Origin of the sequence: Serratia sp. LACPHL-BACT-2024-00286, from assembly GCF_043109535.1 — a bacterium.
Lineage (GTDB): Bacteria > Pseudomonadota > Gammaproteobacteria > Enterobacterales > Enterobacteriaceae > Serratia > Serratia sarumanii.
In genome coordinates, this window is the sequence record NZ_JBICNA010000012.1 from 1 (window position 1) to 106,296 (window position 106,296).

General features: G+C 60.1%; 101 protein-coding genes and 3 tRNA genes. 52 read left to right on the top strand and 52 right to left on the bottom strand.

The features are described from left to right. The 6 genes from ACF8MC_RS24005 to ACF8MC_RS24030 all read right to left on the bottom strand — a co-directional run. Positions 1-2,063 (bottom strand): primase-helicase zinc-binding domain-containing protein (locus tag ACF8MC_RS24005; protein ID WP_314237710.1); only part of this gene is annotated, 2,063 nt, incomplete at its 3' end. Between the two features lie 10 nt (positions 2,064-2,073). Further along, positions 2,074-2,409, bottom strand: coding sequence for a DUF5375 family protein (locus tag ACF8MC_RS24010; RefSeq protein WP_086556834.1), 336 nt, complete (start codon positions 2,407-2,409; stop codon positions 2,074-2,076). Next, positions 2,406-2,669 (bottom strand): hypothetical protein, encoded by a 264-nt coding sequence (locus ACF8MC_RS24015; RefSeq protein WP_314237713.1) that lies wholly within the window; start codon positions 2,667-2,669, stop codon positions 2,406-2,408. Before ACF8MC_RS24015 ends, ACF8MC_RS24010 begins: the two co-directional genes overlap by 4 nt. Next, positions 2,666-3,211, bottom strand: coding sequence for a host cell division inhibitor Icd-like protein (locus ACF8MC_RS24020; RefSeq protein WP_131164136.1), 546 nt, complete (start codon positions 3,209-3,211; stop codon positions 2,666-2,668). Before ACF8MC_RS24020 ends, ACF8MC_RS24015 begins: the two co-directional genes overlap by 4 nt. A 5-nt stretch (positions 3,212-3,216) precedes the next feature. Beyond that, a complete protein-coding gene (locus ACF8MC_RS24025; protein WP_131164137.1) occupies positions 3,217-3,462 on the bottom strand; it encodes a hypothetical protein in 246 nt (81 codons plus the stop codon). Next, positions 3,459-3,728: a helix-turn-helix transcriptional regulator gene (locus ACF8MC_RS24030; protein WP_392424200.1), complete on the bottom strand. Its 270-nt coding sequence runs from the start codon at positions 3,726-3,728 to the stop codon at positions 3,459-3,461. Before ACF8MC_RS24030 ends, ACF8MC_RS24025 begins: the two co-directional genes overlap by 4 nt. A 532-nt stretch (positions 3,729-4,260) precedes the next feature. Between ACF8MC_RS24030 and ACF8MC_RS24035 the strand changes: the two genes are divergently transcribed. The 3 genes from ACF8MC_RS24035 (at position 4,261) to ACF8MC_RS24045 (ending at position 7,095) form a co-directional block, all read left to right on the top strand. Next, entirely contained in the window at positions 4,261-4,986 is a 726-nt protein-coding gene (locus tag ACF8MC_RS24035; RefSeq protein ID WP_131164139.1) for an NAD-dependent aldehyde dehydrogenase, read from the top strand. Next, a complete protein-coding gene (locus tag ACF8MC_RS24040; RefSeq protein ID WP_033639589.1) occupies positions 4,983-5,237 on the top strand; it encodes an ogr/Delta-like zinc finger family protein in 255 nt (84 codons plus the stop codon). The genes ACF8MC_RS24035 and ACF8MC_RS24040 overlap by 4 nt, the downstream gene beginning before the upstream one ends. 598 nt (positions 5,238-5,835) lie before the next feature. Then, the gene (locus ACF8MC_RS24045; protein ID WP_047729177.1) at positions 5,836-7,095 is read left to right on the top strand and encodes a HEPN domain-containing protein; all 1,260 of its coding nucleotides are present in this window, start codon (positions 5,836-5,838) and stop codon (positions 7,093-7,095) included. Between the two features lie 64 nt (positions 7,096-7,159). Here the strand turns inward: ACF8MC_RS24045 and ACF8MC_RS24050 are convergent, their stop codons facing one another. Both ACF8MC_RS24050 and ACF8MC_RS24055 read right to left on the bottom strand, forming a co-directional pair. Continuing rightward, positions 7,160-8,410 (bottom strand): integrase arm-type DNA-binding domain-containing protein, encoded by a 1,251-nt coding sequence (locus ACF8MC_RS24050; protein ID WP_047729179.1) that lies wholly within the window; start codon positions 8,408-8,410, stop codon positions 7,160-7,162. Between the two features lie 164 nt (positions 8,411-8,574). Continuing rightward, positions 8,575-8,659, bottom strand: a tRNA-Leu gene (locus tag ACF8MC_RS24055). 82 nt (positions 8,660-8,741) lie between these two features. Here ACF8MC_RS24055 and ACF8MC_RS24060 point away from each other — a divergent pair. The 4 genes from ACF8MC_RS24060 to ACF8MC_RS24075 are packed head-to-tail and all read left to right on the top strand — an operon-like array spanning position 8,742 to position 12,200. Continuing rightward, positions 8,742-8,996, top strand: coding sequence for a hypothetical protein (locus ACF8MC_RS24060; RefSeq protein ID WP_133160070.1), 255 nt, complete (start codon positions 8,742-8,744; stop codon positions 8,994-8,996). A gap of 55 nt (positions 8,997-9,051) precedes the next feature. Then, complete coding sequence (locus ACF8MC_RS24065; protein WP_033636886.1) at positions 9,052-9,819, top strand: DeoR/GlpR family DNA-binding transcription regulator; 768 nt, start codon at positions 9,052-9,054, stop codon at positions 9,817-9,819. A gap of 30 nt (positions 9,820-9,849) precedes the next feature. Then, on the top strand, positions 9,850-10,815 hold the full coding sequence (gene denD / locus ACF8MC_RS24070) for a D-erythronate dehydrogenase (protein WP_164105414.1): 966 nt from the start codon (positions 9,850-9,852) through the stop codon (positions 10,813-10,815). Then, positions 10,815-12,200, top strand: a complete 1,386-nt coding sequence (locus ACF8MC_RS24075) for a GntP family permease (RefSeq protein ID WP_074027173.1) — start codon at positions 10,815-10,817, stop codon at positions 12,198-12,200. Before denD ends, ACF8MC_RS24075 begins: the two co-directional genes overlap by 1 nt. Positions 12,201-12,982: 782 nt before the next feature. Here the strand turns inward: ACF8MC_RS24075 and ACF8MC_RS24080 are convergent. The 3 genes from ACF8MC_RS24080 to lptF all read right to left on the bottom strand — a co-directional run bounded on the left by ACF8MC_RS24080 (position 12,983) and on the right by lptF (position 15,999). Then, entirely contained in the window at positions 12,983-13,699 is a 717-nt protein-coding gene (locus tag ACF8MC_RS24080; RefSeq protein WP_049211804.1) for a LuxR family transcriptional regulator, read from the bottom strand. A gap of 135 nt (positions 13,700-13,834) precedes the next feature. Then, on the bottom strand, positions 13,835-14,905 hold the full coding sequence (gene lptG, locus ACF8MC_RS24085; protein WP_033636876.1) for an LPS export ABC transporter permease LptG: 1,071 nt from the start codon (positions 14,903-14,905) through the stop codon (positions 13,835-13,837). Beyond that, positions 14,905-15,999 carry an LPS export ABC transporter permease LptF gene (gene lptF, locus ACF8MC_RS24090; protein WP_033652791.1) on the bottom strand — a complete coding sequence of 365 codons (1,095 nt, stop codon included), beginning with the start codon at positions 15,997-15,999 and terminating at the stop codon, positions 14,905-14,907. The genes lptG and lptF overlap by 1 nt, the downstream gene beginning before the upstream one ends. A 282-nt stretch (positions 16,000-16,281) precedes the next feature. Here lptF and pepA point away from each other — a divergent pair, with 282 nt between their 5' ends. The 5 genes from pepA to ACF8MC_RS24115 all read left to right on the top strand — a co-directional run bounded on the left by pepA (position 16,282) and on the right by ACF8MC_RS24115 (position 23,754). Continuing rightward, positions 16,282-17,793, top strand: coding sequence for a leucyl aminopeptidase (pepA, locus tag ACF8MC_RS24095; RefSeq protein ID WP_033636874.1), 1,512 nt, complete (start codon positions 16,282-16,284; stop codon positions 17,791-17,793). A gap of 84 nt (positions 17,794-17,877) precedes the next feature. Continuing rightward, positions 17,878-18,327 (top strand): DNA polymerase III subunit chi, encoded by a 450-nt coding sequence (locus ACF8MC_RS24100; protein ID WP_033631663.1) that lies wholly within the window; start codon positions 17,878-17,880, stop codon positions 18,325-18,327. Positions 18,328-18,339: 12 nt separating this feature from the next. Next, entirely contained in the window at positions 18,340-21,216 is a 2,877-nt protein-coding gene (locus ACF8MC_RS24105; RefSeq protein WP_164105416.1) for a valine--tRNA ligase, read from the top strand. A 200-nt stretch (positions 21,217-21,416) separates the two neighbouring features. Next, the gene (locus ACF8MC_RS24110) at positions 21,417-21,920 is read left to right on the top strand and encodes a GNAT family N-acetyltransferase (protein ID WP_046688129.1); all 504 of its coding nucleotides are present in this window, start codon (positions 21,417-21,419) and stop codon (positions 21,918-21,920) included. 226 nt (positions 21,921-22,146) lie between these two features. Then, positions 22,147-23,754 carry a GMC family oxidoreductase gene (locus tag ACF8MC_RS24115; RefSeq protein ID WP_033636871.1) on the top strand — a complete coding sequence of 536 codons (1,608 nt, stop codon included), beginning with the start codon at positions 22,147-22,149 and terminating at the stop codon, positions 23,752-23,754. 15 nt (positions 23,755-23,769) lie between these two features. Here the strand turns inward: ACF8MC_RS24115 and miaE are convergent, their stop codons facing one another. Together miaE and rraB are read right to left on the bottom strand one after the other, a co-directional pair. Then, on the bottom strand, positions 23,770-24,534 hold the full coding sequence (gene miaE, locus ACF8MC_RS24120; RefSeq protein ID WP_015376459.1) for a tRNA isopentenyl-2-thiomethyl-A-37 hydroxylase MiaE: 765 nt from the start codon (positions 24,532-24,534) through the stop codon (positions 23,770-23,772). A 180-nt stretch (positions 24,535-24,714) separates the two neighbouring features. Beyond that, positions 24,715-25,140, bottom strand: coding sequence for a ribonuclease E inhibitor RraB (rraB, locus tag ACF8MC_RS24125; protein ID WP_025305115.1), 426 nt, complete (start codon positions 25,138-25,140; stop codon positions 24,715-24,717). 162 nt (positions 25,141-25,302) lie between these two features. Here rraB and argF point away from each other — a divergent pair, with 162 nt between their 5' ends. The 6 genes from argF to ACF8MC_RS24155 all read left to right on the top strand — a co-directional run bounded on the left by argF (position 25,303) and on the right by ACF8MC_RS24155 (position 33,533). Continuing rightward, the gene (argF, locus tag ACF8MC_RS24130) at positions 25,303-26,322 is read left to right on the top strand and encodes an ornithine carbamoyltransferase (RefSeq protein ID WP_164105418.1); all 1,020 of its coding nucleotides are present in this window, start codon (positions 25,303-25,305) and stop codon (positions 26,320-26,322) included. Between the two features lie 195 nt (positions 26,323-26,517). Continuing rightward, entirely contained in the window at positions 26,518-28,086 is a 1,569-nt protein-coding gene (locus tag ACF8MC_RS24135) for an ABC transporter substrate-binding protein (RefSeq protein ID WP_103799023.1), read from the top strand. A gap of 298 nt (positions 28,087-28,384) precedes the next feature. Beyond that, the gene (gene pyrB / locus ACF8MC_RS24140) at positions 28,385-29,320 is read left to right on the top strand and encodes an aspartate carbamoyltransferase (RefSeq protein WP_033636864.1); all 936 of its coding nucleotides are present in this window, start codon (positions 28,385-28,387) and stop codon (positions 29,318-29,320) included. A gap of 12 nt (positions 29,321-29,332) precedes the next feature. After that, entirely contained in the window at positions 29,333-29,797 is a 465-nt protein-coding gene (gene pyrI, locus ACF8MC_RS24145; protein ID WP_033636863.1) for an aspartate carbamoyltransferase regulatory subunit, read from the top strand. Between the two features lie 157 nt (positions 29,798-29,954). Then, positions 29,955-30,341, top strand: coding sequence for a 2-iminobutanoate/2-iminopropanoate deaminase (gene ridA / locus ACF8MC_RS24150; protein ID WP_060422669.1), 387 nt, complete (start codon positions 29,955-29,957; stop codon positions 30,339-30,341). A gap of 204 nt (positions 30,342-30,545) precedes the next feature. Beyond that, positions 30,546-33,533: a non-ribosomal peptide synthetase gene (locus ACF8MC_RS24155; RefSeq protein WP_164105420.1), complete on the top strand. Its 2,988-nt coding sequence runs from the start codon at positions 30,546-30,548 to the stop codon at positions 33,531-33,533. 36 nt (positions 33,534-33,569) lie between these two features. On the opposite strand, the gene ACF8MC_RS24160 is transcribed toward ACF8MC_RS24155, so the two are convergent. Next, positions 33,570-35,960 carry a beta-N-acetylhexosaminidase gene (locus ACF8MC_RS24160; protein ID WP_164105422.1) on the bottom strand — a complete coding sequence of 797 codons (2,391 nt, stop codon included), beginning with the start codon at positions 35,958-35,960 and terminating at the stop codon, positions 33,570-33,572. 211 nt (positions 35,961-36,171) lie between these two features. Further along, positions 36,172-38,880, bottom strand: coding sequence for a magnesium-translocating P-type ATPase (mgtA, locus tag ACF8MC_RS24165; RefSeq protein ID WP_049232430.1), 2,709 nt, complete (start codon positions 38,878-38,880; stop codon positions 36,172-36,174). Between the two features lie 423 nt (positions 38,881-39,303). Between mgtA and treR the strand changes: the two genes are divergently transcribed. The 3 genes from treR (at position 39,304) to treC (ending at position 43,528) form a co-directional block, all read left to right on the top strand. Then, on the top strand, positions 39,304-40,251 hold the full coding sequence (treR, locus tag ACF8MC_RS24170; protein WP_033652784.1) for a trehalose operon repressor TreR: 948 nt from the start codon (positions 39,304-39,306) through the stop codon (positions 40,249-40,251). A gap of 129 nt (positions 40,252-40,380) precedes the next feature. Next, a complete protein-coding gene (gene treB / locus ACF8MC_RS24175; protein WP_033636857.1) occupies positions 40,381-41,796 on the top strand; it encodes a PTS trehalose transporter subunit IIBC in 1,416 nt (471 codons plus the stop codon). 67 nt (positions 41,797-41,863) lie between these two features. Continuing rightward, positions 41,864-43,528 (top strand): alpha,alpha-phosphotrehalase, encoded by a 1,665-nt coding sequence (gene treC, locus ACF8MC_RS24180; RefSeq protein WP_079656155.1) that lies wholly within the window; start codon positions 41,864-41,866, stop codon positions 43,526-43,528. Between the two features lie 30 nt (positions 43,529-43,558). On the opposite strand, the gene ACF8MC_RS24185 is transcribed toward treC, so the two are convergent. Continuing rightward, on the bottom strand, positions 43,559-44,083 hold the full coding sequence (locus ACF8MC_RS24185; protein ID WP_060436830.1) for an NAD(P)H-dependent oxidoreductase: 525 nt from the start codon (positions 44,081-44,083) through the stop codon (positions 43,559-43,561). Between the two features lie 106 nt (positions 44,084-44,189). Here ACF8MC_RS24185 and ACF8MC_RS24190 point away from each other — a divergent pair, with 106 nt between their 5' ends. The 4 genes from ACF8MC_RS24190 (at position 44,190) to ACF8MC_RS24205 (ending at position 48,988) form a co-directional block, all read left to right on the top strand. Next, the gene (locus tag ACF8MC_RS24190) at positions 44,190-45,104 is read left to right on the top strand and encodes a LysR family transcriptional regulator (protein WP_164105424.1); all 915 of its coding nucleotides are present in this window, start codon (positions 44,190-44,192) and stop codon (positions 45,102-45,104) included. A gap of 244 nt (positions 45,105-45,348) precedes the next feature. Beyond that, positions 45,349-47,487 (top strand): anaerobic ribonucleoside-triphosphate reductase, encoded by a 2,139-nt coding sequence (gene nrdD, locus ACF8MC_RS24195; RefSeq protein ID WP_004933403.1) that lies wholly within the window; start codon positions 45,349-45,351, stop codon positions 47,485-47,487. A 47-nt stretch (positions 47,488-47,534) separates the two neighbouring features. After that, positions 47,535-47,999, top strand: a complete 465-nt coding sequence (gene nrdG, locus ACF8MC_RS24200) for an anaerobic ribonucleoside-triphosphate reductase-activating protein (RefSeq protein ID WP_353038714.1) — start codon at positions 47,535-47,537, stop codon at positions 47,997-47,999. 215 nt (positions 48,000-48,214) lie between these two features. Beyond that, complete coding sequence (locus ACF8MC_RS24205; RefSeq protein WP_033652779.1) at positions 48,215-48,988, top strand: hypothetical protein; 774 nt, start codon at positions 48,215-48,217, stop codon at positions 48,986-48,988. A 131-nt stretch (positions 48,989-49,119) separates the two neighbouring features. Here the strand turns inward: ACF8MC_RS24205 and ACF8MC_RS24210 are convergent, their stop codons facing one another. Together ACF8MC_RS24210 and ACF8MC_RS24215 are read right to left on the bottom strand one after the other, a co-directional pair. Beyond that, positions 49,120-49,311, bottom strand: coding sequence for a hypothetical protein (locus ACF8MC_RS24210; RefSeq protein WP_164105428.1), 192 nt, complete (start codon positions 49,309-49,311; stop codon positions 49,120-49,122). A 41-nt stretch (positions 49,312-49,352) separates the two neighbouring features. Next, the gene (locus tag ACF8MC_RS24215; protein WP_164105430.1) at positions 49,353-50,408 is read right to left on the bottom strand and encodes a permease; all 1,056 of its coding nucleotides are present in this window, start codon (positions 50,406-50,408) and stop codon (positions 49,353-49,355) included. A gap of 227 nt (positions 50,409-50,635) precedes the next feature. On the opposite strand from ACF8MC_RS24215, the gene phnF reads away from it, so the two are divergent. Genes phnF through phnP form a run of 11 tightly spaced genes read left to right on the top strand, consistent with a single transcriptional unit; the run spans position 50,636 to position 58,939 of the window. Then, entirely contained in the window at positions 50,636-51,364 is a 729-nt protein-coding gene (gene phnF, locus ACF8MC_RS24220; protein WP_033648644.1) for a phosphonate metabolism transcriptional regulator PhnF, read from the top strand. Continuing rightward, on the top strand, positions 51,365-51,808 hold the full coding sequence (gene phnG / locus ACF8MC_RS24225; RefSeq protein ID WP_019453314.1) for a phosphonate C-P lyase system protein PhnG: 444 nt from the start codon (positions 51,365-51,367) through the stop codon (positions 51,806-51,808). It begins immediately after the preceding gene. 3 nt (positions 51,809-51,811) lie between these two features. Then, positions 51,812-52,393, top strand: a complete 582-nt coding sequence (gene phnH / locus ACF8MC_RS24230) for a phosphonate C-P lyase system protein PhnH (RefSeq protein WP_060431047.1) — start codon at positions 51,812-51,814, stop codon at positions 52,391-52,393. Then, entirely contained in the window at positions 52,393-53,478 is a 1,086-nt protein-coding gene (locus tag ACF8MC_RS24235) for a carbon-phosphorus lyase complex subunit PhnI (protein WP_041037630.1), read from the top strand. The genes phnH and ACF8MC_RS24235 overlap by 1 nt, the downstream gene beginning before the upstream one ends. Next, positions 53,471-54,331, top strand: a complete 861-nt coding sequence (locus ACF8MC_RS24240; protein WP_016929301.1) for an alpha-D-ribose 1-methylphosphonate 5-phosphate C-P-lyase PhnJ — start codon at positions 53,471-53,473, stop codon at positions 54,329-54,331. The genes ACF8MC_RS24235 and ACF8MC_RS24240 overlap by 8 nt, the downstream gene beginning before the upstream one ends. After that, positions 54,331-55,119, top strand: a complete 789-nt coding sequence (phnK, locus tag ACF8MC_RS24245; RefSeq protein ID WP_038879071.1) for a phosphonate C-P lyase system protein PhnK — start codon at positions 54,331-54,333, stop codon at positions 55,117-55,119. Before ACF8MC_RS24240 ends, phnK begins: the two co-directional genes overlap by 1 nt. Before the next feature lie 16 nt (positions 55,120-55,135). Beyond that, positions 55,136-55,840 (top strand): phosphonate C-P lyase system protein PhnL, encoded by a 705-nt coding sequence (gene phnL / locus ACF8MC_RS24250; RefSeq protein ID WP_164105433.1) that lies wholly within the window; start codon positions 55,136-55,138, stop codon positions 55,838-55,840. Continuing rightward, positions 55,840-56,976 (top strand): alpha-D-ribose 1-methylphosphonate 5-triphosphate diphosphatase, encoded by a 1,137-nt coding sequence (gene phnM, locus ACF8MC_RS24255; RefSeq protein WP_015376433.1) that lies wholly within the window; start codon positions 55,840-55,842, stop codon positions 56,974-56,976. Before phnL ends, phnM begins: the two co-directional genes overlap by 1 nt. Beyond that, the gene (phnN, locus tag ACF8MC_RS24260) at positions 56,976-57,545 is read left to right on the top strand and encodes a ribose 1,5-bisphosphokinase (RefSeq protein ID WP_016929305.1); all 570 of its coding nucleotides are present in this window, start codon (positions 56,976-56,978) and stop codon (positions 57,543-57,545) included. The genes phnM and phnN overlap by 1 nt, the downstream gene beginning before the upstream one ends. Continuing rightward, positions 57,542-58,144 carry a DapH/DapD/GlmU-related protein gene (locus tag ACF8MC_RS24265; protein WP_015376431.1) on the top strand — a complete coding sequence of 201 codons (603 nt, stop codon included), beginning with the start codon at positions 57,542-57,544 and terminating at the stop codon, positions 58,142-58,144. The genes phnN and ACF8MC_RS24265 overlap by 4 nt, the downstream gene beginning before the upstream one ends. A 12-nt stretch (positions 58,145-58,156) precedes the next feature. Continuing rightward, positions 58,157-58,939 carry a phosphonate metabolism protein PhnP gene (gene phnP / locus ACF8MC_RS24270; RefSeq protein WP_049195749.1) on the top strand — a complete coding sequence of 261 codons (783 nt, stop codon included), beginning with the start codon at positions 58,157-58,159 and terminating at the stop codon, positions 58,937-58,939. On the opposite strand, the gene ACF8MC_RS24275 is transcribed toward phnP, so the two are convergent. Together ACF8MC_RS24275 and ACF8MC_RS24280 are read right to left on the bottom strand one after the other, a co-directional pair. Further along, positions 58,896-59,528, bottom strand: a complete 633-nt coding sequence (locus tag ACF8MC_RS24275) for an NAD(P)H-binding protein (protein ID WP_164105435.1) — start codon at positions 59,526-59,528, stop codon at positions 58,896-58,898. The two genes, phnP and ACF8MC_RS24275, sit on opposite strands and share 44 nt — an antisense overlap. A gap of 30 nt (positions 59,529-59,558) precedes the next feature. After that, a complete protein-coding gene (locus ACF8MC_RS24280; RefSeq protein WP_033652767.1) occupies positions 59,559-59,999 on the bottom strand; it encodes a YhbP family protein in 441 nt (146 codons plus the stop codon). 433 nt (positions 60,000-60,432) lie between these two features. Between ACF8MC_RS24280 and speFL the strand changes: the two genes are divergently transcribed. From speFL to ACF8MC_RS24300, 4 genes are all read left to right on the top strand, one after another. Further along, on the top strand, positions 60,433-60,537 hold the full coding sequence (gene speFL / locus ACF8MC_RS24285; protein ID WP_004933443.1) for a leader peptide SpeFL: 105 nt from the start codon (positions 60,433-60,435) through the stop codon (positions 60,535-60,537). Between the two features lie 274 nt (positions 60,538-60,811). After that, positions 60,812-62,974, top strand: a complete 2,163-nt coding sequence (gene speF, locus ACF8MC_RS24290; protein ID WP_164105437.1) for an ornithine decarboxylase SpeF — start codon at positions 60,812-60,814, stop codon at positions 62,972-62,974. A gap of 62 nt (positions 62,975-63,036) precedes the next feature. Beyond that, entirely contained in the window at positions 63,037-64,353 is a 1,317-nt protein-coding gene (gene potE, locus ACF8MC_RS24295) for a putrescine-ornithine antiporter (protein ID WP_025305085.1), read from the top strand. Between the two features lie 86 nt (positions 64,354-64,439). After that, the gene (locus ACF8MC_RS24300) at positions 64,440-64,745 is read left to right on the top strand and encodes a GIY-YIG nuclease family protein (RefSeq protein WP_139291246.1); all 306 of its coding nucleotides are present in this window, start codon (positions 64,440-64,442) and stop codon (positions 64,743-64,745) included. On the opposite strand, the gene ACF8MC_RS24305 is transcribed toward ACF8MC_RS24300, so the two are convergent. Further along, positions 64,732-65,235, bottom strand: coding sequence for a GNAT family N-acetyltransferase (locus ACF8MC_RS24305; protein ID WP_033648656.1), 504 nt, complete (start codon positions 65,233-65,235; stop codon positions 64,732-64,734). The two genes, ACF8MC_RS24300 and ACF8MC_RS24305, sit on opposite strands and share 14 nt — an antisense overlap. Then, complete coding sequence (locus tag ACF8MC_RS24310) at positions 65,229-65,756, bottom strand: SCP2 domain-containing protein (RefSeq protein WP_021504239.1); 528 nt, start codon at positions 65,754-65,756, stop codon at positions 65,229-65,231. Before ACF8MC_RS24310 ends, ACF8MC_RS24305 begins: the two co-directional genes overlap by 7 nt. Positions 65,757-66,008: 252 nt before the next feature. Between ACF8MC_RS24310 and ACF8MC_RS24315 the strand changes: the two genes are divergently transcribed. Then, complete coding sequence (locus ACF8MC_RS24315; RefSeq protein ID WP_015376422.1) at positions 66,009-67,004, top strand: peptidase U32 family protein; 996 nt, start codon at positions 66,009-66,011, stop codon at positions 67,002-67,004. An 11-nt stretch (positions 67,005-67,015) separates the two neighbouring features. Then, a complete protein-coding gene (locus tag ACF8MC_RS24320) occupies positions 67,016-67,894 on the top strand; it encodes a U32 family peptidase (protein ID WP_060430738.1) in 879 nt (292 codons plus the stop codon). 691 nt (positions 67,895-68,585) lie between these two features. On the opposite strand, the gene ACF8MC_RS24325 is transcribed toward ACF8MC_RS24320, so the two are convergent. From ACF8MC_RS24325 to ACF8MC_RS24335, 3 genes are read right to left on the bottom strand one after another with little or no spacing between them, the layout of a single operon-like run. Continuing rightward, positions 68,586-69,725, bottom strand: a complete 1,140-nt coding sequence (locus ACF8MC_RS24325; protein WP_047569614.1) for an ABC transporter permease — start codon at positions 69,723-69,725, stop codon at positions 68,586-68,588. Continuing rightward, a complete protein-coding gene (locus ACF8MC_RS24330; protein ID WP_033636832.1) occupies positions 69,722-70,876 on the bottom strand; it encodes an ABC transporter permease in 1,155 nt (384 codons plus the stop codon). The genes ACF8MC_RS24325 and ACF8MC_RS24330 overlap by 4 nt, the downstream gene beginning before the upstream one ends. Then, entirely contained in the window at positions 70,858-71,829 is a 972-nt protein-coding gene (locus ACF8MC_RS24335; protein ID WP_047569616.1) for an HlyD family secretion protein, read from the bottom strand. Before ACF8MC_RS24335 ends, ACF8MC_RS24330 begins: the two co-directional genes overlap by 19 nt. Before the next feature lie 230 nt (positions 71,830-72,059). On the opposite strand from ACF8MC_RS24335, the gene ACF8MC_RS24340 reads away from it, so the two are divergent. Beyond that, a complete protein-coding gene (locus tag ACF8MC_RS24340; RefSeq protein WP_049235557.1) occupies positions 72,060-73,073 on the top strand; it encodes a luciferase-like monooxygenase in 1,014 nt (337 codons plus the stop codon). Positions 73,074-73,111: 38 nt separating this feature from the next. Here the strand turns inward: ACF8MC_RS24340 and yedF are convergent, their stop codons facing one another. The 19 genes from yedF to rlmE form a co-directional block, all read right to left on the bottom strand. Further along, on the bottom strand, positions 73,112-73,351 hold the full coding sequence (gene yedF / locus ACF8MC_RS24345) for a sulfurtransferase-like selenium metabolism protein YedF (RefSeq protein WP_033636829.1): 240 nt from the start codon (positions 73,349-73,351) through the stop codon (positions 73,112-73,114). Further along, positions 73,348-74,562: a selenium metabolism membrane protein YedE/FdhT gene (yedE, locus tag ACF8MC_RS24350; RefSeq protein WP_164105439.1), complete on the bottom strand. Its 1,215-nt coding sequence runs from the start codon at positions 74,560-74,562 to the stop codon at positions 73,348-73,350. Before yedE ends, yedF begins: the two co-directional genes overlap by 4 nt. 146 nt (positions 74,563-74,708) lie before the next feature. Beyond that, positions 74,709-76,631, bottom strand: coding sequence for a DEAD/DEAH family ATP-dependent RNA helicase (locus ACF8MC_RS24355; RefSeq protein ID WP_004933492.1), 1,923 nt, complete (start codon positions 76,629-76,631; stop codon positions 74,709-74,711). Beyond that, positions 76,621-76,701 (bottom strand): protein YrbN, encoded by an 81-nt coding sequence (gene yrbN / locus ACF8MC_RS24360; protein ID WP_099032700.1) that lies wholly within the window; start codon positions 76,699-76,701, stop codon positions 76,621-76,623. The genes ACF8MC_RS24355 and yrbN overlap by 11 nt, the downstream gene beginning before the upstream one ends. Before the next feature lie 116 nt (positions 76,702-76,817). Continuing rightward, the gene (nlpI, locus tag ACF8MC_RS24365) at positions 76,818-77,702 is read right to left on the bottom strand and encodes a lipoprotein NlpI (protein WP_033636826.1); all 885 of its coding nucleotides are present in this window, start codon (positions 77,700-77,702) and stop codon (positions 76,818-76,820) included. Between the two features lie 128 nt (positions 77,703-77,830). Further along, on the bottom strand, positions 77,831-79,948 hold the full coding sequence (pnp, locus tag ACF8MC_RS24370) for a polyribonucleotide nucleotidyltransferase (protein ID WP_033636825.1): 2,118 nt from the start codon (positions 79,946-79,948) through the stop codon (positions 77,831-77,833). A gap of 256 nt (positions 79,949-80,204) precedes the next feature. Next, the gene (rpsO, locus tag ACF8MC_RS24375; RefSeq protein WP_004933502.1) at positions 80,205-80,474 is read right to left on the bottom strand and encodes a 30S ribosomal protein S15; all 270 of its coding nucleotides are present in this window, start codon (positions 80,472-80,474) and stop codon (positions 80,205-80,207) included. 124 nt (positions 80,475-80,598) lie between these two features. After that, positions 80,599-81,543: a tRNA pseudouridine(55) synthase TruB gene (truB, locus tag ACF8MC_RS24380; RefSeq protein ID WP_164105440.1), complete on the bottom strand. Its 945-nt coding sequence runs from the start codon at positions 81,541-81,543 to the stop codon at positions 80,599-80,601. Further along, positions 81,543-81,953, bottom strand: coding sequence for a 30S ribosome-binding factor RbfA (gene rbfA, locus ACF8MC_RS24385; RefSeq protein ID WP_004933508.1), 411 nt, complete (start codon positions 81,951-81,953; stop codon positions 81,543-81,545). Before rbfA ends, truB begins: the two co-directional genes overlap by 1 nt. 70 nt (positions 81,954-82,023) lie before the next feature. After that, positions 82,024-84,711, bottom strand: coding sequence for a translation initiation factor IF-2 (gene infB / locus ACF8MC_RS24390; protein ID WP_033652759.1), 2,688 nt, complete (start codon positions 84,709-84,711; stop codon positions 82,024-82,026). Between the two features lie 23 nt (positions 84,712-84,734). Beyond that, positions 84,735-86,243, bottom strand: a complete 1,509-nt coding sequence (nusA, locus tag ACF8MC_RS24395) for a transcription termination factor NusA (protein ID WP_019453340.1) — start codon at positions 86,241-86,243, stop codon at positions 84,735-84,737. 21 nt (positions 86,244-86,264) lie between these two features. Next, positions 86,265-86,717, bottom strand: a complete 453-nt coding sequence (gene rimP / locus ACF8MC_RS24400; protein WP_028127574.1) for a ribosome maturation factor RimP — start codon at positions 86,715-86,717, stop codon at positions 86,265-86,267. Between the two features lie 217 nt (positions 86,718-86,934). Continuing rightward, a tRNA-Met gene (locus ACF8MC_RS24405) sits at positions 86,935-87,011 on the bottom strand. Positions 87,012-87,071: 60 nt separating this feature from the next. After that, a tRNA-Leu gene (locus tag ACF8MC_RS24410) sits at positions 87,072-87,158 on the bottom strand. A 69-nt stretch (positions 87,159-87,227) separates the two neighbouring features. Continuing rightward, positions 87,228-87,563 carry a preprotein translocase subunit SecG gene (gene secG / locus ACF8MC_RS24415; RefSeq protein ID WP_004933519.1) on the bottom strand — a complete coding sequence of 112 codons (336 nt, stop codon included), beginning with the start codon at positions 87,561-87,563 and terminating at the stop codon, positions 87,228-87,230. A 220-nt stretch (positions 87,564-87,783) separates the two neighbouring features. Beyond that, complete coding sequence (glmM, locus tag ACF8MC_RS24420) at positions 87,784-89,121, bottom strand: phosphoglucosamine mutase (RefSeq protein WP_033636821.1); 1,338 nt, start codon at positions 89,119-89,121, stop codon at positions 87,784-87,786. A 4-nt stretch (positions 89,122-89,125) separates the two neighbouring features. Next, entirely contained in the window at positions 89,126-89,962 is an 837-nt protein-coding gene (gene folP, locus ACF8MC_RS24425) for a dihydropteroate synthase (protein WP_164105443.1), read from the bottom strand. 92 nt (positions 89,963-90,054) lie between these two features. Continuing rightward, positions 90,055-91,986 (bottom strand): ATP-dependent zinc metalloprotease FtsH, encoded by a 1,932-nt coding sequence (gene ftsH, locus ACF8MC_RS24430; protein WP_004933529.1) that lies wholly within the window; start codon positions 91,984-91,986, stop codon positions 90,055-90,057. 56 nt (positions 91,987-92,042) lie between these two features. Next, a complete protein-coding gene (gene rlmE, locus ACF8MC_RS24435) occupies positions 92,043-92,672 on the bottom strand; it encodes a 23S rRNA (uridine(2552)-2'-O)-methyltransferase RlmE (protein WP_004933533.1) in 630 nt (209 codons plus the stop codon). Positions 92,673-92,815: 143 nt separating this feature from the next. Here rlmE and yhbY point away from each other — a divergent pair, with 143 nt between their 5' ends. Next, a complete protein-coding gene (gene yhbY / locus ACF8MC_RS24440) occupies positions 92,816-93,109 on the top strand; it encodes a ribosome assembly RNA-binding protein YhbY (protein WP_004933536.1) in 294 nt (97 codons plus the stop codon). Positions 93,110-93,221: 112 nt separating this feature from the next. Here yhbY and greA read toward each other — a convergent pair whose 3' ends face one another. Next, on the bottom strand, positions 93,222-93,698 hold the full coding sequence (greA, locus tag ACF8MC_RS24445; protein ID WP_004933539.1) for a transcription elongation factor GreA: 477 nt from the start codon (positions 93,696-93,698) through the stop codon (positions 93,222-93,224). Between the two features lie 256 nt (positions 93,699-93,954). On the opposite strand from greA, the gene dacB reads away from it, so the two are divergent. Genes dacB through pmrB form a run of 3 tightly spaced genes read left to right on the top strand, consistent with a single transcriptional unit; the run spans position 93,955 to position 97,117 of the window. Next, entirely contained in the window at positions 93,955-95,388 is a 1,434-nt protein-coding gene (gene dacB, locus ACF8MC_RS24450; RefSeq protein ID WP_033648675.1) for a serine-type D-Ala-D-Ala carboxypeptidase, read from the top strand. 8 nt (positions 95,389-95,396) lie between these two features. Continuing rightward, positions 95,397-96,059, top strand: coding sequence for a two-component system response regulator PmrA (pmrA, locus tag ACF8MC_RS24455; RefSeq protein WP_033648677.1), 663 nt, complete (start codon positions 95,397-95,399; stop codon positions 96,057-96,059). Next, positions 96,056-97,117, top strand: coding sequence for a two-component system sensor histidine kinase PmrB (pmrB, locus tag ACF8MC_RS24460; protein WP_033655295.1), 1,062 nt, complete (start codon positions 96,056-96,058; stop codon positions 97,115-97,117). Before pmrA ends, pmrB begins: the two co-directional genes overlap by 4 nt. A gap of 36 nt (positions 97,118-97,153) precedes the next feature. Here pmrB and cgtA read toward each other — a convergent pair whose 3' ends face one another. The 4 genes from cgtA to rplU all read right to left on the bottom strand — a co-directional run bounded on the left by cgtA (position 97,154) and on the right by rplU (position 100,006). Continuing rightward, the gene (gene cgtA / locus ACF8MC_RS24465; RefSeq protein ID WP_004933553.1) at positions 97,154-98,326 is read right to left on the bottom strand and encodes an Obg family GTPase CgtA; all 1,173 of its coding nucleotides are present in this window, start codon (positions 98,324-98,326) and stop codon (positions 97,154-97,156) included. 16 nt (positions 98,327-98,342) lie between these two features. Beyond that, positions 98,343-99,314: a DMT family transporter gene (locus ACF8MC_RS24470; RefSeq protein WP_164105445.1), complete on the bottom strand. Its 972-nt coding sequence runs from the start codon at positions 99,312-99,314 to the stop codon at positions 98,343-98,345. A 105-nt stretch (positions 99,315-99,419) separates the two neighbouring features. After that, the gene (rpmA, locus tag ACF8MC_RS24475; protein WP_004933559.1) at positions 99,420-99,677 is read right to left on the bottom strand and encodes a 50S ribosomal protein L27; all 258 of its coding nucleotides are present in this window, start codon (positions 99,675-99,677) and stop codon (positions 99,420-99,422) included. A gap of 17 nt (positions 99,678-99,694) precedes the next feature. Then, positions 99,695-100,006: a 50S ribosomal protein L21 gene (gene rplU, locus ACF8MC_RS24480; protein ID WP_004933561.1), complete on the bottom strand. Its 312-nt coding sequence runs from the start codon at positions 100,004-100,006 to the stop codon at positions 99,695-99,697. Between the two features lie 270 nt (positions 100,007-100,276). Here rplU and ispB point away from each other — a divergent pair, with 270 nt between their 5' ends. Continuing rightward, positions 100,277-101,248, top strand: coding sequence for an octaprenyl diphosphate synthase (gene ispB / locus ACF8MC_RS24485; protein WP_033636815.1), 972 nt, complete (start codon positions 100,277-100,279; stop codon positions 101,246-101,248). A 48-nt stretch (positions 101,249-101,296) separates the two neighbouring features. Here ispB and ACF8MC_RS24490 read toward each other — a convergent pair whose 3' ends face one another. Further along, positions 101,297-101,653: a DNA-binding protein gene (locus tag ACF8MC_RS24490; RefSeq protein ID WP_033655297.1), complete on the bottom strand. Its 357-nt coding sequence runs from the start codon at positions 101,651-101,653 to the stop codon at positions 101,297-101,299. Between the two features lie 181 nt (positions 101,654-101,834). On the opposite strand from ACF8MC_RS24490, the gene ACF8MC_RS24495 reads away from it, so the two are divergent. Beyond that, positions 101,835-102,095 (top strand): helix-turn-helix transcriptional regulator, encoded by a 261-nt coding sequence (locus ACF8MC_RS24495; protein ID WP_033636812.1) that lies wholly within the window; start codon positions 101,835-101,837, stop codon positions 102,093-102,095. 66 nt (positions 102,096-102,161) lie between these two features. Here the strand turns inward: ACF8MC_RS24495 and mdh are convergent, their stop codons facing one another. Next, entirely contained in the window at positions 102,162-103,100 is a 939-nt protein-coding gene (gene mdh, locus ACF8MC_RS24500) for a malate dehydrogenase (protein ID WP_164105449.1), read from the bottom strand. Positions 103,101-103,564: 464 nt separating this feature from the next. Between mdh and argR the strand changes: the two genes are divergently transcribed. From argR to yhcN (ACF8MC_RS24515), 3 genes are all read left to right on the top strand, one after another. Next, positions 103,565-104,035 carry a transcriptional regulator ArgR gene (gene argR / locus ACF8MC_RS24505; protein WP_004933572.1) on the top strand — a complete coding sequence of 157 codons (471 nt, stop codon included), beginning with the start codon at positions 103,565-103,567 and terminating at the stop codon, positions 104,033-104,035. Between the two features lie 403 nt (positions 104,036-104,438). Continuing rightward, positions 104,439-104,702, top strand: coding sequence for a peroxide/acid stress response protein YhcN (yhcN, locus tag ACF8MC_RS24510; RefSeq protein ID WP_033638655.1), 264 nt, complete (start codon positions 104,439-104,441; stop codon positions 104,700-104,702). 120 nt (positions 104,703-104,822) lie between these two features. Beyond that, positions 104,823-105,086 (top strand): peroxide/acid stress response protein YhcN, encoded by a 264-nt coding sequence (yhcN, locus tag ACF8MC_RS24515; RefSeq protein ID WP_033638654.1) that lies wholly within the window; start codon positions 104,823-104,825, stop codon positions 105,084-105,086. Between the two features lie 197 nt (positions 105,087-105,283). On the opposite strand, the gene mpl is transcribed toward yhcN (ACF8MC_RS24515), so the two are convergent. Next, positions 105,284-106,296, bottom strand: a 1,013-nt coding sequence (mpl, locus tag ACF8MC_RS24520) for a UDP-N-acetylmuramate:L-alanyl-gamma-D-glutamyl-meso-diaminopimelate ligase (protein WP_392424260.1), incomplete at its 5' end; no start/stop codon positions are given.

Sequence of the window (106,296 nt, forward strand, 5' to 3'; positions counted from 1 at the left end):
AGCACCGTCAGGTAACCGCAAAAATCGACCAGCGGATCGGCATGCCGTTTGATTTCCAGGGCTTCCGCCGAACTCTGCTGCGCCTGGAGCAGTGCACGTGCATCATTCGGGTTGGTAAAGCGTTGCATCAGGTGACGCACAATCACGGCCAGCTCTTCGGTGATCTTCGCCAATAGCAACGGGTCGCGCTCTTCCGGGGCGATAGCCTCCGGGAACGGCAGTATCACCCGGCGGCGCGAGATGCCGCCACTGCGGTCGCTGAACTGCATCGGGTTGTTGTTCACCGCCAAAATCACCGCCGGAATGTGCGCCGCGTAGGCGTCGCGGTATTTCGGGTCGATGGCGACCGCATCGCCGCCGGTGATAGCCTTGATGCCTGCCCCGTCACCGCTCCATTTTTCCTGGTCGGGCAGGAGTATCAGCGAATAACCCACCACGCTGGCCCGCTCGCGCGCCGACTCCAGATTATCGATGGTGGCGGAGGTGGTGTTGTCACTACCTGCCAGCAGCCGGGCGATGGCGGCCATTACGCTCTTGCCGCTGCCGCCGGGGCCGGTCACTTCGAGGAACAGCTGCCAGTCATAGCGGTTGGCCAGCACCATAAAGAGCGCCGCGAGAATACGCTCCTGCTTGTCGTGACTCCCCCCGGCGGCCCGCGTCAGCCACTGCCAGAAGTGCGGTGCATGGTCGGCCAGGTTTTCCCCGGCGCGCGTCGGGGTGTAGTCCACGCTGTTGACGGTGCGCAGCCAGTGCTCTTGCCGGTGGGCGCTGAACTGCCCGCTGACGGTATCGAATACCCCGTTACGAAAACCTATCAACCGGCGGGCCGGGTCGCCCATCTGCGGCACCATCAGCTTGAGGGTGTCCAAAATGCTGTTGATACCGGCGGCGGAGAACGGCGCGCGTACCTTCTGGAACAGCGCGGCAATCTCCCGGCTCAGCTGCCGGTGCGGCAGCACCTGCCAGGCGCCACGCGTATAGCGGCACAGCTCTTCCCCCACCGGCGGCACCGCCAGGGTGTTGCCGTAATGCTCGGCCAGTAGCTCGGCTTTCTCGCTGGCGCTCATGGCTTTCAAATCGGCATCGCTCAGCGTGTCGAACGGGCTGGGCTGCGGCGGCTGGCTGAACGCCTGGAGCTGGGCGCGCGTGGGCTCAGCACCCTGCTGACAGTAGACGTCGTTCCAGTCGCCTTCCGTGGGCGGTAGTGCAGGGATACCGCCGGTGAGTGTGGCCGCCTCGGCGGCGCGTGCCTGCCCGGTGCCGCTGCGGTCATTATCGGCCGCCAGCAGCAACCGTGCATCCGGGTAATGGCTGCGCAGCTGCTCTGCCACCGCCGCCAGATTGTTGGCGCTGAGCGCCACGCACACCGTTTCGCCGGTCAGGCGATGCACGGTGAGGCCGGTGGCGTAGCCTTCGGTGAGCCAGATAACCGCGTTGTCCGGGCCGCAGAGGGTGTGGCAAGCGGCTTTCACCTGCCCGCCTGCCAGCATGCGCTTGTCCCCGCTGGCGTTAATCAGCTGCACGTTAACCACCTCGCCACCGGCATTGTGCAATGGCAGCAGCAGGTCGCCGGGCTGGAAGGTTATTCCGCCAACGCGCAGCGGCTGGCCGTGCAGGGTCAGGGTTTCTGCCTCCGGCCAGCCTTTGGCGCTCAGGTAGGCGTTGCCGGTCTGGGACTGCGCGGCAGCCACCAGAGCCTGTGCCTGTCGCGCGGCTTTGCGCTGGGCCTCGGCCTTGTCTTGTGGTGAATGACCGGCCTTAGCGGCCGGTGGTAAAGTGCTGGCATTATCCCCCATCACGGCAGCCACCTGTTCAGCGGCAGCCTTTGCTGACAGCGACAGGGCTTTTTCCACCAGGTTGAGGCCGTCACCGGCCCCGCACTGATTGCAGAACCAGGTACCGCGCCCGTCCTGGTTATCGAAACGGAAACGGTCTTTGCCGCCGCAGGTCGGGCACGGCTGCGGCTTGCCGTTCGGCTGCAAGGCAATGCCGAGGGCCGGGAGTATCACCGGCCAGTGGCCGGTGGCGGTGCGTACGGTCTGGGAAACGAAGTGGGCGCTCATGCTCTTCTCCTCAGTGTACGGTAGCGTGCTGTGCCGCCGACAGGCGCTCGCAGCACAGCTCGTCCATCATCTTTTGCCCCAGCGCGGTCAGGCGCGGTGCGGCCACCAGAACGTCCGGCTGCACCATGTCACTCAGCATGGTGCACGCCATGTCCATGCCGTCCTCTGCGCCGTACTGACGCACAAAATGCCCCTCCAGGCGCAGGGCAATCGTCATCTGCAGCTCGTCCAGCGTGTAACCCAGGCTCACCCGGTAAAAGGCGCAGGTATCCAGATAGGCCTGCGCCACGGCGCGACGGAAAACGGCGGTACGGACTTCAATCGGTAAACAGGATTGGGTGTTCATGCGGCGGTGGCCTCCAGGCGGGCAAGGATTTGGGTTTCACAGGTGTTGACGACGTGGCCGAGCTGGTCAGTCAGCAGGGCAATGACCGAGGCAAACGATGCCTGTTGCACGGCATCGGGGCGCTGTCCGCCGAGGTCGAGGGTGTCCAGCAGGTCGAGGAACAGCACGCCGGTGGCGTGCGCATGCTGAAGACGCAGAAAATCGGCGTGCGGGATAGGGTAATGGGTGTCGCGGTAATAGCGGTCGGCCAGCGTATTCATGCCACCGCCTTAACCGGCAGACGACCGGCAAAGGACAACACGTAATCACGGGCCAGCACGCGGCGGGCGTTGCGTTCGCTATCCGCCACGGTGCGCACGATACGCGGCGAAGCCGTCAGCGCAGAGCGGCGCACGGCCGCAAACAGAAAGCAGAATGTAGGATGAGTCGGGGTGAGGGTCGTAGCCATGGTGGCAGCCTCCATTGAGTCATGGTTATTGCTACCACCGAAGTTCCTACGCTTATGGGTGGTAGCCCAGACGGGGGTAGGAATACCGGCCTCAATGGATACCGGCCAGCCCGAAGGCTGCCCCGCCTGAGCCACCATTGTTTGATAGCCACAGTAGCATAGAAACCACTGTGCAAAAAATGATCGCACTAAGGCTGCGACATAAAAAAACACGCCTGGCGCGTGTTGTGTCGCCATTGAGTAACACGGGTTCCTACGCCCGGCTGCCGATTGTGCGGCAGCGGGAGGACTATAGCGCAGGGCCGGACGTGGGGGCAAGCCGTAAGACGCCCCCGGACGTTCAATCGATCGCATAGTGATCAACAGTCGGTAAGCGGGTCGTTGCAGGTATCGGCCGCCGCGCAGGTCAGCGGCACCGGCCCGGCACGGAACAGGCGCGGCTCAGCCTGGCGACTCGTCAGACGAATAACGCCGTGCTTTTCGCTGCGGTGCTCCGGCAAGACGACGCCAGGCTCTTTACGCTGCAACAGAATAGCTTCCGCCACAAACAGCGCGTCGCGCTCATCGAGGGTGAAATGCTGGCGACCCAAGGTTAATTGCATCATGCGGCAGCCTCCTGGTGACGGTTGGCGATACGTTCATCCATCCACTGCTCGACCTCGGAGGCCAGCCAGGCGACGTTTTTACCGCCGAGGGAGACCTGAGCCGGGAACTGCCGGCGGCTCATCATCTCGTACACGGTGGAGCGGGACAGGCCGGTGGTGTAGAGCACTTCCGGCAGGCGGATAAAGCGCTCGCGCGGGATGTAACTGCCAGGAATAACCGGCGACGGGGTTGATGGGGTGGGGGTGGGGGTGGAAACAGCCATCATAAAAACGCTACCTCTTTGTGTCCGGCCAACGCTGGCCGGGACTGTGTGAACTTCGGTAGCGCCCTATTATGTGAATATTTACCGGGGTAGCAACAAGGCGTTGTTGTGTGGTGGAACAGATTTTATGCTTGTTTTTCAATCAAGTGGACATATTGGCCTATATTGGCCTTTATTGACCGTTGTTGGCAAACCAGCCGAAAAGCCTGAGCGATGGATGGACGGTTGATTAATAGGGAAAAACCGCCAAACAGCGCTAGCCAGGGAAAAGGTCGTTTTGGGTCGGGTGAACAGTGGTGAACACCGGGTGAAGAGTTTACGGGAAACTGTTCACCCTCTTATCTACTGATTTATCTATATTTTTTCTTTAGGTGAACAGTAGTGAATAGTTTTAGGTAAAACTAAAAATGGCTTGATGGTTTTCTCATCAGTGCTCAAGGCTGTTGTCCTGGGGACAGTCCAACCGGGATGAATGTCGATGTTGTAAGGCGGTCAGCAGAATAGCTTCACATTGACTGACACCGGAGACACGACCATGAGCACCACCGCCTTACCGAAATACATCACCGATAAACTGCAAGCCCTGCGTGACGCCCGCGCCGCCCGCGACAAAAATTACCAGGCATTGACCGACGTCGTAACCGGCATTGCCCGCTGCCACCAACAGAAGAAAGACACCGAAGTGCAGAGCCAGGAGGCAGAAAGCCAGTGGCGCTCCCTGTTTCGCAAACTGCGCGGAGAAATGACGCCGGAACTGCAAGCGCAACACCACAGTCAGCTTTCCAAGCGGGAGCTGGCGAAAGAGTTCGACGGCCTGATTGAGGAGATGGAGCTGGACAAAATGCAGCTTCACCTCAACTGCGACGGCACGGCACCGAAGGTGGTGAGCGCGCACAAAGACGCCCTCACGACCTTTGCAGCTCACGCGATGCATCAGGCGGTGGATGCGCTGAGCAAGGCGCTTATCAGCCCTGACGTTATCAAGGCGTGTGCACTGGCTTCACGGGCTTACGGCGTCTATGCGGACAATCCGATGAAAATGATTGAGCAACAGGTACTGGGCACGCTACAAGGCCGCATTCGCGCTACCATGGCTACGCAAAATATCGACCACCCGGTGCTGAATGAGATTGGCCTGACGATACCGCAAGAAACCGGCGCATTGCCGGAACTGCAAAGCAGTCCTGCCAAGCGCATGCGGGCTATCTCAGAACTGAAGGAAAAACGTCAACGCTTGCAGCAGAAAGGGGCCAAATCATGATGCGCTGCCCGCTGTGCACTCATGCATCCTATACCCGCACCAGTCGCTATATCACGGAGCGGACGAAAGAGGCATATTACCAATGTCAGAGCCTGACCTGTTCTTGCACATTCAAGACGGTGGAAAGCGTCGATAAAATCCTGTGCCAGCCGATACAGGCGCAACCGGTCGATGAGAACGCCCTGCCACTGCCGGAGAAACGGACGTTGAACCGCTATCGCCGTTACAACAGCAATCCTACCCTGCACTAATCACACTCCGCCCCGCCGCTCTCGACAGCATCGCGGGGCATTCCTCTTTCGCCTCACCCAAAGCAGCCTTTTTCCTGGCTAGCCAGCCTAAAATTGCGCGTGCATGCATAGGGTGCATGATTTTGCATGCAAGAAAATGCACTTTTTATCCCCTGCCGCACCAGTACTGGCGCGGCCTGCGGCTGTTCATGCAACTGCATGAAAAGCGACACATGAAGTGCGCAGGCGAGGCGGGGGTAGTATTGCGCGCCAGCGGTAATATGCGTATTTAGTTTCGCGGCCTGAGTGCATCGTCACGCTTCACTAGTTCGCGGTAATGTCAGCGAGTGATACAGTAACGTTCAAGGGAGAGAAGTACTAATGGGGTGGTCAGATGAGGGTGAGCAAAGGATGGACGGCAGAGGAGCTCGGTCATTTAAACTTTCTAAGGTATAGCTTTTTAGCAAATCACCGATCTCCTTGGACATACCTTCACATCCGTCCTTCTACACTGTGGCGCCCAGAGTCCATCGATATTACTTGTTGATCGTGTCCTATAGGCTGTACTGTAACAACACTGCCTCACCACCTATTCGATAAAAGCATGTAAGGAGAACTGATGGAAGGGAAAAATTACACTTCTGAATATCTATTAATTTTCTCAGAAGAAAGAAAACTAATGCAAAATGAGGAAGATTTAATAAGAGGCCTTCAACTTAATCAAAACTTGAAGATTGAAAAGAAAGGTTCTAACAACACCATCACATTTCAGAATATTGAATTCACCCTAAACGTAAAAAAAATAAAATCCAAAAATGAAGCTTACCGTAGTTATGTCATTGACGTTTGCAATACAAATAAGGTTGCAGATGAGAAAGAAAAATTAGCAGTAAGAGACTTAAATAAAGAAATTATTGCTACAATTAGAGAACTACAACATTCACAGCTAAATACACTCAGAGATGACTTGGCAACCGAGTTTTCAATTGAGGGCTATAAACACATACATGAAATAGAAAATAAAATGAGGAAATTAATCACCATCTTTATGTCTACAAAAGTAGGCCTAGAATGGATTAAATCAAACATACCACAAGAAGTTATCGATTCAATAAAAAATAAAGATATAAAATCTGAAACTCAATCACTAAACACGTTCCTTTCAGAAACGGATTTCATTCAACTATCCAAATTCCTATTTGATAAATATAGCACAATCAAAACAGCCGATGTACATCGCATATTAAACAGCACAAAAAAAACCATTGACGTTGAGAAATTAATGGACTTCGTTCCTAAAAGCAACTGGCAGCGATATTTCTCCCCAGAGGTTTACTCGGAGAAGACCGATTCCAAAGAGCGAAACAAAAAAGAAGAAAAACTCATTGATGATTGGGAATCCTTGTATGACCTTAGAAATAAAGTTGCACACAATCGCTTTATTACCTACGAGGAAATGAAACAAATTATCAGTAAAAAAAATGACATCAATGAAGTCATCAATGAAGCATTTAATGCTATTGAGGAAATAGAGATAACTGAGCAACAAGAAGAAGAAATAAAGTCAGAATTAAAGACAACTATTCATGAGAAAACTGGCGAAAGTGTAGACATAAGTAAAAACGAAGACCCAGAAAATAAGCCTGTTGATAAAAAACTGATGACTGACGGTGAGCATCACATAAGAAAGCTAACAAGATATATGTATATGAACATACATGATTCATACAAAAAAGAACTAAGGAAATACAGAAGTAAATTAAACAAAGCGGTGGAAAATTACAAGTCATCACCTGACAACACCCTTACATATAATTTATTAGAACTTGAGTTAAATCGAGTCAAGGATTATTTAAAGACATTAGCCTCTGTTATTTAATGTCAAAAAAAGGGGCGCGACGCCCCTTTTTTTATGAAGGGAGCCAACCCTGCGTGACATTAAATCATTTGGCGAATTCATAAGGAGATACTAACTTAATTTTATTCTCATCAAGATAATCAGCCCACCACTGCACCATCAATCTACGCTCATCTAGATGCACAGAAGTATGAATATAAGCTGCTCGCACATTATTGCGTTCAGAGTGACTTAACTGGCGTTCTATCGCATCATCGCTCCATAACCCCGATTCACCTAAAGCTCCGCGCGCCATCGTCCTAAAACCATGCCCACAGACTTCCGTTTTGGTGTCGTATCCCATCGCGCGTAGAGCATTATTCACCGTGTTTTCGCTCATGACTTTATCGGGGTCATGATCGCCGGGGAACAACCGCTTGTTTTCTCCGCTTAAAGTCTTCAGCTTCTCCAATAAAACCAACGCTTGGCGGCTTAGCGGGACGATATGCTCTTCTTTCATCTTCATGCCACGGTGTGAGTAGCGCACACCTTTGATTTCTTCACGTTGCGCCGGTATTCGCCAGCACGCTTTATCAAAATCGAACTCATCCCAGCGGGCGAAACGCAGCTCGCTAGAACGCACAAAGGTGAGTAAAGAAAGCTCTACGGCGATGCGTGTCATGAGACGTCCCCGATAAGCGGCAAGCCGTGCGAGGAACTCGGGGAAACGATGTGGCGGCAATGCTGGGTAGTGCCGGGCTTTAGTCGTTGCCAATGCCCCGGCCATGTCGCTGGCAGGATTAGAATCAATATAATCGTTCTGAACAGCATAACGCATGATGGCCGTAACGCGCTGTTGCAGTCTCTGCGCCACGTCGTGCTTACCGCTGGCATCAACGGCCTTAATCGGTGCTAAGAGATGGCTGGTTTTAAGACCACGAATATCAGCTGCACCAATGTGAGGAAAAATATACAGTTCCAAATAACGAAGCACTCTCGTCCGGTGATCTTCACTCCAGCGTTTGTTGTTGGCATGCCATTCTCGGGCAATGGTCTCGAACGTGTATGCGCCCGCAGTTTCAGCTTGAGCTTCCCGTTCCTCTGCTTTTGGATCTAATCCTTGTACCAACAACTTTTTGGCTTCGTCTCTTTTGCTACGAGCCTCAGCAAGGCTGACCGTCGGCCAAACACCGAAAGCAAGCCGATCTTCTTTTTTATCGTTAGGGCGGCGGTACTTCATTCGCCAATACTTGGAACCTTTCGTCGTAACCTCGAGATACAAACCGCCACCATCGGCCATTTTGTAGGTTTTCTCTTTGGGCTTTGCGGTCTCGACCTGGCGGGCGTTTAGCTTCATTTTGGGGGCACATTTTCTATCGAAGTGGAGATGCCCCCAATTATGCCCCCAGTGCCCCCTGGATTTCAACGGACGGTCTCGGACAACGGCGGACGCCAGAAAGGCTACTCTTATTGATTTTAAAGGATTTTTTGGACTTCGTCGGACGACTACGGAAGGGGGAATGGTGCCGAAGGCCGGACTCGAACCGGCACGTATCTCTACGGTTGATTTTGAATCAACTGCGTCTACCGATTTCGCCACTTCGGCACTGAAGTAGTATGCGGAAAACGGGTGCATTATACCTTCCCGCGATCGTCACGCAACACTTATCCGTTGTTCAATGAGTTAAGTGTCGAAAAAAGCGCCGCAGCGCATGTTTACCGGCCCTTCCTCGCCGCTTTCCCGCCCCGCCCGCTTCACAAACCTTGTGGCGCGTCACATTAATTATCACAACATGGTGTTGCACGAAAAAACGCCGAGAAAACCCAATAATAAGCAATTAATCATAAAGTTAAATAACAAAACCGCCCCAAGCCCCACGCCGGCATTTGTGATAACTGTCGCTTACTTGTTAATCGCGATGGTTGAAGATGTTCCTCCATAACAAAAAATAACAGCTTCGCGGCGCCCCTGCCGCCGCCGGGGCCACAGGAGCGAACATGATCCCGTCTGAACGCCGCGATTACATCTATCGCTATGTGCATGAATATCAGCTGGCGAGCATCAGCGCGCTGTCGGAGCTGATGAGCGTCTCCCACATGACGGTGCGGCGCGATATCCGCGTGCTGGAAGAGCAAGGCAAGGTGGTCAGCGTCAGCGGCGGCGTACGCCTGAGCGAGGCGCTGCGCCAGGAGCTGGCCTATTGCGAGAAGGCGCAGCTGCACCATCGCCACAAGCGCGAGATCGGCAAATACGCCGCCGGCTTGGTGGAAGACGGCCAGGTGGTCTATCTGGACGCCGGCACCACCACCTTCGAGATCGCCCGCAGCCTGGCGGAGCGTTTCAATCTGACGGTCGTCACCAACGATTTTTCCATCATCCAGCACCTGATGAATCGCCCGCAGCTCAGCCTGTTCCACACCGGCGGCCAGGTGGATCAGCGCAACTACTCCTGCGTCGGCAACAGCGCCGCCATGCTGTTGCGCAGCCTGAATATCGACGTGGCTTTCATCAGCACCAGCTCGTGGGATCTGGAGCACGGCCTCTCCACGCCGCACGAGGAGAAGGTGCTGGTCAAGCAGGCGCTGCTGGAGGTCGCCCGCCGCCGGGTGCTGGTCTCCGACAGCAGCAAGTACGGCAAATACGGCATGTTCCGCGTCTGTCCGCTGGAGGCGCTGAGCGACATCATCTGCGACGCCGCGCTGCCGCCGGAGGCGCAGCAGCTGCTGCGCGAGCGCGGTCTGCAACTGCACAACGTCCAACTCTGATAACAACAACGCTAGGGAAAGGAGCACCATATGAATATCGTCATCACCGGCGGCGCCGGTTTTCTCGGCCAGCGGCTGGCGAAAGCGCTGCTGCACGGCAGCTGCCCGCTGGCCTTCGACACGCTGATCCTGGTGGACATCACCCCGCCGCCCGCCCCGCTGCCGGATGCGCGCCTGCAGTGTCTGGCGCTCGATCTGTCGCAGCCCGGCGCGGCGGAGCGGCTGATCGACGCCGACTGCGGCGTGCTGTTCCACCTGGCGGCCATCGTCAGCAGCCATGCGGAGAGCGATTTCGATCTCGGCATGCAGGTCAATTTCGACGCCACCCGCCAACTGCTGGAAGCGGCGCGCCACCGGGCGCCGGGCATGAAGTTCATTTTCACCAGTTCGCTGGCGGTGTTCGGCGGCGAGCTGCCGCCGGTGATCGACGATCGCTGTGCGGTCACCCCGCAATCCTCCTACGGCGCGCAGAAGGCGATGTGCGAGCTGCTGATCAACGACTATGCGCGCAAAGGCTTCGTCGATGGCCGCGTGCTGCGCCTGCCCACCATCAGCGTGCGGCCGGGCAAGCCGAACAAGGCGGCCTCGTCGTTCGCCAGCGGCATCATCCGCGAACCGCTGCACGGCGAGCAGGCGGTGTGCCCGGTAGACGCCGAGCTGGCGCTGTGGCTCTCCAGCCCGGCCGCGGTGGTGAGCAACTTCATCCACGCCGCCACGCTGCCCGCTTCGGCGTTCGGCGCGCTGCGCACGCTCAACCTGCCCGGCGTCAGCGTGCGCGTGCGGGAGATGCTCGAAGCGCTGCGCGCGGTGGCCGGTGACGCCGTCGCCGCGCGGGTGCGATTCGAGCCGGACGCCGCCATCAACCGCATCGTCGCCGGCTGGCCGGGCAAGTTCGACACCCGGCGGGCGCAGCAGCTGGGCTTTATCGCCGATGAAAGCTTCGAGCAGGCGATCCGCGCCTTTATCCGCGACGACATGCCGCAAGGCGGGGGCTGATCATGGCGATGTATACCCCAATCATCGGGCTGGCGGTAGCGGTGTTTGCGCTGATTTTCCTGGTGCTGCGCACCCGCGTGCATGCGCTGATCGCCATGCTGATCGCCGCCTCCATCGCCGGCATTACCGGCGGCATGGGTGCCACGCAAACCGTCGACGCCATCACCAAGGGCTTCGGCTCCACGCTCGGCAGCATCGGCATCGTCATCGGGCTGGGGGTGATGATGGGCCGGGTGCTGGAGGTCTCCGGCGCCGCCGAGCAGATCGCTTACAGCTTTATCAAGTGGCTGGGCAAAAGGCGCGAGGAGTGGGCGCTGGCCATCACCGGCTATATCGTCAGCATCCCGATCTTCGTCGATTCGGCGTTCGTCATCCTTTATCCGCTGGTCAAGGCGCTGGCGAAAAAGGGCAAGCGCAACCTGCTGACGCTCGGCGTCGCGCTGGCCGGCGGGCTGATCCTCACCCACCACGCGGTGCCGCCGACGCCGGGGCCGCTGGGCGTTGCGGGCATCTTCGGCGTGGATATCGGCGCCATGATGCTGGCCGGGCTGGTGCTGGCCATTCCCTGCGTGATCGGCATCGTGCTGTATGCGCGCTGGCTGGGCGCGCGCTACCCGGACTTTATGCCGCAGGAAGAGGAAGCGCCGCAGGATCTGCGCGCCGCGCATCAGCAGTATCTGGCGGAGAAAGAGGGCAAGGCGCTGCCGAGCCTGATGTTGTCGCTGCTGCCGATTCTGACGCCGATCGGGCTGATCTTCGTCAACGCGGTCAACAATATGCTGGCCAAGCGCGAGGGCATGGGCTGGCTGGCGGAGAGCCTGTGGGGCCAAAGCTTCGCGTTTCTCGGCTCGCCGATGATCGCGCTGGCGATCAGCGTGCTGCTGGCGGTGTACACCCTGATGCCGCACGCCAATAAGCACGACACGCTGGAGCGGCTGGAAGAAGGCCTGCAGACCGCCGGCATCATCCTGCTGGTCACCGGCGCCGGCGGCGCGCTGGGGGCGGTGCTGCGCGAGAGCGGCGCCGGCACGCAACTGGCGGAGCAGGTTGCCGGGCTGCCGATCTCGCCGGTGCTGATCCCGTTCGTCATCGCCACGCTGGTGCGAGTGATACAGGGATCCGGCACGGTGGCGATGATCACCGCCGCCTCGATCTCGGCGCCGATCGTCAGCCTGCTGCCCGGCGTCAATATGCTGGCGGCGGCGCAGGCGGCCACCCTGGGCGCGCTGTTCTTCAGCTACTTCAACGACAGCATGTTCTGGGTGGTCAACCGCATGATGGGCATCAAGGACGTGCGCCAGCAGATGATGGTGTGGTCGGTGCCCACCACTATCGCCTGGGCCATCAGCCTGTGCGGCGTGGTATTGCTGGACTGGCTGCTGTAACGCTTCCCCCCAACGTCAACCCCAGGGCGCGATCTGTTAGATCGCGCCCCAAACGTATTCTTTCGCCCCCCCATTCGACTCTTCTCAACCAATGCAGCCAGCAAAAAATAATCCCCAGCCGCAATGGCAATGCTGCAAATAATTGCATATCCATGTGTCAGCCAATAAAGAATGAGGTTGCGTAACATTCCGAGAACACTATTTTTTCATTGGTAAAAATCAGGCGGGAAATAAATACGTGGAATAACGCCATTAAGAAAGAGACGTTATTTTTAGCTGGATGGGGTTCTATCGAAAATCACCACAAAATAGCGTACATACGTAACGAAATAGCCACTCAAGGCGTAAAAACCAGCAGAGAACACTTGCCTCCGCAGAGTTAATAGCTTTAAGATGATGTAAGAAAATTTTCCCTGGTGTTGGCCAATATTGGCAACCTGGCCCTACGCGGTCAGGTTTTTTTTTGTATTTTTTATCAAAACATTACCGGGGAAGTGTATCGTCTTGAGAGGTGAGAAACCAGTTAGACTAAAGTACAGTCCCTTACTAGACCTTTATCAGTTCATGCAGGTTATTATTTCATATCGCAGAGTTCGGGGCAGGTACTCTATATTACGTCCTCAACGTGAGCCGACACGCGACCAAATCAATACCGATTGACGCCCATCATTTCTTGAATCGAAAAACGCTGTTCGCCAGCCGATATTTTCTCCCTTCAGACGTATCCCGGCTGATGATTTATGCGCAGCCGTGCCTCCGTATTCCACGGGTACGCTAGCCTGTCACTCCACCGGTTTAATCAACCGAAGCTCCATCCCCAGGCGCACGGCATGTCGGGCATTCGTTACCCCCAACTTTTTGACGACGTTGGACATATGAAACTTGATGGTGCCGGTTTTTATGCCCAGGATCATCGCCGTTTCCTGGTAGGTTTTACCCACGCTGGCCCAATAAAGGATCTCGTTTTCTCTGTCGGTGAAGCGGGCATTTCTTTCCAGGGCTACGGCGTTTTTTTCTGAAAGTGGGGATAGTGCCAGGTACGACTCATGGATTGAGGCCAGCAATACCGAGATTTCACCTTTACGATCGGTGAGCGCCTGGATGGCTTCCGCTCTCTGCTCAACGTTGAAGGCAAAGGAAAGCGTGACGAGATTGTCGTTGTAATCGTGCAGCACGAAGGTATAGCCGTGCGTTACGCCAAACTCGCGGGCCTGTTCGAACAACTCGGGAAAGTGAAGCCCTGCGTCGGCCATGATTTGCTCGTCCCAGGCGAACGGAGTCAGGCGGTTGCGGGCGGTAAGCACCACCGGATCAATATACTGCAACCCCTGCTCTTGATACTTTTTTACCCATTCACTCGGGTAGTTGGTGACGCCAAAGATGCAGGCAATGTCTTTTTTGGATAACACCACATACGCCCACAGGAGATCGCCCAACTCTCCCAACGCCGCTTCCAGTCGCTTGCCGATGATATTGCTGAGATTGTATTCGTCTTCCATTGGCTGCGTGCTCCCTCTGCCTGCATTGCCGCTGAAGTGACTATAACACGACAAAAACCACAGGCGGGGGCATGCCGCACCAACAAAAAAGGCGCGGCCCCGCGGCCACGCCTTTCTTCACTACCGATCACCCCGCTACTTGCGTTTGAGCAGCATATACACGCTGATCAGCAGGAACAGCATGCTCGGCAGCAGCGCGCCCAGCACCGGCGGCATGCTGTACACCAGGCTCAGCGGGCCGAAGATCTGATCCAGCACGTAGAACAGGAAGCCGAAGCTGATGCCGGTCACCACGCGGATACCCATCGGCACGCTGCGCAGCGGGCCGAAGATGAACGACAGCGCCATCAGCATCATCACCGCCACCGACAGCGGCGAGAAGATTTTGCTCCACATGTTGAGCTGGTAACGGCTGGCCTCCTGGCCGCTCTGCTTCAGGTACTTCACGTAGTTGTGCAGCCCGCTGATGGAGAGCGAATCCGGATCCAGCGCCACCACGCCCAGCTTGTCCGGGGTCAGGTTGGTTTTCCATTCGCCGGTCAGCGTCTGGGTGCCGGTCACCTGTTTCGGGTCGGTCAGATCCGAGGTATCCACCTGCGAAAGCTGCCACACCCCGTTCTCGAAGCTGGCGGTGGCGGCATAGCGCACCGTCTCCAGGCGACGCTGATCGTTGAAGTGGTAGATGTTCACGCCGGAGAGTTCTTTGTCGCCGGAGACGCGCTCGATGTAGATGAAGTCGTTGCCGTCCTTCGCCCACAGCCCGCTCTTAGTGGAGAGCAGCGAGCCGCCGTACATCTGCTGGGCGCGGTAGTTGCGCGCCATCTGCTCGCCCTGCGGCGCCACCCACTCGCCGATCGCCATGGTCAGCAGCACCAGCGGAATGGCGGTTTTCATCACCGAGCCGGCGATCTGCAGGCGGGTGAAGCCGGAAGCCTGCATCACCACCAGTTCGCTGCGCGTCGCCAGTTGGCCCAGGCCGAGCAGCGCGCCGAGCAGCGCCGCCATCGGGAAGAAGATCTCGATGTCTTTCGGCACGCTCAGCAGGGTGTACATGCCGGCGCTCAACGCGGTGTATTCGCCCTGGCCGACCTTGCGCAGCTGATCGACGAACTTGATGATGCCGGACAGCGACACCAGCATGAACAGCGTCATGATGATGGTGTTGAAAATCGTTTTACCGATATACCGGTCTAATACGCCAAACATCAGGCCGCTCCTCTCAGGCGTGCGCGCAGCTTGCGCATCGGCACGGTATCCCACAGGTTCAGTGCCAGCGCGATCGCGAAGTAAACGCCGTTAACCAGCCACAGCCACAGCATCGGATCCAGCTTGCCCTTGCCGGCGTTGGAGCGCAGCGAGGTCTGCAGCAGGAAGAAGATCAGATACAGCAGGATGGCCGGCAGCATGCTCAGCACGCGGCCCTGGCGCGGGTTCACCACGCTGAGCGGCACCACCAGCAGCGCCATCAGCGCCACCGACACCACCAGCGTCAGGCGCCAGTGGAACTCGGCGCGCGCGTCCGGATCGTCGGACTCCCACAGCGTCTGCATCGACATCTGTTCGGATTCGGTGTTGTCCGCCGCCACGGTACGGTGGCCAATCACCGCCTTGTAGTCGTTGAAGTCGGTAATGCGGAAGTCGCGCAGCAGCGCGGTGCCTTCAAAGCGGGTGCCCTTGTCGAGCGTCACCACCTGCGAGCCGTCTTTCTGCTGCACGATGTTGCCGTGCTCGGCCACCACCACCGACGGGCGTTGGTTGCCGTTCGGCCGCAGTTGCGCCAGGAACACGTCGTTGAAGGTGCTGCCCTTCACGTTGCCGATAAACAGCACCGCGTTGCCGTCCTGCGAGGGTTTGAACTGCCCTTCCGCCAGCCCGGCGATGCTCGGGTTGGCCTTGGCTTCGTTCACCACCACGTCCTGATAGCGCGAAGCCCAGGGGCCGGCCCAAAACACGTTCACCGCCGCGACCGCAGAGGTGAACAGCGCCAGGATCATGGCGGCGATAATCAGGGTGCGTTTGCCCAGCCCGCAGGCGTGCATAACGGTGATTTCGCTCTCGGTATACAACCGCCCAAGCGTCATCAGCAAGCCGAGAAACAGGCTCAACGGCAGGATGAGCTGCGCCATTTTTGGCACGCCCAGCGCCAGCAGGGAGAGGACTAAGTTTGTCGGGATATTGCCGTCCACCGCATCGCCCAACACCCTGACCAGGTTCTGACAAAAGAAGATCAGAAGCAGGATGAACAGGATGGCGATTTGGCTCTTGAGCGTTTCCCGTACCAGATATCTTATGATGATCACGCTTATTACGCCTGTGAAAACTTGTCTTTTTGCAGGAAAATCGATAATTTCATCGCTAATCCGCCATTTATTCTCATCATATGGCAACCTTCACAGCTAAAATAGTATTACAACATCAAGCCGTTTGGGTGTCCTATAGGAACTTGCTTATAGTCGCCAAAACAGAGCAATTTACGCCGTTCAGGTTAACATAATCCGTTAACTCAAATGGCGGGAGATCGTTACGGAGTCGGTTATTCTAGCCGTAGCGTCCGCCTTTGTCTTTAAGATTCAGGAGAGTGCATGGAGTTCAGTGTAAAAAGCGGTAGCCCGGAAAAACAGCGCAGTGCCTGTATTGTAGTCGGCGTTTTCGAACCGCGCCGCCTGTCCCCTATCGCAGAACAACTCGACAAAATCAGTGATGGTTATATCAGCGCATTGCTGCGCCGTGGCGAACTGGAAGGCAAGGTCGGGCAGACGCTGCTACTGCACCATGTGCCCAACATTCTCTCCGAGCGCATCCTGCTGATCGGCTGCGGCAAAGAGCGCGAGCTCGATGAGCGCCAATACAAGCAGGTGATCCAGAAAACCATCAATACCCTCAACGACACCGGCTCGATGGAAGCGGTCTGCTTCCTGACCGAGCTGCATGTAAAAGGCCGCAATACCTACTGGAAAGTGCGTCAGGCGGTGGAAACCGCCAAAGAGACGCTCTACACCTTCGATCAGCTGAAAAGCAACAAGGTGGAGCCGCGTCGTCCGCTGCGCAAAATGGTGTTCAACGTGCCGACCCGCCGTGAGCTCACCAGCGGCGAACGCGCTATCCAGCACGGCCTGGCGGTGGCTTCCGGCATCAAGGCGGCCAAAGATCTCGGCAACATGCCGCCGAACATCTGTAACGCCGGCTACCTGGCCTCGCAGGCCCGCCAGCTGGCGGACGCCTTCAGCACCCACATCACCACCCGCGTCATCGGCGAACAGCAGATGAAAGAGCTGGGCATGAACGCCTATCTGGCGGTCGGCGCCGGTTCGCAAAACGAGTCGTTGATGTCGGTGATGGAATATAAGGGCAACCCAAATCCGGACGCTAAGCCGATCGTGCTGGTAGGCAAAGGGCTGACCTTCGACTCCGGCGGCATCTCGATCAAACCGGCCGACGGCATGGACGAGATGAAATACGACATGTGCGGCGCGGCGACCGTGTACGGCGTGATGCGCGTGGTGGCGGAGCTGAACCTGCCGCTGAACGTGATCGGCGTGCTGGCCGGCTGTGAAAACATGCCGGGCGGCCGGGCGTACCGTCCGGGCGACGTGCTGACCACCATGTCCGGCCAGACCGTCGAGGTGCTGAACACCGACGCCGAAGGCCGCCTGGTGCTGTGCGACACCCTGACCTACGTCGAGCGCTTCGAGCCGGAGCTGGTGATCGACATCGCCACCCTGACCGGCGCCTGCGTGATCGCCTTGGGCCACCACATCACCGGCCTGATGTCGAACCACAACCCGCTGGCGCACGAACTGCTGGGCGCTTCCGAGCAGGCCGGCGACCGCGCCTGGCGCCTGCCGATGGCCGACGAGTACTACGAACAGTTGGACTCCAACTTCGCCGACATGGCGAACATCGGTGGCCGCCCTGGCGGCGCCATCACCGCCGCCTGCTTCCTGTCGCGCTTCACCCGCAAGTACACCTGGGCGCACCTGGATATCGCCGGCACCGCCTGGCGCTCCGGTAAAGCCAAGGGCGCGACCGGCCGCCCGGTGGCGCTGCTGTCGCAGTTCCTATTGAACCGCGCAGGCCTGAACGGCGACGATTAAATCTGAGCGGTAATTCAGGTATAATCCCAAGGGGCACAGCATGCTGTGCCCCTACATTTTTTTATCGGCAGCGGTGGATCCTTAATGAAACAGGCGACGTTTTATTTGCTCGACAACGCGGAACCGTCAGGCGCGCTCAGCGCCCATGAGGCCGTGGCCTGCGCCGTTGCCGCCAACGGCTTCCGTTCCGGCAAACGGGTGCTGATCGCCTGCGAGAGCCAGGAGCAGGCCCAGCGGCTGGACGAAGCGCTATGGCAGCGCGAGCCGCATGAATTCGTGCCGCACAACCTGGCCGGCGAAGGGCCGCACTACGGCGCGCCGGTGGAACTGTGCTGGCCCGGCAAGCGCGGCAACGCCCCGCGCGATCTGCTGATCGCCCTGCTGCCGCAGTTTGCCGATTTTGCTACCGCTTTCCATGAAGTGGTAGACTTCGTTCCTTACGAAGACACTCTGAAACAGTTGGCGCGCGACCGTTACAAGGCCTATCGCAGCGTCGGCTTCCATTTGACCACGGCTACGCCGCCAACTCACTGAATACGATAAAGAATGGAAAAGACAAACAGTCAGCTCGACACCGCATACGACCCAAAACAGATCGAACAGAAGCTGTACGATCATTGGGAGAATCAGGGTTACTTCAAGCCGAACGGCGACACCAGCCAGGAAAGCTTCTGCATCATGATCCCGCCGCCGAACGTCACCGGCAGCCTGCACATGGGCCACGCGTTCCAGCAGACCATCATGGACACCATGATTCGCTATCAGCGCATGCAGGGTAAAAACACCCTGTGGCAGGCGGGCACCGACCACGCCGGCATCGCCACCCAGATGGTGGTGGAGCGCAAGATCGCCGCGGAAGAAGGCAAAACCCGCCACGACTACGGCCGTGACGCGTTTATCGACAAAATCTGGCAGTGGAAGGCGGAGTCCGGCGGCACCATCACCCGCCAGATGCGCCGTCTGGGTAACTCCGTGGACTGGGAGCGCGAGCGCTTCACCATGGACGAAGGCCTGTCGAACGCGGTGCGCGAAGTGTTTGTCCGTCTGCACAAAGAAGACCTGATCTACCGCGGCAAGCGCCTGGTGAACTGGGATCCGAAGCTGCGCACCGCCATCTCCGATCTGGAAGTGGAAAACCGCGAATCCAAAGGTTCCATGTGGCACCTGCGCTACCCGCTGGCCGACGGCGCGAAAACCGCCGAGGGCAAAGACTACCTGGTGGTCGCCACCACCCGTCCGGAAACCGTGCTGGGCGATACCGGCGTGGCGGTCAACCCGGAAGATCCGCGCTATAAAGACCTGATCGGCAAAGAGATCATTCTGCCGCTGGTCGGCCGCCGCATCCGCATCGTCGGCGACGAACACGCCGATATGGAAAAAGGCACCGGCTGCGTGAAGATCACCCCGGCGCACGATTTCAACGACTACGAAGTCGGCAAACGCCACGGCCTGCCGATGATCAACATTCTGACCTTCGACGGCGACATCCGTCAGGAAGCGGAAGTGTTCAACACCCTGGGTGAAGTCTGCACCGACTACTGCAACGAAATCCCGGCCGAGTTCCGCGGCCTGGAGCGCTTCGCGGCGCGTAAAGCGGTGGTTGCCGCCTTCGATAATCTGGGCCTGCTGGACGAGATCAAACCGCACGACCTGACGGTGCCTTACGGCGACCGCGGCGGCGTGGTGATCGAGCCGATGCTGACCGACCAATGGTACGTGCGCACCGCGCCGCTGGCCAAAGTGGCGGTGGAAGCGGTCGAACAGGGCGAAATCCAGTTCGTGCCGAAGCAGTACGAAAACATGTACTTCAGCTGGATGCGCGACATTCAGGACTGGTGCATCTCGCGTCAGCTGTGGTGGGGCCACCGCATCCCGGCCTGGTACGACGTGAACGGCAAAGTCTACGTGGGCCGCAGCGAAGAAGAAGTGCGCAGCGAGAACAACCTGGGCGCCGACGTGGTGCTGACCCAGGACGAAGACGTGCTGGACACCTGGTTCTCGTCCGGCCTGTGGACCTTCTCTACCCTGGGCTGGCCGGAGCAGACCGAGGCGCTGAAAACCTTCCACCCGACCAGCGTGATGGTCAGCGGCTTCGACATCATCTTCTTCTGGATCGCGCGCATGATCATGCTGACCATGCACTTCATCAAGGATGAAAACGGCAAGCCGCAGGTGCCGTTCAAGACCGTCTACATGACCGGTCTTATCCGCGACGACGAAGGCCAGAAGATGTCCAAGTCGAAAGGCAACGTGATCGACCCGCTGGACATGGTCGACGGCATCTCGCTGGAAGATCTGCTGGAAAAACGCACCGGCAACATGATGCAGCCACAGCTGGCGGAGAAAATCCGCAAGCGCACCGAGAAGCAGTTCCCGAACGGCATCGAGCCGCACGGCACCGACGCCCTGCGCTTCACCCTGGCGGCGCTGGCTTCGACCGGCCGCGACATCAACTGGGACATGAAGCGCCTGGAAGGCTACCGCAACTTCTGTAACAAGCTGTGGAACGCCAGCCGCTTCGTGCTGATGAACACCGAAGCGCACGACTGCGGCTTCAACGGCGGCGAGAAAGTGCTGTCGCTGGCGGATCGCTGGATCCTGGCCGAATTCAACCGCACGGTGAAAGCCTACCGCGAAGCGCTGGATACCTACCGCTTCGATCTGGCGGCCAACATCCTGTACGAATTCACCTGGAACCAGTTCTGCGACTGGTATCTGGAGCTGACCAAGCCGGTGGTGAGCAACGGCAGCGAAGCGGAACAGCGCGGCACCCGCCACACGCTGATCACCGTGCTGGAAGCGCTGCTGCGCCTGGCGCACCCGATCATTCCGTTTATCACCGAAACCATCTGGCAGCGCGTGAAGCCGCTGACCGGCACGACCGCAGACACCATCATGCTGCAGCCGTTCCCGGCCTACGACGCCGCGCTGGAAGACGAGCAGGCGCTGAACGATCTGGAGTGGATCAAGCAAACCATCATCGCCGTGCGCAACATCCGCGCCGAGATGAACATCGCGCCAAGCAAAGCGCTCGACGTGCTGCTGCGCAACTGTAGCGCCGACGCCCAGCGCCGCGTGCAGGAGAACCAAAGCTTTATCGCCCGTCTGGCGCGCCTGGAATCCATCGCGCTGCTGCCGGCCGGTGAGAAAGGCCCGGTCTCCGTCACCAAGCTGGTGGACGGCGCCGAGCTGCTGATCCCGATGGCCGGTTTCATCGACAAAGACGCCGAGATCGCGCGTCTGGCGAAAGAGATGGGCAAACTGGATGCGGAAATCGCCGCGATCGAAGGCAAGCTGGCGAACGAAGGCTTCGTGGCGCGCGCGCCGGAAGCGGTGGTCGCCAAAGAACGCGATCGTCTGACGGCCTGCAAAGAAGGCAAAGTGAAGCTGCAGGAACAGCAGGCGACCATCGCCGCGCTGTAATCCACCGGCTCACGCCAACGCCTGAAAAACAGCGGGGTCTTCCCCGCTGTTTTTTTATCGCCGTTGCATCCGGGCCGGGTTAGGTGTTATTACAAGATATTACTGCTGCAGGGACGCCGCTGGGAAATAACTCCCGGCGCGTTTCGTGCTGCGATAAAAACGAAAAACGAACGTGGTCTCTTTCAATGGCGAGTGTAAACATGACAACAGCAACCCCGGCGCGCCTGCTGGTGCGCCCCATCACGGCGGAAGACAATGCCGCCATTGCTCACGTCATTCGCGAAGTCTCCGCCGAGCACGGCCTGACGGCGGATAAAGGCTATACCGTCTCCGATCCCAATCTGGACGCCCTGTATCAGCTCTACAGCCTGCCGCGCAGCGCTTACTGGGTGATCGAGGTAGACGGCAAGGTCGCCGGCGGCGGCGGCATCGCGCCGCTGCAGGGCGGCGCAGACGATATATGCGAATTGCAGAAGATGTATTTCCTGCCGGTGTTGCGCGGCAAGGGATTGGCGAAACGCCTGGCGCTGCAGGCGCTGGATTTCGCCCGCCGGCACGGCTTCCGCTGTTGTTACCTCGAGACCACCGCCAGCCTGACGCAGGCCGTTGCGCTGTACGAACATCTGGGCTTCGAACACATCGACCACGCGATGGGCGCTACCGGCCACGTCGATTGCGAAGTCACCATGCTGAAAACGCTGTAATCGCCCCCGCCTTCCCATCAGGGCGCAGCTTGCTGCGCCTTTTTTATTAATATCGCAATCAATCAGTAAAACTCGCTATAACGCCGTATTTCAAGCAGATAAACTGACGTTAAAAACCACGATGTAAATTTAATGTGAAGTTCGTTAATAAATTAACGATCGCAAATTGACCGCTTTTTCCCCCGCGTTACTCTGCCAGTATCCCAATCGCGCACGGAGAGCTGTCATGTCGGAAAATACCTTTGATTACATCATCGTCGGCGCCGGTTCCGCCGGCTGCGTGCTGGCGGCGCAGCTGATCCGCCGCACCCAGGCGCGGGTGCTGCTGCTGGAAGCCGGCGGCGACGACAATAACCTGTTCATCAAGATGCCGGCCGGCGTGGCCAAGATCATCGCCAAAAAGAGCTGGCCCTACGAGACGGAGCCGGAACCGCACGCCAACAACCGCCGCATGCAGATCGCGCAGGGCAAGGTGCTGGGCGGCAGCAGTTCGGTCAACGGCATGATCTACCTGCGCGGCCAGCCGCAGGACTACGACGACTGGGCCGAGCGCTATGGCTGTACCGGATGGAGCTACCGGGAGGTGCTGCCCTATTTCAAACGCGCCGAGGCCAACGAAAGCCTGTCGGACGACTACCACGGCGCCGACGGGCTGCTGCCGGTCAGCGAAAACCGCTACCGCCACCCGCTCAGCATGGCGTTTATCCGCGCCGGCCAGGAGCTGAACCTGCCCTACCGCAACGACTTCAACGGCGACAGCCAGCACGGCGTCGGTTTCTACCAAACCACCACCCACAACGGCGAACGCGCCAGCACCGCCCGCACCTACCTGAAGGCGGTGCGCGACGAACGGCGGCTGGTGGTGAAACTGAACGCCCTGGCGCATCGGCTGACCTTCGAGGGCAACGTCGCCACCGGCGTGGTCTACAGCCAGAACGGCGGCGCGGAAGTGACCGCGCGCGCCACCAAAGAGGTGATCGTCAGCGCCGGCGCGGTCGGTTCGCCGAAGCTGCTGATGCTGTCCGGCATCGGCCCGCGCGACCACCTGCAGCAGCTGGGCATCGAGGTGCGGGCGGATCTGCCGGTGGGTAAAAACTTCCACGACCATCTGCACATGTCGATCAACGTCAGCACCCGCGAGCCGATCAGCCTGTTCGGCGCCGATCGCGGCCTGCAGGCGCTGAGCCACGGCGCGCAGTGGCTGGCGTTTCGCAGCGGCGTGCTCTCGTCCAACGTGCTGGAAGGCGCCGCCTTCACCGACAGCCAGGGCGACGGCCGGCCGGACGTGCAGATCCACTTCCTGCCGCTGCTGGACAGCTGGGACGACGTGCCCGGCGAGCCGCTGCCGAACATTCACGGCTTCACGCTCAAGGTCGGCTACCTGCAGCCGAAGGCGCGCGGCGAAGTGCTGCTGCGCAGCAGCAACCCGCACGATCCGGTCAAGCTGCACGCCAACTACCTCGGCCACCCGGACGATCTGGCCGGCAGCGTGCGCGCGGTGAAGTTCGGCCTGGGCTTCCTGCAAACCGCGGCGCTGAAGCCGCTGATCAAGGATCTGCTGATGCCGCAGCCGGAGTGGACGCGCGACGAAGCGCAGCTGGAAGAGTTCGTGCGCAACTTCTGCAAGACGGTGTATCACCCGGTGGGCAGCTGCCGCATGGGGCCGTCGCCGCAGGACGCGGTGACCGATCCGCAGCTGCGGGTGCACGGATTTGAGCAGTTGCGGGTGATCGACTGCTCGGTGATGCCGCAGCTCACCAGCGGCAACACCAATGCGCCGACCATCATGCTGGCGGAAAAGGCGGTGGATCTGTTGCTGGGCGCGCCGCAGTAAGGGCGCGCCTCAACGTCAGGCGGCGGCGGGCACGCCGCTGTGGAAACGCAGCTCGCTGTCCGGCGACAGGATCAGTTCAGCTTCGAGACGGCCGAAATGCGCCACCCGTTCGCTGATGTCGCCGCCGGCGATCTGTTCCGCCAGCGTCAGGTAGTCCTGATAATGGCGCGCTTCGGAGCGCAGCAGCGAGACGTAAAAGCGGTTCAGCTCGTCGTCCAGGTGCGGCGCCAGTTTGGCGAAGCGTTCGCAGGATCGCGCTTCGATGTAAGCGCCGCAGATCAGTTTGTCGATCAGCGTCGCCGGATCGTGAGTGCGGATCTCGCGGATCATCCCCTTGGCGTAGCGGCTGGCGGTGATCTTGCGATACGGGATCCCGCGCGCCTGCATGATCTCCAGCACCTGCGAGAAGTGATGCAGCTCTTCCTTGATCAACAGCACCATGCGATCCGCCAGATCCTGGCCGTAGGCCGAGCCGTTTTTCGGCAGGATCTTGCGGGTGAACTGGCCCTGACGAAACAGCGTGTCCGGCGCGCCCTGCGCTTCGTGCAGAAACGCCTCGTAAGGGCGCAGCAGCGCCAACAGCGCGTCGCCGCTCTCTTTGTCCGCCACGTAGCGGCGGATCAGCCACATGCCGGTCTGCGCGGCTTTCAGCTCGCACACCAGGTGGTCGGTCAGCAACAGCTGCAGGTTTTCCGGACGGCGCGCGGCGTCGATCCAGGCGTCGGGCGTTTCACAGTGCAGGAAGCTTAAAATCGGGGCTAACAGGGATTGGTATGTCATCGGCTTAATTGCCCTATGTATTTCAAGTTGCAGCTAGGCGGCCAGCTCACTCATCCCCAGGAGCTTACTTAGGTAAGTGACTGGGGTGAGGGAGTGCAGCCAACAACGCTGCAGCTTGAAAGACGACGGGGATATCAGGGGCCGGCGAGAACCGGCCCACAGGTATTGATTGGAGAGGGATTAGTGGCGTTTACCGTCGTCGTCTTCGTCGATGTAGTCGCCGTCTTCGTCATCCTCACCGTCTTCACCGTTCGGATCTTCGAAGTAGGTGCCCCAGCCGTCGTAATTGACGCCGCAGCGTTCCGCCAGCGCCACCAGCTGTTCTACCTGAGCGTCGATCAGCTCTGCGTTCAGGCCGACTTCGCTGATCACGTCGCAGCACATCACCATCGAACCGTCTTCCACTTCCAGCTCTTCGGCGTCGGTCACTTCGTAGCCCAGCTTGAAGGCTTCAACGGCGGCCTGCTCCAGAACCTCAAATTTCTCGGCGGACAGATGGTGCTCGATGGTGTAGAGCGCGTCCGGATCGCTGCCGTCTTCCAGCAGTTCTTCGATGATCAGGCGGGTCTCTTCACGTTGTTCTTCCAGCAATTCGCGGTTTGCCATGCCTATATCCTCAAGTCAAATGGCCTTCATTCCTTCTATTTTCACACACCGCCGACATTGCTTCCACGATAAACGTGAAAGATTTCCTCGCTGGGGTTGAATTTGAATATTCATACATATAAAGTGAATTTTAATTCAATTAAGCAATCAGGGAATCGGACTATGAGCACCGGCAATGCGTTCTACCAACGTCACTTTCTGAGGTTAATGGATTTCACCCCCACCGAGCTGCAGGCGCTGCTGAAACTGGCGGCCGATCTGAAGCAGGCCAAGAAGCAGGGGCAGGAACAGCGCCGGCTGCAGGGCAAAAACATTGCGCTCATCTTCGAAAAAGACTCGACCCGCACGCGATGCTCTTTCGAAGTTGCCGCATTCGATCAGGGCGCGCAGGTCACTTACCTCGGCCCGAGCGGCAGCCAGATCGGCCATAAGGAGTCGATGAAAGACACCGCCCGGGTGCTGGGCCGCCTGTACGACGGTATTCAGTATCGCGGCTACGGCCAGGCGCTGGTGGAAACCCTGGCGGAACACGCCGGCGTGCCAGTGTGGAACGGCCTAACCGACGAGTTTCACCCTACCCAATTGCTGGCGGACCTGCTCACCGTGCAGGAACACCTGCCGGGCAAGGCGCTGAGTGAAGTGAAGCTGGCGTACGTCGGCGACGCGCGCAACAACATGGGCAACACGCTGCTGGAAGCCGCCGCGCTGGCGGGCATGGATCTGCGGCTGGTGGCGCCTAAGGCCTGCTGGCCGCAGCCGGAGCTGGTGGCCGAGTGCCAGGCGCTGGCGCAGCAAACCGGCGCGAAACTCACCCTGACCGAAGACATCGCCGAAGGGGTGCAAGACGCCGACTTCCTCTACACCGACGTGTGGGTGTCGATGGGCGAACCGAAAGAGACCTGGCAGGAGCGTATCGCGCTGCTGCGGCCGTATCAGGTCAACATGGCGATGCTGAAGCTGACCGGCAACCCGAACGTGAAGTTCCTGCACTGCCTGCCAGCGTTCCACGACGATCAAACCACGCTCGGCAAGCAGATGGCGCAGCAGTACGATCTGCACGGCGGCATGGAAGTGACCGACGAAGTGTTCGAGTCGGCGCACAGCGTGGTGTTCGATCAGGCGGAAAACCGGCTGCACACCATCAAGGCGGTGCTGGTCGCCACCCTGAGCGAAACCCTCTGACCGCCCTCCCCTCCGCCCTGGCGCCCCCGGCCAGGGCGGCTAATATATTCCAGGAATATCAAATAGCGGATTGACCTTTGCTCACCGCCGGCAAAGGCTCTACCGTGACAGGCCGACGGCGCCCGCGCCGTAAAAACCAACGATAACAAACCGTTCTCAGCGCCGCCTGGCGGCGCCTTCAGGGGATACACACCGATGAAAGCCAAACTCTTGCCGCTGTTCCTGCTCGCCGCCCTGCCCGCCGCCGCGTTAGCCGCCACGCCGCCGAATACGCTGGTGGTGGTGCAATCGCTGGATGACATCGTCAGCCTCGATCCGGCGGAAGCCAACGAACTCTCCAGCATCCAGACGGTGCCCAGCCTGTATCAGCGGCTGGTGCAGGCGGATCGCGACGATCCGGCCAAGGTAGCGCCGGTGCTGGCGGAAAGCTGGCAGAGCGATGCGGCGGCCAAAACGCTGACGGTGAAACTGCGGCCGCAGGCGGCGTTCGCCTCCGGCAACCCGCTGACCGCCGACGACGTGATCTTTTCCTACAGCCGCGCGGTCAAGATGAACAAGTCGCCGGCGTTCATCCTCAACGTGCTCGGCTGGCAGCCGGACAACATCGACGCGCAGTTGAAGAAGATCGACGAACATACCGTGCAGCTGCGCTGGACGGCGGACGTCAGCCCGGCGGTGGCGCTGAATATTCTTTCGACGCCGATCGCTTCGATCGTCGACAGCAAGGCGGCGCTCGCCAACGTCAAAGACGGCGACTTCGGCAACGCCTGGCTGAAAATGCACTCCGCCGGCAGCGGCCCGTTCAAGATGCGCGTCTATCAGCCGCATCAGGCGATCGTGCTGGACGCCAACCCCACCACGCCGGGCGACAAGCCGCAGCTGAAAAACATCATCATTAAAAACGTGCCGGATCCGGCCACCCGCCGCCTGCTGATCCAGCAGGGCGACGCCGATATCGCCCGCGAACTGGGCGCCGATCAGACCGACACGCTGAAAAACCAGCCGGGCGTCAAGGTGCTGGAGATCCCGTCCGCCGAACAAAACTACCTGGTGTTCAACACCGGCAACGGCGCCAATCCGCTGCTGAACAACCCGGCCTTCTGGGAAGCGGCGCGCTATCTGGTGGATTATCAGGGCATCACGAAGGATCTGCTGAAGGGCCAATACTTCGTGCACCAGAGTTTCCTGCCGGTCGGGCTGCCGGGCGCGCTGGAGACCAACCCGTTCAGCTACGATCCGGCCAAGGCGAAAGCCATCCTGGCCAAGGCGGGCATCACCCACGCCACCTTTACGCTGGACGTAGAGAACAAGCCGCCGTTCATCACCATCGCGCAGGCGCTGCAGGGCAGCTTCGCAGCCGCCGGCGTGAAGGTAGAGCTGCTGCCGGCGGCGGGCAGCCAGGTTTACTCCCGCGTGCGCGCCAGGCAGCATCAGGCGGCGATCCGCCTGTGGATCCCGGATTATTTCGACGCCCACTCCAACGCCAGCGCCTTCGCCTACAACGACGGCAAAAGCAGCACGGTGGCCGGGCTGAACGGCTGGCAGATCCCGCAGTTGAACCAGCAGACGCTGGCGGCGCTGGCCGAAGCCGATCCGGCCAAGCGCCGCGCGCTGTACACCGCCATGCAGCAGGAACTGCAGCGCAGTTCGCCGTACGTGTTTATCGATCAGGCCAAAACCGAAGTGGTGCTGCGCGACAACGTCAAAGGCTACCAGCAGGGGCTGAACGCCGACATGGTCTACTACGATCGCGTCAGCAAATAGCCGGCGTGTGCCCATCGCCGGCCAATCGATTGCGGGGCGGCAAAAAACGGCGTTTTAACGCTTGCAGTGGCGAAAAGCGCGAGTATAATGCGCCACAATTTGCCAGGAGAAAGTATGAAAAACGACGTTTGTTTTGTTAGCCGCAATCGACAAAACCGACTGCCTATCGGCGGCCAGCTGCCGTTGTTTCTCCTGTTGCTAAACCGATCGTTTCAAGCCCCTCATTGAGGGGCTTTTTTTTGCCTTGAGAATATCGAAAAGTCCCGCGCCACGGGCACGCGTCGAGGAGGAGTGAAAAATGGCCAACCCGCTGTATCACAAACACATCATCTCTATTAACGATCTCAGCCGCGAGGATCTGGAGCTGGTGCTGCGCACCGCCGCCGGTCTGAAAGCCAATCCGCAGCCGGAACTGTTGAAACACAAGGTGATCGCCAGCTGCTTCTTCGAAGCCTCGACCCGTACCCGCCTGTCGTTCGAGACCTCGATGCACCGCCTCGGCGCCTCGGTAGTCGGTTTCGCCGACGGCAGCAACACTTCGCTCGGTAAGAAAGGCGAAACCCTGGCCGACACTATCTCGGTGATCAGCACCTACGTGGACGCCATCGTGATGCGTCACCCGCAGGAAGGCGCGGCGCGCATGGCCGCTGAATTCTCCGGCAATGTGCCGGTGCTCAACGCCGGCGACGGCGCCAACCAGCACCCGACCCAAACCCTGCTGGATCTGTTCACCATCCAGGAAACCCAGGGCCGCCTGAGCAACCTCAGCATCGCCATGGTCGGCGACCTGAAGTACGGCCGCACCGTACACTCGCTCACCCAGGCGCTGGCCAAGTTCGAAGGCAACCGCTTCTACTTCATCGCCCCGGACGCGCTGGCGATGCCGGCCTACATCCTGAAAATGCTGGAAGAGAAAGGCATCGAGTACAGCCTGCACAGCAGCATTGAAGAAGTGGTGCCGGAACTGGATATTCTCTACATGACCCGGGTACAGAAAGAGCGCCTCGATCCTTCCGAGTACGCCAACGTGAAAGCGCAGTTCGTGCTGCGCGCCGCGGATCTGGCCGGCGCGCGCGCCAACCTCAAGGTGCTGCACCCGCTGCCGCGCATCGACGAGATCGCCACCGACGTGGATAAAACGCCGCATGCCTACTACTTCCAGCAGGCGGGCAACGGCATCTTCGCCCGCCAGGCGCTGCTGGCGCTGGTGCTTAACGCAGATTTGGCTCTTTAAGGGGGAACCGCCATGACTCACGACAACAAACTGCAGGTCGAAGCGATCAAATGCGGCACGGTGATCGACCACATTCCGGCGCAGATCGGTTTCAAACTGCTGACGCTGTTCAAACTGACCGCCACCGACCAGCGCATCACCATTGGCCTGAACCTGCCCTCCAACGCGCTGGGCCGCAAGGATCTGATCAAGATCGAGAACACCTTCCTGACCGAGCAGCAGGCCAACCAGCTGGCGATGTACGCGCCGAAGGCCACGGTAAACCGCATCGATAACTACGAAGTGGTGCGCAAGCTGACCCTCAGCCTGCCTGACCACATCGACGGGGTGCTGACCTGCCCGAACAGCAACTGCATCAGCCGCAGCGAGCCGGTGGCGTCGAGCTTCAGCGTGAAGCCGCGCGACGGCGAAGTGCACCTGAAGTGCCGCTATTGCGAGAAAGAGTTCGAGCATCAGGTGGTGTTGCAGGCCGACTGAATTCTGCCCTTTTAACGGGAGCGGCGCTGTTAATCTGCGCGTCACTCCCTATAATGGGTGCCTGAAAATAACTCTACCCACGTTGCTACCCACCGAATTTCAAGCTGCGGCCGACCGCGCGGCGGCGTGAAAGACAACGGGTCTATCAGGAGAAAACATGTCACGTAATATCAGCACTGAACTCGCCCCGGCAGCCATTGGTCCTTACGTGCAGGGCGTTGATCTGGGCAGCATGATCATCACTTCCGGCCAGATCCCGGTCGATCCGAAAACCGGCGCCGTCGCCGACGACGTGGCCGCTCAGGCACGCCAGTCGCTGGAAAACGTCAAAGCGATCGTCGAAGCCGCCGGCCTGAGCGTTGCCGACATCGTGAAAACCACCGTGTTCGTGAAAGATCTGAACGACTTCGCCACCGTTAACGCCGCGTACGAAACCTTCTTCACCGAGCACAGCGCGCCGTTCCCGGCCCGCTCCTGCGTGGAAGTGGCGCGTCTGCCGAAAGACGTGAAGATCGAAATCGAAGCCATCGCCGTGCGTCGTTAATCGACACGCACGCGAATGACGGTCAGCTTCGGCTGGCCGTTTTTATTGGTAAGAATTTTATTAATCCAATTAATTTATAGCGATAGCGTAATACCGCTCACATTTACAATCCCACAATAAAAACACGCCTATAATTATTTCTCACCCGGCCGGGTCATTGCTGTTTCATTTCGTTCACTCCGTGAATAATGACAGGAGATAACCATGGCACCTAGCGTATTGGATTATTTTATCCAACAAGCTTCCCGTTATCCGGAAAAAACCGCCGTCGTCGGCGATAATAAACATCTGACCTACCGTCAATTGGATGAAGCCAGCAGCGCACTGTGCACGCGCCTGAAACAGGAAGGGGTTCGGCCCGGCGATGCCGTGCCGCTGGTCGCGCAGCGCACGGTGGAATTGCCGATCGGCATGATGGCGATCGCCAAGGCCGGAGCCTGTTATATTCCCATTGACGCCCGCTATCCCGAACGGCGCATTCGCAATATTATCGAACAAAGTGGCTCGCCGATAATCCTCTTCAGCAACCATGATGCTCGTGTAAATATCGACAACCTCCCGCGCAAAGTCCTTTCCATTGATAATATTTCCCTGACTAAAGTTTCCATAACTGTATTTTCCCCTCCGCCCTCCGATGCGCTTGCCTATATTATTTTCACCTCCGGCACCACCGGCGCGCCCAAAGGCGTCATGATCGAACACCGTTCGCTGTTAAACCTGCTCCTCTGGCATAACCAACGTTTCGCGATGGATGAACACAGCCGTTCCACGCTGATTGCCGGCGTCGGTTTTGACGTGGCGCAATGGGAAATCTGGGCACCGCTGATCTGCGGCGGCACCCTGTATCTGCCGCACGAGGAGACCCGCCTGCAGCCGGACGCATTGCTGGCCTTCTTCGACCGGCATCGCCTCACCCACGCCTTTGTCCCTACGGTATTGGTGCCGGAGGTCATCGGCGCGCCGCAGCCCGCCGGGCTGGCGCTGAAATACCTGTTCACCGCCGGTGAAAAGCTGAATCCGCTCGAGCTGCGCGGCATCGACTATGCAGTGGTGGATTACTACGGCCCGACGGAGGCCACCATCTTCGCCACCTGCAACCGCGTGCGCTGCGCGACGCAAAACCCGCCGTCCACGATTGGCCGGCCCATCGCCGATACGCAGGTATTCATCCTCGACGAGCGCCTGCGGCCGGTAACCGACGGCGAATCTGGCGAGCTCTGCATCAGCGGCCTCTGCCTGGCGCGCGGCTACCTGAACGCCCCGCAGCTGACCGCCGAGCGTTTTGTCACTTCGCCGCACGTCGGCGGCCAGCGTTTGTACCGCAGCGGCGATCGGGCGCGCCGCTTGCCTGACGGCCGCATTCAGTACCTGGGGCGCCTCGACGCCCAGGTCAAAATCCGCGGCAATCGCGTAGAACTCGGTGAAATCGGCAGCCTGATGACGCAGGTCTCCGGCGTAAAAACCGCCATCGCCCTCGTCAATCAAACGGACAATCCGAGCGACAAGCGGATCCTGGCGTTTTTGACCGGTGAAGATCCCTGCGGCGATCTCATTGCACGGGTTAAACGGCAGCTTCAGGATCAGCTGCCCGCCTACTCTCTGCCCGCCGAGTACCGGCATCTGGCTCGGTTGCCGATCAACGCCAACGGTAAAATCGACCAGGCGGCGCTGTTGGCCCTGGCGCCCGAGGCTCGGCCGGCCCCTGCTGAACCGCTCGACGGCCACCAGCGGATCGTCGCCGATCTGTGGCGCAGGCTGCTGAAAATCGATCATATCCGCGCCGACGATGATTTCTTCGCGCTGGGCGGGCATTCGCTGCTGGCGGCAAACCTGGCAAACCAACTGGGTAAAGCGTTCGCGGTCAAAACCTATGTGCGTGATATCTATGCATACCCGAACCTGACGACGCTGGCGCAGGCGATGGCGCAACGCCAGGGACAAGAACAAACGCCTGAACCTCAAGACGGCGAGCCGGCACGCGCCTTGCTGGATGATGTGTATTTGCCGTCGGATCTCGTCATCGATCCGACGTTCGATGCGCGGCAAATCAGCGCGCCGCGCGCCATTTTGCTGACCGGCGCCACCGGCTTCGTCGGCGCGCACCTGTTGGCCGATCTGCTGCGCACCACCGACGCCGAGCTGTACTGTCTGGTGCGCGACGGCGCCAAACTGCCGCCGAGACAGCGGCTGGAGGCGGTGCTGCAGCGCTACCGGATCGCGTTGAGCGCCGGGCAGCGCGCACGCCTCCATATCCTGCCCGGCGACGTGGCGGAACACCATTTCTCGCTGGCCCCGGCGGCTTACCGGGTGTTAAGTCAGGATATCGATCTGATTTACCATTCGGCCAGCGCGGTGAATTTTATCCAGCCTTACGCCTACATGAAGCGCGACAACGTACAGGGCCTGCGGGAAATCATTCGTTTCGCGGCGCATAGCCGCACCAAGCCGCTGATGCTGCTGTCGACCATCTCCGTTTACAGCTGGGGGCATCTGCACACCGGTAAGCGGGTGATGCGGGAAAGCGACGATATCGATCAAAACCTGCCGGCGGTCAGCCGCGATATCGGCTACGTGCGCAGCAAATGGGTGATGGAGAAAATCGCCGATCTGGCGGCGAAGCAAGGCCTGCCGCTGATGACCTTCCGCCTGGGCTACGCTACCTGCCACAGCCGCACCGGCGTCAACGCCGATTACCAATGGTGGGCGCGGCTGGTGAGAACCTGCATCAGCAGCGGCACGGTGCCGGATTTACGGGATCTGCGCGAAGGGTTGACCACGGTGGATTACATGACCCGAGCCATCGCCCACGTCTCTCGCAACCCGCAGGCGCTGGGGCAGAAATTCAACCTGATCCATCAAGGTGACAATAATCTGACGCTGCGTGAGTTTTTCAGCCTGCTGGAGCGCGAGTTCGGTTATCGCTTTCATCCTCTGCCCTTCGCACAGTGGCGGGCCCAATGGGAAAACGACAGCGACGCGCCGCTGTACCCGCTGCTCAGCCTGTTCAAGGATCCTATGGTGGACGAGCTATCGACGGTGGAGCTCTATCAAGACACCTATCGGTGGGACTGCAGCAACCTGCAACGCTTCCTGCAGGGCAGCGGCATCGATGAGCCGCGCTTCACCCGCCAGCTGCTGCTGAATTACCTGCAGCACGCCATCGGGTATGCGCCGCTGTCGCTTCGGGCGTAACAAAACCGGGGCTCAGCTGGCCGAGCCCCGTCACCCTCACTCCGTTTTAAGCCCCCGCAGCAGCGTTTCCAGCGGGTACACCGCCGCAATCACCACCTCGTCGCGCGTCTGCGCCGCCGCATCCAGCCGGCGCTGCGCTTGTTCGGCCTCGGCCCGGCTCAGCGGTTTGTCCTGCTGATGGCGATCCAGCAGCATTAAGCCCAGCGTAGCCAAGGCATCGACGTCCTGCGCCACCGGCGCCAGCTCCCGCAGCGTGTGGTTGCCCGCGATCGCCGTCTGCAGCGCCGCGCCGTTCGCCTGCCAGCGCTGCAGCCGTTCGCGCAGCGCCTGCGCCGCCGCCTTATCGCGCTTATCCTTCAACAAGGCCGCGACCTGGGCATGCATGTCGCGCACCGCGCCGCTCTCCGGCGGCAGCGCATCGGCAAAGCGGTTCAGCGGTTCGAACTGGTGATAGTTGCCGGCCTGGAACTTCAGGTGCTGGCGGGTGTAATACTGCGCCGGCTCCACCGCCTCGGCCAGGATCTGCAGCGGCACGATCTGCACGCTGTTGCTCAGCCGGGTGAATTCGCGCGCCGTTTCCACGTGCTGCTGCAGGCCGACCGACACCACCGACCAGGCGTCGATCGCCGCCAGCCGCCGGTACATGTTGCTTTCATCGGTGACGTCCTGCGCCGACCACAGCCGCTCCGCCACCGCGAAGGCGCGCGGCCACAGCTTGAGATCGAGCAGCGGCGCGCGCACGTTTTCCGCCCACAGCGCCGCTTCGCCGCCGAGAATGTTGGCCTGCCCCTTCTCGTCCGGCACCACCGGCATCTTGCCCGCCGGCACCGCCGCCAGCTTGTCGCCGCGGGTGGGGTAACGCACGTTGCCGATCAACGTATAGCCGCTGAACTTGTCCTGCTGCAGCGTGAACACCGGCCGCGTGTCGCCCATCCAGGTATCGACGCGGAACGTCACCTGCTGCGGCGTGCGCCAGACGATGTCGTGCACCGCGCGGCGCGACTTGCCGTTGAAATCGATAAAGCCGCGCCAGCCCTGTTTGCCCTCGATCAGCGTGAAGCTGCCCTCCACCGCGCTGCCCTTCAGGCGCGGCATGCTGAAGCCCCAGCTTTGCGCCTGCTCGCCGGGCTGCACCGCCGTCTCGACCCCCAGCGGCTGCGGCAGAATTTCATTGCGGTAGTGATAGGCGGTGCTTTGCGGCTGATCGAGGTAGAAACCGGTGGAGAGAATGCCCTGATAGCCGTCCTGCGCGCTGGCGCCCAGCGAGTCTTGCCCCTGCCAGGACTGAATGACGATCGAGCGCGGCAGCGACGGATGATAGATCTCGTCCCAGCCGACCATCTGCCGCTGGTGCTTCTCGAGGATCTTTTCCAGCTTCTGGTTGAAGTAGGCCTGCAGCGCATGGGTATCCGCCAGCCCGTTCTTCTGCATAAACGCCTGAATCGACGGCGACGCCCGCCACTGGCTGGCGTCCACCTCGTCACCGCCGATGTGCAGATAAGGATCGGGGAAGATCGCCGCCAGCTCGCCGACGATCGTGTCGACAAACTGATACACCTCGTCGCGGGTCGGATCGAGCGTCGGCTTATGCACGCCCCACTCGCGCTCCATCCGATACGGCCCCGGCGCGCTCATCAGGTCGGGATAGGCCACCGCAATGCTGGAGGCGTGCCCCGGCATGTCGATCTCCGGCACCACGCGAATGCCGCGCGCCGTGGCGTAAGCCACCACCTGCCGCATCTGCTCGCGGGTGTAGAACTGGCCGTCGCTGGCCTGCTGTTGCAGCTTGGGATAATGCTCGGAGGCAAAGCGCCAGCCCTGATCGTCGGTCAGGTGCCAGTGGAACACGTTAAGCTTGGCCGCCGCCATGCCGTCGAGCTGGCGCAGAATGTCCGGCAGCGGCAGGAAATGACGCGCCGAATCCAACAAAACGCCGCGCCACGGAAAGCGCGGCACGTCGCGGATATCCACCAGCGGCAGGAAGGTATTTTGCCCGTCGGTCTGCAGCAGCTGCAGTAGGGTCTCCATGCCGCGCAGCGCGCCGAAACGCGTGTTGGCGGTCAGCGTGGCGCCCTGCGGCGTGACCGCCAGCCGGTAACTCTCATCGCTGCCCGGCAGCGGCTGCGCCGCCACCCGGTCCTTGATCACCACCTTGATCGCCGCGCCGTTCGCTTCTTCCATCGGCGCCAGCGTCCAGCCGGTCTGCAGTTCGATGCGCTGGCGCCAGCGCGGCAGCGCGTCGCCCAGATCGTCGCCCTGCAGCGTCAGAGACAAACGGTGATCCAGCACCAGCTTGCCCGCCGGTTGCGTCACTTCCACCTGCTGCGGCCAGGGCATCAGCGGCAGATCGCCGGCCGGCTGCGCCAGCGCGCCGCAGGAAAACCATAACGATGAAGCCAGTAGCGTATAACGGAAAGGTCTGTGCATCGGAAATTCCTCAGAGGAAAAAAACAAAATATCCCCAATGAATTTCAAACCACCGCCAGGCGATAAACAACAACGCGGTGGCTTGAAAGGCGCAGGGGAAAACAGCCAACGCTGTAGATAAAGACTCAGCCCAGAACAGATGTCCAACCGTTGCGGTGAAAAAGCGGACGGGATCACAGTTGCCCCCTCCCGGCCGGAGGGGGCGAGTGGGTTATTGCCAGCCGTAGCGGCGCACGAACCAGCCTTTCACGCACTGGGTCAGCACCATGTAACCGGCGAGGATCAGCACCAGCCACGGGAAGTAGCCGAGCGGCAGCGCCTGCAGCTGCAGGAAGCCGGCCAGCGGCGAGAACACCAGGCCGATGCCGGTGGCGATCACCGCCAGCGTCATGATGCACAGCGGCCAGGACGGGCGGCTCTGGATAAACGGAATTTTGCGCGTGCGGATCATATGGACGATCAGCGTTTGCGACAGCAGCCCTTCCACGAACCAGCCGGACTGGAACAGCGTCTGCATTTCCGGCGTATTGGCCTTGAATACCCACCACATCAGGCTGAAGGTCAGCACGTCGAAGATCGAGCTGATCGGCCCGAAGAACACCATAAACCGCCCCAGATCGGCGGAGTTCCAGCGCTGCGGCTGGGTGATCTGATCGTCGTCGACGTTATCGAACGGGATGGCGATCTGCGAGATGTCGTACATCAGGTTCTGAATCAACAGGTGCAGCGGCAGCATCGGCAGGAACGGCAGGAAGGCGCTGGCGATCAGCACGCTGAACACGTTACCGAAGTTGGAGCTGGCGGTCATCTTGATGTATTTCAGCATGTTGGCGAAGGTACGGCGCCCTTCGATCACCCCCTGCTCCAGCACCATCAGGCTTTTTTCCAGCAGGATAATGTCCGCCGCCTCCTTGGCGATGTCCACCGCCGAATCGACGGAGATGCCGATATCGGCCGCGCGCAGCGCCGGCGCATCGTTGATGCCGTCGCCCATAAAGCCCACCACGTGCCCCTGGCGGCGCAGCAGTTTGACGATGCGTTCCTTGTGCAGCGGCGTCAGCTTGGCGAACACCGTGGTGCGCGCCGCCGCCTGCGCCAGCTGCTCGTCGTCCATCTGTTCGATCTCGCTGCCGCGCAGCAGACTATCGGCCTCCAGCCCGACGTCCCGGCACACTTTGGCGGCCACCAGCTCGTTGTCGCCGGTGAGGATTTTCACCGTGACGCCGTTCTGTTTCAGCGCCGCCAGCGCCGGCGCGGTGCTTTCCTTCGGCGGATCGAGGAAGGCGACGTAGCCTTCGAGGATCAGATCCGACTCATCCGCCACGCCGTATTCATGGGTTTGCGCCGGCAGGATCTTGTTGGCCACCGCCACCACCCGCAGCCCCTGCTGGTTGAGATCGTCGGTGATGCGGCGAATGCGCGCCAACAGCGCCTCGCTCAGCGGGATCACCTCGTCTTCGTGGCGCACGTGGCTGCAAATCGCCAGCATCTCTTCCAGCGCGCCCTTGCACACCAGCTCGTGATACTCGTTGTCCTTGGCCACCACCACCGACATGCGGCGGCGCACGAAATCGAACGGGATCTCATCCACCTTGCGGTAGTTTTGCAACGCCGCCGGCTGCCGATTCTGCTCCGCGCAGCTCAGCACCGCCACGTCGAGCAGGTTTTTCAGCCCGGTCTGGTAGAAGCTGTTCAGCCAGGCGTAGCGCAGCACCCGTTCGCTGCCGGCGCCGAACGCATCGGTGTGGCGCTCCAGCACGATCTTGTCCTGAGTCAGGGTGCCGGTCTTGTCGGTGCACAGAATGTCCATGGCGCCGAAGTTCTGGATGGCGTCCAGGCGTTTGACGATCACCTTCTGGCGCGACAGCTTCACCGCCCCTTTGGCCAGCGTTGAGGTGACGATCATCGGCAGCATTTCCGGCGTCAGCCCGACCGCCACCGACAGCGCGAACAGCGCCGCTTCCCACCAGTCGCCCTTGGTGTAGCCGTTGATCAGCAGCACGATCGGCGTCATCACCAGCATAAAGCGGATCAGCAGCCAGCTGACCTTGCTGATGCCGCTCTGGAAGGCGTTCGGCTGCTGCTCCTGGCTGGTGACGCGCTGCGCCAGCTGGCCGAAATAGGTGCCGCCGCCGGTGCCGATCACCATCGCCAGCGCGGTGCCGCTGACCACGTTGGTGCCCATGAAGCACAGGTTCTGGCAGTCGAGCGGATCGGCCGCCAGCGCCTGCGGCGCCGCGGATTTTTCCACCGGCAGCGATTCACCGGTCAGCGCCGCCTGGCTGATGAACAGATCCTTGGCCGACAACAGGCGCAGATCCGCCGGGATCATGTCCCCGGCCGCCAGCTTGACGATATCGCCCGGCACCAATTGCGCGATCGGCAGCTCCACGTGTTCGCTCTTGCCGGTGAGCGCATCGCTGCGGATCACCGTGGCGGTGTTGCTCACCATCGCTTTCAGCGCATCGGCCGCCCGGTTGGAGCGCGCCTCCTGGATGAAGTTCAGCAGCGTGGAGATCAGCACCATCAGCGCGATCACCAGCGCGCCGGTGAGATCCTCTGTGGCGTACGAGATCATGCCGAGCGCGGTCAGCAGCAGGTTGAACGGGTTGCGGTAGCAGTGCCAGAGGTGTTGCCACCAGGCCTCTTTCTGCTGATCGTCGATGACGTTCTCACCGCAGCGACGACGCACCTGCTCCGCCTCATGGGCGGTGATGCCTTCCGGGTGGCTGTGGAAACGCTCAAACAGCTGCATCGTCTCTGCGGCGGCGCATTCCAGCCGCTGTTGCGCCAGGCCGGCCGGCATATCGTGCGCAGCGCCGCCGACGCCGTCCAGCAGGCTGTCGCGGCGCACCAAACGGCGCGGAAGGCCGCGGGCGAACAGGCCCAGCAGCTGACGGGGGAGTTTTTTCAGTTTCATGGTTCGCACCTCGTCGCCCGGTGCCTCACGGCAGCGGGTAAACGGGGATCGTCATCGGCCGGGCGGATGGCGGGTGCGCCAAAAAGCCTCTGCCAACGCAGATCCTTATTCTTTTTTCAGCAGCAGGTGCGAACGACGAAGCGCGCGCCACCGGTTACCGTGATGTACTTCACCGGTAAAACAGCAGCGCCAGGCGGAAAGGTTTTACCGGTGAACCGAGTGAGTGTCTAAAGCGGTCGGGTCGGGGTCCATATGGGGAATCACCTCCGGTAAAGGGAAAAACAGAGCGGCAGGAGCGGCCGTTCAGCGCAGTACAACAATCCCGTATTGCCTCAAGATCCGCGTGGGAAAATGAGCTATGCTGACGGGCATTGTTTTACAGGCCATTATGTTACGCCTGTCCACCTCAACGAAAAGTAAACCATGCAAAACCGGCTGACCATCAAGGACATCGCACGCCTGAGCGGCGTAGGTAAATCCACCGTCTCACGGGTGCTGAACAACGAAGGCAGCGTGAGCCCGCAGACCCGCGAACGGGTGGAAGCGGTGATCCGTCAGCAAGGGTTTACCCCCTCCAAGTCGGCGCGCGCCATGCGCGGCCAGAGCGACAAAGTGGTGGGCATCATCGTTTCCCGTCTCGATTCGCCGTCGGAAAACCAGGCGGTGCGCACCATGCTGCCGCTGCTGTATCAGCAGGGTTTCGATCCTATCGTGATGGAGAGCCAGTTCGAAACCCGCCTGGTGCAGGAGCACCTGCACGTGCTGCGCCAGCGCAACGTCGACGGCGTGATCCTGTTCGGCTTTACCGGGCTGACCGCGGCGATGCTCAAACCGTGGCAGGAAAAAATGGTGGTGATGGTGCGCGAATACGACGGCTTTTCGTCCGTCTGCTACGACGACGCCGGCGCGGTGAACCTGCTGATGGATCGCCTGTATCGGCAAGGGCACCGGCACATCGGCTATCTGGGGGTGCAGCTCAGCGACGCCACCACCGGCCAGCGCCGCTACCAGGCCTATCTCGACGCCTGCGAGCGCCTCAAGCTCACGCCGCGCGCCACGCTGGGCGAGCTGAGCTACCAGAGCGGTTTCCAACACGCCGCCGAAGTGATCGACCCGCACACCAGCGCGCTGATCTGCGCCTCCGACAGCATCGCCCTGGGGGCGATCAAATACCTGCAGCAGCAGCCGACGCACGCCATCCAGGTGTGCGCCATCGGCAACACCCCGCTGCTCAGCTTTCTGTTCCCCGATACTCTGTCGGTGGAGTTCGGCTACGGCAGCGCCGGCCTGCTGGCGGCGCAACAGCTGCTGGCGCAGCTCAACGGTGAACAGGGGATCCGCCGCCTGGTGGTGCCCAGCAAACTTTCCTGATTAAAAGACGACCATTTTTTGTCATTTTGTGATCCTCGCCCCAAACCGGGAACGTTCCCATTCCATAAAAAAATCCGAGTGACTAAGCTTTGATCATTACTCAGCCAACACCTCTGCAGGTATCCCATAATGAGCAAAGTAAAACAGCAGGATATTGATCGCCTGATTGTTTTGGTCGGCGGCCGCGAAAACATCGCCACCGTCAGCCATTGCATTACCCGGTTGCGTTTCGTCCTCAACGACCCCAGCAAGGCCAGCCCCAAGGAAATCGAAGAGCTGCCGATGGTCAAAGGCTGCTTCACCAACGCCGGGCAGTTCCAGGTGGTGATCGGCACCGACGTCGGCGACTACTATCAGGCGCTGATCGCCAGCACCGGCGTCAACGAGGCCGACAAGGAGCAGGCCAAGGTGGCCGCGCGCCAGAACATGACCTGGACCGAGCGCACCATCTCCCACTTCGCCGAAATCTTCTTCCCGCTGCTGCCGGCGCTGATCAGCGGTGGTCTGATCCTCGGCTTCCGCAACGTGATCGGCGACATCCCGATGTCCGGCGGCCAAACGCTGGCGCAGATGCACCCGGCGTGGAAAACCATTTACGACTTCCTGTGGCTGCTCGGTGAAGCGATCTTCATGTTCCTGCCGGTGGCCATCTGCTGGTCGACGGTGAAAAAGATGGGCGGCACGCCGGTGCTCGGCATCGTGCTGGGCGTCACCCTGGTGTCGCCGCAGCTGATGAACTCCTACCTGCTCGGCCAGCAAACGCCGGAAGTGTGGAACTTCGGCTGGTTCGTGATCCAGAAAGTCGGCTATCAGGCGCAGGTGATCCCGTCGATCCTGGCGGGCATGGCGCTGGGCTGGATCGAAACCCGGCTGAAAAAGATCGTCCCCGACTACCTCTATCTGGTGGTGGTGCCGGTGGTTTCGCTGCTGCTGGCGGTGTTCCTGGCGCACGCGCTGATCGGGCCGTTCGGCCGCATGATCGGCGACGGGGTTGCCTGGGCGGTGAAAGCGGTGATGACCGGCAGCTTCGCCCCGGTGGGCGCCGCGCTGTTCGGCTTCCTGTATGCACCGCTGGTGATCACCGGCGTGCACCAGACCACGCTGGCCATCGACATGCAGATGATTCAGAGCATGGGCGGCACCCCGGTGTGGCCGCTGATTGCGCTGTCCAACATCGCGCAGGCCTCGGCGGTGCTCGGCATCATCATCATCAGCCGCAAGGCCAACGAGCGTGAAATCTCGGTGCCGGCGGCGATCTCCGCCTATCTCGGCGTGACCGAACCGGCGATGTACGGCATCAACCTCAAATACCGTTTCCCGATGCTGTGCGCGATGATCGGCTCCGCGATCGCGGGCCTGATCTGCGGCCTGGACGGCGTGATGGCCAACGGCATCGGCGTCGGCGGCCTGCCGGGCATCCTGTCTATCAAGCCGCAGTTTTGGCTGATTTACTCGCTGGCGATTCTGGTGGCGATCGTCATCCCGCTGGTGCTGACCATCATGGTCTACAAACGCAAGGCCGCCCGCGGCGAGCTGCCGGTTTAATTGACGCAAAATGAATGTAGGGGCCCGCTCACGCGGGCCCGTTGTCACGATTCAAAGGTATACAGCTATGAGCAACCCAACCCCCTGGTGGCAGAACGGCGTCATCTACCAAATTTATCCGAAGAGTTTTCAGGACAGCACCGGCAACGGCTACGGCGATTTGGCCGGCGTGACCCGGCGGCTGGACTATCTGCAGGAGCTGGGCGTCGACGCCATCTGGCTGACGCCGGTCTACGTATCGCCGCAGGTGGACAACGGCTATGACGTGGCGGACTACTGCGCCATCGATCCGGCTTACGGCACCATGGCGGACTTCGAGCAGCTGGTCGCCGCCGCCCACCGGCGCGGCATCCGCATCGTGATGGACATGGTGTTCAACCACACCTCGACCGAGCACACGTGGTTCAAGGCCGCGCAGGATCGCCACAGCCCGTATCGCCAGTTCTACGTCTGGCGCGACGGCGAGGGGGATACGCCGCCGAACAACTGGCGATCCAAGTTCGGCGGCAACGCCTGGCAGTGGCACGCCGACAGCGGCCAGTACTACCTGCACCTGTTCGCCGCCGAGCAGGCGGATCTCAACTGGGAACACCCGCCGGTGCGCGAAGAGCTGAAGAAAGTGTGTCAGTTCTGGGCGGACAAAGGCGTCGACGGCCTGCGCCTCGACGTGATCAACCTGGTGTCCAAGCAGCAGGATTTCCCGTCCGACAGCCAGGGCGACGGCCGCCGCTTCTACACCGACGGCCCGCGCATTCACGAGTTCCTGCAGGAAATGAGCCGCGACGTGTTCCAGCCACGCGGCCTGATGACGGTGGGCGAGATGTCCTCCACCACGCTTGAGCATTGCCAGCAGTACGCGGCGCAGAGCGGCGAAGAGCTGTCGATGACCTTCAACTTCCACCACCTGAAGGTGGACTACGCCGGCGGTGAAAAATGGACGCGGGCGGCGCCGGATTATGTGGAGTTAAAGCAGATCTTCCGCCACTGGCAGCAAGGGATGCATAACCGCGCCTGGAACGCACTGTTCTGGTGTAACCACGATCAGCCGCGCATCGTGTCGCGCTTCGGCGATGAAGGCGCACTGCGGGTGCCGGCCGCCAAAATGCTGGCGATGGTGCTGCACGGCATGCAGGGCACGCCTTATATCTACCAGGGTGAAGAGATCGGCATGACCAACCCCGGCTTCCGCACCATCGAGCAGTACCGCGACGTGGAAAGCCTGAACATGTACGCCGAACTGAGCGCCCAGGGCCGCAGCGACGCCGAACTGCTGGCGATCCTGGCGGACAAATCGCGCGACAACGGCCGCACGCCGATGCAGTGGAGCGCCGCGCCGCACGCCGGTTTCACCACCGGCACGCCGTGGATCGGCTGCGCCGAGAACTACCCGCAGATCAACGCCGACGCGGCGCTGGCCGATCTCGACTCGGTGTTTTACGCCTACCGCCAGCTGATCACCCTGCGCAAGCAGTATCCGCTGCTGACCCACGGCGACTATCAGGATCTGGCGCCGGATCACCCGGCGCTGTGGTGCTATCAGCGCAGCTGGAACGGCCAGCGCCTGCTGGTGGTGGCCAACCTGAGCCGCGAGCCGCTGGCCTGGGCGGCGGAAGGCGTGGAAGCCTCCGCTCAGTGGCGCCCGCTGATGAGCAACTACAGCGACTCGGCGGACCAGCCGCAGGCGCTGACGCTGCGGCCGTTCGAAGCGGTGTGGTGGCTGCTCGAAGACTGACCCCCGCAGGGCGCAGCGATGAACTGCGCCCTACAATGTCCCCATCAGCGCCACCACCCCGGCGGCCTCTTGCGCCAACTGCTCATCGCTCATGTCGCTCACGCCCTGCACCAGATGCGGCGGCAGATAATCCATGCCGGTCAGGTTAGCCAGCGCGTGGAACGGCAGCAGCAGATCCTGCACCGGATAGCGGTTGTAGCCTGCCGGCGTGTAGGCCTGCGCGTTGCCGCCGGTGCTCACCACCAGCTGCAGCGGCTTGCCGTGCAGTTTGGTGCCCTCGCTGCCGTAGGCGAAACCATAGGTTAATACCGCGTCCTGCCATTCGCGCAGGATCGCCGGCGAGCTGTACCAGAAAAACGGGAACATCATCACCACCGCATCGTGGCTTGCCAGCAGTGCCTGTTCGCGCGCCACGTCGATGCGGTAATCCGGATACGCGCGGATCAGTTCGTGCACGGTCACGTTAGGCAGCGGGCGCACGGCCTCGATCAGCGCCTGGTTGATGCGCGACTCGTCGGGGGTGCGGTGGGCGGTTAACACTAAAATGCGTGACATAAAGGATTCCTTGAACGTAAAGAAGATGAGGCATTTTTCCATTTCTGCCGCTTCGGGTGTAGGCTGTTCAAGGTCACTTCAATTTCAACCGAAAGTATCAACCACTATGTCGCTGCCCTTTGACGTGCACCGCCTGCTGCCGGCCTTCCTCGCCGCCGCGCAGGCGCAAAATTTCTCCGCCGCCGCCCGCCAGCTGGGCGTCACGCCGGCGGCGGTCAGCAAAAATATCCGCGCGCTGGAAGAGAAGCTGGCGCTGCGGCTGTTTCAGCGCAACACCCACAACGTGCTGCTGACCGACGAGGGCAAAGCGCTGCTGGCGCAGGTGGCGCCGCTGTGGCAGGCGTTGGCGGCGACGCTGGAAAGCGCCGGCGGCGAACGGCAGGCACCGGCCGGGGTGGTGCGCGTCACGATGATCCCCGGCTTCGGCCGCCAGATGCTGATGCCGTTGATCCCGCAATTTCTGGCGCGCTACCCGCAGATCGATCTCGATCTGTCGCTGGACGCCCGGGTGGTGAATCTGGTGGGCGAAGGCTTCGACGTCGGCATCGGCAGCCGGGTCGATCCCGACAGCCGGCTGGTGGCGCGCCCGCTCTACCCGATGCACATGGTGCTGGCGGCGTCGCCCGACTATCTGGCGCGGCGCGGTGAACCGCAAACGCCGCACGATCTGCTGCGGCACGACTGCCTGCTGCACCGCAACCCGGCCAACGGCCGCCACGTCAAATGGCAGCTGCGCCATCAGGGCGAAACGCTGGCGCTGGATCTGAACGGCCGGCTGGTGGTGAGCCGCCCGGAAATGTTGCTGGATGCGGCGCTGGCCGGGCTGGGCATCGTCAACCTGGCGCGCTGGTACCTCGAAAAGCACTTTGAGCAGGGCACGCTGCGGCCGGTGCTGGCGGAATGCTGGCCGCGCCCGGTGCAGCTGTGGCTCTATTACGCCTCGGCGGATCTGCCGCCGCGGGTGCGCGTCTGGGTCGACTTTCTGCTGGAACATTTTCGCGATCGGCCAGTGAGCGATTGACGACTGTTCAGCTTGCGCACGCTCTTCCGATTTCCTTGTTCTACATCAAAAGAATCTCGCCAATATCTATATATAGTGCATTAAGAATTGCGAACACCTATATATAGTAGTTATCCACAAAATCATCCACACACCGCCACAGCCCTTGCGCGCTGCGGCTTTGCCCTGTGGATAAGCGAAATTTGACGGTTGCTCGCCACGCCAGGCGGGTATGAACGCTCCCTCGGGGAACAAGGAGTACAACGTGAAACCAGTAGTGATTAAGCGGGACGGTTGCCAGGTACCTTTTGACGAAGCGCGCATCGCGCAGGCCATCGAGCGCGCCGCGCTGGCGGTGGGCGTGGTCGACGCCGACTACTGCGCCACCGTCGCCCGCGTGGTCGCTCAGCGCATGGAGCAGCAGCCGCGCGTCGATATCCACGAGATCCAGCAGGCGGTGGAAAACCAGCTGATGGCCGGCGAGTACAAACAGCTGGCGCGCGCCTATATCGAATACCGCCACGATCGCGACGTGGCGCGCGAGCTGCGCGGCCGCCTGAACCAGGAAATTCGCGGCCTGGTCGAGCAGAGCAACCGCGCGCTGCTGAACGAAAACGCCAACAAGGACAGCAAGGTGATCCCCACCCAGCGCGACCTGCTGGCGGGCATCGTCGCCAAACACTACGCCAAGCAGCACATCCTGCCGCGCGACGTGGTACTGGCCCATGAACGCGGCGAAATTCACTACCACGATCTCGACTACTCGCCGTTCTTCCCAATGTTCAACTGCATGCTGATCGATCTGAAAGGCATGCTGACCAACGGCTTCAAGATGGGCAACGCCGAAATCGAGCCGCCGAAGTCGATCTCTACCGCCACCGCCGTGACCGCGCAGATCATCGCCCAGGTCGCCAGCCATATCTATGGCGGCACCACCATCAACCGCATCGATGAAATCCTGGCGCCGTTCGTCGACGAGAGCTTCCGCAAACACCTGCAGGTGGCGGAGGAATGGCAGATCCCGGACGCCAAAGGCTATGCCATGGCGCGCACCGAGAAAGAGTGTTACGACGCCTTCCAGTCGCTGGAGTACGAGGTCAACACCCTGCACACCGCCAACGGCCAGACGCCGTTCGTCACCTTCGGCTTCGGCCTCGGCACCAGCTGGGAGTCGCGCCTGATCCAGCGCTCGATCCTGAAAAACCGCATCGCCGGGCTGGGCAAAAACCGCAAGACCGCCGTGTTCCCTAAGCTGGTGTTCGCCATCCGCGACGGCCTCAACCACCAGTACGGCGATCCGAACTACGACATCAAGCAGCTGGCACTGGAGTGCGCCAGCAAGCGCATGTACCCGGACATCCTCAACTACGATCAGGTGGTGAAGGTCACCGGCTCGTTCAAAACGCCGATGGGCTGCCGCAGCTTCCTCGGCACCTACGAGCAGGACGGCGAGCTGGTGCACGACGGCCGCAACAACATCGGCGTCATCAGCCTCAACCTGCCGCGCATCGCGCTGGAGGCGATGGGCGATGAGTCGCGCTTCTGGGCACTGCTGGATCAGCGCCTGCAGCTGGCGAAAAAGGCCCTGATGACGCGCATCGCCCGGCTGGAAGGCATCAAGGCGCGGGTGGCGCCAATCCTGTACATGGAAGGCGCCTGCGGCGTGCGGCTCAAGGCCGACGACAACATCGCCGATATCTTCAAGAACGGCCGCGCCTCAATTTCGCTGGGCTATATCGGCCTGCACGAGACCATCAACGCGCTGTTCGGCGGCGAAAACCACGTGTATGACGACGAAGCGCTGCGCGCCAAAGCGGTGGCGATCGTCGCGCGCCTGCGCGCCGCCGTCGACGCCTGGAAAGACGAGACCGGCTACGGCTTCAGCCTCTACAGCACGCCGAGCGAAAACCTGTGCGATCGCTTCTGCCGGCTGGACACCGCCGATTTCGGCGTGGTGCCGGGCGTCACCGACAAGGGCTATTACACCAACAGCTTCCACCTCGACGTGGAGAAGAAGGTCAATCCGTACGACAAGCTGGACTTCGAAGCGCCCTACCCGCCGTTGGCCAGCGGCGGCTTCATCTGCTACGGCGAATACCCGAACCTGCAGCACAACCTGAAGGCGCTGGAAGACGTGTGGGACTACAGCTACAGCCGGGTGCCTTACTACGGCACCAACACGCCGATCGACGAGTGCTACGAATGCGGCTTCACCGGTGAATTCTCCTGCACCAGCAAGGGCTTCACCTGCCCGAAATGTGGCAACCACGACTCGGCCAAGGTCTCGGTCACCCGCCGGGTGTGCGGCTATCTCGGCAGCCCCGATGCCCGGCCGTTCAACGCCGGCAAGCAGGAAGAGGTGAAACGCCGGGTAAAACACCTCGGCAACGGGCAGCTTGGTTAACCCGCTCAGGGCCCGGCCTGCCGGGCCCTCCAGCCAGAAGATGAACGATGAATTATCACCAGTACTACCCGATCGACGTCGTCAACGGCCCCGGCACCCGCTGCACGCTGTTTGTCGCCGGCTGCGTGCACCAGTGCCCCGGCTGCTACAACAAAAGCACCTGGCGACTCAACTCCGGCCAGCCGTTTACCCCGGCGCTGGAAGACCGCATCATCGCCGATCTGAACGATACGCGCGTGCCGCGCCAGGGGCTGTCGCTCTCCGGCGGCGATCCGCTGCACCCGGCCAACGTGCCGAGCATCTTAACGCTGGTGAAACGGGTGTGCGCCGAGTGCCCCGGCAAGGATATCTGGCTGTGGACCGGCTACCGGCTGGCGGAGCTGGACGCGCAGCAAATGCAGATAGTGGACAGGATCAACGTGCTGATCGACGGCAAGTTCGTGCAGGATTTGAAGGGCCCGGCGCTGATTTGGCGCGGCAGCAGCAACCAGGTGGTGCATAGGTTGCGTTGAGCTATCAACACACGTTTCAATAGGTATTCATCCAGATTCGATCTGACACATCTGCAGCATGGAGCCAATCTGACGGGCGTATTTGTGCCAGAAGCATATTTTGCTAATTCCCCGCTGTATCAATCACAGGGAAAAATTATTGGGTACTATTAGTCATTAATCGACAGTACTATGTTGAAAATATGTTTTATAAATCGAGTGATAGGTGTTTTGACATGGATATTAATGAGTTTCCACCGGGAGTTATGGAACATCTTGGTTGGTATGTATACCGATTGATTGATCCAAGGGATGGAAGTACTTTCTATGTGGGGAAGGGAAAAGGTAATCGTGTATTTGCTCATATGCGCGGTGAGGTCGCAATAGCTGATGATAATGAACTGCTTAGTAACAAACTCAAGCAACTTAGAGAGATAAGACTAGCAGGTCTCGAAGTCATCCATGTTATCCATCGGCACGGAATGGCTGATGAAAAGACTGCTTACGAGGTTGAAGCCGCACTTATAGACGCCTATCCTGGTTTAACTAACATCATGAACGGTGCTGGCAGCAATGAATATGGTGCTGCGCACATCAAAGAGTTAATCGCTACATACCAACCTGAAACAGTTGTGTTCCAGCATAAAGTTCTGATGATATCAGTTAATAGAAGTTCAAAGGATGTAGACCTCTATGATGCCGTACGTTTTAGCTGGCGTGTCAGCATTGAGCGTGCCTGTAAAGCTGAGGTCATACTAGCTACAGTGAGGGGGATCGTAAGAGGGGTTTATATCGCTGATGAGTGGCTCAAATCTACTCGTGAGAATTTTCCAGAGATGCCTTCATGGGATGCAGACGATGAGTTTGAATCTACTCAAAAATCCCGCTTTGGGTTCCGAGGAAGAGTCGCCCCCCCAGAGATAACGAAGATTTATCTTGGTAAAAAGATTCCGGATATTCTAAGAAAGAAAGGTGCTATGTCTCCTGTGAAATATTCTCCAGGTTTTTGATTTCGGAATGGTGAATAGCTACTAATTCTGTAGTCACCTTTTGGGAAAAGTACCAACTTCCGCTCCTCGCTCAAAGCCGCCTGGCAGTTCTATCCGTAGACGCTGCCAGCCCAGCCCTGAACCAATCCCCCTCACCTCCCTCGCCGATAACGCCCCCGGATCTTCGCTTTGAATAAAGCCATTCGTTTTTCTACCTCCGAATGGCTGAAATAAACCGCGGTGCCGTTTCTTAAGCGTTCAAAGGCGGCATCCACCCTTTCACGCAACGCTTGCTCCAGCAACATCGCCTCTACGTCCATTTCAGGTTTATTCCGCTGTTCCATTTCCATCTCCTCCATTGAGACAGCATCGGGTCATGAATCAGTTACAACAACCCCATCCCCACCAAGCCGGTCACCGCGCCGCACAGCGCCACCAGCGCCGCCGTCAGGCACAGCGCCCGGGCGGAGAAGGCCTTGTTGAGCATCAGCAGCGAAGGCAGGCTGACCGCCGGCAGGGTCATCAGCAGCGCCAGCGCCGGGCCTGCGCCCATGCCCGCCAGCATCATGGTTTGTACGATCGGGATTTCCGCCGCGGTGGGGATAACGAACAGGCAGCCGACGATCGCCAGACCGATGATCCACAGCAGGCTATTGTCGACGGCGCCGTCGGCGTGCGGGAACAGCCAGACCCGCGCCGCCCCCAGCGCCAGCACCGCCAGCACGTAGATCGGGATGGTCGACCAAAACAGCGCCCACAGCGCTTTGCCCCAGCGGGCGAGGAACGGCCGTTCTTCGCTCTGCGCCGTCATCAGCGGCGGCTGCGGCGCGGCAGGCTGTGGAGCGTTGGCGGTCACGCGCTGCACCAGCCAGGCGATGCCCAGCACCATCACCACGCCCGCCACCAGGCGGATGGCGGCGAACGGCCAACCGAGCACAAATCCCATAAACACCAACGTCGCCGGGTTCAATACCGGGTTGGCGAGCCAAAAGGCCAGCGCGGCGCCGCTGGATACCGACTGGCGGCGCATGCCGGCGGCAACCGGCGCGGCACAGCAGGTGCACATCATGCCCGGCAGCGCGATCAGCGCCCCCAGCACGGTGCCGGAAAAACGCCGGTGGCCGAGCGTGCGCGCCAGCCAGTCGCGCGGGATCAGCACCTGCACCAGCGAACCTAACAGCACCCCGAGCAGCGCCGCCTTCCACACCGCGGTGAAGTAGACCAACGCATACTGCCAGGCCGCCAGCCAGGGGTTCGCGGCGCCGTCGGCCAGGATCGATTTGCCGATCGAGTGGCTGTCCGCCGCCACGAAGGCCTTGCCGTAGTAAGGCTGCCATTTGACGTAGTAGAGGCCGACGGCCACCACCAGCAGAAACAGGATCGGTTTCCACAGCGGCCAGGCGCGTGGGGCGTGTTCAGGGGCGTTCAGAGATTGCGGCATGGTAGCGGCCAGAGTCAGTCAACAGTGGCGCCAGCATAGCGCGCCGCCGCCGCCCGTGCACGCCCGGGCTGTCCTAAATAGTTCATCTGTTCGCCACCGACGCGTAACGCGATTGTCATCTGCGCCCGGCACCATGATGCCAACTTGAAAACCACAGGGTAGACGCACGATGAAACGCACCGCTTTCGCCTTCATCGCACAGCCATCGGTATGACGAGGTTTTTATTATGATGGAGTTATCTAGACATCCGACCACTTACCCCACCCGCTATCAGCAGATCGCCGCGCAGCTGGAACAGGAGCTGCGCACGCAGTACCGCTGCGGCGACTACCTGCCTTCGGAACAGCAGCTGGCCGAACGTTACCAGGTCAATCGCCACACCCTGCGCCGCGCGGTGGATCAGCTGGTGGAGCGCGGCTGGCTGCAGCGCCGCCACGGCGTCGGCATTCTGGTGCTGATGCGCCCTTACGACTACCCGCTGCACGCCAATACCCGCTTCAGCCAGAACCTGTTCGAGCAGGGTAGCCACCCCACCAGTGAGCGCTTACTCGCTGTCTTGCGCCCGTGCAATGGGCATGTCGCCAGCGCACTCTCGCGTGAAGAAGGCGAAATGGTGATCCACCTGCGCACCCTGCGCCGGGTCAACGGTGTGCCGATGAGCGTGATCGACCACTATCTGCCCGATCTGGACTGGTGGCCGGCGCTGCAGCAGTTCCACAGCGGTTCGCTGCACCAGTTTATCGAACAGCACCTCCAGCAGGCGCTGACCCGCCGCCAGACACGCATCAGCGCGCGCCGCGCGCAGGCCAAAGAGAGCCGGCTGCTGGAGATCGCCACCCACGCGCCGCTGCTGTGCGTGCGCACCCTTAACGTCCGCAGCGGCGGCGAAGACGTGGCGGAATACTCCGTCAGCCTGGCCCGCGCCGACATGATTGAACTGACGATGGAGCACTGAATGCAAGCCTTAGAGTCGAGACAACGCTGGATGTCGGTGCTGGCGCACAGCCGGCCCGAGCAGTTGCGCAGCCACTGGCAGGCGCTGAACCTCAGCCCGGGTTACCGCAGCATCCGCGCGCCAGAGATCGGCCTGGCCCAGCTGCAGGGGCGCATGGGCGCCACCGGCCGCCGCTTCGTGCTGGGGGACATGACGGTCACCCGCGCGGTGGTGCAGCTGGACAACGGCGGCTACGGCTACAGCTATATCGCCGGGCGCGACAAGGCACACGCCGAGCTGTGCGCGCTGGCCGATGCGCTGCTGCAACAGCCGGAACACGGCGAACGCCTGCAACAACAGCTGATCGCGCCGCTGGCCGCACTGCAGCACGAGCAGCGCCAGCTGCGCGCCCGGGCGATCGCCGCCAGCCGGGTGGATTTCTTTACGCTGGTGCGAGGGGATTAAGCCATGAGTTTATTGACCGGTTTTGAGCAACCGATAGACCAATCGCAGCACGCTTTCCGTTTGATTCTTAAAGCCTTGAGCGAACCGGGCCACAGGGTGATGCTGCCGAACGGCCCGGCCTGGGCGCCGCTGAACGCCGCCAGCACCGCCGCGCTGCTGACGCTGGCCGATCAGGAAACGCCACTGCAGCTGTGCGCGGCGCTTAAAAGTGAGCAAGTGCTAACAAACATTCGTTTTCACAGCGGTGCGCCGCTGGCCGCCACGGCGCAGGAGGTCTGTTTTGCCCTGTTCGATGAGCAGCTGCAGGCCGCCGATCTGCAGGCGTTACCGCACGGCACGGAAATCTCGCCGGAGTTTAGCGCCACGGTCATCGTGCAGCTCGGTGAGCTGGAGAACGGCGCCGCGCTGCGCCTGACCGGCCCCGGCATCGAGAGCCAACGCCTGATAGCGCCGCGCCTGCCGCCGGCGCTGCTGGATTACCTGATCAACCGCCCGCAGCGCTTCCCGCTGGGGCTGGATATCTTACTGACCTGCGGCGATCGCCTGCTGGCGATCCCGCGGACCACCCGCGTGGAGGTGTGCTGATGTACGTAGCGGTAAAAGGGGGCGAAAAAGCCATTGAGGCCGCCCATCAGCTGCAGGAACAGCTGCGGCGCGGCGACGACGCGCTGCCGGCGATCGGCGCGGAACAAATCGAACAGCAGCTGGGCCTGGCGGTGGATCGGGTGATGACCGAAGGCGGCATCTACGATCGCGAGCTGGCGGCGCTGGCCATCAAACAGGCCAGCGGCGATCTGGTGGAGGCGATCTTCCTGCTGCGCGCCTATCGCACCACCCTGCCGCGCCTGGCGGTCAGCGAGCCGCTGGCCAGCGAAAACATGCGGCTGGAGCGGCGTATTTCGGCGGTTTACAAGGACTTGCCCGGCGGGCAGGTGCTGGGGCCGACCTACGACTACACCCACCGGCTGCTGGACTTCGCGCTGCTGGCGGAAGGCGAGGCGCCGCGTGCGCCGCAGGCCGACGAACCGCTGCCGGACAACTGCAGCCACGTGTTCGATCTGTTGTGTCGCCAGCAGCTGGCGCGGGAGGAACAGGACGACGGCAGCACGCCGGACGACATCACCCGCAACCCGCCGGTTTACCCCTGCTCGCGCTCGGCGCGCCTGCAGCAGCTGGTGCGCGGCGACGAAGGTTTTCTGCTGGCGCTCGGCTACGCCACCCAGCGCGGCTACGGCCGCAACCACCCGTTCGCCGGCGAGATCCGCACCGGCCACGTTTCGGTGGAGATCGTGCCTGAAGAACTCGGTTTCGCCATCGATATCGGCGAAATCCTGCTGACCGAGTGCGAAATGGTCAACGGCTTCGTCGATCCCAAGGACCACCCGCCGCACTTCACCCGCGGTTACGGGCTGGTGTTCGGCCGCGCCGAACGCAAGGCGATGGCGATGGCCTTGGTGGACCGCGCATTGCAGAGCCCCGACTACGGCGAAGGCGTCGCCGGCCCGGCGCAGGACGAAGAGTTCGTGCTGGCCCACGCCGACAACGTCGAGGCCGCCGGCTTCGTCTCCCATCTCAAGCTGCCGCACTACGTCGACTTCCAGGCCGAACTGGAGCTGCTCAAGCGGCTACGACAGGAATACAGCGAGCGTCAGGAGGCCCGCGATGAGTGAAGTATTGACCGGCTATAACCTCGGCTATCTGGACGAGCAGACCAAGCGCATGATCCGCCGCGCTATCCTGAAGGCGGTGGCGATCCCCGGCTATCAGGTGCCGTTCGGCGGCCGCGAGATGCCGATGCCCTACGGCTGGGGCACCGGCGGCATTCAGCTCACCGCCAGCGTTATCGGCCGCGCCGACGTGCTGAAGGTGATCGACCAGGGCGCCGACGACACCACCAACGCGGTGTCGATCCGCCGCTTCTTCCAGCGCGTCGCCGGGGTGGCCACCACCGAACGCACGCCGGAGGCCACGCTGATCCAAACCCGTCACCGCATTCCGGAAACGGCGCTGCGCGAAGACCAGATCCTGATCTATCAGGTGCCGATCCCGGAGCCGCTGCGCTTTATCGAACCGCGCGAAACCGAGACCCGCAAGATGCACGCGCTGGAGGAGTACGGCGTGATGCAGGTGAAGCTGTATGAGGACATCGCGCGCTACGGCCACATCGCCACCACCTATGCCTACCCGGTGAAGGTCAACGATCGCTACGTGATGGATCCGTCGCCGATCCCGAAATTCGACAACCCGAAAATGCACATGATGCCGGCGCTGCAGCTGTTCGGCGCCGGGCGCGAGAAACGCATCTACGCCCTGCCGCCGTTCACCAAGGTGGAGAGCCTGGACTTCGACGACCACCCGTTCAGCGTGCAGCAGTGGGACGAACCCTGCGCGCTGTGCGGCTCGCGCCACAGCTACCTGGACGAGGTGGTGCTCGACGATCGGGGCAACCGCATGTTCGTCTGTTCGGACACCGACTACTGCCGGCAGCAGCTGGCGCAATCTTCGCAAGAGGCGCAGCACTGATGACTTCCACCCCTTTGAGCACCACTCCGCTGCTGTCGGTGAACCGGCTCACCCACCTGTACGCCCCCGGCAAGGGCTTCAGCGACGTGTCGTTCGACATCTACCCCGGCGAAGTGCTGGGCATCGTCGGCGAATCCGGCTCCGGCAAAACCACGCTGCTGAAGTCGATCTCGGCGCGGCTGGCGCCGCAGCGCGGGCAGATCCTTTATCGCCCGCAGGCGGGCCAGGAACAGGATCTGTACGCCATGGCGGAGAGCGATCGCCGCCGCCTGCTGCGCACCGACTGGGGCGTGGTGCACCAGCACCCGCTCGACGGCCTGCGGCCGCAGGTCTCCGCCGGCGGCAACATCGGCGAACGGCTGATGGCCATCGGCCAGCGCCACTATGGCGACATTCGCCGCCAGGCCGGCCAGTGGCTGGAAGACGTCGAAATCCCGCTGTCGCGCCTCGACGATCTGCCGACCACCTTCTCCGGCGGCATGCAGCAGCGGCTGCAGATCGCCCGCAATCTGGTGACCCACCCCAAGCTGGTGTTTATGGATGAGCCGACCGGCGGGCTGGACGTGTCGGTGCAGGCGCGCCTGCTCGATCTGCTGCGCAACCTGGTGGTGGAAATGCAGCTGGCGGCGGTGATCGTCACCCACGATCTCGGCGTGGCCCGGCTGCTGGCCCACCGCCTGCTGGTGATGAAACAGGGCGAAGTGGTGGAGAGCGGCCTGACCGACCGGGTGCTGGACGATCCGCACCATCCTTACACCCAGCTGCTGGTTTCTTCGGTGCTGTCGTAACCCAAGGCGATAACAGATGACTATGCAAATCCGAGTTGAACATCTCAGTAAAACCTTTGTGCTGCACCAGCAGTACGGCACCCGCCTGCCGGTGCTGCACGACGCCAACCTGACGGTCGGCAGCAGCGAATGCGTGGTGCTGCACGGCCACTCCGGCAGCGGCAAATCCACCCTGCTGCGCTCGCTGTACGCCAACTACCTGCCGGACAGCGGCCATATCTGGATCAACCACCAGGGCGACTGGCTGGACATGGTCAGCGCCGATGCGCGCCAAATTCTGGCGGTGCGCCGCCATACGCTGGGCTGGGTCAGCCAGTTCCTGCGGGTGATCCCGCGCATCAGCGCGCTGGAGGTGGTGATGCAGCCGCTGCTGGAACAGGGCGTCGAACGCGCCGAGTGCCGTGAACGCGCCGAGGCGCTGCTCGCTGCGCTCAACGTGCCGCAGCGCCTGTGGCCGCTGGCGCCGTCCACCTTCTCCGGCGGCGAGCAGCAGCGGGTGAACATCGCGCGCGGCTTTATCGTCGATTACCCCATTCTGCTGCTGGACGAACCGACCGCCTCGCTCGACAGCCGCAACAGCGCGGCGGTGGTGCAGCTTATCGAACGCGCCAAGTCGCGCGGCGCGGCGATCGTCGGCATTTTTCACGATGAAGGCGTCCGCCAACAGGTCGCCGACCGGCTTTATGACATGCAGGCGCCGCAGGCGCTGGAGGCCCTCTGATGATCGTCAATAACGTTAAGCTGGTGCTGGATGACCAGGTGGTGCAAGGCTCGCTGGAGATGCAGGACGGCGTGATCCGCAGCTTCGCCGACGGCCCGAGCCGGCTGCCGCAGGCGCTGGACGGCGACGGCGGCTGGCTGCTGCCGGGGCTGATCGAGCTGCATACCGACAACCTGGACAAGTTCTTCACCCCGCGCCCGAACGTCGACTGGCCGGCCCATTCGGCGATGAGCAGCCACGACGCGCTGATGGTGGCCAACGGCATCACCACGGTGCTGGACGCGGTGGCGATCGGCGACGTGCGCGACGGCGGCCACCGGCTGGAAAACCTGCAGAAGATGATCGACGCGGTGATCCACAGCCAGCGCGCCGGGGTGAACCGCGCCGAGCACCGGCTGCACCTGCGCTGCGAGCTGCCGCACGAGAGCACGCTGCCGCTGTTCGAACAGCTGATGGACAAGCCGGGCGTGTCGCTGGTGTCGCTGATGGACCATTCGCCGGGCCAGCGCCAGTTCGCCTCGCGCGAAAAGTACCGCGAATATTATCAGGGCAAATACCACCTCAACGACCAGCAGATGAGCGAATACGAGGAGCAGCAGGTCGCCCTGTCCGCCCGCTGGGCCGCGCCGAACCGCGAGGCGATCGCCGCCCACTGCCGCGCACGCCGCATCTCGCTGGCCAGCCATGACGACGCCACCGCCGCGCACGTGGCCGAATCCTGCGCGCTGGGCAGCGCCATTGCCGAGTTCCCCACCACCGAGGCGGCCGCCCGCGCTTCGCACCAGCAGGGCCTGCAGGTGCTGATGGGCGCGCCGAACATCGTGCGCGGCGGCTCCCACTCCGGCAACGTGGCGGCGCACCACCTGGCGGCGCTGGGGGTGCTGGATATTCTCTCTTCCGATTATTACCCGGCCAGCCTGCTGGACGCGGCGTTTCGCCTCGCGGCGGACGAGCGCAACGCCTACGATCTGCCCCAGGCGGTGCGCATGATCACCCGCAATCCGGCGCGGGCGCTGGATCTGCAGGATCGCGGCACCCTCGCCGAAGGGCTACGGGCGGATCTGGTGCTGGCGCGGCCGCACGGCGAGCACGTTTACGTGCAGAACGTGTGGCGCCAGGGCAGGCAGGTGTTCTGATGGCGCGGCTCATCTATCTGATGGGGCCTTCCGGCGCAGGCAAGGACAGCCTGCTGGCCGCGCTGCGGGCCGACGCCGACCGCGCACCGCTGGTGGCGCACCGTTACATTACCCGGCCGGCGGACGCCGGCTGCGAGAATCACATCGCGCTGAGCGAACCCGAATTTCTGCGCCGCCGCGCCAAGGGGCTGTTCGCGCTCGACTGGCAGGCCCACCAGCAGCGCTACGCGTTCGGGATCGAAGTGGATCTTTGGCTACTGCAGGGGATCGACGTGGCGGTCAACGGTTCGCGCGCCCACCTGCCGCAGGCGCAGCAGCGCTATGGCGCGCAGCTGTTGCCGGTATGCCTGCAGGTCAACGCCGCGATCCTGCGCCGGCGCCTGCAGGATCGCGGGCGAGAAAGCGCCGAACAGATCGAGCAGCGGCTGGCGCGGGCGGCGGAATATCAGCAGAGTCTGCCCGCCGGCTGCCGGGTGCTGCACAACGACGGCCCACTCGACGACACCCTGGCGGCGCTGCTGGCGCTGCTGCCTACCGCCACCCGACAAGCTCAGGACGCGACGCCATGAACGACTTTGCCCAGCCGAAAATCGGCGACAACGTGACCCTTAACCGCACCCGGCTCGGCCAATATGTGCATCTGGCCGACGATGCGATCCTGGAAGAAGTGGAGATGGGGGACTACTCCTATACCGCCGGGCACAACCAGATCTTTTACGCCACCATCGGCAAGTTCGTCTCCATCGCCTCCTATGCGCGCATCAATCCCGGCAACCACCCGACCTACCAGCGCATCGCGCAGCACCACTTTACCTACCGCGCCTCCGAATACGGGCTGGGGGAAGACGACGCGGCGTTCTTCGACTGGCGGCGCGAGCACCACGTCACCGTCGGCCACGACGTGTGGATCGGCCATAACGCCATCCTGATGCCGGGCGTCAGCGTCGGCAACGGCGCGGTGATCGGCAGCGCGGCGGTGGTCACCAAGGACGTGGAGCCTTACAGCATCGTCGCCGGCGTGGCGGCCAAGAAGATCGGCATGCGCTTTGACGACGCGCTGATAGAACGCATCGAACGCAGCCAGTGGTGGCACTGGGATCACGCCACGCTGCAGGCGCGGCTGGCGGATTTTCGCGACATCAACCGCTTTGCGCAGAAGTACCTTTAACGGAGGGGAGCGATGCAACTGACCTTTCTCGGCACCGGCGGCGCGCAGCAGGTGCCGGTGTTCGGCTGCGACTGCCTTATCTGCCAACGGGCGCGGCGCGAGCCGGCATTTCGGCGGCGAGCGTGCAGCGCCATGCTTAACTATCAGGGGGAAACGACCTTATTGGATGCGGGATTGCCGGCTTTGGAGCGGCGATTTTCGGCGGGGCAAATTCAACGTTTTTTACTGACACATTACCACATGGATCACGTTCAGGGGTTATTTCCTTTGCGTTGGGGGTGCGGAAATTCCATTCCGGTGTATGGCCCGCCGGATGAACAGGGCTGCGACGACCTGTTCAAACACCCGGGCATTCTGGCGTTTCAGCCGCCGCTGGCGCCCTTTGCCACCGTCGAACTGGGCGGCATGCGCATCACCCCGCTGCCGCTGCAACACTCCAAACTGACCCACGGCTATCTGATCCAGGCGGCGGGCGCTGCGCTGGCCTACCTGACCGACACCGTCGGCCTGCCGCCGGCCACCGCCGACTATCTGCAGAACGTGGCGCTGGATCTGCTGGTGCTCGATTGCAGCCTGCCGCCGCAGCCGCAGGCGCCGCGCAACCACAACGACCTGACCCGCGCGCAGGAGACGCAGCGGTTGCTGCAGCCCAAACGCACGCTGCTGACGCACATCAGCCATCATCTCGATCTGTGGCTGCTGGACAACGAACTGCCCGCCGGGCTGGAACTGGCGTTCGATCACCTCAGCGTCAGCCTCGGTAGCAGTGCAGCCGATCCGATTCCAGCACCCTGACCCCTTCGCCCGGCGTGAACGCCTGCTGCAGCAGCGTTTGCGCCACGTCTTTGGCGGAGACGGCGCGCCATTTGCCGGGCAGCAGCCTGAACAGCGGCAGCGTGAGGCGCTCCATCAGGCGCGGCGCGGGGCGCTCCCCCACCAGCATGGAAGGCCGCACCAGCGTCAGGCGCGGCCAGTGCTGTTCGCGCAGCGCCTGCTCCATCTCGCCTTTGGTGCGGTTATACAGGAAGGTGGAATCCGCGTTGGCGCCCAACGCGCTCACCACCAGGCAGTGCTGCGCCCCCAAGCGGCGGCCGGTCAGCGCGCTCTCCACCACCAGTTGATAATCGACGTAGCGGAAGGCATCGGCGCTGCCCGCCGCCCGGCGGGTGGTGCCCAGGCAGCAGAACACCAGATCGACCGGCTGCTGCAGGCCGCTCAGCAGCTCGAACAGCGCATCGCCGACCGGGTTGGTCAGCTTGCCGTGCGGCGGCAGCGGCGCGCGCGTCGGCGCCACGATGGCCGTTATCTGCGGATCGCTTTGCAACAGCTGCAACAACTCGCGCCCCACCAGCCCGGTTGCGCCGACTAACAGTGCTCGCGCCATGCAATCTCCCGTTGTAATCAATACGTCAACTTAAAGTATAGACCGCGCCCAATGCAGCTTCTTGCCGAAGCCGAGGGTGTTGTCGGTCATCTTCACCTCGTGCAGATCCAGCCGCCAAACCGAGGCCTTCATCGCCCTGGCGATCGGGAAGCGCTTGCAGTAACGCGCGCGCGCCGCGTCGGCCTCTTCGCCGCTCAGCAGCACCGCCTCGGCGCGGTACTGCACGCCGCGGATCAGCGCGATGCTTTTCGGCTTCGGCGCGATGGTGCCGACCACCCGGCCGTTGTTCAGCATCAGCCCGCCGTGGCGGGTGTGCGGTTCGGTCATCAGCCACAGCGCCATCGCCGCAGCGTCGAACACGTAAAAACAGTTGGCGCACCACATGTCGAGGCCGTCGCCGGCGCACAGCGTCAAGACGTGTTGTTTGCCGATGAAATCCGCAATCTGCTGCCGTTGTTCTGGGGTATTCAAGGTTACTCGCCTCCCTGTTCACTCACTTCATCTTACCCTGCGTTGTTGAGGCGAGTCACAAATAACGATAATCATCAAAAACCCAAATTGAATATAAAAACACAATAAATGCATTTTTATTAACTTAGGCCAGAAAAAGATTTATAACATAAAAAATACAAGACGGATTTATTTGATCGTTATGCAACCGCTTATTCGACCGGTTCTTTTATTCCCATCCTGACGACACGCAAATTTAGCGCACCCGCCCGGAGTCGATTAGCAATTCGTTTACAAGCCCGTTGGCCCACCTGAACGCTGTTTATGCAATTCATTGCATAACAGGTGAATAGTTATTTATAAACACCGGCATTTATGTGACTTTCATCACGATTTTTAGCCAACCTTGCGTTAAAATAGCGCCATCTTTTCACTCAGCAAGGTGGATTAGAAAATGGAAAACAATAACCGCAAAATGGCGCATATCAGGCGCACAACCCATATTATGATGATGGCTCATCGCAGCTGCTTTAGCTTCGCATTCTTCAACTACAGATAACCCTCTCCCCTCGCTCTTACGCCGTTGATAAGAGTGTCATTGCGTTTTTATTTATTCTCCGCACGCCGGTGATAATATCGCTTTCTCGCTAACCGGGAAGGACACGCAATTCATTCTTAATTTCGGCCAAGCGCATCCAAGCTAAATAAAACAACGAACACAGTTAATGCCTTTCGGCATCGCTGGGTTCTCGCACACCTTTATTTTCGTGAAGGCGTTAGCGGCAAATGGAATTATTTGCCGACGGACTGCCTTTGCCTGAAGAATGAGAAAAATGAAAAATTTAAAAATTGCCGCCAACACCCAAACCCTCGGCTGCTTTGAAACTGAACGCGACATCGTCGATGTGCATCACAGCGATTTCAATGATGTCGCCGCCATCGTGCTGTCGGTAGACGACGTCACGCACGGCATGGTGGCGCGCATCGAAGAGCACGGCCTCAACATTCCGCTGTTCGTCGCCGTCTGCTGCGAAGAAGAGCTGGATAACGCCGTATTGCCGGCGCTGCACGGCGTGTTTGAACTGTGCGGCAAGAATACCCAGTTCTACGGCAAACAGCTGGAGGCCGCCGCCGCCAAATATGAGAGCGAGCTGCTGCCGCCGTTCTTCAATACGCTGACGCAGTACGTGGAAATGGGCAACGCCACCTTCGCCTGCCCAGGCCACCAGGGCGGCGAGTTCTTCCGTAAACATCCGGCGGGCCGCCAGTTCTTCGACTTCTACGGCGAAACGCTTTTCCGCTCCGATATGTGCAACGCCGACGTCAAACTGGGCGACCTGTTGATCCACGAAGGCGCGCCTTGCGCCGCGCAGCAGCACGCCGCCAAGGTGTTCAATGCCGACAAGACCTACTTCGTGCTCAACGGCACCTCGGCCTCGAACAAGGTGGCGACCAACGCCCTGCTGACGCGCGGCGATCTGGTGCTGTTCGACCGCAACAACCATAAATCCAACCACCACGGCGCGTTGATCCAGGCCGGCGCCACGCCGGTGTATCTGGAAACCGCCCGCAACCCGTTCGGCTTTATCGGCGGCATCGACGCGCACTGCTTCGACGAACGCTACCTGCGCCAACAGATCCGCGAAGTGGCGCCGGAACGCGCCAACGAAGCCCGCCCGTTCCGCCTGGCGATCATCCAGCTCGGCACCTACGACGGCACCATCTACAACGCCCGCCAGGTGGTCGACAAGATTGGCCACCTGTGCGACTACATCCTGTTCGACTCCGCCTGGGTGGGCTATGAGCAGTTCATTCCGATGATGAAAGACTGCTCGCCGCTGCTGCTGGAGCTGAACGAAAACGATCCCGGCATCATCGTCACCCAGTCGGTGCACAAACAGCAGGCCGGCTTCTCACAAACCTCGCAGATCCACAAAAAAGACAAGCACATCAAGGGGCAGAGCCGCTACTGCAACCACAAGCGCTTCAACAACGCCTTCATGCTGCACGCCTCCACCAGCCCGTTCTACCCGCTGTTCGCCGCGCTGGACGTCAACGCCAAGATGCACGAGGGCAAGAGCGGCCAGCGTCTGTGGCAGGAGTGCGTGCGCGTGGGGATCGAAGCGCGCAAAATGCTGCTGGACACCTGTACGATGATCAAACCGTTCGTGCCGGATCAGATCGACGGCAAGCCTTGGCAGGCCTATGACACCGCGGCGATGGCCAACGATCTGCGCTTCTTCAACTTCGTGCCCGGCGAGAAGTGGCACGCCTTTGAGGGCTATGCCGAATCACAGTACTTCGTCGATCCGTGCAAACTGCTGCTCACCACGCCGGGCATCGATACCGCCACCGGCAGCTACAGCGAATTCGGCATCCCGGCGACCATTCTGGCCAACTACCTGCGTGAAAACGGCATCGTGCCGGAAAAATGCGATCTCAACTCGATCCTGTTCCTGCTGACGCCGGCGGAAGACATCGCCAAGATGCAGCATCTGGTGGCCCTGATCGCCCGCTTCGAGCAGCACATCGAGCAAAACTCCCTGCTCAGCGAGGTGCTGCCTGCGGTCTATAAAAACCACCAGCAGCGCTACAAAAACTACACCATCCGCCAGCTGTGCCAGGAAATGCACGACCTTTACGTCAGCTACGACGTTAAAGAACTGCAAAAAGAGATGTTCCGCAAAAGTTATTTCCCGCGCGTGGTGATGAATCCGCAGGACGCCAATACCGAGTTCGTGCGCGGCAATGTGGAATTGGTCTCGCTGGCTAAAGCCGAGGGCCGCATCGCCGCCGAAGGCGCCCTGCCTTACCCGCCGGGCGTGCTGTGCGTGGTGCCCGGTGAAATTTGGGGCGGCGCCGCGCAGCGTTATTTCCTAGCACTGGAAGAAGGCATCAACTTATTGCCGGGATTCGCGCCGGAATTGCAGGGCGTTTATATCCAACAGGATGAGGATGGCTGGAACCGCGCTTACGGCTACGTCATGAAAAATTAATCACCTTACGGGGCGGCGATGATTCTCGCCGCCCGGTTCGCATCCTAAAAGAGAAAATGATCATGAGTAAGTCCAATAATAAAATGGGTGTCGTGCAATTAACGATCCTGACCGCCGTGAACATGATGGGTTCCGGCATAATTATGCTGCCGACCAAGCTGGCCGAAGTGGGCACGATTTCGATCGTTTCCTGGCTGGTGACCGCCGTCGGCTCGATGGCGCTGGCCTACGCCTTCGCCAAATGCGGCATGTTCAGCCGTAAATCCGGCGGCATGGGTGGCTACGCCGAATACGCCTTCGGCAAATCGGGCAACTTTATGGCGAACTACACCTACGGCGTTTCGCTGCTGATCGCCAACATCGCCATCGCCATTTCCGCCGTCGGCTACGGCACCGAGCTGTTCGACACCACCCTCAGCCCGCTCGGGATCTGTATCGCCACCATCGGCGTGCTGTGGCTGGCGACCGTCGCCAACTTCGGCGGCGCGCGCATCACCGGCAAAATCAGCGGCATCACCGTCTGGGGCGTAATCATTCCGGTGGTGGGCATCTCGGTCATCGGCTGGTACTGGTTCAGCGGCAGCGCCTACGTCGCCGCCTGGAACCCGCATCAGGTGCCAACCTTCGAAGCCATCGGCGCCTCCATCTCAATGACCCTGTGGGCGTTCCTGGGGCTGGAATCCGCCTGTGCCAATACCGACGTGGTGGAAAATCCGGAGCGCAACGTGCCGATCGCCGTACTGGGCGGCACCCTCAGCGCGGCGGTGATCTATATCATTTCAACCAACGTGATCGCCGGCATCGTGCCGAACATGGATCTGGCCAACTCTACCGCCCCGTTCGGGCTGGCGTTCTCCCACATGTTCAACCCGACGGTCGGCAAGATCATCATGGCGTTGATGGTCATGTCCTGCGTCGGCTCGCTGCTCGGCTGGCAGTTCACCATCGCTCAGGTGTTCAAATCCTCCGCCGACAGCGGCTTCTTCCCGAAAATCTTCTCCAAGCTGAGCAAGGCCGACGCGCCGGTTAAAGGCATGCTGACCATCGTCGTCATCCAGAGCGGCCTGTCGCTGATGACTATCAGCCCGTCGCTGAACAAGCAGTTCAACGTGCTGGTGAACCTGGCGGTGGTGACCAACATCATCCCTTACATCCTGTCGATGGCGGCGCTGGTCATTATTCAGAAAGTGGCGAAAGTGCCGGACAACAAGGCGCGCATCGCCAATATCATCGCCGGCATCGGCGCGCTGTACAGCTTCTACGCGCTCTACAGTTCCGGTGAGGAAGCGATGATGTGGGGCGCCATCGCCACCTTCCTCGGCTGGACGCTGTACGGCATCGTCTCGCCGCGCTTCGAGCTGGCGGGAAAAAAGGGGTAAAGCGGTAGGGCACCGGCGGCCGGGGATGGGATTGTGATGGCGAACATGCCATCATACGCCGACCCTGGCCACCAAAGCGGCGTACGATGACCGACACCTCCCCCACTCCCTGGCACCTCTACATGCTGCGTTTACCGAGCGGCATGCTGTATACCGGCATCACCACCGACGTGGCGCGCCGCCTGGCGCAGCATCAAGCCGGCAAAGGCGCCAAGGCGCTGCGCGGAAAAGGGGAACTGACGTTGGCATTTCACTGCCAGGTGGGGGATCGCTCAACGGCGCTGAAGCTGGAATACCGCGTCAAACAGCTGAGCAAAATACAAAAAGAGCGGCTGGTGAATCACCCGCCGCTGTCGTTGGAGTATCTATTGCCGGTCGTTAAAAGCGATTAAACGGCGCCGAAAAAGCCACTTCGCCGCTGACGCCGTTCAGGGCGTCTTCCGCCAGCGGATACACCTGGAACGCGCTTTCCGTGTCCGGCCAGCGGCAGTTCAGGCCATAGGCGGCGGCCGGTTTAAAACCGAAGCGGCCGTAGTAGGCCGGATCGCCCAGCACCACCACCGCGGCGTAGCTGAATTCGTTCAGCGAATCCAAGCCTTCGTACACCAGTTTTTCAGCCAGCCCCTGGCGGCGCAGGCTTTCATCTACCGCCAGCGGCGCCAGCGCCACCCATTGGCGGTCTTCGCCGGCCACGTCCACCGGGCTGAACGCGGCGTAACCCACCACCCCGCCTTCGTCGTCAGTGGCGACCACGCCCAGCGTCAGCAGGCCATCTTCGCGCAGCTGCTGCACCAGATCGGCTTCGTCGTCGCGGCCAAAGGCGCGGCGCAGCAAGGCGTCTATGCCCGCCGCGTCTACCGGGATCTCTACGCGGATCAGCATGATACCGCCACACGGGAAGCCGACGCCGTGCCCTCCTGCAACCCTGCTTCGACAAAATCAGCCAACTGCAACAGCCCCATGCGCAGCGGCGCAGGCATGCTTTCCAGCTCGATGGCGTCCATCAAATTTTTCACATACAGGCCCAATTCGGTATCCCCTTCAATCTGCAGCCGACGCTGAAAGAACAGCGTATCCGGATCTTGCTTGCGCGCCGCGATCAGGATCAGATCGTTGGCGTCGCCGCTGAAACTGACGTCCGCTTCGGCGTGCTGGCTGACCACCAGTTTGTCGTTTTCTACCGTCATAAACCAGTGTAGCGCCAGATCGCGAACTTCGATCTTCAGCCAGCGCGATTCGAGAAATTCCAGATCGCCATCCGCCAACGCCTGGCGGAACTGCCAGCTCAGCACCTGTTGCAGCAGTTGGCGCTGCAGGGCGAACGGCGTGAATTTCAGCGGGATGCGCAGCAGCGACGGCCCCTGGCGCACAAGGCGTGCTCGTAGTTGTTCCAACACGGTCATCCACTCCTTTCAATACGGACTACCGCTATTTTGCCACACTGGCGCGCGGCTTCAGCGGTCTATATCAACAAATAGTGCATTTCACCGCCATGTTTATCAATACGCCATAAGCTGCCCCAAATCAAAACCTGTGTACGCCCCTTTGCCTAAAATGACCTCCCCGATTCGCGTTTGCCGGCGGAACACCGCCGTCGGCAACCTTTAAAGACAGCGTGCGCCCGGCCGGGCGCACGGCTAAGCCAGGATAAATCTATGGAGCTGCTTTGTCCCGCCGGCAACCTGCCGGCCCTGAAGGCCGCGGTGGATAACGGCGCCGACGCCGTTTACATCGGCCTGAAAGACGATACCAACGCGCGCCACTTCGCCGGCCTCAACTTCACCGAGAAAAAGCTGCAGGAAGCGGTCGATTACGTGCATCGCCACGGCCGCAAGCTGCATATCGCCATCAACACCTTCGCCCATCCCGACGGCTACGCCCGCTGGCAGCGCGCGGTGGATATGGCGGCCCAGCTGGGCGCCGACGCGCTGATTCTGGCGGATCTGGCGATGCTGGAATACGCCGCCCAGCGCTACCCGCAGCTGGAGCGCCACGTTTCGGTGCAGGCCTCCGCCACCAACGAGGAGGCGATCCGTTTCTACCAGCGAAACTTCGAGGTAGGCCGGGTGGTGCTGCCGCGCGTGCTGTCGATGCATCAGGTGAAACAGCTGGCCCGCACCAGCCCGGTGCCGCTGGAAGTGTTCGCCTTCGGCAGCCTGTGCATCATGGCCGAGGGGCGCTGCTATCTCTCTTCCTACCTGACCGGCGAATCGCCGAACACCGTCGGCGCCTGTTCGCCGGCACGGTTCGTGCGCTGGCAGCAAACTCCGCAGGGCATGGAGTCGCGCCTGAACGACGTGCTGATCGACCGCTACCAGGATCATGAAAACGCCGGCTACCCGACGCTGTGCAAGGGCCGCTATCTGGTGGACGACGTGCGCTACCACGCGCTGGAAGAGCCCACCAGCCTCAATACGCTGGAGCTGCTGCCGGAGCTGCTGGCCGCCAACATCGCCTCGGTGAAGATCGAAGGCCGCCAGCGCAGCCCGGCTTACGTCAGCCAGGTGGCGCGCGTCTGGCGCCAGGCGATCGATCGCTGCCAGGCCGATCCGGCCGCCTACCGCGCCGACGCCGCCTGGATGGAGACGCTGGGCGCGATGTCCGAGGGCACCCAGACCACGCTGGGCGCCTATCACCGCAAATGGCAGTAGCCGGAGGAAACATGAAATACGCACTGGGGCCGGTGCTCTACTACTGGCCGAAAAACGACATCGCGGCGTTCTATCAGCAGGCGGCAGAGAGCAGCGCCGACATCATTTACCTCGGCGAGAGCGTCTGCACCAAGCGGCGCGAGATGAAGGTCGGCGATTGGCTGGCGCTGGCGCGCGAAATCGCCCGCAGCGGCAAGCAGGTGGTGATCTCTACGCTGGCGCTGCTGCAGGCGCCGTCCGAGCTGAATGAGCTGAAACGCTATGTGGAGAACGGCGAGTTCCTGTTTGAAGCCAACGATCTGGGCGCGGTGAACATGGCGGCGGAACGCGGCTTGCCGTTCGTCGCCGGCCACGCGCTGAACTGCTACAACGCCTATACCCTGCGCCTGCTGCGCCGCCAGGGCATGATGCGCTGGTGCATGCCGGTCGAGCTGTCGCGCGACTGGCTGGCCAACCTGCTGACGCAGTGCGACGAGCTGGGCTTCCGCCATGATTTCGAGGTGGAGGTGCTGAGCTACGGCCACCTGCCGCTGGCCTATTCGGCGCGCTGCTTCACCGCCCGCTCGGAGAACCGCGGCAAGGACGAATGCGAAACCTGCTGCATCAAGTATCCGCAGGGCCGCATGATGCGCTCGCAGGAACAGCAGCAGGTGTTCGTGCTCAACGGCATTCAGACCATGAGCGGCTACTGCTACAACCTCGGCAACGAGCTGCCGAGCATGCAGGGGCTGGTGGACATCGTACGGCTATCGCCGCAGGGCGCCGAGACGCTGGCGCAAATCGATGCCTTCCGCGCCAACGAACGCGGCGAAAAGCCCTTGGCTTTGACCGATCACGCCGACTGCAACGGCTACTGGCGCCGCGTGGCGGGGTTGGAGTTGGTGTCTTAGCGAGGACAGTGCCGGCGGCGCTCTGTCGCCGGCATTGTTTATTTATCAAGATGAATACGGTTATTTCCGCCGTGGAACCAATGGAATAAATTTACACACATCTGGCAGCAGCTTCTGATACCAAAATAAGTAAAAGCCGCGATGACCGCATCTACCAAATGTTCTCCGTATGAAATAATACTTAGCGAGGAGAACGAGACAAGTAACATGCTCAACGTTAGCGCCATCATATTACAAAGCGGGTCTAAAAGACGTCTATTGGCCATAACCCACCCTCTATTGTTGAAACGGTAAAAGCGATGTTCTCATCACCATCGACACTGCCCATTAACGCTATTGGCGTTTTTATTGCCACCCAAGGCACCACCGTTATTCTTATTATTCCCTGCGGGGCTGTTATCGGCGCATGAGACCGCCCCCATCAAGCCACCGGCAACCGCCAATCAGTTTCATCTCATCAGAAGTAAGCTCTCTTATTGTTGACATATTTATATTATCCTTTAAATAACACGTTATAGATAAAACTAACGCCAACCATTAATTCCCTAAACCGGTCGACAATGACAATTACCAAAGTCAATATAAGAAATTAAATCAAAATAACAATAGACATCCCGCTAAATAAACAACCTTAAACATATCGATAATACGAAATAATAAAGGCGCCGAATATGGCGCCTTTATTGGTTCCCTACGCCCGCCGCTTCCTGAACATCCCGCGCAGCGCCACGCTGTTGCGCAAGAAGCCGACGCCGAAGCCCAGCAGGGTGTAGACCACGCCGAGCACCAGCATCATCATCACGTCGCCCCACACTTCGTTCAGCGACAGCCCCATCTGGTTGACGCCGGCGATCGCCTTGGTGCCCCAGGTGGAGGGAATGCTGTAGGAGATGGCGCGCACCCAGGCCGGCATCGACTGCAGCGGCCAGATGGTGCCGGACAGGTAGAAGATCGGCGTGGTAATGAACGCCAGCGTCAGGTAGATCATCTCGACGCTGCGCAGGCACTCGGTCACCAGCTTGCCCAGCCCCAGCACCGCCAGCAGGAACGGGAAGGTCAGCAGCAGCAGTTCGGCGATGTTCGCCGTCTGCCGATAGCCCAATACCCACGGCCACAACACGAACAGCACGATCGACAGGAACAGCCAGATCGGCAGCAGCGCCGTCAGCCCGCCGAGGTGCGCCGCCAGCGGCGCCTTGCCGCCGGGCATGCTCTTCATGGCGATATTGACGCGGATACAGGCGATCAGCAGCGAGTGCTGCAACAGCATCACCAGCAGGCCGGGAAAGATGATCGCCGCGAAGCTGATGCCGGGGTTAAACACGTCCAGCGTTTGCCCCAGTATCGGCGTCAGCAGTATCTGCGCCTGTCGTTCGCTGAAACCGCTGCGCAGCAGCAGCCCGTTGTTGTACTCCGTCAGCAGCTGCTGGTAGGCCGCCACCACGTCCTGTTGGATCTGGCCGTTGGCCAGGCGGTTGGTGGCGTCGCCGTACACCGGCACCACGATGTTCTGCCCGCTGAGGATCTTCTTCTCCAGATCCACCGGCATGATGATCACCGCAAACAGCTTGCGCCAGCCGAGATCGCGCTGCGCTTGTTCCAGGCTGTCGTAGGTTTCAATCGCTATCTTGGAGGTGGCGTCCAGTTGGCGGATCAGCTGCCGGCTGGCGGTGCTGTGATCCTGATCGACCACTCCCACCGGCAGATCCCACACCGTGCGGTTGGCGTACACCATGCTCATGATGCACAGCGACAGGATCAGCATCAGCCACACCGGCCGCTCCAGCATGCCGAGCAGCACCTTAACGAAGGTTTGCCAATAGAGCTTCATCCGGCGTTCCCCTCTTTTGCCAGCCGCGCCGGCAGGCGATTGCGCACCAGCAGCGCGGCCACCAGCGGGTAGACCGCCAGCAGCGCACACACGCTGAAAATGGCGCTGGCGTGCACCTGCCGCAGGAACACGTCGAACATCGCGTACAGCGCGTGGGTCAGCGGCTCGATGTTGGAAATGATGCGCGCCGGCAGCGGCATCGACAGCTCAGGCACCGCCATGCCGGAGAAGGTCATCGCGATACTGACCAAAATACCGATCAGGCTGTAGGCGGTGATGGTGCTGCCGGTAAAGGTGTACAGCAGCAGGCCGATGCTCTGCGCCGCCATCACGTAAAACAGGCCAATCATCAGCATAAACAGCGGGTTGCCGCTGACGCGGGCGTCAAAGATGCCCACCAGCGCCGCGATCTCCACCATCAGCAGGGTGGTGAAACACAGCGTGTACGGCGCCAGCTTGCCGAGCAGCGCCAGGCTGAACGGCTTGGCCTGCAGCAGCGACTTGCTGCGCGCCAGCACGTAGATCATGCAGGTCACCGCGAACAGCTGCAGCAGATGGATGGTGGCGGCGAACTGCTGGTAATAGATATAGCTGCCGCTGGCGTTGAACAGGCTGCCGTAAGAGAGCGTCACATCCGCCAGCGGCGGCAGCGATTTGCCCATCTCTGTGGCGATGATGCTGCGGGTGCTGGCGTTGATTTCGTTCATCAGGCCGCCAAAATCCTGGGTGGAGTACAGCCCGGCGCCGTAGAACAGCGCGTTGTAGTACATCACCACGCTAGGCTGTTTGCCCGACAGCGCATTGGCCTCGAAGTCCGGCGGAATGTACAGCAACGCGTAATCCTGCGCGCTGCGCAGGCGGCTCAGCGACTCCGGCAACCCGCCGCCGTAGGCCTCGACGTGGGCGTGCGACCCAGCGTCCAGCCGCCGGGTCAGCGATTTGGACAGCGGGCTGTGATCGCTGTCCACCACCGAGACCGGCAGATCGAGCAGCGTGCCTTCGGAGAAGTTGCTGCTGATCAGCCCAAACAGGATCAGCGGAAAGATCCAGCTCAGCCAGTGCACCACCGGGCTGCGAAAAGCGACGCGACACTCTTTGTCGAACGCGTGACTGAAGCAGCGCCAGCCGGCCCTTACTCTTTCCATTGCCATAAGGTGCTCATCCCCGGACGCAGGCCGTCCACCGGCTGTGACGGATACAGGCGCACTTCGAAGGTTTTCAGGTCGAAGTCGCCGGTGGCGCGGGTGGCGCGTTTGGTGGCGTAATCCCCCAGCGGCGCGATGTAGCGCACCTCGGTATCGATCATTTTGTCCTTCAGCGCCGGCACCCGCAGCTTGACCTTGTCGCCTTTGCGCACGTGGGCCAGGATGTCTTCGCGCAGGTTAAACACGAAGTAGGCGTCCGGCACCCGGATCAGCGTCACCAGCGGGCTGCCGGCGTTCAGCAGCTCGCCCACTTCGGCCGGGATCGGCCCCACTTCGCCGTCCACCGGCGCTTTCACCTGCAGATCGTCGCTCTGCGCCTGGATCTGCAGCAGGTTCTCTTCCGCCGCCCGCAGCGCCGCCGCGTATTGTTGCCGCAGCTCGACGCGGTCGCCGTTGATGCCTTCGTCCAGGTTGGCCTTGGCCGCCTGCACCTGCTGGAAGGCGGTGTCGCGCGCCCGGCGCGAAGCGTCCAGCTCGGACTTCGAAATATAGCCCTTGCCGGCCACGCTCAGGTTGCGGTTGTAGTCGTTTTGCGCATTGCGGTACTGCGCTTCGGCCTGCGCCAGATTGGCGCGCAGGTTGCGGATGCTCTCTTCACGGGTGCCGTGCAGCGACTGATCGAGCTGCGCCTTGGCCTCGTCGCGCGTGGCCTGCGCGGAACGCAGTTGCGCCATCAGTTCGGGGCTGTCGAGCTGGATAATCAGCTGGCCGCTTTTCACGTCGTCGCCGCGTTCGATCAGGCGTTCAACCACCCGGCCTTTCGCCTTGGAAGCGACGATCACTTCGGGAGCGTCCACTTCACCCTGCAGTAACAGATCCTGATTATGCGCGCGGAACAGGATCGCCAATGCGATCGCCACCATCATCAGCAACAGGGTAAACAGCGTCTTTTTTTTCATTATGTCGGCTCCCGGAACGGTAAGCGGCGGGCGGGGATCATCATTTCCATATCTCAAATTGCTCCAAAAAACACCATTGCTCTCATGAGGATATCACAAGCACATATCTCCTCTTTTATAACTATAAATTGGATTATGCTTTTAACACTAAAAAGCATCATTTTCGGCTTTTTGGTATGCAGATTCCTGCAATCGCCCTTTAAGCGATCCACTCTCTGATGGACGATGTCATGACTGAAAACATTGCAGTACCGCTGTCGGTACTGGATTTATCGCCAATCCCGCAAGGGGCCAAAGCGCGCGACGCTTTCCACTGTTCGCTGGATTTGGCGCAGCACGCCGAACGCTGGGGCTACCGGCGCTACTGGCTGGCCGAGCATCACAACATGACCGGCATCGGCAGCGCCGCCACCTCGGTGCTGCTGGGCTATCTGGCCGCCGGCACCCAAAGCATTCGCCTCGGCTCCGGCGGCGTGATGCTGCCGAACCATGCGCCGCTGGTGATCGCCGAGCAGTTCGGCACGCTGGAGTCGCTCTACCCCGGCCGCATCGATCTGGGGCTGGGCCGCGCGCCCGGCACCGATCAGCGCACCATGATGGCGCTGCGCCGCCACCTGTCCGGCGATGTGGATACCTTCCCGCGCGACGTGCAGGAGCTGCAAAACTACTTCTGCGACGCGCAGCCCGGCCAGCCGGTGCAGGCGGTGCCGGGCCAGGGGCTGCACGTGCCGCTCTGGCTGCTCGGCTCCAGCCTCTACAGCGCGCAGCTGGCGGCGCAGCTTGGCCTGCCGTTCGCCTTCGCCTCGCACTTCGCCCCGGATATGCTGTTCCAGGCGCTGCAGCTGTACCGCGAGAACTTCAAACCGTCCAAACAGCTGGCGCAGCCGCACGCCATGGTGTGCGTCAACGTGATCGCCGCCGACAGCGATAGCGATGCGCGTTTCCTGTTCAGCTCGATGCAGCAGCAGTTCATCAACCTGCGCCGCGGGTCGCCCGGCCCGCTGCCGCCGCCGGTGGATAACATCCACGCGCTGTGGACCGCCGGTGAGCAATACGGCGTCGAGCAGGCGCTGCGGATGTCGATCGTCGGCGATGAAAAAACCGTGCGCCACGGGCTGCAAACGCTGCTGCGTGAAACCGATGCCGACGAGATCATGGTCAACGGCCAGATCTTCGATCACCAGGCGCGGCTGCGTTCGTTCGAGATTGTTGCCGGAGTGAAAGGCGACGTCGTGAAGGGATAAAACGCGAAAAGGCGGTGGGGAACCCCACCGCCTCGGCGTTAACGCTGGATCAGATAGCGGATGGTCGGCCCGTCCTGCTGGATATCCAGCACCTTGTAGCCGTGGTTGCGCGCGTCGAGCGGAATGTTGTTGATCGACTGCGGGCAATCGCTGATCACCTCCAGGATTTCCCCCGGCTTCAGCTGCGGCATCGCCTCCAGCGTCGCCACCGCCGGGTACGGGCAAGGCTCGCCCAGCATGTCCAGCCGGTAGTCCGGCACTATCGTCTTCTCTTTCATGGCATGCTCCTCAAATTCACCACCTGCGCCTCAGGCCGGGCGCGGAAAAAGCGTTTCTCCCACCACAGCATGGCGGCGAAGGCCAGCGCCAGCAGCAGATAGGTCACCAGCAGGCCGCCGATCGGGCCGAAGATGTCGAGCAGGTTGATCTTGTCGTAGTCGGTCGCCAGCGCCGGCGCCAGATCGTCCCAGTAATAGGCCAGCAGCGTGGCGCCGATGATGTTGCCCAGCCCCACCCACCAGTAGTGCACCTGCCCTTCCACCGCACGGTACATCCAGCCGGTCTCGCAACCGCCGGCCAGCACGATGCCGAAGCCGAACAGCAGGCCGCCCAGCACCGCATTCGGGCCGGCCCACATGATTTTCGGCGCCACGCCGAGCTGCACGTAGCTGAAGATGCCGATGGCGCTCACCGCCATGCCGATGATGATAGCTTTCGCCATGTGGGTGCGGCCGGTGATCCACAGATCGCGGAACGCCGAGGTGAAGCAGATCTGCGCGCGTTCGATCAGCAGACCGAAGCCGATGCCGAACAGCATGGCGATGCCGAGCTTAGGCGCATCGAACAGCGTCCACAGCGACCAGGCCACCGCCAGGCCGAAGACCGCCATGCCCAGCCGGAAGCGGCGGCGCGCCTGCTCAGGCTTCTGCGTCAGCGGCGCGGCGGCCTTCACCTTTTGTAATTTGACCGGGATGCGAAACATCGGCAGCAGCGTGAATTTGGCGCCGAAGTACGAACCTGCAGCGGTCGCCAGCGCGAAGAACCAGGCGTGCAGCGAAAACTGCGGAATACCGGTGAAGAACGCCGCCAGGTTACAACCCATCGCCAGGCGCGCGCCGAAGCCGGCGATAATGCCGCCCAGCAGCGCCTGCACGATGCGAATGCGGTGCTGCGGCTGGCGCAGCTTGATGTTGTTGGCCCACAGCGCGGCGGCGATGCAGCCGGCGAACATGCCGATGATCATGCGCCCGTCGATGCGCTCCAGCGGCGTGCCCTGCAGGCCGATAACCTTGAAATAGCCCCACTGCTCGGGGTGCAGGCCGAACCACTGCAGCACATGGCCGCCCCAGCGGGTGAACTCGCCGGTCACCGCCCAGAAGGTGCCGGTCATGCCAAAGTAGTAGGTAGAAAGGATCCCGGCGGCGATCACCGCCGGCAGCGGCGCCCAAAAGCGCACCAGGTATTGAGATTTGAACTGCTGCCAACTCATGGCATCTCCCGTGCATATCATCCGTAAGAAAAAACCTTATGAATGATACGCCATTCAGGGGCGTTTGACGGCAACTTTCAGGCATAAAAAAACCAGCCCGCAGGCTGGTTTTTCAGAGCGCTTCACCGCGAACGGTGAATCAGCAATTACGCGTCGCCGAAACGACGACGTGGTGCTGCCGGTGCGCCGTCATCCCGGCGTGGGGCCGGTTTGCCGTCACGGTTGTAGTTACCGCCACGACGCTCGCCGCCGTTGCCGCCTTCACGACGTTCACCGAAGGAACGACGTGGGCCGCCTTCGCGACGTTCGCCGTTGAACGGACGACCGTTACCACGACGCTCGCCGCCGTTGCCACCGTCCCGACGCTCGCGACGTTCGAACGGCTGTGCATCGCCCAGCAGCTGCATGTTCATCGGCTTGTTCAGGATGCGGGTGCGAGTGAAGTGATTCAGGATCTCGCCCGGCATGCCTTTTGGCAGCTCGATGGTGGAGTGGGACGCGAACAGCTTGATGTTACCGATGTAACGGCTGCTGATGTCGCCTTCGTTAGCGATAGCGCCAACGATGTGACGCACTTCTACGCCATCGTCACGGCCCACTTCGATGCGGTACAGCTGCATTTCGCCAACGTCACGACGTTCGCGACGCGGACGATCGCCGTCACGGCTGTCGCGGCGATCGCCACGGTCACCGCGACGATCGTCACGGTCGTTGAATTCGCGGCGCTGACGCGGCTTGAAGACCGGATCCGGCGGCAGGATCAGCGGACGTTCGCCCTGAGCCATTTTCAGCAGCGCTGCGGCCAGGGTTTCCATATCCAGCTCTTCTTCCGGCTGCAGTTTGGTCAGCAGCGCGCGGTACAGATCCAGATCGCTGCTTTCCAGCTGCTGCTGAACTTTTGCGGCGAACTTGGCCAGACGACGCTCGCCCAGCAGTTCCGCGTTCGGCAGTTCCACTTCCGGGATGGTCAGCTTCATGGTGCGTTCGATGTTGCGCAGCAGGCGGCGTTCGCGGTTTTCCACGAACAGCAGCGCGCGGCCGGCGCGGCCCGCACGACCGGTACGGCCGATACGGTGAACGTAAGACTCGGAGTCCATCGGGATGTCGTAGTTGACAACCAGGCTGATGCGCTCAACGTCCAGGCCGCGGGCCGCAACGTCGGTCGCGATCAGGATATCCAGACGACCGTCTTTCAGGCGCTCCAGGGTCTGCTCACGCAGCGCCTGGTTCATGTCGCCGTTCAGCGCGGCGCTGCTGTAACCGCTGCGCTCCAGCGCTTCGGCCACTTCCAGGGTCGCGTTCTTGGTGCGCACGAAGATGATCGCCGCGTCAAAGTCTTCGGCTTCCAGGAAACGCACCAGCGCTTCGTTTTTACGCATGCCGTACACCGACCAGTAGCTCTGGCTGATGTCCGGACGGGTGGTCACGCTGGACTGGATGCGCACTTCCTGCGGCTCTTTCATAAAGCGGCGGGTGATGCGACGGATCGCTTCCGGCATGGTGGCGGAGAACAGCGCGGTCTGATGTTCAGCCGGGATCTCAGCCATGATGGTTTCTACGTCTTCGATAAAGCCCATGCGCAGCATTTCGTCGGCTTCATCCAGCACCAGACCGCTCAGGTTGGAGAGGTTCAGGGTGCCGCGCTTCAGGTGGTCCAGCAGGCGGCCTGGGGTACCCACAACGATTTGCGGGCCCTGGCGCAGAGCGCGCAGCTGCACGTCGTAACGCTGGCCGCCGTACAGGGCTACCACGTTGACGCCGTTCATGTGTTTGGAGAAATCGGTCATCGCTTCGGCAACCTGAACCGCCAGTTCGCGGGTCGGTGCCAGCACCAGGATCTGAGGTGCTTTCAGGTCTGCCTGCAGGTTGTGCAGCAGCGGCAGCGAGAACGCTGCAGTTTTACCACTACCGGTCTGTGCCATGCCCAGCACGTCGCGGCCGTTCAACAGGTGAGGAATACACTCAGCCTGGATCGGAGATGGTTTTTCATAGCCCAGATCGTTCAGGGCGGAAATGATTGGAGCAGACAGCCCCAGATCAGCAAAAGAGGTTTCAAACTCAGTCGTCATGTACACGTGCCTCATTAATAATGGCAGCCAGTCTACATAACTCGTCGAGAAAATTTTCAGTCATTTTCATTGAAAAGTGTGAACCGGCTCAAATTAGATTATAAAACGAACAAAAAAGCCCTCGCCCGTGAAGGCGATAACTTTGGTTAAAAACCAATGTTCATCAGGCTGATAGGTGTTCGTCAGCTATTGCTGGTCCGATTCCGATAGGTCGTCTTGCTCTTGGCCCAAAAGCGCCAATTCCAACAATGCATAGCGGTGCTCAACGAAGTTGTGAACGTTGTTAGCCACCGTCAGTTTGAACAGCGCCGAAGCGGTGTCCTTGTCCCCCAGACTCAGGTAGTGTTTACCCAAATAGAAGTCAGTTTCACTGAGATGCTCAGCGAGCGAAGTGTTATCCGTTGCATCTGCCTTGAGGCGTTCCATCAGCGTTTTTTCGCTGATCTTGCCCAGGTAGAATTCGACAATATTCCATCCCCATTGCCCTCTGTCCGCTTTGTCATAGCGCTGCTGAAGCGCTACCTCGGCCTTCTTGGGATCGATTTCTCGCTCCACCAGATACAGCCATAACGAACGGAAGGGATCGTTTGGGTCGTCTTGATAAAACGCCTGCAGATCATCCTGCGCCAACGGGAAGCGGCCGCCATAATACAGTGCGATGCCCCGGTTTAAACGCGCGTAATTGTAAGTTGGATCAAGCTCTAGTACAGAATCAAACGCTTCATAGGCAGCATCAAAATTGCCTGCCTGCGTTAAGTAAATGCCCAGGTAGTTGAAAACTTCCGGCATGTCGGGACGTATCGCCAGCGCCTGCGAGAAATCATTGCGCGCTAATGCACGTAACCCGAGGCTATCATACAGCACACCGCGCTCATATAAAAGCTGTGCGCGTTCGTCATCCGTCAGTGCCCGGCTGGCAAGAATTTGTTCCATGCGCGCCAGGATCACTTCCTGCTGCAACGTTGGCTGCAACGGGATTGCCAAAACTTCGTCTTTACGCCAATCATGGTTGCTGCATCCTGCCAGCATGAGTGCTGTCGCAACGTAACACCAGCGCAAGAAAGGCTTCATTTCCCACTCCCGAAGACAAACATTGGATGAACGTCCTGTCCTCCGTTTGCTAAAACGCGGGCATCCTACCCGCGCGATACGAACAGCTCCCAACCCCGTGGCGGGGAGCTGTAAAACTATCTATACAGTTATTCTGCTTCAGGCGCAGGTGAACCCGCTTCCGGCGCCATCGCTTCTTTGATGCTCAGACGCACGCGGCCCTGACGGTCAACTTCCAGTACCTTAACCGGCACTTCCTGACCCATCTGCAGATAGTCGGTCACTTTCTCGACGCGCTTGTCGGCGATCTGAGAAATGTGTACCAGACCTTCTTTACCACCGCCGATAGCGACGAATGCGCCGAAATCAACGATACGGGTCACTTTACCCTGGTAGATACGGCCCACTTCGATCTCTGCCGTGATCTCTTCGATACGACGGATAGCGAATTTCGCCTTCTCCCCGTCGGTCGCAGCGATTTTAACTGTACCATCATCTTCGATTTCGATGGTAGTGCCAGTCTCTTCGGTCAGCGCGCGGATAACGGAACCGCCCTTACCGATCACGTCTTTAATCTTATCCGGGTTGATGCGGATAGTATGAATACGCGGTGCGAATTCGGAGATATCGCCGCGCGGGGTGCTGATAGCCTGTTCCATCACGCCCAGGATGTGCAGACGCGCGCCCTTGGCCTGGTTCAGAGCCACCTGCATGATTTCGCGGGTGATGCCTTCGATTTTGATGTCCATCTGCAGCGCGGTGATACCGTCGCGGCTACCGGCCACTTTGAAGTCCATGTCGCCCAGGTGATCTTCGTCACCCAGAATGTCGGACAGAACCACAAAGTTATCGGCTTCTTTCACCAGGCCCATCGCGATACCCGCAACGGCAGCCTTGATTGGCACACCGGCGTCCATCAGCGCCAGAGACGCGCCGCACACGGAAGCCATGGAAGAAGAACCGTTGGATTCGGTGATTTCAGACACCACGCGAACGGTGTACGGGAAATCTTCCGGTTTAGGCATCATAGCCAATACGCCGCGTTTCGCCAGGCGACCGTGACCGATTTCACGACGCTTAGGAGAACCGACCATGCCGGTTTCGCCCACGGAGTACGGAGGGAAGTTGTAGTGGAACAGGAAGCTGTCGGTCTTCTCGCCCATCAGCTCGTCCAGGTTCTGCGCATCGCGCGCGGTGCCCAGGGTCGCGGTAACCAGCGCCTGAGTTTCGCCACGGGTGAACAGCGCGGAACCGTGGGTGCGCGGCAGTACGCCGGTGCGCACGTCCAGGCCACGGATCATGTCTTTTTCACGGCCGTCGATACGCGGCTCGCCACGCAGTACGCGGCTGCGCACCACGTTTTTCTCCAGGTTACCCAGGATGTCCTGGATTTCGCCGGCGTCCAGCGTTTCGTCCTGCGCCAGCAGGGTTTCAACAACGCTGTCTTTGATCGCGTCAACCTGAGCGTAACGCTCTTGTTTTTCGGTGATGTGGTAAGCGTCGCCCAGACGAGCTTCGGCCAATTCAGCCACGCGCGCTTGCAGCGCTTCGTTGACCGCAGGCGCCTGCCAATCCCACTTCGGTTTGCCGGCTTCGGCAACCAGCGCGTTAATGTTTTCGATAACCACTTGCTGCTGGTCGTGGCCGAACACCACGGCGCCCAGCATCTGATCTTCGCTCAGCACGTCCGCTTCGGATTCCACCATCAGCACCGCGCCGGCGGTACCGGCAACCACCAGATCCAGACGGCTTTCTTTCAGCTCATCGGTCGTCGGGTTCAGTACGTACTGATCGTTGATGTAACCCACGCGCGCGGCGCCGATTGGGCCGTTGAACGGAATACCGGACAGGCTCAGGGCTGCGGAAGCACCGATCATCGCAACGATGTCCGGGTTCACCTGCGGGTTAACGGAAACCACGGTCGCGATCACCTGAACTTCGTTCAGGAAGTTGTCCGGGAACAGTGGACGGATCGGACGGTCGATCAGACGAGAAGTCAGGGTCTCGCCTTCGCTCGGACGGCCTTCGCGACGGAAGAAGCTGCCCGGGATGCGGCCGGCGGCGTAGGTACGCTCTTGGTAGTTAACGGTCAGCGGGAAGAAGCTCTGGCCCGGCTTGGCTTTTTTCTGGCCAACGACGGTAACGAATACGGCGGTGTCATCCATGCTCACCATAACGGCGGCGGTGGCCTGACGCGCCATCATACCGGTTTCGATGGTGACGGTATGCTGGCCATACTGGAATTTGCGAATGATCGGTGTCAGCAAAATTATATCCTTGATTAGCGGCGCGCAATCGCATTGACGACTCGACACGCCTGTGACTCGATTTGCCTTCTCACTACATCCTCGCGACTAATGACAATCCTTATCTCAGGCGGGAGATAAAGCCTCTCATTAGCCGCGCGAACCTCTGTAACGGAAGAACCTGTTTGGAAACATCAGTAATACATTAACCTGATTTGCTTATGCTTCCTAGAAGAAAGGGGCCAAAATAGGCCCCTTTCCACTGAAACTTGCTAGATTAGCGACGCAGACCCAGACGCTCGATCAGGCTGGTGTAACGTGCTACATCTTTACGCTTCAGGTAGTCCAGCAGCTTACGACGCTGAGAAACCATACGCAGCAGACCACGACGGCTGTGGTGATCTTTTTTGTGCTCGGAGAAGTGGCCTTGCAGATGGTTGATCTGCGCAGTCAGCAGGGCAACCTGAACTTCGGTAGAACCGCTGTCGTTAGTACCACGACCGAAATCAGCTACGATTTGAGCTTTAGCTTCAACACTTAGAGACATTGTAATACTCCAGATTATAGATAATAAAAACAGGCGCCGATCTCTAATTCAGCAACCCAATGCATAAGCTGCGCCATTCTACTCTTAGCGCAGTGCGATCGCAAGGCGACGCAGAGCCCCGCCGTCAGTCGAAATGCTCGACCACCAGGCGGCGCGGCGCCACGCGACCGTCCTCGGCGATGTCACCAACGCCGATGAATTTTCGCTCGTCACCCTCGGTGATGCGCACCAGGCCAGAAGCCGGCGCGCCGGCCACTTGCACCGGTTGCCCCTGCTTGACGTAGCCCGCCACCACCGGCAGCAAATTCACTTCCGGATAGTTCTCAACCGGGCTGTCCATCGGCATCAGCAGCGGATCGAGCAGCTCGCCGGGAGCGATCGCTTGTTCCTGCGCTTGCTCCAGCAGGGCGTTCAGCTGTTCCAGCGTCACCATGCGCGCGATCGGGTAAGCCGCCACCTGCAGGCGGCGCAGATAGATCACGTGCGCGCCGCAGCCCAGCAGTTCGCCGAGATCGTCGGTGATGGTGCGGATGTAGGTGCCTTTCGAGCAGTGGATCTCCAGCTCCAGCTCATCCCCTTCCCAACGGATAAACTGCAGCTCGTACACCGTGATGCTGCGCGCTTCGCGCGGCACTTCAATGCCCTGGCGCGCATACTCGTAGAGTTTCTTGCCCTGGTATTTCAGCGCCGAATACATCGACGGCACCTGCTGGATATCGCCGCGGAAGGTGTCCAGCGCCGCGTCGAGCTGCGCCTGGGTGAAGTTCACCGGGCGCTCCTGCACGATCTGGCCGTCGGCGTCGGAGGTATCGGTACGCTGTCCCAGCTTGGCGATCACCCGATAGCGCTTGTCGGAATCGAGCAGATATTGCGAAAACTTGGTCGCTTCGCCCAGGCAGATAGGCAGCATGCCGGTCGCCAGCGGATCGAGCGCGCCGGTATGGCCCGCCCGGTTGGCGTTGTACAGGCGTTTTACTTTTTGCAGCGCATCGTTGGACGACAAACCCTGCGGCTTGTCCAGCAACAGCACGCCGTGGATATCACGGCCGCGGCGACGAGGGCGACTCATTAATCCTCCTTGTCATCGCCTGAGGCGGAACGGCGCTCGGCGTCGTTCTTCACCACGTTGGTCACCAGGTTGGACATGCGCATGCCTTCCACCAGGGAGTTGTCGTAAGCGAAGGTCAGCTCCGGCACCACGCGCAGGCGCATCGCTTTGCCCAGCAGGGTGCGGATATAACCGGAAGCGTCCTGCAACGCTTTAATGCCATTGGTGACCAGATCCGGATCGTGGTTCTCTGTCAGTACGTTCAGAAAGGTGACGTAAACCTTGGCATACGCCAGGTCACGGGACACTTCTACGCCGGAAACGGTCGCCATGCCGACGCGCGGATCTTTCACTTCACGCTGCAGAATGATCGCAATCTCTTTCTGCATCTCTTGCGCCACGCGTTGGCCGCGGCTGAATTCTTTTGCCATTTTGGATTCTCCAGACAAATCGGGGGGCACAAAGGCCCCCCGTAAACAGATATAAGCAGATGTGCAATCGTTAAGCGATGGTGCGTTGAATCTCAATGATTTCGAACACTTCGATCATGTCGCCGACGCGCACGTCGTTATAGTTCTTAACGCCGATACCACATTCCATGCCGTTACGGACTTCGTTAACGTCATCTTTGAAGCGACGCAGGGATTCCAGCTCGCCTTCATAGATAACCACGTTGTCGCGCAGTACGCGGATTGGGTTGTGACGCTTGATGGTCCCTTCGGTAACCATACAGCCGGCGATAGCGCCGAACTTAGGCGATTTGAACACGTCGCGCACTTCGGCCAGGCCGATGATCTGCTGCTTGTATTCCGGCGCCAGCATACCGCTCATCGCCTGCTTCACTTCGTCGATCAGGTTATAGATCACGGAGTAGTAACGCAGATCCAGGCTTTCCGCTTCGATCACGCGGCGCGCAGAAGCGTCGGCACGCACGTTGAAGCCCAGGATGATGGCGTTGGAAGCCGCAGCCAGCGTCGCGTCGGTTTCGGTGATGCCACCTACGCCGGAACCGACAATCTTCACCTTCACTTCGTCGGTGGAGAGTTTCAGCAGCGAGTCGCTGATCGCTTCGCAAGAACCCTGTACGTCGGACTTCAGTACGATGTTCAGCTCGGACACTTCGCCGTCGGTCATGTTGGCGAACATGTTTTCCAGCTTGGACTTCTGCTGACGCGCCAGTTTGACTTCGCGGAACTTGCCCTGACGGTACAGCGCCACTTCACGCGCTTTCTTCTCGTCACGCACCACGGTCGCTTCGTCACCCGCTGCAGGCACGCTGGACAGACCCAGGATTTCCACAGGGATAGACGGACCGGCGGAGGTCACGTCACGACCCAATTCGTCGCGCATCGCACGCACACGGCCGTATTCGAAGCCGCACAGAACGATATCGCCCTTGTTCAGCGTACCTTCCTGAACCAGCACGGTAGCCACAGGGCCACGGCCTTTATCCAGGAAGGACTCGATCACCACGCCGCTCGCCATGCCGCTGCGAACTGCTTTCAGTTCCAGAACTTCGGCCTGCAGCAGGATAGCCTGCAGCAGCTCGTCGATACCGGTACCGGCTTTCGCGGACACGTGGACGAACTGCGCTTCGCCGCCCCACTCTTCCGGCATAACGCCGTACTGAGACAGCTCCTGCTTAACGCGGTCCGGATCGGCTTCCGGCTTGTCGATTTTGTTCACCGCAACCACCAACGGCACCTGCGCCGCTTTCGCGTGCTGGATAGCTTCGATGGTCTGTGGCATCACGCCGTCGTCGGCCGCCACCACCAGAACCACGATGTCAGTCGCCTGAGCACCGCGAGCACGCATCGAGGTAAACGCGGCGTGGCCCGGGGTATCCAGGAAGGTGATCATGCCGTTCTCGGTTTCTACGTGGTAGGCACCGATGTGCTGGGTAATGCCGCCGGCTTCGCCCGCCGCCACTTTGGTGGAGCGGATGTAGTCCAGCAGAGAGGTTTTACCGTGGTCAACGTGGCCCATGATGGTCACGACCGGCGCGCGCGGCTCGGCCGCAGCGCCCGTATCACGGTCGCTCATCAGCGCTTCTTCCAGCTCGTTTTCACGGCGCAGGATAACTTTGTGGCCCATCTCTTCGGCAACCAGCTGTGCGGTTTCCTGGTCGATAACCTGGTTGATGGTGGCCATGGCGCCCAGCTTCATCATCACTTTGATGACCTGAGAACCTTTTACCGCCATCTTGTTGGCCAGCTCGGCCACGGTGATGGTTTCGCCAATCACCACGTCACGGTTAACCACCTGCGCCGGCTTGTTGAAGCCCTGCTGCAGAGCGCTAGGCTTGCGTTTGCCTTTACCGCCACGGGTAACGGCACGCGCTTCTTCGCGATCCGCTTTGGATTCGGACAGCTTGTTGCCTTTCTTCTGCTTGGTGGCTTTGCCGCCGCGGGTGCGGCTGCGACGATCGCCTTCAACTTTGGCGTCGTTTTCGTCTTCCGCGGCACGGGCGTGCTGAGAGGTGGTCACGTGATAGTCGGCGCTTTCAACCGCGGCGCTTGCCGCGTCTGCCTGGGCCCACTTCTCGCCGTTCTCTTCGGCCATGCGACGGGCTTCTTCCGCCACGCGCTTGGCTTCCTCTTCAACCTTGCGGCGCACTTCCTCTTCCGCTTTGCGTTTCAGTTCAGCGGCTTCGGCTTCACGGCGTGCTTTTTCCGCCTGAGCTGGCTTGGTCATTTCGTCGGTATGTTGATTGGTCACTTTTTCTTTTTCCGCTGAATTACGCTTAGCAATCTCCGCGGCCTCACGTTTGGCTTGCTCTTCGGCTGCGCGCTTCGCTTCCGCTTCGCGTTTTGCGAGCTCTTCCGCTTCGCGCCGTGCCTGCTCTTCCGCTTCACGCTGTGCCTGCTCTGCCGCTTCAGCCAACTGGGCTTCCTGCGTATCGCGATTTACATAAGTGCGTTTCTTGCGGACCTCAATTTGCACCGATTTACTTTTACCGCCGGTGCTCGGGATATTCAAGGTGCTGCGCGTTTTGCGCTGCAAAGTGAGTTTACCCGGCGCGCTGCCGTGTTCACGGTTCAGGTGCGCCAGCAATGTTTCTTTTTCTTGCTGGGTAACAGAGTCCGACTCGGACTTGTTGATCCCTGCATCAGCAAACTGCTGTACCAGGCGATCAACCGGAGTCTGAATCTCTGCTGCCAGCGATTTTACGGTTACATCTGTCGTCATGCTGTTCCTTCCTGCTACAGTTATTACGCGTTGTCGCCAAACCAACAGATATTGCGTGCAGCCATGATCAGCTCGCCGGCTTGCTCGTCGCTAAGCCCTTCAATATCAGCCAGATCGTCAACACCCTGCTCGGCAAGATCTTCCAGCGTACAAACCCCACGCGCGGCCAGTTTAAAGGCCATGCTGCGCTCAAGACCCGGCAGGTTGAGCAAATCGTCGGCCGGTTTGTTGTCGCCCAGGCTTTCTTCTTGTGCCAGGGCCAGCGTGGTCAATGCAGCTTTGGCGCGTTCGCGCAATGCTTCAACCGTATCTTCATCCAGACCGTCGATTTCCAACAGCTCTTTGATCGGCACGTAGGCCAGCTCTTCCAGCGTGGAGAAGCCTTCTTCAACCAGTACGGTGGCGAAATCTTCGTCGATATCAAGATACTTGGTGAAGGTATCAATAGCGGCATGAGCCTCGGCCTGGTGCTTGGCCTGCAGGTCGTCCGCCGTCATCACGTTCAGTTCCCAACGATCGTCGCCGCGGTGTTGTTTCAGCAGCTGGGAAGCCAAACGCACGTTTTGGCCGTTACGGCCGATCGCCTGCGCCAGGTTGCTGGCTTCAACGGCGATATCCATGGTGCAGTTATCTTCGTCTACCACGATCGACGCGACGTCGGCCGGCGCCATGGCGTTGATGACGAATTGCGCTGGGTTATCATCCCACAGAATGATGTCGATGCGTTCGCCGCCGAGCTCGCTCGACACGGCCTGAACGCGCGCACCGCGCATACCTACGCAGGCGCCGACCGGGTCGATGCGCTTGTCGTTGGTTTTCACTGCAATTTTCGCGCGGGAGCCAGGATCGCGGGCTGCCGCTTTAATTTCAATCACTTCTTCGCCGATTTCCGGCACTTCGATGCGGAACAGTTCTTTCAGCATTTCCGAGCTGGAACGGCTGACGAACAGTTGCGCGCCGCGTGCTTCAGGACGCACGGCGTACAGTACGCCGCGAATGCGGTCGCCCGGACGGAAGTTTTCGCGCGGCAGCATGTCTTCACGGCCAATCACCGCTTCGGCGTTGTTGCCCAGATCCAGCGCGATGCTGTCACGGTTCACTTTCTTCACCACGCCGGTGACGATCTCACCTTCGTGTTCACGGAAAGCGTCAACCACCATCGCACGCTCGGCTTCGCGCACTTTCTGCACGATAACCTGCTTGGCGGTTTGGGTGGTGATGCGGTCGAAGGTCACGGATTCGATCTGATCTTCGACGTAGCCGCCGAGCTCGATGCTCGGATCCTCAAACTGAGCGGCTTCCAGCGTGATTTCACGCGTTGGCTGCGTCACTTCGTCTACGGCGACCCAACGGCGGAAGGTATCGAAATCGCCGGTTCTGCGGTCAATGCTGACGCGCACGTCGATTTCCTGCTCGTATTTTTTCTTGGTTGCGGTGGCTAATGCAGTTTCCAGCGCTTCGAAAATCTTCTCGCGCGGAAGGGATTTTTCATTGGAAACTGCTTCAACAACAGCCAGAATCTCTTTGTTCATCCTAGTTGCCTCTTCCAAACTTTAAAAGTGGGGTACCAGGTTCGCTTTCTGGATGTTGCTCAGCGCGAACACTTCATCTTTCCCTTCCACAGTAACCGTGATCATCTCGCCTTCGACAGACTTGATAATACCCTGCCACTTGCGACGGTTCTGTACCGCCATGCGCAGGACCAGGCTGACTTCTTCACCGAGGAAACGCGTATAGTGCTCTGCGGTGAACATCGGGCGATCAAGGCCAGGAGAGGAGACTTCCAAGTTGTAAGCGACCGTGATTGGATCTTCGACGTCCAATACAGCGCTGACCTGGTGGCTGACATCAGCGCAATCATCAACATTGATGCCGTTATCACTATCAATATAGATGCGGAGCGTCGATTGGCGCGCACGAATGAATTCGATGCCTACAAGCTCAAAGCCCAACGCTTCTACGGGTGCCGAAAGCATCTCTGTTAACTGTTGCTCTAATGTGGACAAGCCCACCCCCAAGACATAAAAAAAGGGCTAAATAGCCCAGTGATTCTGTTGCCAAATAACAAAAAACCCCGAAAAATCGGGGCTTTATGCAACTGGACCCTGTTTGCCGCTAGGCGGCCTCGGTACAACTTTCGAGCAAGTGTCATTTTCAAATGTTGATCGAGAAAAGCGGATTTCAATCGAAAAGTGTATTTGAAAATAAACACTTAAAGGAAAGTGGTTGCGGGGGCCGGATTTGAACCGACGACCTTCGGGTTATGAGCCCGACGAGCTACCAGGCTGCTCCACCCCGCGTCCGAAAACGTGGCAAATACTACGCCGATAATCGCAAAATTGCAAGTTATCTCTGGGATTTGGTACCGAGGATGGGACTCGAACCCACAAGCCCGTTAGGGCACTACCACCTCAAGGTAGCGTGTCTACCAATTCCACCACCTCGGTACTGATTCTTACTGCTAACGGCCGTTGTTCTTTCGAGTTCACAACCACCGTTTACAAACTTTTTTCGGCTTACTGCGGGATATCGCTGCTCGGCTTGGCAGGTGCTGCCGGCGCGGTTGTCTGCTCAGTTTTCACTGGCTGACCCAGGTTTTCCCACTCACTGCCTTTCTTGCTTTGGTTGCTGCTGAGGTTGCCCAGAATCAGGCTGATGACGAAGAACAGCGTCGCCAGCACAGCAGTCATGCGGGTCATAAAGTTACCGGAACCACTCGAACCGAACAATGTGCCTGATGCACCTGCTCCGAAAGAGGCTCCCATATCAGCGCCTTTACCTTGCTGCAACATAATCAGAGCAACCAGCCCGATTGAAATCAGCAGGAAAATTACCAGAAGAGCTTCGTACATAGTAGTACCCGTATCCTTGCGGCCTCACCGCATGCCAAATGCTTCACACTCATCAAGCAGGCGTTTTTATAAACTGCCTACTGAAGCGGGTGTGAATACTAACCAAAGCCGCCAACCCGCGCAAGGGCAATTTGCAGCCGCCGGCGCGTTTGCGGAAAAAAACGCCAACAATCGCCTATTCGGGCTCAGCTGTGCCGAGCCCGATGGCTAACTGTCTGTTTTAACCGGCGGATTTCACCGCGTCGGCGATGCGATGCGCCAGCGCGGTCACCTGCTGCTCGTCCTCGCCTTCCACCATTACGCGGATCAGCGGCTCGGTGCCCGATTTGCGCAGCAGCACCCGGCCGCGGCCAGCCAACTCGGCCTCTACCTGCTCGGTGACCTTGCGCACCGCGTCGGACTCCAGCGGATTGTGATCGCCGGCGAAGCGCACGTTGACCAGGATTTGCGGCAGCAGCTTCATGCCGCTGCACAGGTCGTGCAGGCTCATGTGGTTGCGCACCATGGCAGTCAGCACCTGCAGCCCGGCCACGATGCCGTCACCGGTGGTGGTTTTGTCCAGCAGGATCACATGGCCGGAGTTTTCCGCACCAATGCGCCAGCCCAGCTCCTGCAGCTTCTCCAGCACGTAACGGTCGCCCACTTTGGCACGAGCGAACGGAATGCCCAGCTGTTTCAGCGCCAGCTCCAGCCCCATATTGCTCATCAGGGTGCCGACCGCGCCGCCGCGCAGCTGGCCCTGACGCAGGCCTTCGCGGGCGATGATGTACAGGATCTGATCGCCGTCCACCTTGTTGCCCAGGTGATCCACCATCATCACGCGGTCGCCGTCGCCGTCAAACGCCAGGCCCACGTGCGCTTTTTCCTGCAGCACGCGCTCCTGCAGCTGACGCACGTCGGTAGCGCCGCACTTCTCGTTGATGTTCATGCCGTCCGGCTCAACGCCGATGGCGATCACCGTGGCGCCCAGCTCGCGCAGCACGCTCGGCGCGATGTGGTAGGTCGCCCCGTTGGCGCAGTCGACCACGATTTTCAGCCCCTTCAGGCTCAGCTCGCTCGGGAAGGTGCCTTTGCAGAATTCGATATAGCGGCCGGCGGCATCGATGATGCGGCTGGCTTTACCCAGCTCGGCGGACTCCACGCAGGTCAGCGGCTTTTCCATCTCGGCTTCGATAGCTTCTTCGACGTTGTCCGGCAGCTTGGCGCCGTCGATCGAGAAGAACTTGATGCCGTTGTCATAGAACGGGTTATGAGAAGCGGAAATGACGATGCCCGCTTCTGCGCGGAAGGTGCGCGTCAGATAGGCCACCGCCGGGGTGGGCATCGGCCCGGTGAAGGAGGCGGACAGCCCTGCGGCCGCCAGGCCGGCTTCCAGCGCGGACTCCAGCATATAGCCGGAGATGCGCGTATCCTTACCGATGATGATCTTACGCGAACCGTGGCGCGCCAGCACTTTACCGGCCGCCCAGCCCAGCTTCAGCACGAAGTCCGGCGTGATGGGGCTGTCTCCGACCTTGCCACGGATGCCGTCGGTGCCAAAATATTTGCGCTCGCTCATGTCTCTACTGTCCCTTAGCTGAAAGTGTTGCCTCGACGACACGCATCGCCTCGACGGTTTCTTTAACGTCATGCACTCTGACAATCTGCGCGCCCTGCATCGCCGCGATCACCGCGCAGGCCACGCTGCCGATCACCCGTTGATCCGGCGGCACGTTCAGCAGTTGCCCAATCATCGATTTACGCGACATGCCGACCAATAGCGGCAAACCGAAACGATGGAACTCCGACAACCGCGCCAGAAGCTGATAGTTGTGCGCCAAATTTTTACCGAAACCGAAGCCTGGGTCGAGCAGCAATTTCTGATTTGTTATCCCCGCCTCGTTACAGCGCCGGATATGGTGCTCGAAAAACGCCTGAACGTCGGCGATCAGGTCATCGTAGTGCGGCGCCTGCTGCATGGTGCGCGGCTGCCCTTGCATATGCATCAGACAGACCGGCAGCCCGCTTTCCGCCGCCGCCACCAGGGCACCCGGCTCCTGCAGCGAACGGATGTCGTTGATCAGGTGTGCGCCGGCGTGCGCCGATTCGCGGATCACGCCCGCTTTCGAGGTATCGACAGAGATAAAGACTTCAAAACGCTGCGCCAGCGCTTCCACCACCGGCACGACCCGTTCCAATTCTTCCTCTTCACTCACCTCTGCTGCCCCCGGCCTTGTCGACTCGCCGCCGATGTCGATCATCGTGGCGCCGGCCGAAATCAGCGCATGCGCGTGCAGCAATGCCTGGTTCAGGGTGTTGTGGCGGCCGCCGTCGGAAAACGAATCCGGCGTCACGTTGAGGATGCCCATCACCTGCGGATGGGAGAGATTGAGCGTCATGTCGCGCACGGTTAACTGCATGGTTGGTCCACCTTACTGTTGCCTGGTTCACTGCCCGCCGGGCAAAAAAAAACCCCGGCATGCCGGGGTTTGATGTTATTACACAGCCGCAGTTACTTGTCGAGCTGTTCGGACATGGTGTTGCCCGGCGTTGGGGTGCGCGGCTCATCTACCGGCGTCGGGGCTTTCGGGGTGCCGCCGTTGTCGGAGCTGTTGCCTTTGTTCGCATCGTCCCAGCCCGCAGGCGGACGCACGTCTTTGCGGTTCATCAGATCGTCGATCTGCGGCGCATCGATGGTTTCGTACTTCATCAGCGCATCCTTCATCGAGTGCAGGATGTCCATGTTTTCCATCAGCAGCGAGCGAGCACGCGTGTAGTTACGCTCGATCAGCGACTTCACTTCCTGGTCGATGATGCGCGCAGTTTCATCCGACATGTGCTTCGCCTTGGCCACGGAACGGCCCAGGAACACTTCGCCCTCTTCTTCCGCATACAGCAGCGGCCCCAGCTTCTCGGAGAAGCCCCACTGGGTCACCATGTTGCGGGCGATGGAGGTCGCCACTTTGATGTCGTTCGACGCACCGGTAGAGACTTTCTCCGGCCCGTAGATGATCTCTTCCGCCAGACGGCCGCCGTACAGGGTGGAGATTTGGCTCTCCAGCTTCTGACGGCTGGCGCTGATCGCATCCCCTTCCGGCAGGAAGAAGGTCACGCCGAGCGCACGGCCGCGAGGAATGATGGTCACCTTGTGCACCGGATCGTGTTCAGGAACCAGGCGGCCAATGATGGCGTGGCCCGCTTCGTGATACGCGGTCGACTCTTTCTGCGCTTCGGTCATCACCATGGAGCGGCGTTCCGCACCCATCATGATCTTGTCTTTGGCTTTCTCGAACTCCACCATCGACACCACGCGCTTGTTGCCGCGGGCGGCGAACAGCGCCGCTTCGTTGACCAGGTTAGCCAGATCGGCACCGGAGAAGCCCGGCGTACCGCGCGCAATGACGGAGGCGTCGATGTCGGCCGCCAACGGCACGCGGCGCATGTGCACCTTCAGGATCTGCTCACGGCCACGCACATCCGGCAGCCCGACCACGACCTGACGGTCGAAGCGGCCCGGACGCAGCAGCGCAGGGTCAAGCACGTCCGGACGGTTGGTGGCCGCGATGACGATGATGCCTTCGTTGCCTTCGAAACCGTCCATCTCAACCAGCATCTGGTTCAGGGTCTGCTCGCGCTCATCGTGACCGCCGCCCAGGCCGGCGCCACGCTGGCGACCGACGGCGTCGATTTCATCGATGAAGATGATGCACGGCGCGGCTTTCTTCGCTTGCTCGAACATGTCGCGCACGCGGGATGCACCCACACCGACGAACATTTCGACGAAGTCGGAACCGGAAATGGTGAAGAACGGCACCTTCGCTTCGCCGGCGATCGCTTTCGCCAGCAGCGTTTTACCGGTCCCCGGCGGGCCAACCATCAGCACGCCTTTCGGGATCTTGCCGCCCAGCTTCTGGAAACGGCTCGGCTCGCGCAGGTATTCCACCAGTTCGCTCACCTCTTCTTTCGCTTCGTCACAACCGGCGACATCGGCGAAAGTGGTCTTGATCTGGTCTTCCGTCAGCATGCGGGCCTTGCTCTTGCCGAAGGACATCGCGCCCTTGCCGCCGCCGCCCTGCATTTGCCGCATAAAGAAGATCCAGACCCCGATCAGCAACAGCATCGGGAACCAGGAGATAAAGATAGAAGCCAGCAGGCTCGGCTCTTCAGGCGGCTCGCCGACAACTTTCACATTCTTCGTTAACAACGTATCCAGCAACTTAGGATCGTTGACAGGGATGTAGGTCGTGTATTTGTTACTGTCTTTCTTGGTAACGTTAATTTCACGTCCGTTGATTCGCGCTTCGCGAACCTGGTCCTGGGTCAGTTCGGACATGAAGGTAGAGTAATCCACCCTACGGCCATTCGACTCGCTGGGCCCAAAGCTCTGGAATACAGACATCAACACTACCGCGATGACTAACCAGAGAATTAGGTTTTTCGCCATGTCACTCAAGGGATTAACCTCATCTTACAACTGTGTTAACAAACAGCGTTAGGGTACTACAGTTTGCGCCCTGTCGCTACAATGTACACTTCGCGCGAACGGGCGCGGGAAGCGTCTGGCTTACGAATCTTAACCTTCGTAAACAGGGAGCGAATTTCCCGTAGGTACTCGTCAAAGCCATCTCCCTGGAACACCTTCACCAGGAAACTTCCGCCTGGTGCGAGGACATCCCGACACATATCCAGCGCCAACTCCACCAGATACATCGACCTTGGAATATCGACCGCCGGGGTGCCACTCATATTCGGGGCCATATCGGACATGACCACCTGAACCTTACTCTCGCCTACTCGTTCCAACAGCGCCTTCAGCACCAGTTCATCACGAAAATCGCCCTGAAGGAAATCGACGCCAACGATAGGATCCATTGGCAAAATATCACAGGCGATGATGCGCCCGGTACCGCCGATTTGGGTGACCACATACTGCGACCAGCCGCCCGGCGCGGCGCCGAGATCCACCACGGTCATGCCCGGTTTGAACAGTTTGTCGCTCTGCTGTATTTCATCAAGTTTAAACCAGGCGCGGGAACGCAGTCCCTTTTTCTGCGCCTGCTGTACATATTTATCGCTAAAGTGTTCTTGTAACCAGCGACTGGAGCTAGCCGAACGCTTTTTATTAGCCATCTCGTTTTCCAACTATCATAAAAAGAGTCTTATGTCAGGGTCGCTGCTCACGTAGACTCACACCGGTGAAGACCGATTTGGTGATATACATGAGATGGCGGTAGAATGTACCGTTTTCAATCCCAACTTAAGCAAAAAAGACAATGAATCTGAATAATAAACAAAAACAGCACCTGAAAGGCCTGGCGCATCCGTTAAAACCGGTGGTGATGCTGGGCAATAACGGTCTTACCGAAGGGGTGCTGGCTGAAATTGAACAGGCTCTGGAGCATCACGAGCTGATCAAGGTAAAAATCGCCGCTGAAGATCGCGAAACCAAAACCCTGATCGCCGATGCTATCGTGCGTGAAACGGGCGCCTGCAATGTGCAAGTTATCGGCAGTACGCTTATTCTTTACCGCCCGTCGAAAGAGCGCAAGATCAGTCTACCGCGTTAATAACCATCAGGTTAACGAAAAGGTGCCATGCGCCTGACCAAGATAAAAGGCCGCTTGCGGCCTTTTTCCTATCTTTACAAAACGTTGGCGCATTAATGACCAACGGCCTCGATCAGAGATACTCAACCTTCAGGATCTCATACTCGACGTCGCCGCCAGGGGTTTTGATCACCACCACATCGTCTTGCTCTTTGCCGATCAGGCCGCGCGCCATCGGCGAGTTTACCGAAATCAGATTTTTCTTGAAATCGGCCTCATCGTCGCCAACGATGCGGTAAGTCACTTCTTCTTCACTGTCCAGATTCATCACCGATACGGTGGCGCCGAAGATCACTCGGCCGGTGTTCGGCATCTTGGTGATATCGATCACCTGAGCATTGGACAGCTTGGCTTCGATTTCCTGAATGCGGCCTTCGCAGAAACCCTGCTGTTCGCGGGCGGCGTGGTACTCGGCATTCTCTTTCAAATCGCCGTGCTCGCGCGCTTCCGCGATGTCCGCAATGATTTTCGGGCGGCGCACGCTTTTCAGATATTCGAGCTCTTCGCGCAGTTTTTCAGCGCCAAACAAGGTCATCGGAATTTGGTTCATCGTATAAATACCTCTAAATCTTTCCTGTTCAAATAACCGTCATCCTGACGTATTCGTATGAAAACACGGTTGGCATACCGCCACCCGCCTCCAGGCGACAAACAAAAGAAACCTGACTCGGAACGGAGCCCAAGCCAAGATCGGTTTTGCATTTTGATACGCATTTTAGCCTAGAGTTCCTTGAGGGTCATCGTTTACTTTTTCCCTGATTGCACCGTAGTATGACGGCACGTTATCCAGCTGTTATCCCGAGATTATGCGTTTTTCACGAATTGTCAGTGCATTGGCTTGCGCATTTGTTCTGAATGCGAATGCGGCCCCGGTTGAAGAGTACACACAATATCTGCCTGATGGGGCCAACCTTGCCCTGGTCGTTCAGAAAATCGGTGCCGGCGCGCCGACGATCGATTATCACTCTCAGCAGATGGCGCTGCCGGCCAGTACCCAAAAAGTGCTGACGGCGCTGGCGGCATTGCTGCAACTCGGGCCCGATTACCGTTTCACCACCACGCTGGAGAGCCAGGGCGATATCCGCGACGGCGTGCTGCGCGGCAACCTGATCGCCCGCTTCAGCGGCGATCCGACCTTCAAACGCCAGAGCCTGCGCAATATGGTGGCCGTCCTGAAGAAACAGGGCGTGCGCCAAATCAGCGGCGACGTGCTGGTCGATACCTCGGTCTTCGCCAGCCATGACAAGGCGCCCGGCTGGCCGTGGAACGATCTGACGCAGTGCTTCAGCGCGCCGCCGGCCGCCGCCATCGTCGATCGCAACTGTTTCTCGGTCTCGCTGTACAGCGCGCCGAATCCGGGCGACATGGCGTTTATCCGCGTCGCCTCCTATTATCCGGTCAATATGTTTAGCCAGGTGCGCACCCTGGCGCGCGGCTCTGCAGACGCGCAGTACTGCGAACTGGACGTGGTGCCGGGCGAGCTGAACCGCTTTACCCTGACCGGCTGCCTGACGCAGCGCAGCGAACCGCTGCCGCTGGCCTTCGCCATCCAGGACGGTGCCAGCTATGCGGGCGCCATCCTGAAAGACGAACTGATCCAGGCCGGCATCCAGATCGACGGGCACTTGAAACGCCAGACGCGTCCCGGCATCACCGGCACGGTGATCGCGCAAACCCAGTCGGCGCCGCTGCACGATCTGTTGAAGATCATGCTGAAAAAATCGGACAACATGATCGCCGATACCGTCTTCCGCACCATCGGCCACGAACGCTTCGGCGTGCCGGGCACCTGGCGAGCGGGTGCCGATGCGGTACGTCAGGTGCTGCGCCAGAAGGCCGGCATCGATCTGGGCAACACCATCATCGCCGACGGCTCCGGCCTGTCGCGCCACAACCTGCTGGCGCCGGCGACCATGATGCAGGCGCTGCAGTACATCGCGCAGCACGACAACGAGCTGAACTTCATCTCGATGCTGCCGCTGTCCGGCTATGACGGCACCCTGCGCTATCGCGGCGGCCTGCACGAAGCCGGCGTCGACGGCAAAGTGTCGGCCAAGACCGGCGCGCTGCAGGGCGTGTACAACCTGGCGGGCTTCATCACCACCGCCAGCGGCCAGCGCATGGCCTTCGTGCAGTATCTCTCCGGCTACGCCGTGCCGCCGGAGGATCAGAAACAGCGCCGCGCGCCGCTGGTGCGTTTCGAAAGCCGCCTGTATCGGGATATTTACCAAAACAACTGAGGATCATCATGAAGCTGCTAGTCGTTGAGGATGATGAACTGTTGCAACAGGGGCTGGCGCTGGCGCTGACCGGCGAAGGTTACGTCTGCGACTGCGCCGCCACGGCGGCGGAGGCCAACAGCCTGCTCATCACCAGCCAATACAGCATGGTGATCCTGGATCTCGGCCTGCCGGACACCGACGGCGCCGCGCTGCTGCGGCAGTGGCGCCGCCAACAGATCGATCTGCCGGTGCTGATCCTGACCGCCCGCGACGCGCTGGAAGACCGCGTCGACGGGCTGGACGCCGGCGCCGACGACTACCTGGTCAAACCCTTCGCGCTGGTCGAGCTGCAGGCGCGCGTGCGCGCCCTCCTGCGGCGCTACCAGGGGCACAGCGACAATCTGATGCAGGTGGACGATCTGCAGCTGAACCTCTCCAGCCAGCAGGTTTACCTGCAGCAGCAGCCGGTGGAGGTCACGCCGAAAGAGTTCGCCATTCTGGCGCGTCTTATCATGCGTGCCGGGCAGACGGTCAACCGTGAACTCCTGCAGCAGGATCTCTACACCTGGCAGGACGACTTGGGCTCCAACACGCTGGAAGTGCACATTCACAACCTGCGCCGCAAACTGGGCAAGGATCGCATCCGCACCGTGCGCGGCATCGGCTACCGCCTGGAACCCTCCTCATGATCAGCATGCGCCGCCGCCTGCTGCTGATGCTGGCGCTGATCCTGCTGGTCACGCAACTCATCAGCGCCTTCTGGCTGTGGCACGAAAGCCAGGAACAGATCGGCTTCCTGGTGGACGAAACCCTGTCCGCCAAAGTGCGTACCGAACGCGTCGATAGCGAGATCGCCGAGGCCATCGCGTCGCTGTTGGCGCCTTCGCTGATCATGATGATCGTCACGCTGCTGGCGTCGTTTTGGGCCATCAGCTGGATCATCCGCCCGCTCAACCAATTGCAGAAACGGCTGGAAAAGCGCTCTGCCGATAACCTGACGCCGCTGCCGATCGCCAGCGACAGCCAGGAAATGGTGGCGGTCACCAATGCACTCAATCAGCTGTTCTCACGATTGGACAACACCATTCAACAGGAACGCCTGTTCACCGCCGACGCCGCCCACGAGCTGCGCACGCCGCTGGCCGGCATCCGCCTGCATCTGGAACTGATGGAGAAACAGGGCGTCAAGGGCAGCCAGGCGCTGATCGCCCGCATCGATCAGCTGATGCACACCGTCGAGCAGTTGCTGATGCTGTCGCGCGCCGGGCAAGACTTCGCCCGCGGCCATTATCAGCATGTCGATTGGGTGGCCGATGTGATCCAGCCGCTGCGTGAAGAGCTCGACGAAATGGCCGCCCAACGCGGACAGACGCTGGACTGGCACTTGCCGGCTACTGCCACAGTAAACGGCGATCCGGTGCTGCTGCGGCTGCTGCTGCGCAACCTGGTCGAAAACGCCCACCGTTACGGCCCTGAAGGCGGCGCGATACAGGTGCAGTTAACGCCGCAAGACAACGGCTATCTGCTGCAGGTCATCGACGATGGCCCGGGTATCAAGGAAGAGATGGTCGGGGAGCTGACGCAGGCGTTTCGCCGCATGGATCAACGCTACGGCGGCAGTGGGCTGGGCCTGAATATCGTGATCCGCATCGTGCAGTTGCACCAGGGGCGTTTGACGCTGGAAAACCGCCGCGATGCGCGCGGCCTGAACGCCCAGTGCTGGCTGCCGGAAAAGGCGCTTAAATAACAAGGGCTCAGCGTTGCTGAGCCCCTTATCACCGAATTACTTCTGGTAAATGATTTCGACGCCTTCGTCGTCGTCTTCGTCCCAGTCGTCATCCCAGTCATCTTCCGCTTCGGCTTCCACTTCCGCGATTTGCTCGCGGTGGTAGTCATCCCACATGAATTCGACTTTTTCCGGTGCGCTTTCTTCGATCGCCATCGCTTTCGGCTGGGTGTTGATGAAGTTCATCACGTCCCAGCACAGCGCGTTGACGCCTTCGCGGTTGGCGGCGGAGATCATGTAGTACTTCCCTTCCCAGCCCATGCCTTCCACAATCGCCTTGGCGCGTTCGGCGGCTTCTTCCTCACCAATCACATCAATTTTGTTGAACACCAGCCAGCGAGGCTTCTGCGCCAGATTTTCGCTGTATTGGTTCAACTCGTTGATGATGACTTTGGCGTTCTCCACCGGATCGGATTCGTCGATCGGCGCGATGTCCACCAGGTGCAGCAGCACGCGGCAACGCTCCAGGTGTTTCAGGAAGCGAATGCCCAGGCCCGCGCCTTCGGAGGCGCCCTCGATCAGCCCCGGAATGTCGGCGACCACAAAGCTCTGCTCGTGGTCCATACGCACCACGCCCAGGCTCGGCACCAGCGTAGTGAACGGATAATCGGCCACCTTCGGCTTGGCGGCGGACACCGCGCGGATGAAGGTCGATTTACCGGCGTTCGGCAGCCCCAGCATGCCTACATCGGCCAGCAGCAACAGCTCCAGCAACAGGTCGCGCGCTTCGCCGGCGGTACCCAGCGTCTTCTGACGCGGCGCTCGGTTGACCGAAGATTTGAAACGGGTGTTGCCCAGGCCGTGCCAGCCGCCTTTAGCGACCATCAGCTTTTGCTCGTGGCGGGTCATGTCGCCGAGGATCTCGCCGGTGCCCTGATCCTTCACGCGCGTGCCGACCGGCACCTTGATGATGACGTCTTTACCGCGTTTACCGGTACAGTCGCGGCTCTGACCATTCTGGCCGCGCTCGGCGCGGAAAGACTTCTCAAAACGGTAGTCGATCAGGGTGTTGAGGTTCTCGTCCGCCAGCAGGTAGACGTCGCCGCCGTCGCCGCCGTCGCCGCCGTCAGGCCCACCGTTGGGAATATATTTTTCGCGGCGGAAGCTGACGCATCCGTTACCACCGTCGCCTGCAACGACCAGAATCGCTGCTTCATCTACAAACTTCATTTACCGTCTCCGTAAATCATTCACCGGATTGCTTCAAAGGAGCAACCAGGGGGGGTTCTGCCCGTCGCGGCCACCACCGGTGACCAATTGCGGAAAACATGGCGCCCGCCACAACCACAAACGCACCTACATAGCCGACGATGTTCAGCGTCGGCGCGGCGAATGCCTGGGGCCAGGCCAACGCCAATAAATCTGAAAACAGCAGGGTAAAAAGCGGGGTCAGCGTCACCAACGCGCTTACCTGCGCCGCCTGCCAACGCGCCATCGCCTCTGCCAGCGCGCCGTAGCCGATCAGCGTATTGGCGCCGCAAAACAGCAAACACGCCAATTGCCAGCCGCTCAGCTGGAAAATCACCTCGGGTTTGGCCAGAGGGAACAACGCCATCGCACATAAAGTGTACAACATAACCAGGATCTGCGGCGAAGCCAGCCGGCGCAGCAACACCTTCTGCGCCACGCCATAGCTCACCCAGACCATCGCCGCGCACACGCCCAGCATGACGCCCAGCGTGTAGTCCGTCAGCCGGGTGAAGATCTCTATCAGACTGACGTTGAAAAACAGCATCAGTCCGCAAATCAGCATCAGGGCGCCAATGACCTGGGTGACGCGCATGCGTTCTTTTAAAATCAGCACGCTGGCGAACATCATGCCCACCGGCGACAGCTGGCCAATCACCTGCGACGCCGTCGGGCTCAGGTATTGCAGCGAGGAGCTGAAGAACACAAAGTTGCCCAGCAGCCCCGCCGTCGCGATCGCCAACAGCAGCAGCCAACGCGGCTGGCGGAACATCGTCAGCGGCGGCAGCTTGCCGCGCACCGCGAGGATCGCGCCCAAACCGATGGCGGCCATGGTAAAGCGATACCAGACAACGGTAAACGGCTCCATCACCACCAACACTTCTTTCATCGCAATCGGCAACGCGCCCCAGCAAACCGCCGTGGTTAACGCCAGAGAAATGCCAACGCCGACCTGCTGCTTCGTATCCATATCACCTTCGCCAACGCTGACGGGCCTGCCCTCAGGCAACCCATAAATGTAAAAAGCCCCGCAACGAATTGCGGGGCTTACATCTATTTCGTAAGGCTCGAAAAATTATTCAGCTTCGATGCTGATGAATTTACGATTGCTCGGGCCTTTAACTTCGAATTTGACTTTACCGTCTTTCAAAGCAAACAGAGTGTGGTCTTTGCCGCAACCCACGTTGGTACCAGCGTGGAATTTGGTGCCGCGCTGACGAACGATGATGCTGCCTGCCAGTACTGCTTCGCCGCCAAAGCGTTTTACGCCCAGACGTTTAGCTTCTGAATCGCGACCGTTACGAGTCGAGCCGCCAGCCTTTTTGTGTGCCATTAATCCGCTCTCCTAACTTAAGCGCTGATGCCGGTGATTTTAACGTCAGTGAACCACTGACGGTGGCCCTGCTGCTTACGGTGGTGTTTACGACGACGAAACTTAACAATTTTAATTTTCTCGCCACGACCGTGAGCAACGACTTCAGCTTTGATCTTGCCGCCATCGACGAAAGGAACGCCGATTTTGATATCTTCGCCATTAGCGATCATCAGAATCTGGTCAAACTCAACCGCTTCACCAGTTGCGATGTCCAGCTTTTCCAAGCGAACGGTCTGACCTTCGCTTACTCGGTGTTGTTTACCACCACTTTGGAAAACCGCGTACATATAAAACTCCGCTTTCCGCGTGCCCGACTGTGTTAGTTCAGAGCGCGCTATAAATATTCACAATAGGGCGCGAATTCTACGCAAAAAAGCAGCGCATGACAAGAGCAGAATAAGACCAGAACAAGAAAAAAGAAGAAAAAAAGCGCAGTTTCTTTCGTGGCGTTTATCTGAACCGTTTTTCAAGTACAATCATAGGGACAGTTACCGCCATGTACCGATGTGAGCAGCGATCTCAACGCGGTGAAGAGAAACACAGCTGAAAAAAATACAATGAACCTAGAGCAAATTACCGAGTTAACCGCGCAAGATATGGCGGCCGTGAACGCAACAATTCTCGAACAGCTGAATTCCGATGTCACGCTCATCAATCAGCTTGGCTATTACATTATCAGCGGTGGCGGTAAGCGCATCCGGCCGATGATCGCCGTCCTGGCGGCGCGGGCATTGGGCTATGAAGGCAGCAAGCACGTCACCGTGGCCGCCCTGATCGAATTCATCCATACCGCCACGCTGCTGCATGACGACGTCGTTGACGAATCGGACATGCGCCGCGGCAAAGCCACCGCCAACGCGGCGTTCGGCAACGCCGCCAGCGTGCTGGTCGGCGACTTTATCTACACCCGCGCCTTCCAGATGATGACCAGCCTGGAATCCCTGCGCGTGCTGGCGCTGATGTCGGAAGCGGTCAACGTCATCGCCGAAGGTGAAGTGCTGCAGTTGATGAACGTGCACGATCCCGACATCAGCGAAGAAAGCTATATGCGGGTGATCTACAGCAAAACCGCCCGTCTGTTTGAGGCGGCGGCGCAATCGTCGGCGATCCTGTCCGGCGCCAGCGCTGAGCAAGAACGGGCGCTGCAAGACTATGGCCGCTACCTCGGCACCGCTTTCCAGCTGATCGACGATCTGCTCGACTACAGCGCCGACGGCAGCACCTTGGGCAAAAACACCGGCGACGATCTGAACGAAGGGAAACCGACCCTGCCGCTGCTGCACGCGATGCACAACGGCGACGACGCCCAGCGTGACATGATCCGCGGCGCGATTGAGCAAGGCAACGGCCGTCACCTGTTGGAGCCGGTGCTGCAGGCGATGCAGCAATGCGGTTCGCTGGAATACACCCGCAAACGCGCCGAGGAAGAGGCCGACAAGGCGATCGCCGCGCTGCAGGCATTGCCGGCATCGGAGCACCGCACGGCGCTGGAGGGCCTGGCCCATCTGGCGGTGCAACGCGACTTTTAAGAAATTAATGTTTCTTAAAAACCATCAGGCCCGCATACGCGGGCCTGCCTAGGTATTGCTCTCTTCGTCGATACGCGCCAGCAGGCCGCCGATCCCTTCCCGCATCAGGAAAGCCACCATTTTCTCGCGCTCGCTTTCCGTCAAATGGTAGTAATACTCGATCCAGACCGCCAACGGATCCTGACGCTCTACGTCATATGCCGCCCCGTCTTCCTTCAGCACCAGCAGGTTACGTACGTCTGAAGGCAGGCTGTCGATATGGTACTCCAACGCTTTTCCCTGCACGCCTTTACGCCTGCGGCTGATCCAGCCTTCGCGCCGGGCCATCAGATTGATTCCCTGTGGTGAGGAAGGTAATCCTGCGATGCCTGTCAGTTCCTTGGCGGCAAACCACTCTTTTTTCATAGCCATCATCTCTGGGCAATAGTGGGCAACGTCATTTTTTGGAAATTACTTGGGTATTTTTTAGGAAATTTAATGGTATTCTGGTTTCCGAATAAGCGTTTCACGTTGTTCATGCGCTTAACCTTGACCCGTTAGTTATACCACTAACGCAACTTTGGCTAATCAGAAAAGGAATGTAAACATGAATTCAAGGAACCCAGATTGGCATCCGGCAGATATCATCGCGGCGCTACGCAAGCAGGGCACCACGCTGGCGGCAGTGTCGCGCAAGGCCGGATTAAGCTCATCGACGCTGGCCAACGCGCTGTCGCGCCCGTGGCCGAAGGGGGAATGGCTGATCGCCGAAGCGATAGGCGTCCACCCCTCGGAGATCTGGCCAAGCCGCTATTACGATCCGCACAGCGATTGCCTGCTGGATCGCAAGGCGCGCATCAAATCGTGAACGCGGAGCAAAAAAAACCGCCGGAACAGCGTCCGGCGGCGTTTATCGGCTGACTATCGGCGTCGATCAGTTATTGATGAACTTCTCGCCCAGTTCGATATCTTTGTGCAGCACGTCCAGCATCTCGTTCAGCGCTTTCTGCTCGAAGGCGCTCAGGGTGCCGATATCCTTGCGCTCTTCAACGCCGTTCTTGCCCAGCACCAGCGGCTGTGCGAAGAAGCGAGCGTATTTGCCGTCGCCTTCAACGTAAGCGCATTCCACAACGCCTTTCTCGCCCTGCAGCGCACTCACCAGAGACAGACCGAAACGGGCGGCCGCCTGGCCCATGGACAGCGTTGCAGACCCGCCGCCGGCTTTGGCTTCCACCACTTCGGTGCCGGCGTTCTGAATGCGCTTGGTCAGATCCGCCACTTCCTGATCGGTGAAGCTCACGCCTGGGATCTGCGACAGCAGAGGCAGGATGGTCACGCCAGAGTGGCCGCCGATGACCGGCACGTTCAGCTCTTCCGGCTGCTTGCCTTTCAGCTCGGCCACGAAGGTGTTGGAACGGATGATATCCAGCGAAGTCACGCCGAACAGTTTGTTCTTGTCGTAAACGCCGGCTTTTTTCAGCACTTCCGCCGCGATGGCGACCGTGGTGTTAACCGGGTTGGTGATGATGCCGATGCAGGCTTTCGGGCAGGTTTTCGCCACTTGTTCAATCAGGTTACGCACGATGCCGGCGTTAACGTTGAACAGGTCAGAGCGATCCATGCCTGGCTTACGGGCCACGCCGGCGGAAATCAGCACCACGTCCGCACCTTGCAGAGCCGGGGTCGCGTCTTCGCCGCTGAAGCCTTTGATTTTAACTGCGGTTGGGATGTGGCTTAAGTCGACGGCAACGCCTGGGGTAACGGGGGCAATGTCGTAGAGAGAGAGTTCAGAACCTGAAGGAAGCTGGGTTTTGAGTAGAAGGGCGAGGGCCTGGCCGATACCGCCAGCAGCACCGAGAACTGCAACTTTCATCCTATACTCCTTTATTATCTTAAATATATAAAGCGCCGTGAATGTGTTGGTTACGGACCTTAAGTCATTACACCTTTCAAAACAATAAATTAGCCAATTCTTGCCTGCAGGTGTAATAAAACGGCCGCTGTCGCGCCCATTTTAGATTAAATCGCTTACGCATGAAGGGCATAGCGCACACTAATCAAAAATAGTGCGAGGTTATTCACGAGCAAGTTAACCGGCCGTTACATTACACCCTTACGCAACATCAGAACAACATCATTTTAATAACATTTTATTTACCACTGCGGGCCGATTTTCCGTCGCCAAAAGGGCATATTCATCGCGGCCGGATTTTGTTAAAATGCCGCCCTTTCCTCGCCGCCCGGTCATGCTTATTTTCTTTGGGTCGGCCTTTGTTGCATAAAAATTCATCCATATGCATAATCATGACTTCCACTATCAACATTCCACGGTGCAAAATGCGTAATCCCGCAAAACAGGAAGATCTGATCAAGACGTTCAAAGCGTTATTGAAAGAAGAAAAATTCAGTTCTCAAGGCGAGATCGTTTTGGCGCTGCAAGAAGAAGGCTTCGAAAACATTAACCAATCCAAAGTATCGCGCATGCTGACCAAGTTCGGCGCGGTACGTACGCGCAATGCCAAAATGGAAATGGTGTATTGCCTTCCTGCCGAACTCGGCGTGCCGACCACCACCAGCCCATTGAAGAATCTGGTGCTGGACGTCGACCATAACGACGCCGTCGTGGTGATCCACACCAGCCCGGGCGCCGCGCAGCTGATCGCCCGCCTGCTCGACTCATTGGGGAAATCCCAGGGCATCCTCGGCACGATTGCCGGCGACGACACGATTTTCGTCACCCCGTCCAACGGCTTTACCGCTCAGAAACTGCATGAGGCTATTCTGGGCGTGTTCGAGCAAGAGCTGTGAAACCTGGCGCTAACAAAGTGCGGCTTTAGCCCGCACTTTGTTAGCGCTTCTTTAACCCCCGCGTTACCTTCCCTGCCTTCAACCGCGTTTAACACTGCTTTTTTATCCCTCAGCAACACATTTCCATGACATCTACATGTAACCAGCAGTACCCACTGTGATCTTCCGCACTTTTGGTCAAAAGCACTTACCTTATTGAAACTACATAAATTTAACATCAAAAGATCGTTTTGTGAGCGTTTTTTATTCCTTACAGTTATAAAAAATAAGGATCATAAGGTTAAAGTTTCACTAGCAACTGTTAGCGAACTATTAATTTTTCGCGTTACTAGCTGTATACTCATTTTCGTGAACTGAATCACAGTTCGTTGGAACTGATAAAAGAATACGATGAGGTGAGATGATGAAAATTAAAGCTACCGTTGCAACCCTGAGCGTTCTGTCCATGCTTTCCTTTGGTGCATTCGCAGCACAATCTATTGATGCAACTCAGGCCGCAAAACTGCAGCCGGCCGGTGTAATCACCGTGAGCGGCGTCGCCGCTGCGCCTTCCGACATCCGCCAGGCGCTGTCCGACAAAGCCGACGCCAAAGGGGCGACCGCTTACCGCGTAATCGAAGCCCGCAATGACGGCAGCTTCCACGCAACCGCTGAAATCTACAAATAAGTACCGGCATTACCCGGCAACGGGCAATACATCTCTGGAATCAAACGCTGTCATAACGGCCTTCAAGAATAAAAATCGCTGCCAAGCCCTTCCAGGCTGTTATGACCAAGGATCGCTATCATGAACATGAAAACTACTCTCGCTGCATTCGGCCTGCTGTCTGTCATCTCCTTCGGCGCCTCCGCCGCCCAGCTGGTGACTAACGATCAGACCGCCAATCTGCAATCTATCGGCACCATCACCGTCAGCGGCATCGACGGCGCGCCGACCGACATTCGCCAAGCGTTGTCGGAGAAAGCCGACGCGAAAGGCGCGACCGCCTACCGCGTGATCGAAGCGCGTAACGAAGGCAACTACCACGCCACCGCCGAGATTTACAAATAACAACTCTGGGAACGGCTTTGCAGAGCTGATTACCCTCGTCACTGCCACTGCCGAGTTCTGACGCAAACGCCGATTTCCCAGAGACCCTCTCGTCGTCCTATCCGACGAACCCCGTTGCCCTCGCTCGCGAGGGCTTTTTTATGGGCGTAAAAAAGGCCGCGAATGCGGCCCTTGATGTGGCTGATGCGGCTGAGCGATCAGTAGGTGACTTTCGGTTCCTGCTTTTTCGCCAGCGCGTCCAGCAGGCGATCGTGAATGCCGCCGAAACCGCCGTTGCTCATCACCAGAATGTGATCGCCCGGCTGTGCGGTTTTCACCACCATGTCCACCAGCGTGTCGAGATCCGCGCTCCAGTGCGCCGGCTGCACGCAGGCATCCGCCACTTCCGCCACCTGCCACGGAATGTGGTGCGGCTGGAACAGGAACACCTCGTCGGCGCGGCCGAGCGAAGGCGCCAGATCGTTTTTGCTAATGCCCATTTTCATGGTGTTGGAGCGCGGCTCCAGCACCGCCAGAATGCGCGCCGTGCCGCCGACCTTGCCGCGCAGCGCGGCCAGAGTGGCCAGGATCGCCGTCGGGTGGTGCGCGAAGTCGTCGTAGACCGTGACGCCGTTGGCTTCGCCACGCAGCTCCAGACGGCGGCGGGCGTTGATGAAATCGCCCAACGCGCGGCAGGCGTCCGCCGGCTGCACGCCGACGTGGCGGGTGGCGGCGATGGCCATCAGGCCGTTATGCATGTTGTGCTCGCCCACCAGCGCCCAGTTCACTTCGCCGACCTGTTCGCCGTCGAGGAACACCGCGTAATGGCTGGCGTCCGGCGTCAGCTTCTGTGCGCGCCAGGTGCCCTCTTCCCCCACCAGCTCCTGCTCGCTCCAGCAGCCCATCGCCATCACCTGCTTCAGGTGGCTGTCGTTGTCCGGCAGGATGATCTTGCCTTTGCCCGGCACCAGACGCACCAGGTGGTGGAACTGTTTCTGGATGGCTTTCAGATCGTCGAAGATATCGGCGTGGTCGAACTCCAGGTTGTTCATGATCAGCGTGCGCGGGCTGTAGTGCACGAACTTGGAGCGCTTGTCGAAGAACGCGCAGTCATATTCGTCGGCCTCGATCACGAAGAACGGGCTGCCGCCAAGGCGCGCCGATACGTCGAAGTTGCCCGGCACGCCGCCGATGACGAAGCCGGGCTGGTAGCCGCAGGCTTCGAGGATCC

What these genes read in the sequence shown, in the direction of transcription:
- ACF8MC_RS24010 (WP_086556834.1), bottom strand. Translation starts at nt 2,409, where the DNA reads ATGAACACCCAATCCTGTTTACCGATTGAAGTCCGTACCGCCGTTTTC.
- ACF8MC_RS24015 (WP_314237713.1), bottom strand. Translation starts at nt 2,669, where the DNA reads ATGAATACGCTGGCCGACCGCTATTACCGCGACACCCATTACCCTATC.
- ACF8MC_RS24020 (WP_131164136.1), bottom strand. Translation starts at nt 3,211, where the DNA reads ATGCGATCGATTGAACGTCCGGGGGCGTCTTACGGCTTGCCCCCACGT.
- ACF8MC_RS24025 (WP_131164137.1), bottom strand. Translation starts at nt 3,462, where the DNA reads ATGATGCAATTAACCTTGGGTCGCCAGCATTTCACCCTCGATGAGCGC.
- ACF8MC_RS24030 (WP_392424200.1), bottom strand. Translation starts at nt 3,728, where the DNA reads ATGATGGCTGTTTCCACCCCCACCCCCACCCCATCAACCCCGTCGCCG.
- ACF8MC_RS24035 (WP_131164139.1), top strand. Translation starts at nt 4,261, where the DNA reads ATGAGCACCACCGCCTTACCGAAATACATCACCGATAAACTGCAAGCC.
- ACF8MC_RS24040 (WP_033639589.1), top strand. Translation starts at nt 4,983, where the DNA reads ATGATGCGCTGCCCGCTGTGCACTCATGCATCCTATACCCGCACCAGT.
- ACF8MC_RS24045 (WP_047729177.1), top strand. Translation starts at nt 5,836, where the DNA reads ATGGAAGGGAAAAATTACACTTCTGAATATCTATTAATTTTCTCAGAA.
- ACF8MC_RS24050 (WP_047729179.1), bottom strand. Translation starts at nt 8,410, where the DNA reads ATGAAGCTAAACGCCCGCCAGGTCGAGACCGCAAAGCCCAAAGAGAAA.
- ACF8MC_RS24065 (WP_033636886.1), top strand. Translation starts at nt 9,052, where the DNA reads ATGATCCCGTCTGAACGCCGCGATTACATCTATCGCTATGTGCATGAA.
- denD (WP_164105414.1), top strand. Translation starts at nt 9,850, where the DNA reads ATGAATATCGTCATCACCGGCGGCGCCGGTTTTCTCGGCCAGCGGCTG.
- ACF8MC_RS24080 (WP_049211804.1), bottom strand. Translation starts at nt 13,699, where the DNA reads ATGGAAGACGAATACAATCTCAGCAATATCATCGGCAAGCGACTGGAA.
- lptG (WP_033636876.1), bottom strand. Translation starts at nt 14,905, where the DNA reads ATGTTTGGCGTATTAGACCGGTATATCGGTAAAACGATTTTCAACACC.
- pepA (WP_033636874.1), top strand. Translation starts at nt 16,282, where the DNA reads ATGGAGTTCAGTGTAAAAAGCGGTAGCCCGGAAAAACAGCGCAGTGCC.
- ACF8MC_RS24100 (WP_033631663.1), top strand. Translation starts at nt 17,878, where the DNA reads ATGAAACAGGCGACGTTTTATTTGCTCGACAACGCGGAACCGTCAGGC.
- ACF8MC_RS24105 (WP_164105416.1), top strand. Translation starts at nt 18,340, where the DNA reads ATGGAAAAGACAAACAGTCAGCTCGACACCGCATACGACCCAAAACAG.
- ACF8MC_RS24110 (WP_046688129.1), top strand. Translation starts at nt 21,417, where the DNA reads ATGACAACAGCAACCCCGGCGCGCCTGCTGGTGCGCCCCATCACGGCG.
- ACF8MC_RS24115 (WP_033636871.1), top strand. Translation starts at nt 22,147, where the DNA reads ATGTCGGAAAATACCTTTGATTACATCATCGTCGGCGCCGGTTCCGCC.
- miaE (WP_015376459.1), bottom strand. Translation starts at nt 24,534, where the DNA reads ATGACATACCAATCCCTGTTAGCCCCGATTTTAAGCTTCCTGCACTGT.
- rraB (WP_025305115.1), bottom strand. Translation starts at nt 25,140, where the DNA reads ATGGCAAACCGCGAATTGCTGGAAGAACAACGTGAAGAGACCCGCCTG.
- argF (WP_164105418.1), top strand. Translation starts at nt 25,303, where the DNA reads ATGAGCACCGGCAATGCGTTCTACCAACGTCACTTTCTGAGGTTAATG.
- ACF8MC_RS24135 (WP_103799023.1), top strand. Translation starts at nt 26,518, where the DNA reads ATGAAAGCCAAACTCTTGCCGCTGTTCCTGCTCGCCGCCCTGCCCGCC.
- pyrB (WP_033636864.1), top strand. Translation starts at nt 28,385, where the DNA reads ATGGCCAACCCGCTGTATCACAAACACATCATCTCTATTAACGATCTC.
- pyrI (WP_033636863.1), top strand. Translation starts at nt 29,333, where the DNA reads ATGACTCACGACAACAAACTGCAGGTCGAAGCGATCAAATGCGGCACG.
- ridA (WP_060422669.1), top strand. Translation starts at nt 29,955, where the DNA reads ATGTCACGTAATATCAGCACTGAACTCGCCCCGGCAGCCATTGGTCCT.
- ACF8MC_RS24155 (WP_164105420.1), top strand. Translation starts at nt 30,546, where the DNA reads ATGGCACCTAGCGTATTGGATTATTTTATCCAACAAGCTTCCCGTTAT.
- ACF8MC_RS24160 (WP_164105422.1), bottom strand. Translation starts at nt 35,960, where the DNA reads ATGCACAGACCTTTCCGTTATACGCTACTGGCTTCATCGTTATGGTTT.
- mgtA (WP_049232430.1), bottom strand. Translation starts at nt 38,880, where the DNA reads ATGAAACTGAAAAAACTCCCCCGTCAGCTGCTGGGCCTGTTCGCCCGC.
- treR (WP_033652784.1), top strand. Translation starts at nt 39,304, where the DNA reads ATGCAAAACCGGCTGACCATCAAGGACATCGCACGCCTGAGCGGCGTA.
- treB (WP_033636857.1), top strand. Translation starts at nt 40,381, where the DNA reads ATGAGCAAAGTAAAACAGCAGGATATTGATCGCCTGATTGTTTTGGTC.
- treC (WP_079656155.1), top strand. Translation starts at nt 41,864, where the DNA reads ATGAGCAACCCAACCCCCTGGTGGCAGAACGGCGTCATCTACCAAATT.
- ACF8MC_RS24185 (WP_060436830.1), bottom strand. Translation starts at nt 44,083, where the DNA reads ATGTCACGCATTTTAGTGTTAACCGCCCACCGCACCCCCGACGAGTCG.
- ACF8MC_RS24190 (WP_164105424.1), top strand. Translation starts at nt 44,190, where the DNA reads ATGTCGCTGCCCTTTGACGTGCACCGCCTGCTGCCGGCCTTCCTCGCC.
- nrdG (WP_353038714.1), top strand. Translation starts at nt 47,535, where the DNA reads ATGAATTATCACCAGTACTACCCGATCGACGTCGTCAACGGCCCCGGC.
- ACF8MC_RS24205 (WP_033652779.1), top strand. Translation starts at nt 48,215, where the DNA reads ATGGATATTAATGAGTTTCCACCGGGAGTTATGGAACATCTTGGTTGG.
- ACF8MC_RS24210 (WP_164105428.1), bottom strand. Translation starts at nt 49,311, where the DNA reads ATGGAACAGCGGAATAAACCTGAAATGGACGTAGAGGCGATGTTGCTG.
- ACF8MC_RS24215 (WP_164105430.1), bottom strand. Translation starts at nt 50,408, where the DNA reads ATGCCGCAATCTCTGAACGCCCCTGAACACGCCCCACGCGCCTGGCCG.
- phnF (WP_033648644.1), top strand. Translation starts at nt 50,636, where the DNA reads ATGATGGAGTTATCTAGACATCCGACCACTTACCCCACCCGCTATCAG.
- phnG (WP_019453314.1), top strand. Translation starts at nt 51,365, where the DNA reads ATGCAAGCCTTAGAGTCGAGACAACGCTGGATGTCGGTGCTGGCGCAC.
- phnH (WP_060431047.1), top strand. Translation starts at nt 51,812, where the DNA reads ATGAGTTTATTGACCGGTTTTGAGCAACCGATAGACCAATCGCAGCAC.
- ACF8MC_RS24235 (WP_041037630.1), top strand. Translation starts at nt 52,393, where the DNA reads ATGTACGTAGCGGTAAAAGGGGGCGAAAAAGCCATTGAGGCCGCCCAT.
- ACF8MC_RS24240 (WP_016929301.1), top strand. Translation starts at nt 53,471, where the DNA reads ATGAGTGAAGTATTGACCGGCTATAACCTCGGCTATCTGGACGAGCAG.
- phnK (WP_038879071.1), top strand. Translation starts at nt 54,331, where the DNA reads ATGACTTCCACCCCTTTGAGCACCACTCCGCTGCTGTCGGTGAACCGG.
- phnL (WP_164105433.1), top strand. Translation starts at nt 55,136, where the DNA reads ATGACTATGCAAATCCGAGTTGAACATCTCAGTAAAACCTTTGTGCTG.
- phnM (WP_015376433.1), top strand. Translation starts at nt 55,840, where the DNA reads ATGATCGTCAATAACGTTAAGCTGGTGCTGGATGACCAGGTGGTGCAA.
- phnN (WP_016929305.1), top strand. Translation starts at nt 56,976, where the DNA reads ATGGCGCGGCTCATCTATCTGATGGGGCCTTCCGGCGCAGGCAAGGAC.
- ACF8MC_RS24265 (WP_015376431.1), top strand. Translation starts at nt 57,542, where the DNA reads ATGAACGACTTTGCCCAGCCGAAAATCGGCGACAACGTGACCCTTAAC.
- phnP (WP_049195749.1), top strand. Translation starts at nt 58,157, where the DNA reads ATGCAACTGACCTTTCTCGGCACCGGCGGCGCGCAGCAGGTGCCGGTG.
- ACF8MC_RS24275 (WP_164105435.1), bottom strand. Translation starts at nt 59,528, where the DNA reads ATGGCGCGAGCACTGTTAGTCGGCGCAACCGGGCTGGTGGGGCGCGAG.
- speFL (WP_004933443.1), top strand. Translation starts at nt 60,433, where the DNA reads ATGGAAAACAATAACCGCAAAATGGCGCATATCAGGCGCACAACCCAT.
- speF (WP_164105437.1), top strand. Translation starts at nt 60,812, where the DNA reads ATGAAAAATTTAAAAATTGCCGCCAACACCCAAACCCTCGGCTGCTTT.
- potE (WP_025305085.1), top strand. Translation starts at nt 63,037, where the DNA reads ATGAGTAAGTCCAATAATAAAATGGGTGTCGTGCAATTAACGATCCTG.
- ACF8MC_RS24300 (WP_139291246.1), top strand. Translation starts at nt 64,440, where the DNA reads ATGACCGACACCTCCCCCACTCCCTGGCACCTCTACATGCTGCGTTTA.
- ACF8MC_RS24305 (WP_033648656.1), bottom strand. Translation starts at nt 65,235, where the DNA reads ATGCTGATCCGCGTAGAGATCCCGGTAGACGCGGCGGGCATAGACGCC.
- ACF8MC_RS24310 (WP_021504239.1), bottom strand. Translation starts at nt 65,756, where the DNA reads ATGACCGTGTTGGAACAACTACGAGCACGCCTTGTGCGCCAGGGGCCG.
- ACF8MC_RS24315 (WP_015376422.1), top strand. Translation starts at nt 66,009, where the DNA reads ATGGAGCTGCTTTGTCCCGCCGGCAACCTGCCGGCCCTGAAGGCCGCG.
- ACF8MC_RS24320 (WP_060430738.1), top strand. Translation starts at nt 67,016, where the DNA reads ATGAAATACGCACTGGGGCCGGTGCTCTACTACTGGCCGAAAAACGAC.
- ACF8MC_RS24325 (WP_047569614.1), bottom strand. Translation starts at nt 69,725, where the DNA reads ATGAAGCTCTATTGGCAAACCTTCGTTAAGGTGCTGCTCGGCATGCTG.
- ACF8MC_RS24330 (WP_033636832.1), bottom strand. Translation starts at nt 70,876, where the DNA reads ATGGCAATGGAAAGAGTAAGGGCCGGCTGGCGCTGCTTCAGTCACGCG.
- ACF8MC_RS24335 (WP_047569616.1), bottom strand. Translation starts at nt 71,829, where the DNA reads ATGAAAAAAAAGACGCTGTTTACCCTGTTGCTGATGATGGTGGCGATC.
- ACF8MC_RS24340 (WP_049235557.1), top strand. Translation starts at nt 72,060, where the DNA reads ATGACTGAAAACATTGCAGTACCGCTGTCGGTACTGGATTTATCGCCA.
- yedF (WP_033636829.1), bottom strand. Translation starts at nt 73,351, where the DNA reads ATGAAAGAGAAGACGATAGTGCCGGACTACCGGCTGGACATGCTGGGC.
- yedE (WP_164105439.1), bottom strand. Translation starts at nt 74,562, where the DNA reads ATGAGTTGGCAGCAGTTCAAATCTCAATACCTGGTGCGCTTTTGGGCG.
- ACF8MC_RS24355 (WP_004933492.1), bottom strand. Translation starts at nt 76,631, where the DNA reads ATGACGACTGAGTTTGAAACCTCTTTTGCTGATCTGGGGCTGTCTGCT.
- yrbN (WP_099032700.1), bottom strand. Translation starts at nt 76,701, where the DNA reads ATGAAAATGACTGAAAATTTTCTCGACGAGTTATGTAGACTGGCTGCC.
- nlpI (WP_033636826.1), bottom strand. Translation starts at nt 77,702, where the DNA reads ATGAAGCCTTTCTTGCGCTGGTGTTACGTTGCGACAGCACTCATGCTG.
- rpsO (WP_004933502.1), bottom strand. Translation starts at nt 80,474, where the DNA reads ATGTCTCTAAGTGTTGAAGCTAAAGCTCAAATCGTAGCTGATTTCGGT.
- truB (WP_164105440.1), bottom strand. Translation starts at nt 81,543, where the DNA reads ATGAGTCGCCCTCGTCGCCGCGGCCGTGATATCCACGGCGTGCTGTTG.
- rbfA (WP_004933508.1), bottom strand. Translation starts at nt 81,953, where the DNA reads ATGGCAAAAGAATTCAGCCGCGGCCAACGCGTGGCGCAAGAGATGCAG.
- infB (WP_033652759.1), bottom strand. Translation starts at nt 84,711, where the DNA reads ATGACGACAGATGTAACCGTAAAATCGCTGGCAGCAGAGATTCAGACT.
- nusA (WP_019453340.1), bottom strand. Translation starts at nt 86,243, where the DNA reads ATGAACAAAGAGATTCTGGCTGTTGTTGAAGCAGTTTCCAATGAAAAA.
- secG (WP_004933519.1), bottom strand. Translation starts at nt 87,563, where the DNA reads ATGTACGAAGCTCTTCTGGTAATTTTCCTGCTGATTTCAATCGGGCTG.
- glmM (WP_033636821.1), bottom strand. Translation starts at nt 89,121, where the DNA reads ATGAGCGAGCGCAAATATTTTGGCACCGACGGCATCCGTGGCAAGGTC.
- folP (WP_164105443.1), bottom strand. Translation starts at nt 89,962, where the DNA reads ATGCAGTTAACCGTGCGCGACATGACGCTCAATCTCTCCCATCCGCAG.
- ftsH (WP_004933529.1), bottom strand. Translation starts at nt 91,986, where the DNA reads ATGGCGAAAAACCTAATTCTCTGGTTAGTCATCGCGGTAGTGTTGATG.
- rlmE (WP_004933533.1), bottom strand. Translation starts at nt 92,672, where the DNA reads ATGGCTAATAAAAAGCGTTCGGCTAGCTCCAGTCGCTGGTTACAAGAA.
- yhbY (WP_004933536.1), top strand. Translation starts at nt 92,816, where the DNA reads ATGAATCTGAATAATAAACAAAAACAGCACCTGAAAGGCCTGGCGCAT.
- greA (WP_004933539.1), bottom strand. Translation starts at nt 93,698, where the DNA reads ATGAACCAAATTCCGATGACCTTGTTTGGCGCTGAAAAACTGCGCGAA.
- dacB (WP_033648675.1), top strand. Translation starts at nt 93,955, where the DNA reads ATGCGTTTTTCACGAATTGTCAGTGCATTGGCTTGCGCATTTGTTCTG.
- pmrA (WP_033648677.1), top strand. Translation starts at nt 95,397, where the DNA reads ATGAAGCTGCTAGTCGTTGAGGATGATGAACTGTTGCAACAGGGGCTG.
- pmrB (WP_033655295.1), top strand. Translation starts at nt 96,056, where the DNA reads ATGATCAGCATGCGCCGCCGCCTGCTGCTGATGCTGGCGCTGATCCTG.
- cgtA (WP_004933553.1), bottom strand. Translation starts at nt 98,326, where the DNA reads ATGAAGTTTGTAGATGAAGCAGCGATTCTGGTCGTTGCAGGCGACGGT.
- ACF8MC_RS24470 (WP_164105445.1), bottom strand. Translation starts at nt 99,314, where the DNA reads ATGGATACGAAGCAGCAGGTCGGCGTTGGCATTTCTCTGGCGTTAACC.
- rpmA (WP_004933559.1), bottom strand. Translation starts at nt 99,677, where the DNA reads ATGGCACACAAAAAGGCTGGCGGCTCGACTCGTAACGGTCGCGATTCA.
- rplU (WP_004933561.1), bottom strand. Translation starts at nt 100,006, where the DNA reads ATGTACGCGGTTTTCCAAAGTGGTGGTAAACAACACCGAGTAAGCGAA.
- ispB (WP_033636815.1), top strand. Translation starts at nt 100,277, where the DNA reads ATGAACCTAGAGCAAATTACCGAGTTAACCGCGCAAGATATGGCGGCC.
- ACF8MC_RS24490 (WP_033655297.1), bottom strand. Translation starts at nt 101,653, where the DNA reads ATGAAAAAAGAGTGGTTTGCCGCCAAGGAACTGACAGGCATCGCAGGA.
- ACF8MC_RS24495 (WP_033636812.1), top strand. Translation starts at nt 101,835, where the DNA reads ATGAATTCAAGGAACCCAGATTGGCATCCGGCAGATATCATCGCGGCG.
- mdh (WP_164105449.1), bottom strand. Translation starts at nt 103,100, where the DNA reads ATGAAAGTTGCAGTTCTCGGTGCTGCTGGCGGTATCGGCCAGGCCCTC.
- argR (WP_004933572.1), top strand. Translation starts at nt 103,565, where the DNA reads ATGCGTAATCCCGCAAAACAGGAAGATCTGATCAAGACGTTCAAAGCG.
- yhcN (WP_033638655.1), top strand. Translation starts at nt 104,439, where the DNA reads ATGAAAATTAAAGCTACCGTTGCAACCCTGAGCGTTCTGTCCATGCTT.
- yhcN (WP_033638654.1), top strand. Translation starts at nt 104,823, where the DNA reads ATGAACATGAAAACTACTCTCGCTGCATTCGGCCTGCTGTCTGTCATC.